The following is a 109,991-nucleotide window of genomic DNA, read 5'->3' on the forward strand; positions in this document are numbered from 1 at the left end:
AGCCAGGCATGAGCTACTCGACGAGCCCTCCCGGAAAGTATTTACCAATGATTTTATGATTCAGTGCGGACTTGATTTATAAACTGCGCAGCTGAAATAAAGCTGAGCACCGCTGCAGGCGGCGGCAAAATAATCTACAGCTATAAAATCTGGCCATTATATCTTGCCAAACAAACCAACAAACTCTCCGTTTTTGAGTTCGACCTGCTCATTCGAATTATCCCTGAACAGTATGCAATTGAACTGCATTTTTACTTTTATGTAATAGTTTCCGATCACATCATAACTATCTTCAACACTGATGATCTTAAAGGTACTTGTAGCAGGTTGCCGGATAGTATCGTGAATACTCCCCCATTCGCGTCCCTGTTTATCTCGCCAGCCAAGACTGATTCCATTTTTTGTTCCCGTATACGTGTATGGATAAGTTCCGGGAGCAAAAAAAGCTTTGAACTGGGCATCGGTCGACCTGAGATAACCCAACATCACTCCCTTAGTAACGCCGAAAGCGGTTACACCCAAAGGCATCGGGTCTGCGGTATGATAAATCGATGCATTTAAAGTCACCTCGTCAACCCCGCCCAAGCCCGAACCTGCTTCAAAATTTCCCGGATCAGTTACGGTTTCTGAATAGTTCACACCTCCTATTGTTGCCTTATAATAGAACTCGCCCGACGTTCCGCTATTAGCTCCCGCAGCTGGAGTAATGGTCACTTTAAAAGTGCATGGCGCAGAACCAATTGATAGTGGAAATTCAACAATACCCGCTGAAAGCGGAGTGCCAGAAGGTAAAAGAATGATTTGTTGTTTTCCAGTGTTCGTAAAATTACCTGAGTTCCCAAACTTCAGGCCATTGATCGTACTGGTATTATAGCTCCAGCTTCCAGCCTGGGTGACGTCAACAGTCATCACCACAAAGTCGGCAAGTGTAACAGGTTTTTTTTCAACATAAGTGCCATAGGCAACAGCATCGCTGCATAATCCCCCAGCTGCCACAAGGATGAATTTTGATGTTCCGGAGAGCGTGCCGGCACCAGTGCTGTTCCCGGTACCGGTTCCACCACCGTTCCCGGTTGTCGCAGGTGGCGACTCAAAAGATCGTTCTTTCTGACAACCTGAAGTTATGATCAGCATCACCAACATAGAAAGCATGAACACGCGGTTAGAAACACACCCTGGGTATGACATATGTAAATCAGTATTTTAAAAGTTGAGGGGGCGACCAGGGAATTTCGCGATGGTTATTGGTGCAGTGAGAGGCAAAATAGCTTAAAAAATAACAAGTCGTTCACCAGTTGAAAAATTTAATTCGTCGCACTTGAACCAGAATAATTTTTTTATTAAATGGTTGGTCTATGAAGTTTTTGCATTGGACTTGATTTAGCTTTGTACCGGAATTTGATCAGCAGCAGTATTATTTATTTTACACGGCTTGCCTTAAACCGGCCTCCATGAGTAATGTGAATAGCTTAATTTTTCCTTCCCTCATCTCCTGACAATACAGCCAGAAGGCGCCACTCATGTTATGAATTAAATAAGGCAGCAACCAACTTACATGATCTTTTGGGTGAAAAATCACGGGGATCATCGTGCCGTGCCTTATTCAACTTTTTATTCTGCCCTGTGTGATGTTTCCAATCCATTACACAAAAATTAAGGCAATGAAATCTAACCTAAACCACCGACTCATGCCTGGCAAACCTACCAGGCTTAATTCCCTCATGGTTCCAGATGAATTAAAAAGTTTTATTGAATCAATCAAATGCCGGATAAGGAAATGGACAGCGTTTCTTACGATCATTTCAATGGCATTTTTTAGCGGGCAAAGCGATCTTAATGCACAGGGCAAAACCTATATCGTAAATTCGACGGGTGATGAGCATGACCTGGATTATGTACCGGAATTTGGTGAGATTGGGACTGATAACGGCCTCTGCGATGTTGGCGGTGGTAAATGTACCCTCAGGGCGGCCATTGAAAATCACCGGGTGAATGCTATCAATCCATTGATAAATGATCCGAACGATCCCAACTACTATCTTCCGAATACGATTGAATTCGACATCCCATTGGCTCCCGGGCAGACTGTAGCAAAAATCATGATCACTTCTGTCCTGAGACCCATTTTAGGCAAACTTCATATCGATGGTACAACACAACCAAACTATGATCCTGTCGGTGACAAGATCATTGAATTAGATGGTACCAACGCCGGGGTCGGCGCATTCGGGCTGTGGCTTGTCGGCCGGGGAAGTGTGGTAGAAGGGCTGAGCATTCATAGTTTCCAGGGGAGAGGCATTCTTGTTTCAGCAACGGGGGGAGTTACCAGCAATCATATAATCAGGTACAATCTTATTGGTACCGATGCGACAGGTAAGATTGCCAGACCCAACCAGGCAGGCGGAATTCATATCGTCGGGGCTTTCAGAACAATAAATGTTGAAGTGTTTTCAAACCTTATAGCCGCGAATGGTGGTCCGGGAGTAGAGATTGATGGAGGCGGAGCGGAAGGTTCATCGGCCGAAAACAATGTTATTCATTTTAATGCCCTCGGTGGCACGCTCGGAAATGTTGGGGAAGGAATTCTCATACACAGGGGAGCAAAGGTCAACAGGGTTCGAAGCAACACTATAGCAGGCAATAAAAAAGATGGTGTCAGGATCAGTGGATTAAACACTGACAACAATATTGTAGTGGATAATCGAATCGGCGTAAGGGAAAATGCGCCTTTGGCGAACGAAAAAAACGGTGTGATTATCGAAAGCCAGGCAAAAGATAACGAAATCGGGAGAATTACAGTCACGGGTTTTGGCTATAGCAACCAGATCTCAGGCAATAAAGAGAATGGTGTTTTGATCACCGGGGAAGGAACGGATCGCAATTTTGTTCGTAATAATCAGATCGGCACGAATTCAGAAGGTGATGCCGCCCTGCCCGGTCAATTGCAGCAAAACGGGGTTCTCATCAAAGACAAGGCAAAAGAGAACAGAATCGGATCTGAAAACCTTGGCAATCTCATTTCCGGAAATAATCAAAACGGGGTTTTGATTACCGGGATAGGTACTGATAAAAACGGGGTCGGTTACAACCTGATTGGCACTGACCTTTCAGGTTCAAAGGCGGTGCCCAATGTGCTCAACGGTGTTGCCGTAGAGGCAGGAGCAAAAGAGAATGAGATCGGAGCTTCATTCATTGGCAACCTCTTTGGAAATTTGATTTCCGGGAATAATATTAACGGTGTATTGATCACCGGTGATGGTTCTGACGATAACGCTGTCGGGGCAAACAGAATTGGTACTGATGTTACCAAGGCTAATCCGGTGCCCAACAAAGCCAATGGTATAGCTATCCAGGATAAAGCGAAACGAAATAAGATCGGGCTGGGTGATCAGTTTTTAGATAACGGAAACGTCATTGGCGGAAATACCCTTAATGGTATCCTCGTCAGCGGTGAGGGAACCGATCATAATGAACTTTGGTTCAATCTTATGGAGAATCCAGGTAACCAACATGGAATTGCCATCCAGGACAAATCGAAGCACAACAAGATCGGCCGGAATATAATCACTCATCAAAAGAGCCATGGAATAATCATAACAGGAGAAGGGACTACGAACAATGTTATTACCCGCAATTCCATTACCGAAAACCTGGGTATCGGTATCGACTTGGGCAATGACGGACCGACGCCTAACGATCCGCCAGAAAATATAGATAGTGATACGGGGCCGAATGAACTTCAGAACTTTCCGGAACTCCTGTCTGCTGATTCAAAAGGGGTTATTAAGGGTGTTCTGAAAAGTGCGCCGGTACGCACTTATCGTATCGAGTTTTTCCACAATGGTGTTTGCGATCCATCTGATTTTGGCGAAGGAGCAACTCATATTGGTTCCATTGAAGTGATCACAGATGATTTTGGCCTGGCGGAATTCACTGCAAATTTCGGTCAGCTTACAGTAGATGATGTGATCACTGCAACGGCTACAGACATCACCGGAACATCAGGCGGTCCAGAAAACAACACAAGCGAATTCAGTGCCTGCCGCACTGTTACCGCCGCCGCTGAAACCGGAGATGCTGACCTGATCCTGACCAGTGTTGCCGACAAAACCGCGTTGATTATCGGGGAACAGATAACTTTCACTGTAACAATAACCAATTCCGGTCCTGACGCCGCAACAAATGTTGTGGTGAAAGACCTGCCGGGTTCCGGATTTACATTGAACAGCGCCCAGGTAAGCGCTGGCAGCTATGATCAAAATACTGGTAACTGGACGATTAGTTCACTTGGCAATGGCCTGCAGGCAACATTAACAATTGTCGCGACAGCTACCCAGGCAGGCAATCTCACTAATACGGCTGAAATAATTGCAAGCGACCAAAACGACCCGGATTCAGATGCAGGCAACCACAACCCCCTTGAGGATGATCAAACCAGCCTGACGATCCCTGTAACTGAAGTGCCCATACTCGCAGATCTCGAACTAACAAAAACTGCGAACAGGACCAATTTAACAGTGGGCGAAACAGTCATCTTTACGATAACATTGTGGAACAAGGGTCCGGGCACGATTACAAAAACAGGAATAACCGACCTGGTTCCAGCGGCGCTTTCTGTTACAGAGTCAACGGCAAGTACAGGAAGTTATAATCCCGCTACCGGCGTCTGGGCTATAAGTTTACTTGAAGGAGGCAATACGGCCACTCTTATCATTCACGCCAAAGCTATCTCGGCCGGAACCATTATAAATACAGCAGAAGTATTCGCAACCAGCCTGCCTGATCCCGACTCATCACCTGGCAATGGCGTAGCTGGGGAAGATGATCAGTCAAGCGTTACTATAAACATATCATCCGTCTCACAAACTCCGGCTCAGTTGATCAGCCAGTTAATCAACCAGGTTAACGCCTTGCAAAACAGCGGCGTGCTTAACGATAAACAAGCAAAAAAACTGAACGATCACCTGGAGAACGCTTTGAAACAGGTGCAAAAAGGAAATACAAAACCAGCCATCAACCTGCTGGAGAACTTCATCAGGGAGGTTGAAAAACTGGTATCTAACCATCAGCTTTCAAGCTCGAAAGGACAGGAATTGATTGCAGCAGCAGAGCAGATCATCAGTATGCTCAGCAGCGAAACGAATGTTCTTGCTGAAAGCACGGCCATCACAGGTAAGAATACGTTGGTCCCAACAAGCCGTGACGGTTATAAACTTTATCCGGTTGCGCCTAATCCATTTGTTACTTCTACAAGGATCGTATTCAATATCCCGCAACAAAGCCGGGTACAGCTGGCTATTTATGACAATGAAGGCAGGATGGTTGTGTTGTTGGTTGATAAGGTGATGAATGCAGGGTTACAGACAGTTGAATGGAGAGCAGGTAATCTTCCTAAAGGTGGGTACCTGGTGCGTCTGAAGGCCGGTGACTTTATTCAAACGCAACGAATGATTTATCTGAAGTGATTTCAATGACGTGTGAGGAGGGCGATATGAGTAAATCGCCCGGTAGTGAGAGAGCAGGAATCAGCGATGATTTCTGCTCTTATTTTATAAAATGGCTTGCTTAATTATTTTGCGCGGAGATTCCGCAACTAAATGGCTTGTATAATTCCTTTGCGTTAAGATTCGTTAAGCATTTTATGCATAAAACGTATGATGATAAATTCAGCCGGCCTCAACAACGCCATCCCGATCTCTGTGATCATACGTCCTTCCAGGATATCACCTGACGTCATCGTCTCTCCCAGCCCGACCCGCACAAAAAATGCCTCGCGCGGCGTGGTACCCATCAACGCACCCGCCTTCCATAGCGTAACCAGGTAATTTTCGATCATTCCTCTCACCTTAACCCAGGTATTGCTGTCGTTGACCTCGAAAACAAATTGTTCAGTTGCTTTTCGGGCAGATTCTTCTACCATATTTACAAACCGCCGCACCGGTATATATCTCCATTCATTATCATTTCCGGCCATCGTTCTTCCTCCCCAGATGATCGCGGGTCCGCGGCCGGGGAAAAACCGGATCGCATTTACAGAAATACCGGTTCTTGCGTCTGTATTAAGTCCTGCCTGTTCATTATCCGTGATGATCTTTTCGGGACGGACACAGGCACTGATCCCTACGTTTGCCGGGGCTTTCCAGACTCCTTTGGTATTATCAACAGTAACATACTGACCGAGCACTCCACCCGATGCAGGAAGCAACATTTCGATATTTGAAATCGCCGTTTTTGCCAGGAAGTACCACGTACGGTTAAGACTCTTCAATTCTGCAAGTGTTCCCGCACCACTGATGCCGTTGATCCTGACCAGGCTTTCGTTAGAGTAATTGTAATCAAGATTTGTGAATACACGGGGATAATAAACTGCACCATATTTCAATTGCTGTACAGGCCCGAAGTCGAATTCACGCAGCACCTTTATATTGTCTATGTTTGAGATTGAATTGATCCACACATCCATTACCGCAAAACGATCCTGCAATTCACTGCACTGTTGCAGTGCCTCTTTATACAGGTTGTAATAATCCGAAGCAGTCGGAAGGTTGAGCCCATCGGGGAATGAGATCAGTGTGACCTCATCAATGTTGGCCACCTTATCCAACCCGTTTTTCAGATCTATAGGGCTAATTTGTCCGGCAGTGCTTTCATAATTTCCTACTGAAGTGATATAACAGGCGCCTCCGCCGTTTACGAAAAACAACTGGACCGAATAATACATCAGGAACCTGGAAGTTGCCTGGCGCCTGACTTTACCTGTCACATTTATTCTTCTCGGATTGCCAAGATCAAAATTCACTTCAAGGCTGGCCTCAGGAACCGCACAACCAAAATACCGCTCAAATTCAGCCATGGATGAAATGCGGTATGGCAGGAGAAAAAGGTCATTTTTTTCGGTGAGCATAGCCTTTTCGGTGTAACCAATAAAAGCAGGAATGGCTGTTGCAACCGAAGTAATTGCGGGAGGAAGTTTCGGGACCTCTTCGATATAAACGCCAGGGGTATCGTATTCAGGCATACAGTAAGATTAACGGTTGTTGATTTTAGGATAGCGCCGTTTAACAAACCGGGGCATGGAAACAGATTAAAAATAAGGGTCATCTGAAGGTACAAAAACTAATAATGCATTTGGATAGATTTAATGCATCGTTATTAAAAGAAATCCGTCCGATATGGGAAAAGTTCAACCTGCAATTTAAAAAAGTGCAGAAAATCACTAATGCATGTGGCTCCGGATTAAAACTTTTCCATGGACACACATTTATATTTTCCTGTTACTGTTACCGATCTGTTGAGCTTTCTCGTCTTTAGTAAGTTATGGACTGTCAACAAAAAACCAGGGCCGGAGGCGTAATGAAGCCGATTGATACCACCACCTTAACCTCGAACCATGAAAAATAGTCACCCAATCCTGAAAGTAATGGGTTTATATATTTTAAACCTGGTGATTCTCCTGACCTGCTGCGGGTAGATCGCCGCGCAACCAATTAGTGTAAGCGGAACGATTAGCTGCATCAATAAAACTACCAACTCAACAACCGGCGGGTTTATCTTCGGTTTGTAAAAAGCTTGGCACTGAGTCAGCCAGTCTTTTCAAAGTTGTTTCCAGGTTTATTGAAAGCAACGTTTTTTTGGATACGAACCGGCAATGGTTTATTTTAGAAATTCAGATAAGATGAGCCATCCGGCAATATTACCGTTACCATTTGAATGCTGAAGACACTTCTATGCAGATCTCTCCAATATCCTGATCAGTAATCATACTTCAAAAAAGATTTTTGAACACGTCAACCAAAATTTGAACAGCCTGTATACATTTAATCTCACAAAAATCTGAGGGTGACAAACAGGCCCAGGTGTTTCTTGACAAAATGAACTGACAACAATCCCACCCCAATCTCTTCTTAGTAGCAAGATCATAAAACAAAACCCTTTTAAATAATCTTATAACTTATTAAAATGACCGAAAAGTTGTCGCCCCCATCCGGTAAGAATGGTCAGGATCCTTACTGGTATAAATATATAAGCAAAGACGAAAGAAGTGGGGCAGAATTGCGAAGACAGGAAGACCCCGAAACGCAAATGATCGTTTACCGTAGCAAACCGGATGACGTAACTTTCGATCAATGGATCTTGTGGCTTGAAGGAGAAATAGAGAAAACAGGACAGGCCCGTGATTCCATTAGTATAATAAGCATTTGTGGCACATGCAATAACTCGTTGTTACTTTTGTCCGGCCAGGGAGTTAATGCATTTGTTACCACTGAGGCGGCCGTAAAAGGGATTGGTGGCTCGCCCCGGCCAGGTTCTACTGGTGACGAACTGGGCATATACCGAAGCGCAAATTTTCGCGTTGGTATCCCGAAAGATTTACCCGAACTCAAAAAAGGAAAAGGCAAAAATCAAAAACTTAAGCCTGCAAAAAGCAACAAAAAGCCGGTAGTAGTGGCGGTTCTTGACACGGGCATGGGGCCAAAAGAACCTGAACTGGATAAGTTCCTTGTCGCAGCAAATGAGCAGCCGTGCATACCCGACGCAAAACAGGGCTGGAATTTTGTTGCAGACAACAAAATATATGATGATGATCATGGTATCAAACATGGCACCACTGTTACCCGCATGTTAGTGGAACAGTGTCTCGCAACCAAAGACGGTAACCCGGTTAAGATCATTCCCATAAAAGTGCAGGACGGTAAAGGTAGCAGTGACCTTTATGATGTAATGTGTGCGATAGCTTATGCCCAGTCAATGGGAGCTAACATTATTAATGCCAGCTTCGGATATTATGCACCCCTTAATTATAAAGACAACGATACCTATTGTGTAAAGATATTCAGGGAGTTTATCAAAGAAGTGCTGACAGATAATGGCGTACTGCTTGTGGCTGCGGCAGGAAATCAAACCGATAAAGAAGAAATTAAGAAACGATTTAACATCGATGCCAATTCAACAAGGAGTCAACAGGCAGAGGCGCCTGATGAACCCAGGGATCTTGACCAGGTCCATTTTTTCCCAGCCTCCTTTGCTGCAGACCCTGAGTTGTGGAACGTAATCTCTGTAACTACAGTTACACCGGATGTGAAAGCCGTGAGCGGCACTCAGAACTTTTCGAAAAAAGTAGTGGACATTGGAGTACCCGCAGATGAACCCCGGAATAATGGCTTCTCCAATCCCGGAGCAGCAGGTACATTTGTGGCGGGATCATCATTTGCCACTCCTAAAGTAACCGGTATGATTACTGCAAACTATGACCTGATCTCAGGTAAACGCAATAAGCAGGAAATTATAAACGTCCTAATGAAGAAAAAATTACTCGGCAAAGTACCGGCAAAGGTGGCGGTCGGACGCGCAATACTCAACAGGCAAAATGGCCAGACAACGCTCGTGTAAAGGAGTTTCTATTTGTGCTCAGATAACAGGATGCCTCATCCTGTTATTATCGTTTTATACACCTGTAGATGGCCAGTGTCCATCACATGCTCAATTAAATGAACAGGTAGAAATAAGCGAAAGGGACAATCAGGAAGACATCGCGAAAAGACTGAAAAAGCTCTATGAATTCAAAGGCGTGGTTGAAAATTGTAAGCTTCTTAAAGACTCGGTCTACGCCAAGATCCTGCACAAAATTGGTATACTCCAATACCAGGCGAACAACTTCGTTCCATCTGAAAATTCTTTTGCTTTCACAGCGGAAGCGGCCCGGATCAATACGTCCGGGATCAGGACAGCATACCCTGCATATGCTACAAAAAGTTTTTTTAATCTTGCCGTTCTGTATTCAGCGGCAAGGCTAAACAGGGAAGCCGTCCGCTTTTGTGATAGCACGATTGATTACGCCAGGCGGTACGCTGATTTCAGCTCTTTTCTGACCGGCGCGCTGGAGCTAAAAGCCTTCGCGCTTTTTGAAGCCGGAGATTACCAGGGATCTATTGACCAGTTATTGCTTGGCATCAGGGCTGCCCTCGATAACGGTGACTCGCTGAATGCCGCAAGATTGTATAACAAAAGAGCTGAAGCATATAAGTTACAGGGTGATAGCAAAAGAGCAATCAAAGATGCTACCTGGACCCTGACCTGGATTGAAACCCTCCTTAAAAAGCGCAGCAAGGAGTTGATGACAAAACCTGCTGATTTTATTGACTATTACCGTGAGCTGGCAAATGCGTATAAGGTGAAAGCCCTTGCCACCGAAGCCATGGACGCAAAGGGCGAATTACAGCGATTGATAAAACTTTCAAATTATTACCAGGCGAAAACCGGCGACAGCACCGAGATGTCAAATAACTACAATGATTTTGGAGCACATTATTTCACCACGTACCACGACTACAAAACCGCTAAGGAGAATTATCACCAGTCGATGCGGTTTGGAAAGAATCTAAAATGGAACCTTGCTTTTGGATACCTCAATCTCGGGGCAGCGGATTTTCCGCTGGGCGATTACGCGTCCGCCGAAAAAAACTATCTGCATATGTTATCCCTTATCGGGTTCCCCGCAAAGGACATTTTAGAAAATCAACCGGTCACACAGTGGATGTCTGTTCCTTTTAAACAACTGGTTTATGTATTCCTGAATAACAAAACTGAATTGCTGCTGGGACTATATAAAAAAACAAATAATAGTAAATACCTGCAGGCATGTTTATCAACAGCCCTGGTAACAGATTCTGTGATCCAGGAAATGCGCCGGGAGCAATCAGCAGAACAGAGTAAATTATTATGGAGAAATAAAACGCGGAACTTTTTTACAAATGCATTGGATGCGTGCCTGCTCGCGAAAGATTATCCCCTTGCATTTTACTTTATGGAAAAAAGTCGTGCCGTGATCCTTGCTGATAAATTAAATGAACTCGGCGCCTCTTCATTGTTACCGGCTAACGAGGTCGTACGTGAACAACTGTTAAGAGAAGCGATCGCAAATGAAGAAAAAATACTTCGGGACAGGCCACTTACCCCCGCTGGCTACGATTCGGTAAGCGCCCGGCTTATTGAGGCCCGCCTCAAACTGAATAGTCATATAGCATCACTCGAGAATAAGTATCCTGATTATTACCGCTATAAATTTTCAGGTGAAATTTTGTCCTATGATAAATTCAGATCCTATCTAAAAAATAAACAATCGGGTTTTGTGTCGTATTTCATGGGTGATACAGTAAGTTATGTATTGTATGTGCCGCCCGGAGATGCAAAAGCCGGAACTGCTAAAATGCTAAAAGTGCCTGCCCGGGCTTATAGCAAAAAGCAACTTGATGCATTGCTTGCCATATTTGCTGATGCATCTCTTCAAAACCGTCATTATGATTCCCTTGTCATGCGATCGCACGAGTTCTATCAACAAATGTTTGTTCCGTTGGATATAGCCAAAGGCAACCTGGTTGTGTGCCCTGATGGATTTATTCTTCCGTTTGATGCGTTGTATTCCGACGTCGCAGCCAAAAGGACGCTGTTAGAAGACTATGCCATTAGTTATGCATACTCGGCCAATTCACTTTTTACCAAAGTGAAGCCGGGTGGCGCCAGCCAGAATTTTGCGGGCTTTGCACCTGTATCTTTCCAGCCATATTTGAATCTTGCAGAACTTCGTCCATCTGCAGACTTTCTCAGTGAGGCAGCAGCAAACTATAGCGCAACCGAATTGTTTACCAGGAAGGAATCAACCAGGAAAAACTTTTTATCAAACCTGGGATCATACCGGATTGTGAATGTCTTTTCTCATGCCAGTACCGGGAACAATGATGAAGAACCGGTGCTATACATGGAAGACTCGGTGATCTATCTTTCGGAACTCCAGGACATTGATCACGTTCAGACTCAACTGGTGGTGTTAAGTGCTTGCCAGACTTCTTCCGGTAAAAATGCAATTGGCGAAGGGATCTACAGTTTGTCACGCGGGTTCGCAGCTGCCGGAATACCTTCGGTGATGGCTACGATCTGGCCGGCAGACGAACATCCTGTTTATAGAATTACGGTGCTTTTCAATAAATATATTTCGGAAGGTATGCGCAAAGATGATGCGCTTCGGTTGGCAAAGATCGATTATCTGAAAACGGCCAACAAGGAAAGAAGCCTGCCTTATTACTGGTCAAACATGATCATAATGGGCAATACGGATCCCATTGAATTGGTTGATCGAAACTACCTGTCATGGTTGTTAGCAATTGCAGGTTTGTTAGCAGTGATTATCGCATTTTTATATGGGAAGAAGAAAAAAAAGAACAGTCGCTGATACTATTTCTTCAGCCTGATATCAATGTTACCGGAGCCGGCGAAATAATCAAGTTTCTGCGGTTGGTATTTCTCCCGGGTTACGTACAGTATGTATTGTTCCTTTTGCATATGATAAGGTAAAGTGACGCTAAACTCCCCGGATGCATTTGTAGTAATACTTGTATCACTTCCTATCTTGATTTCACAACCGGCAATTGCATTTCCCTGGCCATCCTTTACGTTACCATGCACCTGGCCCAGGCTACCATCGGGAACGATTGAAACCTGCGTCGCAGTTCTACTTATTACAATACTATCGTAATTAAGTTTCCAGTGTTTGGCATTAAGTTCAGCACGGACCTTTTTGTTTTCAAACGCAACAGGCAGTTGTTGAAAATGTACAGCCTGGTTGGCAATGACTTTTTGTTTTTCCGATTTTCCACCAGGGTATAAGCTCAGTTCGCCGCCCTCAAAGACCGGGTAATCCGGACCTATATTTGCTGCCCGGTCCGGCAGCAGTGTGATCGTGGCATCAAAGGGCTTCCGGTTTTCGTTAAGAAAATATATCAATACAGCGGCAAGGGCAATAACAGATATTAAGGGCAAAAACCATTTGGACTTTAAAATACTTTTCGGCTTTGGCTTGTAAGCGGGGTCCTGGTAATCCTTGCCTACATAAGAAGCTATCTGCTCGAAGTTTTCCCCGTCAAAAAATATTACCTGGTAATAACGCAAACTTGCAGGCAATTCTTCAATGCTGATGTCATTTGTCACTACAGTGAGAATGTTGCCTTTCTTTCTACCCGCGCGTTTTTCGTTTATATAAAACCCCCATTCTGCCTCTACCCAGGATGACGATAGGTAGTCCACCTGTGAACCCACAACAATCATATGCCTGCACTGATCAAGCGCATGATCAATGGCTTTCCGATAATCAGCGTTTCCTAATTTTGGCAGTGATTCAGATGATAGAAATACTACGAGGCCTTTCGACTGCAAATATCGAAACAGCGCTTCCGCCAATTCAATATCAGCGCTTTTGTAGGAGATAAATACATCTATAGCGGCCGGTGCCTGGTTCATATTATTGCTGTGCAACTGATTTCAATCTTTGATTCTATGATGATTTTTGTTGGTCCTGACCTTCAACTCCGGTTGAAGCCGGTACAATTGGATCTCCTCATTACAGCCTCATCGGGTCGAAGGCGCCATAATTGATTATCCGGATTTATACAAGTTGATACTCCAACTCATAATCTCATTCCACCAGGTATGCTTTAATCTTGTCATAGTCCGGGTGAGATATTCCATTTTTTTTCAGCTCAGCCATATCATCCAAAAATATACTAACGAAAGTTCTTCCATCAGCATCACTTTTATCTTTTAATGAACCATATATTTTCTTAGCCTCATCATATTTGTTTTGTAATAATAATGCCAATGCAAGGTTTGCCTTTGCATACTCAATTTCCCTATCGTAATCTGCCGGCTTCTTAACGCCAGGTTCCAGTGCTTTGAGGGCTGCCTGTTCTGCTTCAGCATATTTCCGGCTTAGCAGTAAATACCAGGCAAGGTCATTGTAATCGTGTCCTAGAGAAACAACATTGTTAAATTTACCACCCTTAATCAGCTCTGATTTTCTTTGAACCAAATGCTTTAATAAGATAAGTGCATGATAGTTGGTCTTTGCTTCCTGGACATCATATCGTAATCCTTCCAGTTCGCGCTTTGCCTTCTCCGTTTCCGTTATTTCAGAATAGATGGAAGGGTCAAGATTTTGCACCCGGACAATTTCCTTGTTAATTCGTTCTATTGACGCTAAGATGTTCTTCAGATCCCCGGTGAATTTACCGCCACTCTTTTTATCCAGCCGAGTATATATTTCCTGCAACTCCTTGTATTGAGCCAACGATTTCTTTTGTCTGTTAAGGTTATCCTCTTTTGAAAACACGTGATCGTAATTGTTGTCATTGATGACAATCTCATACCTGATGCGGGCGATCTCCTCTTCCATTTCCAGCGGGCGCAATGCAGCATACCGCTTATAAATATTAAGTGCGTTGTTCAGCACTACGTTGGCTGCTACGGAGCTGCTCCACAAATAAATACTACCCAACTTACGCTGGAGCCTGGCAGATGCCAACTCAAACATTTCGGGTACCATCGTCGCATAATATTCATAGATCGTTGCTGCTTCTGTATAACATAATTCGGCGGAATCACGATCATTCACTTCAGTAAAATAAAATCCTAGTTGCTCATCCGATACGGCAAGGTCCGGCGAATAGATATCCATTGACGCGTCTACAAGTCTCATAATGGCAGTCCTTGACTCACCAAGGTAATTTCTGGCCAACGCGCTGTCGTCCCTGTTAATTACGTAAGTGCCAAGATCTGCTTTCTTCGCGTACATGGTTCCTAAGTTCCCGGTTACCCGGGAAAGCAACGGATCATAAACAGCCGGGGAAATTTTTTGATACTTCCTGCAAACCGCCAGTGCATTCTGAAGTACTACTTCAGCGGCTTCGTTTTTATCCTGGAGTAAATAAATATTTCCGAGGGTATTCTGGATCTCAGCTATAAGCACCTGGTTAGACAAAACGCTAAGACTATCATGCCTTCTTAATACATTTAGCGATGCTTTTAATAAAGAATCTGCTGGTTTATACATTTTGAAGTTTAGATAAAGCCGGGCAAGATTAGCCTGTATCTCAGCAAGTGCCTCTTCATAAATATTAATGTTTATCTTTTCTAAAGGCTTTATTACATTCAAAGCCTTCCTGAATTCATCTTCGGCCTGCCGGAACAATTGTTTATCGGCGTGCAAAGTGGCAAGTGCAGCCATTGTTTCTCCAACTTCCCTGGTAAATAATGAGCCCTTGTCCTTATTTAAGCGGGTATACAGTGCCAACGCTTCATTAAACGACGCCTCTGCCTCCTTGTATTGGTACTTCCTTTTTTGGATCGCACCGAGGTCATACAACACTGCCGCGAGGTTTGAACTAAATGCCCCTGAATTCTGCGTGTTCAGTTGCCTGTATGTTTCCAGGCAAGCTGAATAAACATCGCTGGCCTTCTCAAATTCATGCTGACTAAGTAAGAATTTACCGTACTGAAGAAGGTTCTCGTGTTCAGTATTATCGTTATCAGCAAGGAACTTCAGTTTTGCTTCAGCGGTCTTCCAGTCGAGTCGCAGTTTAGCCAGGTTGATTTCTTCCCTAAGATTTCGCCTGTGAAGCGCAATCAGGTTATGGATGCTGATCAGCGCGGTGTCATAACCGTTGGGTTTATTCCCCAGTTCCTTTAATCGCTGGGTTGCTAATAACAGGTTTTTTTCGCTCTGTAAAGTGCCCCTGAGCAGTACAGCCTCATCGACCTTTCCTTCGGCAAAATATGCATATGCAGCTTTTTCCGTTTCTGAAACATCATCAAGATTAACGCGGCTTAAGGCATCTGTCAGCTCATAAAGATGAGCCTGTGTTTTTATAAACTGATTCTCTAAAGAATCGATAGTTTTTTGATAGTTTAGGCTTTGTTTGTTCAACTGTGATTTTTGCTTCTGAAGCGCGTCGCGCACCATCTTGTCAAGCAGTTGATAGTTAGCCTGGTTGGCCTTTGCCCATTCACTTGCACGACAAATAACAATCGTATGTGGAAATTTGAACGGGTCCGCAGGAAGGTTAACTTGCAACCGGCTTTTCTCCACTATAACCCATTCTTCCTTTTCGATAATCAGCACCGCATTGTCGCCCGGCTTAGCGTTCTGGAACGTAAGTGTAAAGGTTCCGGTTTCTGTTGTTGCAGTCTGGTTGGCAAACCTGGCTTTTACCATAACGCCGGGAACAGGTTTCTTGCCACTATTCTGCTCAACCACATAGCCAAATAGCTTTTGAGCATATGTGTGACTTACACCTAATTCCAGGACAGCAATCAGCAAAATAGCTAGCTTAAGCATCAGGGATCTTTTGGGCCAGTCTGATTGTTGTCAGCAGACTGTTATGCCTTTATTCACTTTAAATTTAAGTAAATGGTGGGACTATTCCTGTTTAGGCCGCCCCGGGCAGGTCTCGCAATAAGGCTCGTTAGCTCCGACATATTCATTCCATTCAGCCTGCGAAAAATTGCGGGACAACCGAAGACATCCTTCCTTAAATAACATTTCGCCGGAAAATGACCAGGTTCTGAAATTGTCCCCGCTCGTAAATATAATCCCGGGCCCTGAAGCTATGGCAACAAGTTTGTTGGCCTCTTCATATCTACAGGGAAACCTTAAGACTTCCACAGGTGTTAAGCCATCCATTTTCCATACACGAAGCTCGCTCGTTGCATACTGCCCGGGAACTGCCCTGTAATTTAGCATGCTGTGATATTGTATAACAGCCACATAGCTTCCATCATCGCTGCTTAAGACATCGGAAAAATAGGGGATCTCTTCTTCTCCCAGGCTTTTTTGATAGTCCAGTTGTTTGAATAAGCCCTCCGGAAACTGGCGTAATATTTTACCTGAGTCAATATTCCATTCAAAAAAAGCCTGGCCAGTGAAAAAACTGACCATGAAATTGCTTGCCCGGTTGCCCGATACCGTTAGCAGGTTGCCGTTTGCCTTAAAAATGATCTGTCTTATAGTGGAATACTGTTCGGGATGTTTGAATGTCATTATAACACGTGGTGTGGAGATCTCTGTAATTTCAACAGTGTCGTTCTTCACGGTAGCGAGTTGGGTGCTAAAGGCATTAAATGCCGCAACCTCAGAGGTCCTTTCCATTTCAGAAATGACTTTGCCGGTAGACAGTTCTAAAATAGACAGGCGGTGCCCGTATCCCCATTTAGCCGCCATGGCAATCACAACCATCTTTCCATCGGGCGATATTGTTATTTTTTTGAGCGCATCGCCGGTAAGCCTCTTTGTCCAAATGACCTTTCCATCTTCGCTGCGGATAAATTTTAGTAATCCTGTCTTTTCACCAACCAATAGTGAGTCACCCGTCTTACTAAAAGCTGAGATGGTTTCACTGGTATCCGAAACGATGTACTGTTTTCGCGAACGCAAATTTAGGAGTATTGTATTTTTTGTTTGTATTGCAGATGTGAAATTCCATGTATCGCCGGTTGATATTGAAAGATATTTATTACCTGTACTGAAGACCGCTTTATCTGCAATACCATCAATCTGATATACGGAATTATCGCCGGATTGATTATCAGTGATCATCACGGCACCTGGCACCTGCGATGCAACAAAACGTCCATCTTCGGAAAGGCCGCAAACCTTACCTGCATGCAGGCGAAGCAATTCAGAAGGTGACGCAAGATCCCATATCTCAACACCTCCATCCTGCTTATGTGCCGAAAGATATCTCTCGGAATCTGAGATATGCAGGTCACTTACAGTATCAGTTACCGGGATCCGAAACATTTCTTTTCCACCTTTGGTTTGCCATAGTCTTGCACGTAGTCCGGCAACAGTAACGATAAAATTACCGGTGGGTGAAAGCCAGCAACCTCCCGAAAATTCTGTGACACTCCCTATCTCGTTGCCGGTAGGAATTTGAGTTGAAGTGAATGTGGAATATTTAAGCAAGGGCACATAGGGGTCTTCACTGAATTTAGCACTGATACCAACTGCACCATTCGATGAAACTGACTGGATAGTTTCAAGGTCTTCACCAATTGTTTCAGATCCATTTGCGGGATTAACGATCAGCAGGGCACTCTTGCCGGCACTCGCGTGGCGCTTTGCGTTCCCAATGACGTACAATGACTCGCCGTTTGAGGACAGGGCCGCATCTTTACACCTCCATGCAACCGAAAAACTTTTTTCCTTTATAATAGGTGCCAACATACCGGTGTTGGTTCGCCATCGCCATAATATAGCAGTAAGAGAATCATCGTTTAACCTGGCATGTACCCTGGCCACAAGGGAGTTATTGGTGAATGTTAAGGTTCTCCCATTCCCTGGTGCAGACAAAGTTTCTCCGATTTTTTGTATCGGATGTTCAGCTGTTTTTTGTGATGAATCTTTTTGCCACACCCTGATAAATGCCGGTTTCCCCGAGCCGGTATATGCCGTTATGATGGCCACATGAACTCCTTCGTTATCAAATTCAGCGTTCATTATTTGTTCATCCGCAGGCAAGGAAATCTCCCGCCAGGGCTTCCATTCAGGGTATCTCCATAACATAAGTTTTCCGTTACCCTGTACCGAACCAACATTCCGGCCGTCCTTACTGACAAACAATTGGCGGACCGGTTCCGCGGCCTCTATACCTGCGGCACGTTTTCCTGACACGAGGTTATACACCGAAATTGATTTAGCTGCTGCAGAAAACACTTCCATTCCGTTCGGTGAAAATGCGAATGCCGTCTGCCCGGCATCAAGCCGAAGAACTTTTTTTGGTAGCAACCCCAATACTTCGCGGAGTGCAGACCCGGCATTATACAAAGGTTGATCCAACGCTTTTAATCTTCGCATTCCTTCCAGGGCGAGGAGGGCCCGCCGTTCCACGGCAAATAACTCAAGGCTGCCTGCTGATGCAGATTGCGAAACAAGTTTTTCTGCAAGAATTATTTCACCACGTTTTATGGCATTTCTTTTTTCAACGAGCGCCCAGATGGCGAGCGATGCAAGCGCGATGGCTACTAATGAGATAACAGTGATAGCTGTCCTTAATATTCTGGCCCTCCGTTTCCTGATACGTTCATCGATTACGTCCCGGCTTGTTTCGAGCAGGTTGGCGAGAAGCATGCACCATGGGCCATAATATGAACCACGGTTAACCCGGTTGCGATCTTTATCAAAATTGCGATAGTCGACAGCAAGCGGCATTTCCATGACTTCACAAAGTGCCGGCGGGAAAGCCATCAAATCCTGCTCGTTTTGTCTTGCCTCATTATTTGGTAATCCGGAAAGAAGTACCGGCACTATGTTTCCACTTCCATGCAGTTCCGTAAACATCCGGATTTCTCCATCAACATAGGTACTGCCCCTGGCAGCCGGAGAACAGATAACGATAAGTTTGCCAGCTTCAGTAAGATGTTTATGGATGGCTTTCGTATATTCGGAACCTGCAAAGTCTTCTTCATCACGAAAGACTTCTAATTTCAGGGTTTGTTTATCAGGAGATGGATGGCGGTACGCTTCCAATGCTTTTTCCAGCAAAGCCGCGAAAACTTTGTCTTTGCGGGAATAGGAGATAAAAGCATGAAATGAAGATGGCATATCAAAAGGGTTGTTCCGGCACTTTCATGTCGATCAGTGAATTTGAAGACAAAATCTTAAATCGCAAAATAAACTACTCTGTTAGCTAATGGAATAGAAATGGATTTCCCTAATTTCATAGTTACACTAACGCCTTAAACCCAGGTTATCTATCCAAATATTGAATATCATCTGACTACCCTGCAAAAGCAAGGTGTTGTAATCGTAGCGCACGGCCTCAATGTTAAGCCTGCCGCGATGCTTCCATTGATTGCGTGGTTAAATAGCCAGGCTTGTGATTCCATTCTGGTAAAGTTTACGGGACACTACAAAACCTCAAACACTGAAGCCATTACCGTCAGGACCTGGCAGCAGGACATGTTAAACGGTTATGAAGCTGGCAGGGAAGTAGCCGCTCAACATAAGATCCCATTGTTCTTTGTGGGGTATTCCCTTGGAGGACTGCTTGGCATCGATATGCTATTCTCGCTAGCTGGCAATACTGCTATCAGCAAACAGATATTGTTGGCTCCGGCCGTTGCCGTTCGTGACACAGCAAGCATTTTGAAACTTTTGTTCTGGTGGGATTCATTACATCTTCCCAGCCTTACACCCCCTAAGTACAGGGCAAACAAGAGTCTGTCTATTCACGCATACAGCACCATGTTCAAAATTCTTTCAGATCTTAAAAAACCGGATGCCCGGTTAACAATTCCTACACTCGCGGTTATTGACACCATGGATGAACTGATCAGCACTCAGAAGCTTATTAAGTTCCTGGACCGTTACATCACTGGTCAAAATGAACTGGTTCGATTGAACAGTAAAATGAAAGATCGCCAGGGTGGCTATCATCACCTTATCATAAGCAAAGAGACCATGGGCGAAAAAAACTGGGAACTGTTTACCGAAAAAACGAAGACCTTCCTTTTTACTTAATAATCAACCCTGCACCTTTGCCGTTAATAACTTAATAATCTTTTTCCACGCTTCATCATTGCCGGGATTACCGATAAAATATTCTTCTTTTCCGCTGTTATCCGGATCTAATATCAGCTGGTATTTTTTCAGTTCGGTTTCGCCCCAGCTGCAATGAAGTAGTTGGATAAAGAACAATTCGCATTGCTTGTTGTTCTCCATCTCCATCGCATTTTTTACCTCTTCATTCATGATATATGGAGTGGCAAGAAAATCGGGGCTCAATAAAAATATGACTATATCCGAGCTAAGCATTTCTTTTTGAATGCTATCATCCCATTTGGTACCGGCTTCTATTTTCCGGTCATACCAGGGTTCGATATAACCTGCCGCACGCAATACATCCAGGTGGGTCCAGAAGCGTTTTACAAATTCCGCATTTTTTGAAGAATAAGAAACGAATAGCTTCTTTGGAACCTTTTCAAAATTTACGAGATGTTTGAAGTCATTGACCGTGAAGTTTTGCTTGCTACCCGGGAATATGAAATTTTTTCCTTTCACCTGGCTGATCATCGCATTAACTTCAAAAAAATCTTTACTGTTTATTGAAACCTCCTTTGTAAAACTCCAACCTTTGTTCAATTCGTCCATTTCCTTTTCAATCTCTCTTTCGAGACCGGTTCTTCCAAAAGGATATAAAGTGCGGATCTCAATCCTGCATGCATTTGGCTCTTTTAAAAACCTGATATATGCCATTTGGGGACGGTCAGTTGTTTCCTGCGATAAGATCAATCCATTTCTCCAATAATAGATTGCTTTTATTGAATTGTCAGATTCAACTCCACCAGAATTCTTACTGACAAATTTAGAAAACAACGACATCACCAGCAGCTTGTGAAAATAAGCAGTATAGATGTAACGGATATGACAATGCACAAACGCCCTGGCGAAGTTAGCGATATGAGATTCTGCAGCTACAGGCAAAAACTGTGGCACCAGGTATGTTTCCTGATTCAATCGGATGACCGAGTTATTTTTTAATAATAAGGGGAGTATATGACCGATGTATTTGAAATCTTTTACCTGGTCTGCAAAAAACACGCCTTTGCTACTTCCCTGTTTTGCTTCGTTCATCAACTGCTTAATCAGGTCGTTCAGCTCGCCAATGCTGGTAAATACTATACTGTTTGCGTCGTTATCATCTGAGCCTGCATGATCAAAATACAAAGCACCAAGATTTGTCAACACGCTTGCTATGGTTTTGGCATCCGAGATATCAAGGGTGCCTTTGTATCTCGGTATGAGTAATTCACACTTATCCTTAAATTCAGCAAGCGTAAGTACTTCGAAAGGCAATTTTGTCTCCAGATACTTTTCAATGATTTCGTGCTGGTAAGTGACAAGTTTCCTGCCCGCCAGGTTTAATTTGCCAAGGCAGGAATCAAGGACTTCCTCAATACTGCCCACCCGGCTGTTTTTGGCCAGCGATACGTTGAAGAATGTGGTGATGTTCGGATATTTCTCACGAAGTAAAACCTGGTTCAGCAGGCCCTCCCCTTTATCAATCTTGTTTTGAAGTAATAATACAGGGGCCGAGGTTGTCAGATCTGCTTTTACAACCGCTTCTTCGGAAACTATCGGGGCCTCGGGCCCGACAGCGACTTTTGAATTAGTGTTATCCGGCTCTACATTGATCGTTTTCTTTGCACCATTAAAAAGATACGGTTCTTTTCCATACAAAATGTACCTGATGGATTCGAGCCAATACTCAATGGGAAAGTCCTCATAGATCAATTCGCTCTTATCAGGTAGTTGCTCCTTACGTTCGGCATACAAATTAGTTGCCGTGTCCCATAAAAGCACATAGGCTGTATCGTGGGAATAATATAGCCTGTGAAGATCATGATAGTAATCCTGTCCCCCGAAATCAAAGATGTTGACGAGCATCATCTCGCCACTTTCAGATTTCAGGAAAGGAGCCTTCCAGCTTTGAATTTCAAGTGTGTCCGTAGAGACATGGCTCTCATTCAACTTTTGCTTCCGTAAAAACTGGCTGAAATTTGTCTTGCCCACTCCACTGTTACCCATCAGGATGAGCTTGAGCACTTCAAGTTTTTTTTCACCATGTCTTTTTCCCTTGGCAAAATGATCGACGATAGCGTTTGTACCGAGCGCAATTACTTCTAATGGAGGATCAGATATGGGATTGCCTCTTAAAAATAATCCGGTCTCATCCTTATTCAGTGCATACTTCAGGTGTACGGATAGTCCTTTACTTAATCGGGGCAATAAAGAACGGATCGATATAATCTGATTATCTGTTAGTACAATCCGCGTAAGATTTTTTAACCCTGCGAGAATTGAAATGTCGGCTATCCGGTTACGTGCCGCATAAAGAATCTTAAGGTTATCTAAATGCGCGATCCCGGATAACACTTCAATGTTGTTCGTTGAAAGACCAAGCAACTCAAGCTTTAAGCAATTTTCCAGACCAGTGATTTCAGTCAACCGGTTTCTTTCGAGGTCAAGGTAATCCAGGTTCGTTAACTGATCCAGCTTTTCAATCGTTCGGATTTCATTATCTGATAAATCCAGATATGTGAGATTAACAAGCCGCTCAAGACTATCAATTTTTCGTATTTTATTTTTTTGCAAGGCAAGGCTGGTGACCCATTTCATGTCAGCAATATCCCTCGGGATACTATACAAATTACAGTTCGACAGGTCTAAGCTTGTACTTTGCGTTTCCCTGGCCCTTTTTATAATATCAAGGGCTTTATGATTTTTGACCAGGTAGTATAACGAATCTAATGCCTCTGTTACCTCGGCGTAAGCGTCCTCCTTATTTTCGAAATCTGTGATTGGCCTGCCGAAGCCTGGTACAGCCTGCCATTTGGCAAATGGTTCCTGATCCCAGGAGCAATGGTCAAGAATAATTGGAATCACATAAGCCTCACGTGCGTCACCTCTTCTCATAATCTGGGGCATCTCATGGGAAGGAATCATTCTTGAATCAAGATAGAATTGAGATATCAGCAACAGAAAAACATCTGCCTCATCTCTCATGCGCATTAAAACTTCCCGCCAGTTATCACCCGGCTGTAGCAGAGTATCCGACAAAATCTCGAATCGGTTACCGGACTGGAGTAATAATCTTGTTATGACATCTTTCTCATTTGTATTACTGTGCGAATAGGAAATAAAGACCTTGAGCGGCCTGGAATATTGCTCCATGAAAACTTTTTTAGAAATACAAGTGGCGAAAAAGATGCCCGGTGCAACTGTTATACATCATCACCGGGAACTTCCTGTGGGTCTAAAAAGATTGGCTGATCATCATCGCCACGATCGCCGTCGCCCATGATCAGTACTTTCGATCCACCGAATATCTTCGATTTGATCCGGAATAAACCAAGACCGATAACGCCATTCTTACCATTGATCTTAAGGCCAAGTGCTTTGTTGGTGTCGACATTAACACCAACACCACCAAGTTTCATATCCCCGATCAACGAAGCTTCCCCGGTAAAATCGAGCTTCGTGCCTTTCTCAATAGTAGATACGATAATGGCATCGATCGCATTGTACACCTGGTGCACAACTTTCCATTGGCCGTCCCAAACTCCGGTTGCCTTTAAAAGCTTAGACACCGCATTCACATTTTCAATTGTTTTCACCGTGATCTTCGGCGACTTTACCAGGAAGGATTTCTCCTTTGAAAAGGTGATCTGCACACCGGCTTTAACCTGGCCCGCCGCCGCTACAGCAACGGTCGCGTTTCCACCCAACTTAACTACGGTTGCTCCTTCAGACGTAAAGTCGATATCAGCTTCTGAGCCAACACCCTCTTTAAACGTCACTTTAAAATCCTCCATGATATTCCCTAGTTTGGAAAACACTCCATCAGCGAATATGCCATAGTCACCGAGGTTGTATTGGTTAACAATTGGCACCCAGGCGGCAAAGACATTCAGATGTTTCTGAATAATGTCATTAAACATGTTAGGCACTCCCATGATCTTTCTTTATTTTAAGGTTAAAAATCTATTACAGACGCCATAGATCAAACACAATAGCCGAAGTCACTGTAAGCAGGCTCGGCAAACCCTTTGGCCAGCGACGGATAAAAAATCAAATCGGCGAAACCGCGATTTTGGATCGTCAATCTGCGTGTGGTGAAATGCTGAAAATCAGAGAGAGAGGTTTTCGGGGGGATCGGTATTGATAGCTTTATTTAAAGTAAAATAATAAATTTTCTTCACAACAGGCAATCAATTGCCATTTCCTAAAACCAGTAGGCATTCCTCGCGGCCAGTAGATCGGGAAACACTTTACAAACCCTGACCACTTCTATCACATCGAAGGTAGGATAACGATAAAATGGGGATGAGAAACAAAAGCCAACTAAGCTCACAAGAAAATTCTGAAAAAAAATATTCCCTGTTACCCCGCTGTGCAAACTTTACGTCTAACTTAAAATACAAAGATGCCGCGGGCTAACTATGCAGTATGCCCGGCTATGAATCCTCAAAAAAAGTAAGAATATATTATTCAACGTAAAACAAAACTATTTACCTTGGTGGCGGAAATACAACTTCTTCGTAAATCAAAACACCGCTTCACTAACCCATTTTATTCTAAAGGCATACGCTTTCACCGGTGAGACTTTCTGATTTTTGTAGCTGATCCGCACTTGATGTTGGTTTTATTGAATGGATTTTGATACCCGTCTGGTATACGGGAGACTTATGCCTGGTGTAATTCTACCGTCATCCAAACTCTGCTACGGTACTCTCCGAAGACTTAATTATATGCTACAGCCTGGCCTTGATTAGAATAAGATATCGATTGACTGTCATCGTGTTTTCCCATTGAAACGACTAACCTTCTAATTGCTTACCAAATCATAATCCTGCTACACCGCTGTAGATAACCACTGTGTTGCAGTGATTTTTTGTCATTTAATTTTTGTACTTAAAACAACGGAGGTTACCATGAAAGAAAATTCAAAAGAACAAGATGCTCTTAAAAAAATCGCAGAAATAGCTAAAGCCGCCTTGCAAAACGGCCATGCTACTGATGATACAGCGGGAGGAGGCGGCATGTCGGGCAACGTCGCTTCTGAAGAAATCGGCTGTAGTATAAAACAATTGCCTGAGCGTTTACTGCGAAGAGCAGCAGAAACTGCCATGCGGATCAACCCCACTAATGCGCCTGTTTTTGAAATGATGAGTGCCATGTCTTCAGAGATAGTGTCGGACCCGCAGTTCCTGACATTATTGGTTTCCAAATATTGGGGACCCGCTCCACGTCGGCTGGCAGTTAGTTTTATGCAAGCCACTTCGGCTAATCTTAAGAACCGTATCCTGACACACATGAATGCCTGGACCAGAACAGCAGGTATCTCGTTTTATCAAACAACCGGCACAGGTCATGTCAGGATTTCAACTGGTCCCGGTGGCTATTGGTCTTATCTCGGTACTGATATCCTGCTCATACCATCGAACCAGGCAACTATGAACCTGCAGGGATTCACCATGAACACCCCTGAAAGTGAATTCATACGGGTAATACGACATGAGACCGGACATACGCTCGGCTTTCCGCACGAACATATGCGCCAGGAACTGGTGAACCGGATAGATCCTCAGAAAGCATATGATTATTTCTGGAGAACCCAGGGATGGAACCAGGCAATGGTTAATCAGCAAGTGCTCACTCCATTATCAAACATGTCGATCTTTGGCACACCTGCTGATCAGACATCCATCATGTGTTATCAACTTCCGGGTTCTATCACACGTGATGGCCGTCCTATAACAGGTGGAGTGGACATCAATGCCACAGATTATGCTTTTGCCGGCCGGATCTATCCGAAACCTCCTTCATTTCAACCTGGCTCAGGATCAGCAGAGGGCCCATCAGCATCAGAGCAATGGCCTGAAACCGAAGATGTATCTGAAAAGGATATAGAAAGAGTGGCACAGGAAACAGTCGCAGAATCTAATGGACATTAACTGATGTTAAACTTTATTCATTCATGGCCCGTCTGATTAACATCGACGGGCCTATTGCAGCACTGATAAATCTGCAAACCGGCGACCTCATGGTTATTGCTGCCAGTGGCGGCCGGGTAATGTCAGGTTATGAGGTGGTTGAATTACTTGGTCCGTTCTATCCTGGAGTCTTATCTGCAACAGGCGAAATTATCGAACCGGCAGGATCACCGGGAACGGTAATGATTGTGGCCCGTCGGCCGGGTATGGCAACCATTGAAACTTTTTGGGGTGACTCATGGAGCAATCCAAAAATGATTAACTCAACGATTAAAGTCTCATAAGGATGAATAAACAAGAATGCTGATTTATGTAACCAAGGAATTATCTGACAATACAACTATTGCCTGAAGACTAGTTAAGAATAGGCGATTAAGTCTTTGGCCAGCCATCGAAATAACAACCCCATGACCAAACCTTCGTTTCGAAAACTCAGGGGTTATGCCTTTGACCCGTCGTTCGCGAGCACGATCGATCGCAGGCAGACCAATGAGGTCATTTATAGAATAAAATGGGAGGATACAAAGCCAGGGCCTTGCGGGGAATATATTGATGTGATTGACTATGATCCCACCAAGGCATGCTTTTATGAAGCATTGGACCTGCAGGATAGTTATGTACTCGCTGATCATGGATTGCCCTTGTCGGAGGGAGATCCGAGATTTCATCAGCAACAGGTTTATGCTGTTGCCATGAGTGTGATCGGTCAGTTTGAAAAAGCACTTGGACGAAAGATCATCTGGTCAAGACTCGTAGAGAATAGCGCTGAAGGCCGCCACCAGTATGAACATGAATATGTTCCAACACTTCGCATCTATCCCCACGCATTGAGGCAGCAGAACGCCTATTACTCGCCTGCAAAAATGGCGTTGTTATTCGGATATTTTAGATCAACGGCACATTGGAACGGATCCAACATTCCGGGCACTGCCATATTCACCTGCCTGTCACCTGATATCGTCGCGCACGAAATTACCCACGCTATCCTCGACAGTATTCATCCATACCTGAGAACAGGAACGAACGCCGACATGCCGGCGTTTCACGAGGGGTTCGCGGACATAATTGCGCTGCTGCAAAGGTTTACTTTTACCAGTTTTGTTGAGGAACAAATACAGAACTCCCGCGGCGATTTTCTATCATCACAGAATTTTCTTGGCGACCTCGCCGTTCAGTTCGGTCAGTCCGTTTCTTCGGGCCGCCGCGCGTTAAGAAGCTTCCTGGTAGATAAAGATGAACAGGGAAATTTCAGGCTCGTTACTCCCGATCCAAAAAAATACCAGACAGAAACTCAACCTCATAAACGGGGAGCAATTTTAGTTGCAGCGGTATTTGACGCATTTGCCCGGCTTTACAGGTATAAGGTAGCAGACCTCATCCGCCTTGCTTCCAATGGCTCTGGCATTCTTTCTCAGGGCGAAATTGATCCCGATCTCGTTAAACGTTTGTCGCAGGAAGCTTGTGAAATCGCAGGTAAACTTATGATGGTTTGTATACGTGCACTTGATTATTGCCCTCCTGTTGACCTTTACTTTGGCGACTACCTGCGGGCACTCATTACTTCCGATGTGGAATTGAATCCTGATGATGAAGATGGATTACGCTATGCTTTATTAGAGGCTTTCCGAAGTTGGGGCATCATACCGGCCAACACAAATACCTGGTCTGTTGATTCATTGATGTGGAAACCCATTGAAGAATATTTTGAGGACCCAGGACAGGCTGAGGATCTCAGGAAAGCTATACATTATATGTTCGACCCGGGAGATGAGAACGATTACACAACCAATGGCAGCACTAATCCTGATCATGATGCAGTAACCCGGAGTATGGAAAAGATTCTAAGAACAGAAGACAGGGAAAGTATTTTTCATGAGTCATTAAAACTTTCTGCCTGCGTGCACGATATGCTGACCAGCAACTTCGAAGGAATCAACACCAACCTTGAACAATTGCTGGGTATGTGCTTCCGGCAAATCACTTATTCGATAACTGATGAACTATCTGGTACGGAGATAAGCCTTAAAGCCTGGCCAGGCAAACGGTTCCAGGTATACAAGTGCAGGCCCGTATTACAGCATAACCCGCGTACCGGGGCAACGTCAAAGATGTTGATCATAACCTTCTTACAAAAAGTATATGTGGATCTGCGCAACAGCCCTTTTTCAGGAGAGTTTGCAAATGACCGGTATCTGCTTCGCGGTGGCTCAACACTTATCATTGACCTTGCCACGCTTGACATACGTTATGCAATTATAAAAAGAATATCGAGTGCTAACCGTCTCAAACAACAACTGGATTACGCAATGAACAGACTACCGGCAAGCGACTCAGCGCTGTTAATGCAGGAGGAAGAACCGTTTGCGGCAATACATACTCATTAATAATAGTCCTTGTCAAGATCAGCTTTATGACCACAAGAGTAACCATCCGAATGTATAATTTACTGGACCGGGGAAATTGCTTTCTGCTTAGGTTTGTATACGGTAATGCCCATTCCTTTGTGCTGGTTAATTTTGGATCTTATTCGGGAGCAAATGATTCGAGGGAATTGGAAATAGCTGAGGATATTTATAAAACTGTTGGGGACAAGCCACTAACTATAATATTGACAGGTGAGCACAGCGGATGTACATCGGGCCTCATATCTGCGGAATCGGTATTAAGAAAGTTAAACGTCGCGGCATTATGGCTTTCATCCCCGACGAACATGTATTTCAATGAAAACAAAACTGTTGAGAAGCATTTAAAGGCTATTCGGAAAAACAACAAATTATTAAAGGACGAAGCGCGCGCCAGGTTTAGTGAATCAGGAAACATTGAAAAGATGTTGGATGCGGTAGACCTCCTGGATCAGGGTGAGAAAGAAAATATTGCTATAGAAAACCTGGTCAGCTGGTGGGGTCTTAAAGCAAAATATCTATCGCCCGGGCAAACCTTGAAGCTTCCGGAATTTCCGGAAGATGCGCTTAATATCTATACATTAATTGAGGCTGGCTCTAAAGAAAGTTCAGATAGCGGTAATTCAGCAAATGGACATCCAGCGCCGCTAACAGAAAAGGTGATGAGTCTCGAAGCATCGTCCAGCCTGATGTTTGACGCGCTCCAAGTAAATTCTGCCGGACCTAATCAATCCGATTCAAAAGACTTCCCATTTAACAACAAGTTCGCCCGGCCAGTACTGCCTGGCGTAGATCCAGGGGTGCAGGATAAGCACACAAAATCAGTAATAGATCTCTATTGTAATACCCAGGACTGGAGGCGCATTGATCATGTATGGTTAAATGAAATGGGAAGAATAGCCCTGGAGATGAATAAACTCAGGAACAGCAATGGAAGTTTATTGGCTTTCGAACTTGGCAAGCAACAAAGGATCCTATTGTTTTCATCAGGCGCTTCAATAAATAAGTTGAGTTCACTGCAAGATGCCAGCTCTGAAACAAAGAACAAACCGCAGCTGCAAAACGGAACTATCCCTACCCTGCCGGATCTGCTAAGCCGGGTAGTGCTATACAAGGCTGATCATGATGCTGATGGCTATGAAGAAGTTGTGCCAGACACCGGGCTGATCAATGAAGAACTGGTTATCATGCTTCCTGTTCATGAACAACCTGGTAATGGAACAACAGACAAGCTTAATTCAAAGACGATGAAAGCATACAACCGCATCACACGCGGGCGGATCCTTCGTTCAGACACCATTTATCATACTGCCAAAAATGAGCAGTTATTCGAATATCGTTTTGCTTCAACCCAGTATGATTTTCCGTCAGCGGTGAAAATAGGATATGACCGGGTCAATGAAAGTCATCTGTATGTTGAATACACGATTCATTGATCATTATAAAGAACATCTCTAAACCCGATTCTATAACCAGTCAAAACTTATCAAATGATCTCCGAAATGCAATTTGAAAAAAGTGCCTTTGCACTTGGTGTTGAACCCGCAGTAATAAAAGCCGTAGCTGAAGTTGAAAGCAACGGTGAAGGGTTCCTGCAGAATGGCCAGTTAAAAATTTTGTTTGAACCTCATATTTTCTGGAAGCAATTAAGACTAAAGGGAATTAAGCCTGAGCTGCATGTGCAGGGAAATGAAGACATCCTGTATCCCACCTGGAAGCCAGGCAAATATGGCCCAGTAAGCAAACAACATGACAGGCTTAACAGGGCGGCTAAAATAGACAGGGAGGCGGCGCTGCTATCTGCCAGCTGGGGGAAATTTCAAATTATGGGCTTCAACTATAAAAGATGTGATTGTAATTCCGTGGAGGATTTTATCGCGCTACTTAGTTCCGGCGAAGACGAACATCTTACCACATTCATAAGCTATATCAGGAGCACGTTACTTGATGATGAACTCAAAGCTCATGACTGGAAATCTTTTGCAAGATCATACAACGGACCGCTCTACTGGAAAAACAATTACGATAAAAAACTGCAGCAGGCTTTTGAAAAATTCAGTAAGATCCAGGTTGCCCCGGTTGGAGTCTAGACCTTAACCGAACATCATCCAAAACTTTGTAAAGTCTTTTTTAGTAAATTAGGGATCTATACCCTGGTCTATATGTTCTCCGTAAGGTCATCGCTAAACGATGATACTCCCCTCCTGAAAGCAACTGTAAAGTGAAACCGTGCTGATTTGATTTCGCCGTCGATTTAAATCATAATCATATAAAGCTTCAATGCAAATCAAAACCCTAAGCGTTATTGGCCAAAAACAGCCGTTGCCCGTATCAGCCACCCCCTCCACACTTCAACCGGTTGCCAGTTATTCGTTATCCGGCATAAACAGGGATCAGCAAATCCCGCATGACATCGTCATAAACAACAATGACAAAGTCCTCGAATTCATTTTTGATGATAATACCACCTGGCTATGCGATGCAGGAACTTTACATGAATTGTTTCCTGAGATGGATAGTTCCTACCGGGATGGCAATGAGGCTTTTCAAATTCCTCCAACGCTGGAATCATCAGTCAGTGAACGGGGAATCTTCGGCGGCATTGCCTTAAAGATCCTGAATGTGTTTGTGAAGACAGATATTCCGGGTAGGGTAAATTCAATCGCAGATCGTTCCGAAGACAAACTAATGGCCGGAGGCGAAGGATTATTTTCGCTCGACAGGAACTTTCGCCTTGATAGTTACAACACTACTACGACTGGTCAGACATATCTACTCTTCCTGCACGGAACCAATTCCAACACCAGGGGCGCTTTTTCAAAACTGGCAGGTTCAGAAACCTGGAAGTATATACATGATACTTACGGTAAAAATGTACTTGCTTATGAACACAGGACGCTTACCCGTAGCCCGCTCAGAAATGTCCTGGACCTTGTTAAGTCGCTACCTCAATCAGCAAATCTGCATATCATCAGCCATTCACGGGGTGGGCTGCTGGGAGAGATCCTCTGCAGGTATTCAACAATGGAAGATAATCTTGTTCATGGCTTTTCAGGTGAGCACATAAAATTGCTTGAGAAATACAATAGAACTGATGACATTGCCTGCATCAAAGAACTGAATCAAATTTTTGAAACCAGGAAGTTAACCGTTGAAAAGTTTATCCGTATAGCTTGTCCCGCGGCTGGCACCCGACTCGCTTCAAAACGCCTCGATACTATCCTTAATGTGCTTTTCAACCTTCTGGGAGGAGAGATTAACCCGATCGCTGACATACTGAAGGAACTGATCGGTGAAACACTAAGAACAAAAGAAGACATTAGTGTACTGCCCGGACTTGAAGCGATGGGTCCCGAATCACCCATTATAAAAATATTGAATGACCGTGCTGACGCTGGTCTGCCGGGCACTCAACTCACCGTCATTTCCGGCAACGGCAAACTCAGTGCAACCCTCGCGGGGCTATTTTTTATCGCAGGTAAACTTTTCTATGGCCAGAGAAACGACCTGGTCGTAAACACAGACTCCATGTACCTTGGCAACAAAAGAAATGGCAATATTCAGTACTTTTTTGACCAGGGTCCGGAGGTGGACCATGTTAAATATTTTCAGAATGATAAAACCAGGCAAGCCATTACACTTGCCTTAAAAAGTTCGAACGGCAGTAATATTCCCGGTTTTACAAGTATCGGCCAATACGAAGTTCCTGCAAGCGACAGGGGTTTTTTAGGACTCGATTATGGAGAGCTTTTTCCATTTCCAGATCCACCTTCAGGCCAGAAACCAATACTTGTATTTCTTCCTGGCATTATGGGCTCCAACATTTCAGCGAAAGATACAAAGCTCTGGATCGCCTATTTCAAAATGATCTCCGGGGGCCTCTATGATCTGGCAGATCTAAACGATGACGGCATTACTGCTGACTCTATCATCAGCTCTTCCTATAGCCGTATCATTGACAGATTTTCTTACAATTATGACATTATTATCTACCCTTTCGATTGGCGGAAACAACTGAATGATTGCGCGAAAGACTTCAATGATACTATTATTAAGTTAATGGCGCATAACCAGCCCATTAAGATAATTGGACATTCAATGGGTGGTGTATTGGTCAGGGACTTTATCATCAATCATACCGCCACCTGGAACAAACTAAATGCAACAAAGGGTTTCAGGCTACTATTCCTCGGTTCGCCACTTGGCGGATCATTCCGTATTCTTACTGTGTTGTTTGGGTTTGATGCAATTATCAATGTTTTAAACATGCTCGACAGGAAGCACACGAAAAAGGAATTGATTGCCATGTTTGCAAATTTCCCCGGCATCTTGAGTTTGTTACCGTTAACAACCGACAGCGATAACGACTTCGCTAGCCGGGATACATGGCAAAAAATGGCAGCGGCTCATGGTGATGTCCAATGGCCGATTCCCGACGACGAACATTTGGATACTTTCAAATCATACAGGGATAATATTAACCTGAAGAGCCCGGATATCGATTATAGCAATATTGTTTATATAGCCGGCAAAGACAAGTTTACTCCATCTGGTTACTATAATGATATGATACCTCCAAGGACCGAACTGGTGTTTTTATGTACGAGCGAGGGTGATCAAAGCGTAACCTGGGAATCCGGGATTCCGAAAGAACTTGTCAAATCAGGATCTGTTTATTATGTGGACGTGACTCATGGCTCCCTTGCCGATGAGCCCGATATCTTTGATGGGATTGATGATATACTTAAGAAAGGATCAACTAATCTCTTAAGCAATTCTAAACCTATTACAAGAGGCGAAACTAAAACCTTCCGAATGCCTGAGGTGTATAATTTCGACTTCTCCGAAAGAGGTGTCGGAAACGCCATCTTCGGAAGAACCAAACCACCCGTTGAATCGGGAAATGAAATTCCCATTTCAGTTACGGTCAGTACCGGCGATCTTGCCTATGCGTCTTTTCCAATAGTCGCGGGTCACTTTCTGAACGATGGAATTTTATATGCCGAAAAGTCGATAGATAACATACTAGGTGGCCGGCTAAGTTTAAGACACCGCCTTTCACTTTATCCCGGTGACATAGGAACAAACACCGTGGTATCCCTCTCCGACAAAGAAGGACAATTTCCGGGAGCAATTATAGTTGGCCTGGGGGCGCCGGGCACACTTACAGCTTATCTACTGACAAAGTCTATCGCCCAGGGTGTGGCAAAATATCTGCTCAATGTGAACAGCGGATCACCCGTAAAAAAGGATGTCGGAATCTCGGCACTTATTATCGGGTGTGGCTATGGCGGGCTGACGTTAGAAAGCTCAATAAAAGCCGTTATTGAAGGAGTGAACATCGCTAATAAAAAAATACAAGCCCTCAATGCCGGTGAAATGAAACTGGCAAGGCACATTGAATTTGTAGAACGTCTTGAAGACAGGGCACTTGGTTGCCTTTATGTGCTGAGTAAAATAGAAGGAAAAGAAAACAATGTTTACAATATCAGGGTAGCCAACAAAAAGATCAGGAAACTCTTCGGCTCCAGGAGAAGACTGCCAATGAATATAACGGAAGAATGGTGGAACCGCATCACCGTAAGAAAAAAGAAAGAAGTCAATAATTCCAGGATCATTTCAAGTCTTGTGTTCAGCTCTTCAACCGGCGGGGCGCGGGAGGAACAACAGGAATTGTATACAAGTACCGGGCTTATCAACCTTTTCATAGAACAGATCTCTACTCAAAACCGGTGGACACCGGCATCAGCGAAAGCATTGTTTGAACTTATGATTCCGAATGAGTTTAAAGAAAGGCTCCGGAAAAAGGGAAGCATTAGCTGGATACTTGATGAAGATACCGCAGCATATCCGTGGGAACTGCTGCAGGAAAACGTTACAGATGCCAAACCTTTATGTATCGGCGCAGGTATGATAAGGCAACTGTCAACTACCAATTACACAGAGAATATAAGACAAGTGGCTACAGAACTTGCCCTGGTGGTTGGAGATCCTTTATTGGAGGGGTTTATAGGCCAGCTTGATGGCGCCAGGAATGAGGCCCTTGAAGTTCAAACTATGCTCACAAAAAATGAGTTTCCTAATATCACCCTTATCAATAAAAATGCTGGACAGCTGATTACCCATCTATTTAGTAATGACTTCAAAATAATTCACCTTGCAGGGCATGGAGTTTACAATCCTGACCAACCCGACAAATCGGGAATGGTCATCGGAAAAAATGTATTCCTGACAACTGCCGATATCAAACAACTAAGTACAGTTCCCGAATTAGTCTTTGTAAACTGTTGCCATCTTGGCAAGCAGCAGGTATTGGACAACACTTATTACCAGGACAGATTCAGGCTTGCCGCCAACATCGGTACACAGCTTATACAGGCTGGCGTTAAAGTAGTTGTTGCTGCAGGCTGGGCCGTCAATGACAAGGCTGCCACCGATTTCGCCCGGATTTTCTATTCACATATGTTTGAAGGCTATAATTTTGGTGACTCTGTAACAGCCGCCAGGAGATACCTGTATGAAAATCATTCTTCCAACAATACATGGGGTGCCTATCAATGCTATGGTGATCCGTTTTATAAGCTGACAAACAGAACTACAGCAAAAAAGGATAACGTTATTGAATATACGATTGAAGAAGAAGTGCTGGTTGATCTTTATAATCTTCAAAATAACCTGGATACCAGGAATGTTACATGCGAGGAGGGCAGGAACAGGTTAAATGAAATATCTGAAGCGATTTCAAAAGCCGAAATCCGAAGTGGAAGAATACTTGAGCTGGAGGCAACTATTCTTTCTGAGTTAGGCGACTATGATTCGGCTATAGAAAAATATGAATTACTCCGACGCGAAGAGACAGCAAACTTTTCCGTTTCTTCTTTGGAGAAGTTATGCAATATCACTGCAAAAAAATGTATGCGTGACTCCAGGAATGTCCCCGCACCCGGAGAACTACTACCGGTAATGGCGAGGGTAATCAGTGACCTGGATGATCTTGTGAAGATCAACAGAACGGCAGAACGCCTGAGCTTGTTAGGGAGTGCATATAAAAGGTTGGGGGTGATCAGTGACAGGGCGCAAAAAGCGGAATTATACAAAAAAGCGTCGGACTATTATAAGGAGGCCTATGAAATTAAGCAGGAAGCTTATGCATTGAATAACTGGATAGTGTTGCAAAGTATCCTGGATCTCATGCCGGCAGCAAGTGGTAACGCCTTCAATCCCGGGACACAGAAAGAACTTGCCGAGCTCGTAAAAAGCAAACAGTCCCGGTTACGGGTCGCTTACAGGAATATGGATTATTGGGAACTAACCGAAGACTTCTCTTATGAACTAAGTGCCATTGTTCTAAATCCCGAAGCGGCTTCAGCAAAGGTTTGGAGTGGCCTGGCAGACCGGCTTCGGAACATTTGGAAAGGCGCAGGATCAAAGTCAAAAAAGATGGCGGAGATGGAGAACCTGGAGATTATTTCAGATGCACTAACGCTTGCAGGAAATGATCGTGCTTTAGCATTGAAGGCCAGGTTCGACGAGTTAAGGGAAAATCTTATACAGTTGATTTAAATTTAAGCCGGCTCGCGCCAGGCCGGGTTCATCAGGTCGCCGCTTACCAACAATGATTTCCTGAGCCGCTCTATCTGGTCCTCAAAACTTTCCATCATCCACGGTTTATGCTTAATGGAAGCGGCAACAAGTTTGGCATTTTGATATTCTGTAAACATGCCTAATCCATAATAAGCCTCTGCCTTATTGAGAGCAATCCAGAATTTTTGCTCTGTATCAAGCGCATGCTGTTTTAAATACTCCTCGCCCTGCTGATGTTCCGAGGTTTCCCTGTTTTCCCTTTCCTGGATCGCAGCAAGATCCTTGTCACATAGGTACAACACTCTTCTCCTGGTGTGACTCGCATATACGAGATCAGCAATCTTCTCTTCTTTTGTATCGCAGATAGAAGAATTAACGCGACAGTTCAGCATGTAGGCGAGGTTAATGCCATTATACCGGTTGTTTAATAAATAATAACCTCTTTGAAAAAACAATATGGCGTTACTGAGGTGTTTTTCTTCACCCGTATATTCGAACCATTTTTTCTCAACAGCACCTGCAATGGTCACAGTTTCCGGATCATTGGTATGAGCCAGATCGAGCTGACTCAGTAAATTGAGCGCTTCCCGGAAAGCCGATACAGGATCAGGCTGCCGGCCTTTATAGATTGCAACCGCAAGCCGGTGTATAATAAAATCATACCCTGAAGCAGTATTGGTTGCTCCGCCTTTGCATATGTCAAGCGCAGACTCAAATAATATTCTTGCCCGGGCAAAATCCTTTTTATCCAGTGCTTCTTCGCCCTGGTCGTTCAACAGTGACAACGTTGCATCACTGGCTTTTCCTTTGCCTTTATCATTTGATCCGGACGAAACTGCAGCTGGCATAGAAGACCTATCCTGGTCCACCACGTTTTTTATCTGTTCTTCCAGCTTAGGAGGAATGAGCCCGCTTAGATATGTGTACACCGGACTATCTGCTGCCTCTCTATCGAGTACAGCTTGTAAAATCTCCCCAAGTAATTTCCTGAATCTTTCAACCTCTTCGTATTCGATACCCTCGCCCAGGTGAGTATAAGACGTGATGTTTATGTGATTAAGGTCGAAAGGATAGGCAAGTTTATCTTCCGAAATAACTATTGTTGTTCTTGGGCGAAGTGCATGCCTTATGCCCAATTCGTAAAACGCATTCATATTAGCCGTTGACAGATCCGCGATAACAACGTCTGCCTTTAGCAATTGCTGATACATTGAAATATCAATGGATCCCGAATGCCTGATCTCATCAGCGCGGATACATTCCAGGCCCTTTTGTTCAACTACCGGTTTAATGAGCAATCGGTATGACTTGTTGAGATCAAGTTTCCGCCCGGTAGCATAATCGGTTTTTGTTCCGAAGCCCATGACCACAAAACAACGCTTTCTTTCGGGGGAATCATTGGAAGAAGTTACTGCCATATAAAAACAATTGGTAGCTACGAGGAATGACTTGACTAAAGTTAAATTTTATAATCATGTCATTGACATAGACTGACAGAAATTTTCATATTGATTTCCTTCGGCCTTCTTGTCAACCTGATACACCCATGATAGTTAGCAATAAGGTTTCAGGTTGTTTGGACCGTCAAATGGCATTTCATCTTTCCAGGCGTTATGCTTGTCTTTATCCCGAAACAAATATCTTTATATCCGGCACCCTCAATCATATCAGGGCAAAGCATCCATTTTGACAGGATCCTTATGATTTTGGGACCGGTCTTTCCTGCCTTAATATTTAAACCTGTCGATATGAGATTGATACATTTTATACTGATGGCCTTGACCCTGGTTGAATTTTCCGCCTGTAAATCGAGCAACGATATGAACAACAACAAAAATGATTTGGCTGAAAAAGAATTATCCTTGATTGACTCACTATTAAGGGACCGCTCGTTCGCATTTAAGATTGCCGCTAAGCTTGATTCATCATATTATCTCGGAATCGGTGAAAAGCCGCAGGAATTTATCAGCCAGAAAGAGGACACCGGCTTCTTTCTGACGACTGAAAAAGAGCAGATGATTGCCACCAATATTGCAGCATTCTATGCCCTGGACTGTGGAATCAGTTATATAAGCTCCATTTCGAACCGCCCATTTGGACAGGTGTTGCGGTCATTACTGGACGATAAAATGGATTCGGGCGAAGTACTGATCTTAAATCGTTTTGCAAATGCTACCTGGAAAGCCGGTCAGCCTTTCAGGGACCTTGAACGGATCGGCCGATCCATTTTCATGGCAGCCAATTTTCTTCCGGAGGATGAGATAAGAAAAGATTTCGATCAGGTCAAAATTGCCGGAAAGAAATTATGGGAATCAATGAAACCGGTTGCCGATAGTTCCAATGATGTCCAGATGCAAAAGTTACGACAGTTGTTGCAGGATACAGGTTACGCTTTTGAGATGGCATCATACATTGCAGCTGCTTATGATTCAACACAGGGTAAACAACAGCAAAAGAACGAATGGACAAATGAACCCATCAGGAAAAAAACCAGGGATCAGAAAATCGCATCAAGCCTGGCGGGGTTCTATGCGCTGGAATGCGGAATCAATTACATTATCAAAACTAGTGACAGGGTTCCTTCAGATATTTTGAAAGCAATAGTCAACAATACAATCAGCCCCGAAGAATCGCAGGTTTTTGCGCGGTTTGCAAATGCAACCTGGAAAGCGGGTCAGCCATTCAAGGGACTAAACAGGATCACCAGGCGAACCTTCACTCCATTTTATTTCCTTACCAAAGAAGATATTGATAAAGATCTTGTACAGATAAAGGGAGCGGCTGAAATGCTTTTGAATTATTTGTGACCATAGAGGCGGGTCATAATGCTTTGCATCGTTATTGTTTCAGGGCCTTGATATCGTCCAATATGCTCTGCAGTTGATCTGCAATAACGGGATCCTTATGCAATTGTATGGCCAGTTCGAGGTCACCAACAACCGCATCTCTCTTAAACGGCTGAATGCCGGTGTCTGACATCTCATTGTAAAGTTCCATAGCCTTCTCGACATTACCCGAATCAAATGCCGCCGCCAGGAAAGTTGGCAACAACCATTCGTTAGAAGGATCAAGTTTGCGTGCCCTTTCGCAGGCTATCAAAGTCACCGTGGCTGCAGCCTTTGCTTTTTCAAAATCTCCTGTTCGATTGCGGGTCTGGTATAGTCTTGACAGGTTACTGGACGGATAGAAATCATTTAAGTCAAGCCTCATACCCTGGTCATATGCGTTGATAGCCTTGCTGAGATGAACGGGGTCTTTTGACTCTTTGTATAACTTCTTGTATCTCCCGCCGATCAGGCCCTGCCTTTCGGATGAGTCGCCAAAACGCTTTACCAGGTCTTCAAGAACTGCGATGGCCTGGAGATGGTCCCCGGACTTGGATCTTGCAAGGCTACGCTGCTCCTGCAACACCGGTGCGCTCTTCAAGGGTTCCGACAATGTATCAATAAAAGTTACGAGATTCTCCCAATCTGCATTATCCCTTAGGAGATAAATGATCTCCATACTGATTAAGGGCATAATAGCGGTAAGTTTTTTATACTTGTCGATAAGTTGTTGAGTGGATGTTGCACGTTTGTCCTGTGGCATCAAACGAATACTTTTCAACTCCGCGGAGAAAACAGAAAGATCATCCATCTGCTTTCTGAACGCCTCTATGTTTTCAATTCTCACCTGCCCGGGATAACCGGGAAGACATTCATAAACCGGGGATGTGCCATTGATCATGGGAACCACACCTGTCTTTAATGTATCCCTGGCTTGTTTCGCTGTACTGTCGCTTATATTCCCTTCGGGCAACGGATACCTGACCTGGGCGATCTGGTTAAGGTCGAAATTTTGTTTTGACCATTCCGCACTGATCAATACGCAGCCGGTGTTTTTTGCGGCATGTCTAACACCTATTTCATAATAGACATTGGCATTCGGAGTTGTTACCTCAGCTACAACAAGATCTGACAGGGCAAGTCGTTCAATCATTTTTTTAATGATCAATGCACCAAGATCCTGGTCAGCACGGATGGCCAGGTAGCCAAGATCCTCCTCGATGAGCGGTCTGAATGCTTTATCCCATAACGCATCATAATCAATGGTGGCGGGATTGCCCGGGACATCCGTCATTGTCGGCTTTACACCATAAGGCATAATCATAAAGCAGACGGGCTTCAGGGTTGGTTGCAAAGAATCGTTTTGAGGCATGGTTGGAGTTTTAGGAGAATTAACTAAGATACTCAATTCCCCGATGTTTGCCGATGACAACAGTTGCTGCAAACGCTTAAATAATAACATCGGCAAAACTTTTAAATTCATAAATTGTGTTATGCATTTTGAGTAAAATAAAAGGTGAAAACACGGTCTTAATCCCCTTGAATTTCTGATAGTTTCGTTCTGAAAGTAGCACGGTATAAATATCCTTTATCCCCGGACCACTATTCAAATCATCTCAGTATTATGCATAGGCTTCATTCAGGGCTTACTGTTGCGGTTGCTGTTAAAGCCGGCAAGACAGCCGAATTGCGGGCCGTTTTGAAAAGCTTGAATAATGCTTCCCGTACCGATGAAACCAGGACTAGCGCAAGCGACCCCGTTACGGATCCAGTTACTGGCCCGGCATGTGATTTCGCAAAATCAGAAACAACGCTGGTTGTTTCCGGTGTAATTCTTCCTTCACAAAATTATCATGGCGAAACGCTGCCTGAGACACTCATATTCGCAACAACGTATACCGGTCCGCTTAGCAGCCATCTTATAGATTTAGTGAAGTCCAGCAAAACCGGACTACAACAGATATTCAGTCACTGTGTTGGGTTCAATGGTGCCGGGACGGTAAATGATAAGGACATCATTTCCTTTATACGATCTCATAGAAGGCCAGGCGCCTTCGGATCAAGATATAGCTGCATTACAAAACAGGATATAAAAAAAGAGAAAGAGTTGAGACAGGAGATTGAAGAGTATCTCGACAGTGCTGAGCTAACTGCAGTGAAGGCTGACAAAAAAGCGCTGGAAATTAAAATGCTGATTCAACGCCATATTAAAAGCAAGGGTGAAAAATTCGAATGGGCAACAAAGCCAACAAAGGATAGTATCCTGGAACTTTCATCAAAAAATAAAGGGTATATACTGGTTTCTCTGCTGGCTCTTGCAATCATAATCACAACTGTAATTGTTGGCAGCAAAACACTGGGTTGGTTATTGTCATTAATATTAGGTATTGCAATTGTTATTGACCTGGTCCTGGTGATATTGTTGATCGTGTTTCTCCTGCTGTATTTCATATCCAGGTCGAAAAACATAACAGCAGCCCGGCCCCCGGATGATTATGTAAGACAAGTTACCGCTACACAACTCCGGCCTGTCATCAATGAGATGACTGCAGCGGCACCTTTGAAAAAAGGAACATTAAGAAGGATATTTTATTCGTCTGCATTATCAGTAATCAATCTGCACAGCTGGTATCTTATGAAAGTGCCAACTGTCAGCAGCCTTCGCTGGCTTTCGATTGACAAAAAGAAAAGACTGGTCTTTTTATCAAATTATTCGAATACCACAGACTTTTATGTACGTGAATTTTTAAACGGAAAAACGCCAAGGGGTGTGAACTTTATGTTCACGAACGGGGAAGGCTTTCCTGATGCGAAACTCCTGTTTAAAGGTGGGATAACTACCGATCCTGAAGGCTATATGAACGTTATCCATACGCACCAACACCCAACAGATTTGTGGTACATCCATGATTATGATCTCACCATCGATCAGATCTTAAGGAACCGGAAAATACGAAATGGCCTTTTCAAAGAAATGAACGAAGAAGAAGCCGCCAGATGGCTCAAACTATTATGATACCACCAATACGAAAACAGCAAATCAAGAACTATGGACCCGTCTAAATCGAGTAAGGATGATCTCAGTGATTTCTTTTCAGAAATGGATAAACAGATCAATGATGTACAGGGCCTGATCAGGCGGGGGTACCGATCGCTTCCTGCTGCCCAATTCCTGTTACTTAAAATTGACGATGCTGCTGAAGCAAAAAAATATTTCCAGCTACTGGCCAACTCATTTATCACCAGTTCGAATAAACCGGAGAGCGGGCAACCGCCTAATTCTTTCAATAAAAAGATAGCCGTGCAGATTGCTTTTACCAGTTCAGGCTTGAAGCAATTGGGACTGGCAGAAAATATTCTGTCCACCTTTTCACGGGAATTTATCGAAGGGATGAGTTTCAGTTATGCAGATCCACATAACCCGGAAGAAAAGATTTCTGAACGATCAACATTGCTTGGTGACGTCAACGCCAGTGATCCCCGGCACTGGCATTGGGGAAATGAAGCTAAGCCGGTCGACACCATCCTATTGTTGTATGCTGAGTCACGGGAGATGCTTGAACGGTTGAAAAGTGATTGTTTTGATAATTTGCAAAAAGGCGTTACCCCGGTATATACTGCGGATACTTTTCCATATAATCCGGATGAGGCGATCCGCGAGCATTTCGGATTCAGTGATGGGATTTCACAACCGATAATAAAAGGCTTCAAAAAATCGGCACGAGCAGCAAAAGATCAAATGGTTAATCCGGGTGAGATCATCCTTGGACATAAAAATGAATACAACAGCTATTCACCCAGTCCCTGGTTCGAAGAAAATGGTATGCAAACTGATCTCGATTATGTTCCAGGTTCCGATACGAGGAAAGATCTTGGCAAAAACGGATCATACCTCGTGTTCCGGCAAATGGAACAACACGTGGTGAATTTTTATCAGTTCGTCTACCTTTTTTCCAAAGAAGACGCGAATGATCAATCCGCTAAAGCCATTAAACTCGCTGCAAAAATGGTGGGCCGCTGGCCGGACGGTCAATCGCTGGCGGTGGCAAAATTGCCATCCGAGCCGATAAATGACCTGAACGACTTTATGTATTATAAGATTGACGAAGACGGGACCGGTTGCCCGTTTGGCGCTCATGTCAGGAGAACAAATCCCCGGGACCAGGTCCATGCGGGTCGCGACGGCAAGCCCGCACTTTCGCTGGATATGTCAAAAAAACACCGCATACTGCGTAGGGGCAGAATTTATGGAAAGCCGCTTGCGGCCGACCTCAAAGCTGAATCAATTCTTGATGCCGCAAAGAAGAACAATTTCGAAGGCAAGTGGCCCTCAAATCCAAATGTAAAAACAAAGATCAACAGGGGTATTCATTTTATGTGTCTTGTATCTGACATAAGCAGGCAATTCGAGTTTGTACAGAGTGTGTGGTCAAACACTCCCTCTTTCGCAGAACTGCATAACGAGGTTGATCCAATCATTTCATCCCGGTCGACAGCGCTGAAACAGAATTTTGAGGAATTTACAACTCCTCAAAATTTAGTCAGGAACCGGTACAAGAACGTACCTGAATTTACTACGGTGGTTGGTGGTGCCTACTTTTTTCTACCGGGCATAAGAGCACTGAAGTTTATTATAAAATGATGAACCCTGGCGATCTTATAAACAGCACGCTTTTATCAGGAAACAAAAATATGTAGTGGAGCACAGACAAGTATGAGAACAATCAAAACTTTGTTACTACTCGTTATCGTCAACCTAAGCCGGGACAGGTGTTCCGCCCAGGTAATTGATGCTGCAATCTGTGACAGCACAACGAGGTTTCCTGTCACCACTTATACGTGGTATTTACAGACTACAAAAGAGATATCCATTGACTCGGTTCTGAAGTCTGGATCAAATTTCAAGAAATCTCAAAAAACTGTACTGGCGTTTATGTATGATCCCTATTATTACTGGTTCAGGATCATTATCAAAAATGCACCCTCTTCCCGGAAGGATCTGATGTTGTTGATGGCACCCGTTGGAATGTATAAAGGCCAGCTATTTCAGAAGATAAATGGTAATTGGCGGGATGTTGCGCATACGGGGCTAAAATATCCGTTTAAGGAACGCGCATATCAATTCACGCATCATGTTTTTCCGTTCTCCCTTAATCCGAATAGTACTGACACACTTTACCTCAATATAGATGCAAGCAATGCGTACAAATCTTTTGGATTTGCGCTGCTTAAACCAAAGGAGCTGGCGATGTTCGCCAATAAAATATACTTTGTGTTTGGAATTATTGAGGGATTGCTGATACTTTTTTTCATTTTGAATATCGCATTGTTTTTCGCGTTAAAGGAAAGATTACACCTATGGTATGCACTGTACATTTCGCTGCTGTTTTTAGTTGTCCTGAAAAACGATCATCTTGAACAGCAGTTTCTTGGCCTGGACTCGGAGCTTTCGTTCAGGCTGACCCCTTATATGACAATCGGTGCCCTCGCGATTGCGGTTCTGATGCATGTTGCGCAAAGTTTTTTAAAAGGAACATTGATCCACAGTAAAGCGTTGTACCGGCTTACCGTGCTCATGAAATACAATGTATTAGTCGCAGCCATTGTGCATGCCTTTGTGTTTTTCTGGAGCCACGATTACAGGATACAATCCATTGTGTGGGACTGGGCAAGAATCAGTGTTTTTTTAGGTATTTGTTTGATAATCATCGATTGTATTTATTGCATCAGGCGGGGATTTCCAGGTGCTTATTTTATTTTCGCCGGGTCATCGGTGTTTATGATTGGCTCAATACAGCGACTCTATTTTCCGAGTACCCTATCATTTCTTTTTCCCCCCACCACCTTCCATATTGGTATTATGCTCGAAACATTAGTGATCAGTATTGCGCTGATTTACCGGTACTGGACAGAAAAAGAATTACAGAGAATCAAGGAAGAGCAGATACAGACTCAAACCCTGAATGATATTTCAGAGGAGATCCATGACAATATCGGTCAGACACTTGCTTTGGCTAATCTCAACCTGAGAACGATCAACTTTGAAAACAACAATTCAGTTCAACTTAAAACAGACGAAACAAAAGCACTCATCAGTAAAGCAATCACTGACCTGAGAGATTTGTCGCGCGCAATTAAAACTGAATCATTCGCCAGGGTCGATCTTATTCACCAGGTTAAACTGGAATGCGAGGAGCTTCAAAAACCCGGAACCTTTAAGATAGATTTTCAATCGAACGTGGAAACCTTACCGATTGAAAACAAGAAACAGGTTATTATTATGCGGATACTGAAAGGGATATTTCAGAATATCATCAAACATTCACAGGCCTCGAAAGTTGGTGTTGTTATTTTTTCGAAGCCGGGCCTTTTATCGATCCAGGTAAACGATAATGGCATCGGATTCAATTTATCAGATGACAACCTGAACAGCAACGGTCTCAAAAACATCCGCAACAGGTGTGTGTTGCTAAAGGCCGAATGCTCTATTGAAAGCGAAGTAAGCCTCGGCACCACAATTTCCATTGAGATGCCAGTTTGATTAATTCACCCTTACAATCCCATGCCTGATGGCGAATAACACGAGGCCCACGCGACTTTTTATGTTAAGTTTCTCGAACAGCGCATCCCTGTATCCATCAATGGTTCGCGCACTTAAGTTCATCTCAGAAGCAATTTCCTTATAAGTCATCTCAGAAGCGGCAAGTTTAAGGAAATGAATTTCCCTGTCGTTCAATTTGCTAAAAACATTATACTCGGATTTTTCAGAACCCTCCTGGTCCCAAAGCGAGTGAACTAATTTTCCGGTGACCAGGTCTGAATAGTAGAAACCCTTAGAGTATATAGCATCTATGGCATATTTTAAGTGCTGTGGTTCGATATCTTTCACAACATATCCCCTTGCTCCGTTTTTTATCATCCTGATCACTGAATCCTCATCCTCATACATTGTCAGCGCCAGTACACGCACCAGCGGATAAGTTTCTTTTAACCAGAGTGTAGATTCAAATCCATCCCTGGTTGGCATGTTTATGTCCATCAGGATGATATCGGGTTGGTTATCCTTGTCTAATTTTCCTACCAGGTCTAACCCGTTGTCAGCTTCGAACAATACTTCATAATCCAGTCCCCGGACCAGGTCGGCTAATCCCTTGCGAAGTAAAACATGGTCGTCAACGAGAGCTACTTTGATAGGCTGGTTCATACAAATTTTTTAAAGGTTATGGTCGGGATATGATAGGAAAATCAATCATTAGTTTGAATCGGGCGAAGGATCTATGCAAGGAAATGGGGCCGGGAACAGATTGGAAGAGCAATGGGATATGGGAATTATGACAGAATGAGACCGGGAACTGACTGAATCTTTTGCTTTAAATATACCACTGAACTTATCTCTCAAAAAGGAGGAAAACACCCTTTTGAGTTCATTGAATAGCGGAGGCTTTCACAGGCGCACCTAAGTCAGGATACTTACAGGTGCCTGTTAAATTTACCAAATCCGCCTTTAAGAAAAAAATTTCCTAAGGTGATTACACCCTTTACCGGGAAGAGAAACACTGCTACACATGAGCATATCACCCGCATACTTTGGGTCATATCAACGATAGGAAACCCTTCGAAGAGATGTGACATTTACACTGTAATCAAAAAACACTTAAACACTTAAAACAAAAAAAATGAAAAAGTTTATTGGTTCACTCACCGTCATGATCATCTTCAGCTTGCTGATCCACGCGATGGCAAATGCACAGCTGAATACCCTTTCCACCAGCCTGGCCAGTGAAAATATCAACTCGGCATCCGGCACAAATGCAAGTGCTAAGGCAGCCGCTTCAAAAGCAAAAGCGGAAAAAAACTTTAAAAAGAACTTCAAGACATCTTCGGAAGTTTTGTGGAGCAGCGAGGCGAAATCCATCCACGCTTATTACAAGGAAAATGGCGTCTCTACAAGGATCGCTTATGACAACAAAGGCAGGTGGTTTCGTACCATCAAAACTTATGAAGCCGACAAGCTCGACAAAAGGGTTACCGGGATTGTCAAAAGAGAATTCAGAGGATACACTGTTGCCGGCGTCAATGAAGTTAAGGAAGGTACCATGCATTGCTATTTCATAAACATCGTGAAAGACAAGGACTTCAAACAGGTCATCTTTTACGACGGCGAAGTAAGAATTCATAACCAATTCCAACTTCAGTGATGGCCCCTACACCCCGCGCGTGACGAAGCTGTTTCATAGTTGAAACAGCTTTTTTCGTTTAAGGTGTCAGTTAGACCTGGACGATTTCAAATTCCGGCATCAAAAGTTTTCCGCACCTTTTATGTAATCTGTCTGTCAAACGCATCATGTCCCAAACTGCCTTATGAGAATTACCTTGCTTGTAGTGATTTGCCTGCTATCCTGGCCGGCTTTTTCCCAAAACAACCTGTCGGGAAGCCCTAAATCCGGCCAATACACATATGCCTACCGGCTCAACCCGGATGAGGCTTTTGTATTTGCAAAACTAAGCAGCCGGAAACCAACTTCTAAGACAAGACGACTACAATCGGATTTTATAGAAAAAATTCTCGCTCGTACCGTCAAGACAGACTCTTTTCCTGTCGCAGATCCCAGGCATAAATTGGCTCCAGGCAACTACCTGTTCGTCACCGCGATAAAAAACAAACTTCATGGTGAACTTAAGACCTATGGCGACCTGGAGTTTAAGCTTGTCGAAAACAACCATGATCTTGCCATTTATCTTCATAAGAAAACAGGAGAGCCCATAATGGATGCAACAGTCCGGGTTGGCAATAAAATAGTGCCTTATAATGCCGGAGGACAATACTATTTGTTGAAAAACACCAGTAAAAAAGGAGTACTTCGGGTGCTGCATAATAAGATTTTGTATTGCGCTGATATAGGAATAGAGAATAAGGAGATTAACCGGCCAAATGAACTATCCTCAACGTGGACAAAAATCAAAAAATCAGGGTCGGTAAAATTCCTCAGCAACATTTTCAAGAAGGACCCGGACTATAACTATCAGACCTTTTTCAACGACCGAACTGATTACGAAGCAGGATTCAAGGGCTTTATGGTTTTCAACAAGCCGATTTATAAGCCGGGAGACACTGTACGTGTGAAAGCGTTCGTAACTACATCAAAAGGCAAACCCGTTAAACGAAAGATGATTCTCAGGTTGAGCGATGCCATGTTCAACACAGACACGATACTGTCTGTTATTGTCCCTTACACTAATGGCGGATATGATTATTCCTTCGTCCTGAATGAGGACCTGGACCTTACACTGGATGACAATTATCTCTTGACGCTGGAGGAAGTGAAAAGTGCCAGATATAATATCGATGAATATGACGGCAACCTTGACGAAGATGAATATGCCATGAAACGCAAGGTCGTAATGAGGAACACATTTTATCTGGAAGAATACGAATTAAAATCTATCACCTTCAAAATATGGTCCGACAAAAACAAAACCCACCGTGGTGAACAAAACTTTCTCTACCTGAAAGCCAGTGACGAGAACGGTTTGCCAGTGTTGGATGGAAGAGTGGAAGTACTGGTTGAATCAATCCATGATGACAACCTGGAGTTTCATGAGAGGTTAGTCTACCTGAAGGACACCCTCTTTTCACAAAACATCAAACTTGAGCCTGTGGGTGATACAAGAATAACTATCCCCGACTCTGTTTTTCCGGCTGTATCATTTAATTACAAAATCACGTGCAACTTTTTAAATCCTGATAATGAAATCAGAACCCAGACCATCATAAACAGGTTTGAAGGTTTAAATGAAAGAATTTCTTTTGAGCTATTACATGACAGCCTGGAGATAAAAAACAGCTCGCCAACCAAAAGGATGTTTTCGTTAATTGCTATCAACTTTGCAGGGGATACAGTCCTCGAACAAAGTATAACCCTCCCTGCAAAAATAAAATTGAATGCGTTTGTTTCCATGTACAAAGTATCCGACGGCTTGCGGATTGATTCCTTCGAGCTAAATAATAGCAGCCAGCTTGTTTCATGTGCAGTGCTCCGAACCCGGGACTCCTTAGCAATCACCTTTGTAAATCCTCACAGTTTGCCAGCCTGGTATACAATTTTCGCAGGCAAAAATCCGATACAACGTTCTATAGCCGGCGATACGACGATCTACCTGAAATCGGTTACAAAAAAGAATTATTTTATTTCGGTCCAGTACGTTTACGGAAACCAGGTTAACAAAAAAAATTATACCATTCCTTTTTACGACAAACAGCTGCAAGTTGATGTTGAGCAGCCTGCCTTCATTTATCCTGGTCAAACGGCTGAAATAAAAATAAACCTTAAGGATATTTCCGGTCAACCCGTTCGAAACGCTGATCTGACCGCCTGGGCATACACAAAGAAGTTTGAAAATGGCCTTATTCCACCAGTACCTTACTATGGAAAAATTCACAAGGCAAGGCAGGTTAAAAATGACTACCTCCCGGTAACTGAAAGAAGGAACGATTTCCTGGTACCATTGAACTGGGTAAAATGGAGCAAAGAAATGAAACTTGACTCCATAGAGTATTATAAATTTCTTTATCCTTCGGGCATTTATCACAATCATCAACCTGCACCGGGTCAGGTTACACAAATTGCTCCATTCGTAGTGAGCAATGGCCAATTACAACAGATTCATCTACTATACATTGATGAGCATCCAATTTTTTTTAGTAACTCACAAGATCTGTCAAGATATAGCTTCGTCGTTAATGCGGGGAAACATTCGATTCGTATCCGTACAAATACAGCCATAATTTCGGTTGACAGTATCCATGCCTTTTTTGGGATGAAGAACGTTTTGAGTATCTCGCTTGACAGCGTCTCCTCCCGGGTGCGCATTGAAAAGATGCCTTCAAAACTAACCCCTCATGAAACCGCATTGTGGAGTAGGTACATGATACTCATTGAAAGTAATTTCGGCGAGAACATGGCTTACATCAAACAACAGAACCGGGTGTTTGCGCTGAATCAGCTCAACAGTAATTTTGCCATAAACAAAACTAACCTGCTGGTTGGGCCGTTAAAAAATAACGAGGCGCAATTGGTTGTGAAGACAGAATTCGATCAGTCCTTCGAAGTAGAAGGTACATACCATTATATTATACGAAAAGGTCTCATTAAGCAAAAACAGCTTCCCACTACCCTCTCTCCAACGACTTTGACTTCATTCAAAAATATGGACAAGGAGTTCAGCGACCTGGCGATGACTGAAAAAGAAATAGACAGTTTATGGCGGGCATACCTTGATGAGCGTAGCCAAAACGAAAATCTGTTTTGGAACAGGAGTTTTAGCACATATAATGGCGCCAGGTTACAGATAGCAATTAGTCATGATCCCCGCCTGAAGCCACCATTTGTACGGCAGGTAATAGTGTTCAAAAAAGACAATGCTGACTTTATCAGGATGTTCAAGGGAAATGCCCGCGACCTTGGGTATTTTGATCCTGGGGTATACAGGATCTTCTTGCTGCTGAGAGATGATGAATATTTCATTAAAGAAGAGGTTGTAATAAAACCAAACGGACTCAACTACTACCTGGTAAATGTGGACCGCCTGAGAAGAAAAGACAGCCTGAGCACAACCATATCAAATACTATTGATGAAAAAGGCTGGAACCGACAATTTGAATCAGGCACCGACTTTGAAGTCATAAAACGATCATTCAACACTGTTTACCTCGATCCCAAGACCTTTTCAAGGACAATAAGCGGGAAGATCCTTGACGACAAAAAGAAGCCAGTGTCAGGAGCGGTGGTAACGATAAAGGGATCGCTATTTTCCACGACATCAGATGACCAGGGGTTCTTCTCACTAGCAACCCCCAATGAATGCACAATTCTGATTGGAGCAGTCGGCTACACCGCTATCGAATTAAACGCAGCTAGTATGGCCGAAACCGTTATTCTGAAACCGACGATCAATGCCCTGAGTGAAGTTGTGGTGGTCGGCTACGGCACATCGAAAAAAAAGGAACTGACCGGGTCTATCACCACCCTGGAGGGGATGTCTCTCCAGGGCCGCGTAAGTGGAATAGTGGTTAGTGGTATCTCATCGAATTCTTCCGGCAATGCACCACTAATCATACTTGACGGACTTCCTTATTCCGGAAAACTGGAAGGCCTTGACAAATCGCTCATAAAAGATATCAATATTCTCAATGGAGTAGCTGCTACTTCTCTATATGGCCAGGCAGGGGCCAATGGGGTGATAGTGGTCACCTCGATAACATCAGCAACTAAAGATCTGAACGATGAGGGAACTCCGCAATCACCAAACAGCATACGGAAGAATTTCAGAGATCACGCATATTGGGAACCCAGGCTAAGGACAGACGCAAATGGCAATGCGGGTTTTATCACAACATTCCCTGATGATATCACAAACTGGAAAACATTCGTAGTTGCAATGGCAGACAAAAAAAGAACAGGCTTTGCGACTGGAAACATCAGATCGTTCAAAACAGTCAGCGCAGGTTTGGGCCTGCCCGCGTTCCTGGTTGCCGGCGACTCAATCAAGATCTTAGGTAAAGCCCAAAACTACCAGGCTGATACCATAACGGTCAACCGGGTATTTAAGATAAATGACAGCATCATTGATAAAAATCGCTATACTATTACAAGTTCCAGGATCGACACTTTTGCAGTAGGCATTCCTGACACCGACTCAATATCATTCACATATTCACTGCAAAGACCGAATGGCTATACCGATGGCGAACATCGGAAGCTTGAAGTAGTAAAGGCTGGCGTAGTTGAAACAACGGGAATGTTTGCTGCCTTAGACAGAGACACATCATTTCTTTTGTCAACCAGCACATCTGGAGGTGAAGTAACCATTCATGCTGAAGCGGGTATTTTGCCAATTCTGCTTGATGAGGCAGAGCAAATCCGTAGCTACGCATATTTTTGTAACGAGCAGATGGCTTCAAAACTCAAAGCCTTGATTCAACTTAAAATTATCTATAAACATCTCGGCAAGGAATTCAGGTCAGAAAGCGATATCACCGAACTTATCAGCCGTATAACGAAAACAGCGTCCGCTAATAATCTATGGGGATGGTGGAAAAATGACCAACCGCAACTTTGGATAAGCAGACATGTGCTGGAAGCACTATTGCTGGCCGATCAGAACGGCTATCGCATTTTATTAAATAAACCTGCAATCATTAGTCACCTCGTTTACATACTTGACAGAAGTGATAGTTTGTCCAGGATCACATCGCTCGGTTTACTACATATGCTTGCCGCTAAAGTTGACTACAAATCTTACCTGGATACGCTTAATAAATACAGGCATAAAATTCCGAGGCAATCAGCATTAGAACTAATGGCACTGCGCCAAAAGCTGGGTTATCACATTGAGTTAGATTCCATAGTTCGTAGATCCGGCAGAACTATGATGGGCAATTTATATTGGGGAGATGACGGGTATAATTTATTAAACAATTCCATAATCAACACGATCACCATCTATAAAATGATGCGCGTGGCCGGGGGATACGACACAGAGCTCGCTAAGGTGAGAAATTATTTCTTTGAAAAACGTCGCGATGGCAAATGGCGAAACACTTATGAGTCTTCCTTAATACTTGAAACAATACTGCCTGACCTGCTCAAAGAAGGATCTCTTGATTCCAAACCTCATCTTCAACTTTCAGGAGCTACTACTACAATCATAACTGACTTTCCGTTTACCCACAGGTTTCCAGCCTCCGATAGTATTAAAGTTACCAAAACAGGGAAGCGACCGGTCTATTTTACCAGTTACCAGCAAAAATGGAACGACCGCCCCGTACGGGTTGAAAGCGATTTCGTAGTGACCAGTACTTTTGAAAAAAATGGAGTAAAATTGAATAAGCTCACTGCAGGCAAGACAGTGGAATTGAAAGTGCGAGTGAATGTTAAAGCGGATGGCAACTATGTAATGGTTGAGATCCCTATCCCATCAGGCTGTTCATATGAAAGTAAACCGCAGCCTATCAGCAATAACGAAGTCCATCGGGAATACTTTAAAAACAAGGTGAGTATATTCTGTTCTTATTTAAAAAAGGGTTCATATACATTTACCATTCCGCTAATGCCAAGATATACCGGCAAGTTTATCCTCAACCCGGCAAAAGCAGAATTGATGTACTTCCCTATTTTCTATGGGAGGGAAGAAATGAAGAAGATTGAAATCAATTAGCGCCTGGAAACAATACCATCGTTCAGGTGAAATAATATTTTCCTGATCAACGTGCACCAAAACCGAATTTGCAGATCGAAAATCTGTAATTATCTTGCAGTACCACATATCCCAACGAAACTCCTCATCATTATCTCCATTAATTTCCTAAGATACCAGCCGACCGCAAAAGTGTTTTTAACACCCGTGTAAACATTGAGTTTAACGACCCGGTGACGATCAACATCTGGCCGGTCATCTGTTATGACGTTGCGTAACCCTGACGACGAACCAAAATGAAAAAACTGCTTGCAGCAATAATATTGATCGTAACAACTTCATCCTTCTGTTACGCTCAGATCATTGATCATTTTGCGGGAAGTACCAAACCGGGTTGGACCGGGGATGGTGGCCCCGCGTCTTCTGCAGAAATTTTCTATCCGTTTAACATGGAATCTGATGCCGCAGGAAACCTTTATTTTTCCGAGGTCGGCAATCATATCATTCGAAAGGTTGATTCCAGGGGCATCATCTCAACAGTTGTGGGAACCAGCCAGAATGCGGGTTTTGCCGGAGACGGGGGTCCTGCCACGTCAGCAAAACTGAACAATCCTACGGGGATCGCTGTGGATAAAAACGGGATCATATATATTGCTGACTGGCTGAATCACCGCATCAGGAAAACAGATGCGGCAGGAAGAATCACAACGATTGCAGGTACAGGAGTCATTGGATACTCTGGTGATGGCGGACCGGCAATCAATGCAAAACTTAACCTTGACGGTGCAGTGGATCTCGCACTTGACTCCAGGGGCAATCTTTATATCACCCAACCGGCATTGTTTGTTGTAAGAAAAATCGATCCTGCGGGAATCATTACCACCGTAATCGGGAACGGAACAAAAGGATATAGCGGAGATAACGGAAATGCCCTCAATGCCCAACTGAGTTTGCCCAATGGGATCGCCATCGATAAAAATGATAATATTTATGTTGCCGATGCCGGATCAAATACCGTTCGAAAAATTACTCCGGCCGGAATCATCACCACATTTGCAGGTGGCGCCGGCACCGGATACGCTGGTGATGGTGGTCCTGCAACAAGCGCAAAGTTCCAGATAGGTTCACCCACCGGTGTTGCCACTGATGGATGCGGCAACCTTTATATTGCTGATTATTCAAATCATGTGATCAGGAAGATAGACGCAGCAGGTATCATTACCACTGTGGCTGGCAACAATGTTGGGAATGTCACAGGTAATGGCGGGCCAGCCACTGCGGCGAGCATCTGGTTTCCTGCGAATGTTGCGGTTGATCCGGCAAACAACTTTTATATACCCGACGCATTTAACAATACCATCCGCAAGGTTACCATCGCTGGCGACGCATCAATCAGTAACATCACCTTGACTTCGGATAATCCTGGATTATGTGAAGGGTCAAAACTAACGTTCAAGGCAACAATTGTAAACGAAGCAGCTGTTTCACGTTATGAATGGTTTGTAAATGGAGCCTTAACTAACGTAACATCCAAACAATTCGAATCTACAGCTTTGAAAAACGGGGACAAGGTGAAATTGATCATAGTCCCAAATGGTAGCGCATGTACGGCCGGGCCAAATCCGAAAAGTATGGAGATGGTAGTGGGGCTAAAAATAAGTCCAAAACCGTTGCTGGCAGATCGTGAGACAATTTGTTCCCGCGAGGGGCATATTTTAGATCCGGGTGAATTCAAATCATATCTATGGCATGATGGCAGTACAGGTAGAACATTCGAAGCGAGAGACAAGGGATTATATTTTGTAACGGTAACAAATGAATCCGGATGCACCGGATCCGATACGGCAGAAATCAGATCTCTTGTAGCTAGCCCTACAGTTGCACTTCCTGCTGATACATTGGTTTGCGAAGGGACAATCTTAACCATCAGGCCCGACAGAACCTTTAGTTCATATCTATGGTCGGATGGCAGTACAAACAATACGCTCAAAGTGAACCGCGCCGGTACCTATTCGGTCGAGGTAAGCGATGCAAACAATTGCAAAGCCAGGGACAGTATGGTACTGAACTACAAAACCTGCGTTTTCGCTGACCAGGTGCTGGCGGCACCTAATGCATTTACGCCAAATAGTGACGGGTTAAACGATTTCTTCAGACCAAAGATACCCGGAGTAATAAGCGGGTACCAGTTCTCCGTCTATAACCGTTGGGGACAAATGGTGTTTGAGACGCGCGATAGAAATAAGGCCTGGAATGGTGGAATATCAACATCAGATACATCGTCTGATATTTCTTCGAACACATTCACCTGGGTGTGCGTCTATATAGATGAGGCAGGAAAAAAGATTGTCAGCAAAGGAACTGTAATCCTGATCAGGTGACCCGTTCGAATCAGCTGACCCATTCGAATCAGGTGACCCATTTTCATCAGCTGACCGCCATCATGATATTGCATTCTGGAAATGACAATTCCTTGATGTACCTATACAAAGCTTTTTAAGACAATTATGATAATTAATATCCTGCTGCTATTGCATTTTTAAGTTGTGTATTGGTGATATGAACATACCTTATCTTTTTCCTGTTCCAGGTATACGTGATATGAATGGACCCGTCTTTGGATTCTATTACTGCAGGGTATGAAAATTCTCCGGGCTCCTTCTCAAGCACAATGATATCCGTCCATTTTAATCCGTCTTTTGACACTGCAACATTCAACGGGCTCCGCAGACCGCCCCATTGACCCGCCGTTTTTTCTGTAGGATTATAGACCAAAACATGTAAGCTGCTTTTCGTGCTTACCGCGTCTGTTCCTGAATTTGGATTTGGCCTGTCAGTGAGCGCCGGAGCCAGCCAGGTTTTCCCATTATCGTTTGACCAGTTCGTCACGATGCGGTTTTGTTGACTTCTGCTTAACAACTGTAGTTTGTTTCCGGGATGAACCAGGATGCTTGGTTGGATGATGTTATAATCTTTGCCGTCGTTAATTGGTGAACTTTTTGTCCAGGTTTTTCCTTTATCAACAGACGTTTCAACATGGGCGAGCCAGCGTCCGTCCGGGTATTCAATGCTGCTTGGACTTAACAGCCGGCCATCCGCCAATAACACCGGTTTGTTTTTCACGGGCCCCATAATGCCATATGGCAGCCTTTCAGGTTTCGACCAGGTTTTGCCATTGTCCTGCGAACGAATGATTTCGCCCCACCACTCTACCGGGTTTGGCCCGACTTTATAAAATAAAAGCAATGGCCCACCGGGCAATTGGAACAGCACCGGGTTCCATGTCGGATACCTGGTGGTGGCGGACTGGATACCATTTGCAACTGATACCGGCGATTCCCATTTGCCATTAATTTTCCGGCTCAGCCAGATTTCAACGTCAGGGTTTTTTTCGTGTTTGCCACCAAACCAGGCCGCAATCAATCCCGCAGGAGTTTCAACAATCGTCGATGCATGACAACTTGGAAAAGGCGCAGTGTCATAAATAAATTCTTTGGTATACAGGTTATTCAATTCTTTGGTTTGAGCGGTCAGTACTTGCGTCGTCGTTAAAAAAGAAACAGTGAGAATCCTGATGTATTTAAGCATTATCATTTTTTTATACGCTAATTATTATTGTAAACTCATGGCAGACCGATTTGGTTTAAGATCTCATGCCACGATTTCAAACAGCGGCAAGATCTTCGGTTTACTCCTTAAACTTCAACTTCTAAATTCCTCCTGAAGTTAATTTATTTTAGTGTTGAGAGATAACAACCAGGGGTCATCATACCAATACAAACATGAAATATCTTCACTACGGCCGCTTGCTTAGTTTACACTATTTGATGTAGTGCCAGAGGATAACATCCATCAACTTCATCCCGGGAACTTTTTGATTTATTAATACACTCTTAAACTCCCCATTAAACAATCAAATCTTGATTCTAAGATCCAGCTTATTTATCAGACCGGTGTATTCCAGGTGAAGCCTGTCTATATCGTGTATCTCTGCTGAAGATAGTTCGCCAGTTCTTTGCCTGGTGAAAGTTGTTATCGGCATGCCCCTTTTCTGCCAGTAATATTTGGCCGTGGCCGGATACCCTTCATGCATCACTTGCATATTGGTTTTGAGAAAATCCATGACCTGCCCCCGCTCAGTCGCAACTTTTGCGTTATCATAATTTGCACAAATCCAGCAAATGAGTTCCGGCCAGTAATTGCCCTGGATACAGGACAAGCCTGCAGATCCTGCTGTCAGCGACTCAATGGCATGAACCATATAAGCATCGTACAGCCCAAACTGGCTGCAGTCCCTGGTAACATCGAGTTTTTGCTTCACCTGGTTAATATCGAGGCAGGTGTCTTTGAGATAGGTAAGCCGGCCGGTATCCGCAAATATTTTCAGCTGTCCGGCACTAATCGTTCTTTTATACGGACTTGGGCATTCATATAAGCCCATTGGAATGTCCGGTGCGAGGTCAAACAATTTTAATACCCTTTCATTAAGCACAACATCAGGCTCATGTTCTGAGGCCATCATGTTTGTAATGGCGATCACTGCATCCACACCACAATCAAAGATTTCTTTCACAAAATCAGCCTGTTCAGTTATCGGTCCCCCAATGCTCCCCGTAGCAACAACAGGAACGCTGCCATTCACAACTTTCATCACATGTTTCACAATCAGTAGCTTTTCCCCCATGCTCAAATGAAATATTTCACTTGAGAGGCAATTAGCGAACAGCCCCGCGGCACCGGCTTCGAGGTATCTCTCGGTAAGATGGGTCAATCCATTAAGATCAATCTCTCCTGAATCAGTAAACGGAGTGATCATTACCGGAATAAACCCTTTGTTGATAAACTTCATTGTGGTTGATTTACTGAATCCAGTTCCCCTGTAACTTTTCCTTTGATCACTGTTAATAACAGCCCCGATAAAAAGATTGATAAGGTTCCGACCACTATAGCCATATTAACATGAAGTGTGTTGCGCAATACACCAAAGCTTGCAGGGAGACGTGGTGAGAATGTAAGCCAGAGGATCACCAGCACACCAATGATCGTAGCTGTCAATGCCGCGGCGTTTTTTGTATTTCTGCTGATGATTCCCAACAGGAATAGCCCCAACACGCCGCCGGCAAATATTCCGGATAACTGCCACCAGATATCGAGGAGACTTTTCACGCCTATCATCATGATTCCGGCCCCCATGCCCAAAAGTCCGAAGCAAACGGTACCCAGGTGTAAGATCCGCAGGTTTTGTTTATCATCCATTCCCGGCCTGAAATATCTTTTATAAATGTCAACCGCAAATACTGTTGCAGAGGCATTCATACCGGAGCTGATGGTACTCATTGCCGCAGAGAGTACCGCGGCAATGATGATTCCCATGAGACCAGTCGGAATTCTGGTCACAATAAAGTAGGGAATGATCTTGTCGCCATAGTCGGCCGGTGTTAATGTTGCAGCATAAGCCAACAGATCACTCGTTGTTGAGCCTGAACCAAGTCTTTCACGGGCCACCTGCATCCTGATAACATCGATCGCTTCCGGGTGAACCTGGTAATAAGCATACAAACAGCTTCCTATCACAAAAAATAAAAATGATACCGGAACATACATCCAGACACTAAACCATACAGAACGCGATGCTTCCTTTGAGGAACCCACCGTATGATAACGCTGAACATAATTCTGATCCATGCCAAAGTTATTAAGGTTGATGAAGAACCCATATAAAAGCACCATCCAGAAGGTCGACTGCGTGAAGTCGGGTGAAAAACTGCCCAGGTTGAATTTATTATCCTGTTTCCCTATGTCTATTATTTTTGATACACCGCCCGGCATGTCAGCAATTACAAGATAAAGAATCAGGATCGCACCGGCAGTTTTAATGATACCCTGCACCACTTCTGTCCAGATCACCGCCTCGATGCCACCCATAACCGTATAGAAAATTATGCAAAGACCCATTATGATCATGATCACCGACATCTCATATCCTGTCAGGGCCTGCAGGGCCAGCGCAATGCCAAAAAAGATGGAACCCATCCTGGCCAACTGTGTGAGTAAAAAACAAATAACGGCATAGGTTCTTGCCCATGGACCGAACCGATGTTCAAGATGTGAATATGCAGATACACCACCATTTTTCCGGTAGAAGGGTACGAAGTATTTAGAGGCCACCCAGGCAGCAAGAGGTAATGACAGGCTGAATACAAACGCATTCCAGTTGCTTCCAAATGCTTTGCCTGGCACGCCTATAAAAGTGTTGCTGCTTAAGAAGGTTGCATAAATAGAAAGTCCTATTGCCCATGAGGGGATTTTGCCTGAAGCTTTTGTAAACTGATCCGAGCTTTTTTTCTTCCTGGAAAAATGATATCCCACTATCAACATCCCCGTCATGTACAAAATGACTATTGAAATATCGATGATGGATAGTTTGCTCATACCGGCAGGTTACATTATATCAGTTCTTGAACATTCCGAAACTATTTATAAATTTTCGACTTTGATAATTTCTTTGTTTGCCGCTCAACTGGACACTTGTTACGGCTGCTGCCGGTCAACGTTTATCTCAGGGCACCTGTTGGATTTGTACGACTACACTCGGATGCGACTGGCTCAATCTCATGTTGATCCCGACATTCATCAGGAAATCGCCTGATAAAACCTTATTCTCGCTGATCACTGGTTTCTGCCCCGGGTACAGATTTATTTCTTTTACCTGGTAATTTTTCGAGGCATCCAGCCCTTTTAATTTTACGGGCTCAGTACTAGGATTATTATTATATCTGCGGTTAGTCAGATAATTGAATACAACTGCCGACTTAGCGTCGGCTGAAGCGTACATAAGTGATGCTGAATTGTTTTTCCACGGATTCACGAGGCGATACATATCACCGTGCCAGATCGTATTGCTCACGGTTTTGTAATCTTTCAGTGCATTAACCGCAAAACGCTTGTCGTTTTCTGAAAGTTTATCAACAACAACATCGAAACCCGCTTTGCCCATCATTGCGACATCAGTTCTGAATTTCATAGACGCCCTGGACCAATCAGTAACATGATTGCAGGAAGTAATGGCAGGAAAGAAAAACGAATTCTCCCATTGAATGAAGATACGTTCGTACGGATCAGTATTATCGCTGGGCCAGTATTCAGTAAAATAAGACAAAGCTTTATAATCGGCCCTCCCGCCGCCCCCGCTGCAAAGCATCATGTGAATAGCAGGATATTTTTTTCTGAATCTTGCAAGCACTTCATACAGACCTTTTACATATTCAACATACAAGTGCGATTGAGGGATATTTTTCTTTTGCAGGTAAGCAGAATGCGCATTATATATAACGGCGTTACAATCCCATTTTATAAAAGCCAGGTTTGGGTTTTTTGTCAATAACGTATCAAGCACGCTAAAAACGAATTGCTGAACTTCGGGATTAGCGAGATCGAGTACAAGCTGGTTTCTGAAATAATATTCTTTCCTGTTTGGCTGACGGATCACCCAGTCACGATGTTTTTCATACAACTCGCTTTTAGGATTCACCATTTCCGGCTCGACCCAGATTCCGAATTTAATTCCCTGCTTCTCAGCTTCACTTACCAGGAAGGGAACGCCTTGTGGAAGTTTCTTACGGTTTTCCTGCCAGTCGCCCAGGCCGGCCCGATCGTCGTTCCTCGGATACTTATTACCGAACCATCCATCATCCAGTAAAAACAAATCGACTCCCAGTTCCTTTGCTCCTTTGAACAGGCTTGTCAGCTTGTTTTCATCAAAATCAAAATATGTAGCTTCCCAGTTGTTGAGTAATGTTTGTCTTGATCCGTTACCATCTGGTATGCGATAGTTTCTTGCCCAGTTATGAAGGTTGCGGCTCGCTGTGCCAACCCCTTTGTTGGAATAACTATATATGAATGCCGGAGTTTCAAAACTGGTGTTACCAGCCAGGTGATATTGAGATGCATAAGGATTGATGCCGGCAATCAGCCTCAGGTTATTGAAACCATCTTTTTCAAAATCGATCCTGAAATTCCCGGTCCAGGCCAGCGTTCCAAGCAAAACTTCACCATCTTCTTCATCGGTTGGTTTGTTAATTCCCAATACAAAGGATGGTGGTTGAAAAAGATTCGCCCGGGTACCCAGTTTAGAATCCAGTGTTTTAATGCCCGCGGTCAGCTCATGTTCTTCGGGTTTCATTTCTTCCGCCCACCCACCATGATATTGTCTCAGGAAAAACCGGTCGCCGGTAAAATACAAATTGGCAGAGGCATATTTTTCGAGTTTGATTGTTTTTTTAGGGTTGTTGTTTTTTATGACTGACCATTGTTCAACTATATTTTCTTTGAAGAAAACCCTGTAGTGCAGGGTTACTTCCACCGGGTATACCGGGTCTCTTAAAATAATAGAGGTCAGGAATACATTTTCTTTTTCCTTCTTTTCTTCGTGGCTCACGTATTTTAATTCTACAGAATGATTACCGTCGGCCTGTTCGATCTGCAGCGCAGGCTCAAGAAGGTTCCATGTGCCGGCTGGCGTGTAAGCATTGTTTGTCATCGAGTTGTTATCATCTGTCAGGCGATACTCATCGTTTATCCGACGGTAAGCACTGTCATTTTTGAGTGCAGCCCCGAAATAGCTTATATAGAGCAGGCTGTCCTTGTCCGTTTTGAAAGCGATGGCGTTGTCCTTCGATTTGATGACAATATTAACCTGGGCTGTAGTTTGGACCGAAGTCAAAAGACATACCAGCAGGGCAGTCGAAAATATTTTAGCGGGGAATGAATTTGATTTCACGATAGTCGGAATTAGTGCTGCTGTTAAAGTTGAGTTCATTGTTATAGGGTTGAATTCACTGGTGTGAAAGTCCGGTCTACTGTTGTCAGATTCACCTTACCTGTTTTGAAAGTCGGGTTTACTGCAGGGAATGCTGCATCCAATCGTGTGAACACTGTGTTCACTTTTGTGAATACTATTCCTGCTTTCTCGTTCATTCTTGTAAGTAGTATCATTAAGTCGGTTAACATATTTGATTTGATCTTACGGTACATCTTCCGCAATCTATCGTCTTCAGACCCGGGAAGGTATTTAAAATCCACTGTTTTAGGAATGGACGCTATTTCAGGCAAAGCAAGGAGAGTTGCCTAAAATAGCGTCCACTTCAAAAAACGCAAAATCGAAGCCCGTGAAAGTATGCGATACAGTCATACAAGTAAATTTCTATCCAAACCGGGAGGATCATCTTTGCACTTTAAATAATATGTTTGAAGCGAAGCCTTGTCTGTTCCCTGAATTTTTTCTCGGGAGTATACAAGGTAGAAGGAAAATTTTTTTGATTCGGGGAATCAGGCAGATATTGAGTTTCGAGACAGATGCCCTGCTTCGGATAAAATGGCGGACCCAGGAATTGACCCGAATAAAAAATAATCGCCGGACATGTTGTTGACAGCTCCATAGTCAGACCACGCCCACCCGACGAACTATCTGCGAGAATAGCATCAACCATTAACGTTGATTGGGCAACTTCCGTTCCTCTGGAGGTTTCACTACCCTCTACGAGCAATTCAACAACTTCTCTCCTTCCTCTCAGTGCTTCATCACTTTCCATTTCTTTTTTCAAGGCTTCAACACTTTCTCTCCCTTCTCTCATTGCTTCCAAGGTTTTGCTCTCTTCTTTAATTCCTTCAGCAATTTCCTCCCCTACTTTTTCTCCCTCAACATTTTCTCTCCCTTCTCTCATTGCTTCAGAATTTTCCACCCGGACTTTCACTCCTTCAGCAGTTTCTCTTCCCTCTTTCATCACGTCGGCGCCTTGCCTCTCTTTCAAAACATAATATTCACTATAGTTTATGTTCCTCGATATAGGTCGGCTTGTCGAAAAATCTGCATATTCAGGAACGGCAATGATCCTGCCCGTTGGGATATAATCCTCACCAGTCTCCGCAATCAAATCAGCATTAATGGTAAGCTCCTGCGCCGTGCCCGGCTTCGGGTCACAAAGATTATAATATAAATGATGCGTAAGATTGATATGCGTCGGCCGGTCCGGAACGGCTAAATAATCAAGAAGGATTTCATTGTCATCAGTCAGGGTAAGGGTGAATGTTATATCAACATTTCCCGGGTATCCCTGGTCCAGGTGTTCACTCAAACCTGCAAATGCAACCGAAGCAGCATGATCCCCTGGCTTCACTGCGACCTCACGGAACATCATCCTGTTAAACCCTTTGACACCACCATGAAGGTGATTTCCGCTGGTCCCATCATTAGCAGGTAAACGATAGTCATCACCGCCAATCACAAATGATGACCCTGAAATACGACCCGCAAACCGGCCAACAATACACCCTACATAATACTTGTCGGCGCTCAGTTCGGCAAAGCCGGAGTAGCCCAGTATCACATTTCGGCCATTAACCCGGATAGCAACGATTGTGCAACCATAATTGGTAACATCAATCTCGATGCGCTCGCTTTTTATGGTGTACAACCAGGCCGTACCGTTGGAATTTTCACCCCAACATATCTTTTCTATTTCCATAGCAGTTTGAAATTGAGATGACCGTCTCTTCTCTATTTCCATAAGAGTTTCCAATTGAGATGAACCATTCTTCTCTATTTCCATAGGAGTTTGCAATTGAGATGAACCATTCTTCTCTATTTCCATAGGAGTTTGCAATTGAGATGTATGCTTGCTCCTATATGGTTAACATCCCGCTGCAAAACTTCATCAAAACATTCCCTGGCTCGCGCGGGATCCTTCTGCCCCAGGTAGCCTAAGCCCATTATATACAAGCAATGGATGGCATTCTTATTGTCGAGATCCTGGTCAAACACCATAAGTTCTGGTAGTGACACCGCAAAATAATCGATCCGGATATGATCATTCATATGTTCCTTTCCAAACTCCACGAGGTTGTTAAAAATCGAATTTGCGTGATGCACTTCCCCGGTCTTTTCCCACGCCTTTGCCTGGTAAAATATGTTTTCCGGTTGCGGATCATTGTAAAATATCGCCTGTTTCGGCACAATGTCACCCTTCTTTGCCTTATTAAATAAAATAAGCGCTTCCGCAAGCATGTTCATCATTTCATAGGCAATACCCTTCCAGTAATAGATATCGTTTTCCGGTTTGCCCGGTAACTTGCCTTCGCCAAGATTCTCAGGGTATACATCTAATTCATCCAAAAACCGTAGAGCAGTTTCGGGATCGTTTTCTTCCAGCGCCTGTTTTGCCAGCTCAATATTACAGGTGCAAAACTGCAGCACTATCTTTCCTTCTCCACCTTCCCATGGTTGAAATTTCCTTTCATGGATCAATGCCTTCGCAGTTTCGTAATCACCCAGCAAATTGTACAGTGTCAGCCTTTCCATATACAGATCATGCCGCTGTTCCACCAGGGCGATATGATCTTCGAGCAACTGCAATCTTTTCCAGGGAGAGAAATTACATAGTTTATGCAACAGGTCAAGTTCCATCAATAACCTGGAATCCGATGTATCCAGTTCAAAAGCTTTTTCCATTGCCTCCAGCGCGCGGCTCGTTTCATTCAACTTGTTGAAATAAGCCAGGGAAAGATTCCTGAACACTGTCGGAAACGTATCACCAATCGCCGCTGAACGCTCCCAGGCCGGGATGGCTTCCGCATACACCCCGTTAGCAAACCCGTAATTCCCCAGATAATAAAAAGCTTTTGCATCCTGCTTGTTCTGCTGCAAGACCGCCTTCAATATTTCAACCTCCTCAACTTTTGAAGGAAAACAATAATCAGCCGGTGCAGCGGCACCTTTATCAAAGTATGATTTAGCCTCAGCTGCTGATCCAGCCTTTAAGCTGAACCATCCAAGATAATAGTTCAACAAAGGCTCATCCTTTGCGGGTTTATACTTCTTCAGTAGATCACAAGCTTCAGCATACATCCCGGCATCAGAATAATCAAGAGCGTATTCCGCATAATTATTAAAATTATTTCTCACGGCCTGATCGAAGTAATCTGCTGGCAACGTCCCGTCGGTTATTGGATCATGATCACCCGGTTCGTACTTTCCACCGCCAGGAAAATTATCTGAAGTGCTCAATGACTCAAGAATATCCTTCTCAAACAGGCAACCAAGGTTAAATGCATCAACATGCAATGAAGCATTAATCCAGTCAAGCGCCTCGTCGTTACGCCCAAGCTTCCGGAGCAATACCGCCCTGAGATGTCTCGCCGAAGGAGATGAATAATTCCGGTTTAATGATTTACCGACCAGCTCAATCGCCTCTTCAAACTCCCCTTTTCTTGCAGCAAGTCTTGCCAGTTGCAAAAACCCATTGTGCTGCCAGGCATCGTTCCAGGTAGCCTTATAAAAGAAATTAAAAGCCTCATCGTCGCGCCCCTGCATCTTCAAACAAAGGCCAAGGTTGTATAATGGTTCTCCATCATAAGGGTTTGGATTCCTCAGCAGGATGGACTTCACTGCATTTCTCAGATAACTTTCTGCGATTTCCGGTTGCGCCCTTCTCAGATGCCACAGGCCCATTGCATTATTGTTACGGATATCTGAAGCATCCCGCCGAAGCGCCTCGAGGTAATAACTGCAGGGATCATATGTTGCATGACGATATTGCTCAAGGTGTAATCCGTGCAAAAACAATTGCTCATTGTTTTCTACATTAATTGGATCCGGAGCCGCGACCGCGGCCAATGGCATCTCCCGTGTTTTTTGTTGCCGGTGTTTATAGTCAATCAAAATGCGGCCTTTTGCAGACACTACCACTTCAAACTCCATCATCTCATAAGATCCGGCCGTCTCCAGGTGATGCTCATAAATACCTCCGGGTTCAAATGCAAGCTGATCTGAAAACAAAGACTGCCCGCCTTCATAAACATTGATTTGAGCTTCTGCAAAATAAGAGGTTGAATACACCTTGATCAGAATGGCATCGCTGCTTATGATGCAATTGATTGCCGCATGTTTTGATGCGTTTTTTACCTCGCCAATCCCGGCATAGGGCATAAAATATTGCTCGAAGGTTTTCTCTTCATTTGGCTGCAACCAACTAAAGTCGGGTTGGTTATCGGTGAAAACACCGCACATCAACTCGATATATGGTCCATCTTCATCCGTTAAATTTTTATCCCAGGCACGGCCGAAATCACCTGCCCCCCAGGTCCATTGCTTTTTACCGGGACTGATATGATGATTTGCTACGTGCAGCATCCCGGCCTGGGTGTCATGCTCGTAACCGCCAATAAAATTAAACTCAGATTCGACCGCCATAAAAGAAGTGGGAACCGGTATATTCTTATAGCGGGAAATATCCGTACCTGGCGAATAATCAACCTTATAGTAAGTACCCGTTGCTATCGGAAAGCCGCTCACATCACGCTTTCCATGATCGAACACCGCATGTACATCAGGCGGAAATATAGATTGATAATGATCATTAACCTTAACTGCAGGATTTGCCCACCAAAGAAATGTTTGCGGAAAGGGTGTCCGGTTGAAAAGCTTCCCCCTTATTTCAAGATAAGCTTTGTCGGGATATAGCGTAAATCCCGCCATCCCCTTCGTGCGGGTCATCAGTTCAACTTCGTTCACCCATACCGTCTTACTCCCATCTTTATTTTCAATAATGGTGCAATCAACCGGGTCAAATGTTGAAGGCCTGTGATGTTGCGGCCAGTTGAATTCAATACCTCCACTGATCCAGGGACCAGTGAGCCCAACCAGTGCCGGTTTGATCACCCGGTTGTAGTACACAAAATCACGTTGTCTTATTTTATCATATGCACGTTGAATTCTCCCGCCCAGCGAAGGAAGAATCATGATCCTGAGAAATTCATTTTCTATAAATACTGCCTGGTATTCCCTGTCAATCTTTTGTTCCGCAATTGTCTCGATAACAGGGTGTGGGTAAACGGCACCACGGCTACCCTGGTAAATCCTTTTTTCAAGAAAAATCGGATTTTTCTCCGGCTTACCAACTTCATAAGTCGGTATTATTACAGTCTCCCTCCAGGCCCTTACCTGTTGCATAATTGATCAATTATAATCGGGCAGCTAAAATATCAACGTTGAACCCCTGCCCTCAATGATGAAATACCGAATCCATATTCTCCAGTTCAACGCCCCTGGTTTCTTTTATTCTCAACCAGATAAAAACCGCCCCCGCCGCACAGATTGCCGCATAGAGGTAAAAAGTGTTAGATACACCACCGAACAGTTCACTAAGTATTGGAAAAGTAAACGTGAGCACAAAGTAGGCGCCCCAGAGGCATAGAACAGAAAATGAAGTTGCAGCGCTCCGGACTTTGCCTGGGAATATTTCGCTTATTAAAACCCAGGTCACCGGTGCCAGTGTAGACGCATAAACTGCGATGGAACCAAGCAGCGGTATGGTGGTATAAGGGGATTTTGATTGAAGCAGACCCGCAATCACCAGGTGTAATACAGCCAGTAAACCCGCACCTGCCAACATCAGCGGCTTTCGTCCGATCTTATCTACCAGCGAAATGGCAACCAGTGTAAAGGTAAAATTGATGGCACCGATAAAAACGGTTTGCATCAACTGGTCGTCCTTATCAAAACCAATACTTTCAAAAATAGAAGGTGTATAATTAAAGACTACATTGATGCCGCAGAACTGCTGAAACACCGCAAGCACCACTCCCGCTATCACTGGCCTGGCATAAGGCTCCCGGAATAGTTTGCCGAAAGAAACCTTTTCAGTTGAAATAGTTGAATGCTGTATAGAGGTTATCACCTGCTCAGCATAAGAAGCGTCCCCGATCTTTTGTAGAATGCGCCTCGAAGCCTCCTGCCGGCCTTTCCGGTATAGCCATGACGGGCTTTCGGGTAACAAGAGTATTCCACCTAAAAAACAAATAGATGGTATTGCGCCAGCACCAAACATCCATCTCCACGAATCTTCTCCCCGGGCACTTAAGAAATAATTCACGATGTTAGTGACCAGTATCCCAATCACCACGGCAAGCTGATTCAGACTAACCATCCTACCTCTCAGCTTTGCCGGCGAAATCTCGGCTATATACATCGGCGATAGCAGCGAAGCCATGCCCACAGCGAATCCTGCGAAAAACCGGGCTGTTATAAAAAATGTGATAGACGTTGCTGCGGCCATCAGCAGAGATGAGACGGTAAACACCAGTGCGGCAATCATCAATGAAACCCTCCTGCCTAAACTCTCCGAAGACCTCCCGGCATACACACAACCTGCCATGCAGCCCAGCGCTAACGAAGCTGTTGTAAATCCTTCCTGATATGCATTAAGATTGAAATGTGATTTTAGAAATGGAAGTGCTCCGGCTATCACGGCGAAGTCGAAACCAAATAAGTATCCACCCAGCGCAGAGATAAAAGATATCAGGTAGATATAAGCGGTGTTATACTTTTGGTTCATCTGCAAGCCTTTAACTAATCGTATTCAAAAGTTGAACTTTATATCCAATATGATGATAGCTTTTTTTATGGTTATGATGGACAATCTTATTATTTTTAACTGCCACCACGTGTATGAGAAAGAAAGAAGGATTCAACGGTCAACGCGCAATCATGATTCCACGCAAGGTATTATCACTTCAGTGCGCAAAAAATGATGTGATCAATGAGTGCTATATAACCGACATAGGCTACTATCCCAAAGCTTCTCATCACTACAGGAAACGCAATCCCGGGATAGATCAGAACATTCTCATCTACTGCGTCGAAGGCAAAGGCTGGGTGCAGTATGAAGATGGCCAACAAAATATCAGTGCCGGGAATTTCTTTATCGTTCCCGCCCATCAGCCCCATGCCTACGGGGCGGACAACAATAATCCATGGACAATTTATTGGCTTCATTTCAAGGGGAAAATTGCCAACGCCATGTGTTTATCGCTGATCAGCAAATTGAACAGTAAGAAGGGGATGGTCAAATATTCAGAGCAGCGGATCGCCTTTTTTGATGAGATGTACACCAACCTGCAAAGAGGATACAGCCACGATCATATTGTTTATGCCAATCTTTGTCTCCCGCATTTTTTTGCATCTTTCCGCTTTGATGAGAAATTTGACTTCTCAAAAACTGAAACACGGAAAGACAAGGCTGGCATCGCCATCGACTATATGCAGCAGCACGTGAGTGGCAAACTTACCTTGTCTGATCTGGCTACCCATGTAAACCTGTCTGCTTCGCACTTTGCAGCGGTCTTTCAAAAAAGCACGGGCTTTGCCCCCATTGAATATTTCAATCACCTGAAAATTCAGCGTGCCTGCCAGCATTTACAATTTACTAATGAACGTATCAAGGAAATTTCTGCTGCATTAGGAATAGAAGACACCTATTACTTTTCCAGGCTCTTCAAAAAGATGATCGGAATTTCGCCTGCGCAGTACCGACAGCGACTGATCAACACCAATAATTAATATTCATTATTACATATTTGCACTCCGCCTTCATGATATTTTTATTAAGTTTTTTTTGGTAAGAACTTAAAAATAAATCTAGCTTTATGTACCAGTACATACTGGTACATAATTCTTCACTTCATTTAACCTCACTGTTTATGAGAAAAAACGCAACGCGTGTTTTGCTTGTCTGCATGCTCGTATTGTTCACTGTTGCCGGTATCGGTCAGCAAAGAAGAACTGTAACCGGGGTCGTGCAGGACGACAAAGGTGTTCCGGTTGCCGGGGCATCAATTGTAGAAAAATCTACGCCTAACGGTACTTCGACAAGTACGGACGGCACCTTTTCGATTTCCGTTCTTCCCAATGCAGTGTTACAGATTTCAGCTGTCGGCTTCGAAACACAGGATGTGAATTCAGGATCTGAGACAAGGATCACGGTTATCCTTAACCCGGCAACGACTGAATTAGGCGGTGTGGTTGTTACGGCCCTCGGTGTTACCAAGCAAAGAAGACAGCTGGGATTTTCGGTTACTGAACTGAAGGGTTCCGAAGTAGCAAGAACAAATGAAATAAATCCCATCAATGCATTGCAGGGAAAAGTAGCTGGCGTTCAGATAGACCAGGGTGCAGGTGGATTATTTGGAAATACAAAAATTGTTATCCGTGGTAATTCAACACTGGGTACCAATAACCAACCAATATTTGTTGTGGATGGTGTTATCATGGATAACGGAACTTTCAGTGGAACAGGAAGAGATTTCGGCAACGACTTTAAAAATCTGAACCCTGAAGACTTTGCCTCGGTATCAGTATTAAAAGGATCAGCCGCAGCGGCTTTGTATGGCAGCCGTGCCATAAATGGAGTGGTCCTGATCACAACCAAAAAAGGCTCTTCCGGGAAAGGCATAGGCGTTTCAATTGCCCAGACAGTAAGTGTAAACAATCCCTATGCTGGTCCTGACTTTCAGAATGAATTTGGGGGTGGTACCGTGGGTGCATTTTTTACCGATAACCGGGATCCAAACTACAAACCTGATGAAGCCTGGACAACAAAAGTTTTCCCCGTTGATCCTTTAACAGGCGAACAATACATCGACAGGCAGATCTATCGCGAGTTGGAAAACTGGGGACCGCGGATGCTTGGCCAGGATGTAAGAAATTATGACGGCACGCCAACAAAATACCTTCCCCAGCCAAACAATTTCCTCGATGCGTTCCAGACCGGAATAGGCTCAAACACAAACATTGCTCTTGATGGAGCAACGGAGAAGTCAACCTTCCGGTTATCATACAATCACAACCAGGGGGAAGGCATTGTACCCACGAATAAATTTACGAAGGATGCTTTTGATATAAGAGCGACACACCAGCTTACAAAGGCTATCCTGGTTGATGTTGGCACCTATTACAGCAATTTTGACGGTGAAAATCCACCACGCCTTGGCGGCCTCGATGCATTTGCATCATATAATTTTGGCAAGCTATTCTCATGGATGCTGCCACGGAATTATGATACCAAATACTGGATGCAAAAGGATAAGTACACCAGTATACATGGTGGAACCCCGCAGTTGAATGATGCGGACGAACCAAATAAAGCCCCTGAATCAAGGTTCTGGTTTAATCTTTTCGAGAACAAATATTTACAGAACGAACAGTTGATACGTGGCAGAATCACAGTTACAGCGAATCTGACTTCATGGGCCAAGTTACTTGTTGAAGGAAACATCAATAACGTTAATATCAAAAAGGAAAACAAGGAACTGGGCGAACAAAGGAATTTTGCAGGCGGTCTTTATGGCATCGGCTATGAACAAAAAAGGAGCAAGTTCCTCAAAGCTATGCTGATGATGAATAAAGAATTCAATTCAGACTTCGCAGTATCAGGATATATTGGTGCTGAAACGCAACGATTTGAAAACTCTTATTCTTACAATGAAACGAGAGGAGGCCTAAACTATCCCGGAAATTATTTTATTACTAATTCAAGAAACCCGGGATACGTTGATGCCGGGATCAGCAGTTCGAAGAAATTTAATTCTCTTTATGCAAGTGCTGACCTTGCCTGGAAGAACATGGTCTTTTTACAGGCAACCTGGAGAGGTGACTGGTCTTCGGCACTTACCTACTCTGATGGTACAGGCAACAACTTTTACAACTATCCTGCTTTAAGCGCCTCATGGATATTTACTGATGCCTTCAAGGCATTACCTGCCTTCATCAGTTATGGTAAGCTTCGCGCAAACGTAGCCTGGTTGGGTTCTGACACTGATCCTTTCCTGATTAACCCTGGTTTCTCATTCAATGGATTCAGCAATGCAAACGGCTCAACCGTTCCTACTTCTACTTATAATTCCGCATTTGTGTTGCAGGAAAACCTTCAGCCTTCAAGGAAGTTTTCAAGGGAACTTGGTCTTGAAATGAGGTTCGCTAAAAGCAGGATCGGGTTTGATCTTACATTATACCAGGATAACACAAAAAACCAGATATTACCTATTGAGGCTCCATTCGAATCAGGAGCCACTTCAATCCTGATCAATGCCGGTAACATCCAGAACAAAGGCATTGAAATCACGATTGATGGAACTCCTGTATCAACTGCCGATTTTAAATGGAACACAGCGCTGAATTATTCAAGGAACAGGAACAAGATCATAGAACTTTATCCCGGTCGCACTGAATACCAGTTGCCAGGTACAGATGTTGGTGAAATCAGTTCATGGGCAGTTGTCGGAGGATCATATGGCACACTAAGAACCCTCATCCATTCATCCCCTTACCAGGCAAAAGATGCGAGTGGCAACCCGGTATCTGATCCAAAAAATGGCTTACCGATACTTACCTGGAGATCTGATGCAAGAGCAGCCTTCCCCGCACGCAGTAATGTGTGGCAGGATGTGGGTGACATGAATGCAGACTTCAGGGCTGGCTGGGATAACACATTCACCTACAAAAGTTTTAGCCTGAATGTTTTGTTTGATGCTAAGATTGGGGGCGACTTTGCACTGATGAGTTACCGCCAGGGAACACACTCAGGCGTATTTCCAAACTCAATCTTTGGCAGGGATGCGCAAAGCGGCGGCATCACATTCACCAGTAAATATGATAACAAACAATATGATGATGGACGCATAGTCGAGGGTGTATTTGCTCCCGGCCAGATGATTACCCAACCCAACGGAACACAGGTCAACGTGGGCGGAATGAGTTTCAAAGAAGCCTATGATGCCGGCTACGTTGAACCGACACACACACCACAGTTTTTCTACCGTTATGGTTCTTCTTCAACCGGTGTGGCCGACTTCTGGGTCCTCGAAAATTCTTGGATATCATTGCGCCAGGTAGCATTGACATATAACTTTTCCAAGGATCTTGTTCAAAAACTAAAATTGAATAACCTGTCATTCTCAGTGATCGGACGTGACCTGTTTTATGTTTATCAGACCTTGCCTCACAACTGGAACCCGGCTTCAAACAGTTCAAACAATACCGCTTTTTCCGGTGAGAATGGCTTCTTGCCGAAAACCAGAAATATCAATTTTACACTGAGAGCAGCATTCTAAACGGTAACCGAATAATTATTAAACTATGACCAGTCTAAAAAAATATATCTCTGCAACGCTGATTATTGCTGTCCTCTTTGGAGCCGTTGGCTGCAGAAAAAACTTCGGTGAGATCAATACAAATCCGAGTGTTGTTATTACTCCGGATATCGGCTTCCTGCTTACTTATTCGGAAGACAAAATGATCACTTATCAATATACTGAGTGGATCTGGGAAAGTATGGAACAGCTAATGCGCTTCACGCAGCATCTCACAACTGATCCATATGAGCTTACCAGTAATGTCAACCTCCGTTATCCTACCTTATACAAAGATGTATTACCGAACCTGGTTGAAATAAGAACACAGATATCTAAAAAGGAAGATAGCAGCAGTTACCGGAAAGCAAAAGCACTCACTTATGTAGCCGGTATCCTGCACGCTTTGAAAGCAACAGATATGAATGGATCAATTCCTTATATCAATGCAATCAAAGCAAGAACCGAAAACAAATTCGATCCTGAATACGATAGCCAGGAAACGTTGTTTGCGCTTTGGCTGAATGAACTTAATGATGCTATTGCAACTATGGGCGACAACTCACTAACCGGTCAATACTCATTCGGGACAGCTGATGTTTTCTACAAGGGCGACTATACCAAGTGGATAAAACTTGCAAACTCACTAAAATTAAGGATTGCCGCAAGACTCGAAAATGTTGATAATGCAAGGACCAGGACCATCTTTCAGCAGGTGCTTTCAGATACAAGGGGACCTATCACCGACATCGCAGACCAGCTCACTTACCAGAGCGTAGATTATCTTCCATTCGGACAGGGGGGAGAGATTGTATACCGGAGCCAGCGTTTCGGAACTACTTCTATCATTGATTTTATGAAGAGGGTAAATGACCCGAGACTGCCAATCTACTTTGAGAAGAATAGCCTTACCGGAAGTTTTAAAGATACATTGGCCAAGTATGGTGCAACACTCCCTTCATTTATAAACATCAATGATCCGTTGATAGCATACCAGGGAGGGCCGGCTGATTTTACAACAAATCCTTCCCGCGCCGCCTATATGAAAAATGCCTTCCCGGTAGGTAACAATAATCCGGGTAACGCTGTAACCAATTATTTCCTCATTTCACCGGTTAACAGGTTTTTCTTTTCGCCTAAGTATAACAAGCCCGATGGAGGCCAGTACAAAGAAGTTGCCGTAAGTGCTGCAGAAGGTTGTTTACAGATTGCTGAATTTATTCAAAAGGGATATGCCGGAACGGTTAACACGAAAGGCTCGTTAAAGGAGTGGTATGAAAAAGGCATCCGGGCTTCTATCTTAACCATGAACGATATTGCCGTTGTTGCCCAGTCAACCACCGGGTTTTCAGGAACTGGTTTATCTGAGATCAATACTTATCTGAATAGCAGTAACGTGGCGCTTAATGGAACAAACGACAAAGAAAGAATTTATATCCAGCAATACCTGAACTTCTATCGGAATCCTAATGAGGCTTATGTGTTTTCAAGAAGAACGGGTTATCCAAGAACGGGCTCTGCTTATTATGGAAGAGAAACATTCAATGAGCTGATCCCAAGAAGATTCTGGCTTCTGGATCCGGGAGAGACAAACAGGGCGAACTGGCAGAAAGCGATGACAGACCAGGGCTTCACGCCAAATGCACAGGATCTGCCAACGTTAAGTACCCAGAGAATCTGGTACGATAAACCGGCGCCGGCATTTGGAGCGGGAAACTGATTCTGAATTAAAGTCATTCAGCCGGGGACTATCATCGGCAGGTTGCCCCGGAGCGACGGCATGATGGTATCACGCAATACCATCACCGGAAATTCCGTTAGTTCCCGGGCAGCCTGGCCGGTAGCCACATACCTTAACTCCATGAAGAAAATTTTGCCTGATCTTATCACTATTGACAGTTCCTCAGCCATACCGATCTACAAACAAATCGTGGAATGTATTTTTAAGGCGATAGAAAACGGGCTGCTGATTCAGAATGACATACTGCCATCTGTAAACAGCATAGCCGGGCGTTTCGGGCTGGCCAGGGGTTCAGTATTTTCGGCTTATAATGAACTGCGTGCAGCCGGGATCATTGATTCGATTCCTGGCAAAGGATACTATATTACCAGTACGCGGGTAAGACAGATACAAAACATTTTTTTGCTGTTTAATACCTTTACTCCTTATAAGGACACTTTATACAATTCAATTGTTCAGCATCTTCCGCCCGGCAGCAGGATCGACATCTATTTTCATCATCACAACAAGGTTCTTTTCGAAGGCCTCATACGTGAAGAGGCGTCTTACTACAACCATTTTATAATAATGCCTGAGATCTATGAGCATACCCTATCGGTGCTCTCTGAGTTGGATTCGAAGCAGGTGTATTTACTTGATGTAGGTTATAAGGAATACAAAAAGCACTACCCTGGTATATTCCAGAATTTTGATAAGGATATATTCACTGTCCTTACAAAAATGAAGCAGCTGGTTTCGAAGTATAAAAGGTTGTTTCTTGTGGTGCCGCGGAATTTTTATAATAAAGAAATTGTTTCCGGATTTAACAGGTTCGGCAAAACTGATGTTATTGAAACATCTGTTATCCATGATTTAGGGTCAGTTAATATTCAGAAGAGAGATGCATTTATCATTGTTGAAGATAATCACCTCGTGGAATTAGTTAAGTGCCTAAAATCACAAAACTGGACAGCCGGTAAAGACATCGGTTTGCTTTCTTATAATGAGACAAACCTGAAAAGCGTAGTGGGGGATGGGATTTCAACAATAACATCTGATTATGTTGCCATGGGTAAGTCTGTCGCAGAAATGCTGTTAAGCAATGAAAGGCGGGTGATAGAAAATCCCTTTATGATGATTGACAGGCAATCATTCTGACCATCAAATAGTAACACCATGCAGGTAAAAAGAGTTCTCGAGGTTTGCGCATTTAATATACAATCATGCCTGGTTGCTGAGAAAGCCGGGGCCGTAAGGGTAGAACTTTGCGACAACCCTGTTGAGGGCGGAACCACTCCCAGTTACGGAACCATAAAACAGGCACGCGAAAAAATATCAATATTGTTATACCCGATTATACGCCCGCGGTCGGGGAATTATTATTACGATAAAGATGAATACGATATTATCAAACATGACATCCTCATTTGTCGTGAACTCGGCTGCAACGGCATCTCTGTAGGGGCGCAGAATATCGACGCGACAATTAATGTGGAGATGTTGAAAAGAATTGTAGAATGGGCAGGGCCAATGGGCGTAACATGTAACCGTGCGTTTGATGGCACACCCGATCCATTCCAGGCACTTGAAGACATCATTGAGGCCGGATGCGAACGCGTGCTTACTTCCGGGCAAGCTTCTGCCGCGCCTGAAGCAGCGGAACTGCTTGGAAGGCTGGTTAAACAGGCGGCCGGGCGTATCATCATTATGCCAGGAGCAGGTGTTAAATCATCGAATATTACGAGACTGGCAGAAGAGTCAAATGCGACGGAATTTCATTCTTCAGCCAGGGCAATCGCCAAAAACCCGCAGACCTATGTGAATAAACGCGTTACCGATTATGGCAATGTGTACATTTCCGATGAAACAGAGGTAAGGGCAATGGTTGCTAATCTTAACTTCTAAATCAAATCCCAGTGCCCGTGACGACGACCTTCTTTCTTTTGATCAGCCTGATGAGGAGATAAATAATAGAGAACATCAGAATAAAAGCCGCAATACCTATAAGCTCGGCCCGGGTTAATTTTGACAGCAAGCCTAAAATCCCTGCTGCTGCCAACAGCGGAACAAGCATACCTCCGGGCAGATGGAAAGTTTTTGCAGTTGCAGTCTGGATCTTCCTGAGCCTGATAGTTGCTAATACTACACCCAGGTAGATAATCAACATATCAGCGCTCGCAATTGTAGCCAGTTGCCTGAAGCCTCCCGAAACAGCCAATATAAATCCAGTAGATGCGTAGGCTGAAATGGCGACATACGGTGTTTTGAACAACGGATGCACCTTAGCCAGGGCACCGGGTATCAGCCCATCTCTTGCACCTGCAAATAAGATCCGCTCCAAGACCATCCGCAATCAGCGCGGGGATCACAAAAATGCCTGAACCTGCGGTTATGTTTATGATCGCCAGGCCGAGGGATCTGGGACCCATTGCCCGCTTTAAATTTTCCCGGGTGTTTACTGTCGCCATTTAAATTTTGGTTTAGATATCAGGGTTCGGTTTTCGACCGGTTATTAATACAGGATTAATGCATTGCCAGGCTTATTCAAATTAACTTTGACTTCCTTGGACAGATTTTTGAAGCACTCGTTGAACATGGCAAACTTTTTTCTCATACAGGGACTCCTGAACATAACTGCTTTGATCTTTTGGCTGTCACCTGCGAGTGCACAACAAAAATTTGAACGTGAGTATTCTATCAAGGGAGCTCAGATACATCCTGACGCACTGAGCTTTGTGAATGAATGCTTCAAAAATGTGAAAATACGCTGGTATGGAGAGGAAAGCTTAAACGGAACGACTATTGAAGCTAAACTAAAATCTGCGGGGAAACAATACAGCATCGAATTTCATAATTCAGGTGAGATTCTCGACGTGGAGATATTGACTCAGTTTAAATCTCTTCCCAACGACACAAAAGAGGCATTATTGAAGCAGCTTAAGAAAGAATTCCGCAGTTATAAAGTTGTCAAAACCCAGGAGCAATGGAGCGGAGACAAGGTTCTATTGAAAACTGCGTTAACAGAAAGTAAATTGCCCTCGGGTATACTGATACAATATGAGCTGATTGTAAGAGCAAAAAAATCAGATTTATCGAAATACTACGAGGTGGTTTGCGAAAAAGGCGGCAAGGTCAAAACCATAAAGGAAATTATTCAACGAAACGTCGACAACCTGATTTACTGATGCGGTGCTTTATCATCTTTTGCTTACTAATCGGCACCCGCGGCCTTCATTCCCAGGAAAATTATCTTGCGGGATTGCTTACGCAGCTGAACGTCAACTACTCATTACCGCGAGACCTCAAACTGAATATGAAGCTCGAGTCAAGGCAGATATTTTCAGAGAAAGAAACATTCAAGGAAGCCAGTAACAATTACAGGTACGAAAGAACTGATCTGCATTTTGTACTTACAAAGAAAATTTCGGCAGACAATTCGATTGGTGGTGGTTATTTGATCCGCATGCAGGAGGGCCTGTTCATCCATCGTTTTATTCAACAGTTTACCAGTGCCCGGAAGCTTGATTTTTTTACCCTCGCTCACCGGGTGGTATTGGATGAAACATTTGAGAAAGATCTTCCAACCCAGGTGCGGCTACGTTACAGGCTTGGACTTGAAAAGGCGCTTAATGGAAGATCAATCGATCCCAAAGAGTTTTATCTGAAGATCAATAATGAATACCTGGGAATCTGGACCAACGCCGTTACTGATCTCGAGATCCGCGCATCGGGAGCCTTAGGTTATAGTTTCAGGGACAATAACAAACTCGAACTAGGATTTGAATATCGGATCAATGAGTTTTACACGGCAGCGAAAGAGCAACAATTCTGGATTACCCTTGCCTGGTACATCAGTATCTGATAAGAATCAGCGATTTTAAAAACTACTTGTCTGATGCAATAAACACCTTCGGGAAATGATGTTATAGATCATAGCGCAGTAATACCAAACCACCTGGATATTTTTTTACATCGGTGGTTTTGAAATTGATCTCACGGCCAAAATCACGGAAAAAAGGTTTACCATTTCCCAATACAACGGGCACTATCCGAAGCTCCAATACGTCTACCAATCCTGCACTGATCAGTGTGCCTGACAAAGCTATGCTGCCCCAGATCACAATGTCTTTACCCGGTTCAGCTTTGAGACTTTTAACTTTCTCCACCGCATCAGATCGTATAAGTTTCGCTTCCGGCCACTTGCCCCAGGGAGCGCTGCTGAGTGTTTTCGAAAAAACAATTTTAGGAGTAAGATTAATTTTCTCTGTCATCACTTCTGTCTCTAAATCCGCCTCCGGCCAGAAGCCCGCAAACAACCGGTATGTATTTGCACCTAAAAAAATGGTGTCGATGGAATCCATTTGATGATAGATGTCTTCCTCGGAATGTTTGTGTAGATCCGGTGACTCAAAAAAGCTGGTGGAACCCTGGGAATCCGCCGCAAATCCATCAAGTGATAGCCATTCCTGTACGATAAGCTTTCTCATATAATTTTCTTTAAAGACCAAATGTTTACACAAGGGTCAGCGGTCCCGGAGCTTAGCTATGAAAGTCATGACTTATCCCGGATCCTGGTTCGGCCGCCTATTTCGGCTGACTGTATTCAGTCTTTAGTTTCATACGGTGCCTGGTTCCCCATTTCCTCAGGGATTCAATCACTTCATTTAATGACTTGCTGTAAGGAGTGAGGGAATATGTTACCCGCACGGGGTAGCTGTCTTCTACCTTCCGTTGTATCAATCCGTTCAACTCCAGGTCCCTTAGTTCGCGCGACAACATCCTGTCTGTTATACCTTCAACTTCCTTTGATATTTCGGTGAAACGTTTCTCACCAAACATCAGTGCGATAATGATAGGTAGCTTCCATTTGCCGTTGAGCATATCGAGCGCATCACGTACCGGTCTCAATATCTTCCTGCAAGCGGTTTTATCATGACCCGGCTTAATCATATAACTCATGAAAGGTTAAATTTAAACAACACTATACAAAAGGATAGTGCTTACAAAAGTATAGTAATATTTGGTAAATTTGTGGTTGAAAATTTTAAACATTTTACCATGTCAATAAGTAGAAAATTAATTACAAAACAAACACCCAGCGGAGAACCTGGCTTTCTTGGACGAGGACATACTGCGCGCGCCGTCATAAATACCGACTTTAAGGACAGCGATCCCTTCATCCTGATGATGGATGATATGCTCGACAAAAAAGATGGGGAACCGGTGGGCGGACCTCATCCGCATGCGGGATTTGAAACGGTTACTTTACTGCTGGAAGGAGAGATCGGAGACGAAGCGCATATGATGAAACCCGGTGACCTTCAGCTGATGACGGCTGGCTCGGGTATCATACATACCGAAACAATTGACACCAAATTAAAGATGCGCCTTTTGCAGCTTTGGCTCAACCTGCCCCGGAAAGACAGGTGGGCACAACCGAGGGTGCAGGATATATCGGCGAAACATGTCCCAGCCAGTTCGGGTGAAGGTTGGAATGTGAAAGTTTACAGTGGATCGCTGGCAGGCGTTACATCCCCCGTTCTGAATCATGCACCGGTTATTATTGCCGATGTGAATATCGAACAAGGAGCGAAGTTGACGCTGGAAATCCCTGCTTCATATTCAACCTTTCTTTACGTGTTAGCAGGTGAGGTGAAAATTGGCGATGATGAAAGCGCACTGAACCAGGACCAGGTAGGCTGGCTGGACAGGTTCGATGAAAACGCAAACAGCCTTTTGAAACTGAGTGCGGGTAACACTGCATCCAGGTTTGTTATTTATTCCGGACAGCCGCAGGGGGATCCGATTGTATCCCATGGACCATTCATTGCGGATAGTAAAGATGACATTCAGCGCCTTTTCAGGGAATACCGCGAAGGCAGGATGAAACATATTTCAACCGTTCCGGCAGCCCAGAGGTACGTTTGGTAACTGAACAGTTACCATCCCTTGCGGTATGTCCGCCTGAGGTATTTTTCTGCTTCGGGGTGATTTGGGAACTTCATTTTTTTTGCATCCCAATCCAACCTGGTTCCTGCAACCCGGATCGCGATCGTACCCAATAATATTGCCTCAGTCATCGGGCCGCTTTGTGCAAAATGCGATTCTGTTTTGGCTGCGCCGAGACAGGCGTCGGCAAAGTGATGATAATGGTTTCTTTTCCCGAGCGCCGGGGTAGCAACCGTGCTAAAGTCAGCCTGGGGCAATAGAACAGGCATTTCCGTATGTGGAATTAACAATGCACCCTTCGTACCAATCAGCATAGCCGATTCTGCCGGATACTTTTCAATAGAATATAATGCGCGGATTTTTTCGGGCGGATAGAATTCACCATCAAACCATTCAACGGTGAGTGATCCCGATTCCGTCATAGCATTGCCCGGGAACTGCCAGGTGATGTGATCTCCCTGTGGCCATGTATCAGCCCTGCGAACGGGTGAGTCTTTCCATGATTGCTGAACCTCCGCGACTACCGACGTTGGTGCCGTTAATCCGAGGCCTTTCCAGACAGCATCAAAAATATGACACCCGATATCGCCCGACCAACCGGTTCCGAAGTCGAGCCAGCTTCGCCAGATGGCGGGATGGTAGATCTCCGGTACGTATAGACGCATTGGTGCAGTTCCGATCCAGAGATCCCAGTTGATATGGGGCGGGGGTTCCATGCCTGTTGCCGGCCTTGGACCGACCTTACGATAAGTAGCCACGGCACCGGGGCGATTTGAACATAGATAAACATGTTTGATCTTGCCGATCGTTCCCTGTTTTATCCACTGAACCGCAGTGCGGTCACCAACACCCGAAGCATGATGCGTTCCAAGCTGTGTGATAACATTGTTTTTGACTGAAGCCTCTGTCAGTGCGCGTACTTCTGCAACATCATGACACATCGGCTTTTGAAGGTAAACGTGTTTGCCCGATTCAATAGCCTTCATGGCAATCACAAAATGGTTGTGATCAGGAACAGTGACATTTACGGAGTCTATATTATTTTTCTCTTTCTCAAGTAATTCCCGCCAGTCTGTGTAGGTGCGGGCAGCCGGAACAAGGGCAGCGGCTTTGCGAAGATTATTTTCATCTATATCGCATAATGCGACGATCTCAGTCTGCTGATGCTGAAGAAAATTCTGAAGATCGTGTCCACCCATGCCGCCGACACCTATACAAGCGTGTCGTAACTTTTTGAGAGGGACAGGATGGTTGAGGAATTCAGCAGCTTCACCGGATGTTGAAACTGAGCTTAAGATTGCCGGACCTGCGATCGCGGCACAGGCGGCATTTTTCAAAAATCTGCGCCGGCTAACTGAGCGGTTGTTTTTTTTCATATTGACAAAATCGTAAAGTAAATTATGAAATTCAGATGTCAATCAGCCTTTTTCATTATGGAATTACTTCACTGCTACCTTATGGACTTACTACAATGCTAATTCATAGAATTACTTCAATGCCGCCTCAGGTAATTGCGACAATCTGCTTCATAGAATTACTTCAGTGCTAATTCATGGAATTCCTACTGTACAATTTCAATCAAATCACTTAGAAGCTAGTTAAGCAGTGAGGTAGTGGTGGCCTCCTTTTTCTTCTCCTGGGCTCCCGAACCAAAATAAGGAAACAGGGTAATGATCTTATGTTCGAGGATCACACTAAAACTCTTATTGTAATCTGAACTTGCATAGATCCATTCCGTTTTACCTGAATGGTAAATACGCATCAGCGCAGTATTTGGTGGCATCTTCCCAAGATTTTCAGCATACATGATGATCTGATTGCGCTGACCTTTAACCATGCCAATCCAGAAATGTTTCAGGTTTGCATTCAGCCCCACATTGGCATGAGCTACTTTGCCGTTTACAATAAGCGATATGGTATCCTCGTCTATAGTACCGTTATCGATAAGGGTGACCAGTACGGTATCTGTTATTGTTTCAACTACCAGTTGAGTATCAACATCCCGGTTACGATAGGCAGACAGAATTGATGGCAACACAACTTTTTTGGAAAGTGAATCCGCTGGCTTCAGCGTTGTTGGCAACGATACCCCGGGAACAGGCTGCGCGTTCAGGTTGGGTTGAAGAATTGCAATTGCAATAAAACAGAACAGGCGAAATAATATATTGTGCTTTCTTGTCAAACCAGTGGAATCTTCCACAAGTTAATCAAATTAGAAGCCACAATAACGTTTGCATGCGTATTTCCGACCGGTTATTGCTTCACCAGGCTCAATGTTCAGCTACATCCCCATGCTCTTATTCCTTTATATCGATTACCCTTAACAATGGCTGTTGTTTGCTGAAAAGATTCCAATCAGTGATTTGGCTTTTTAACATTTCATTGAAATAAACAACCAGAACTTTTGAGATGAGCTGAAGACAAGTCTTACCATCCACCGGGCCAAGCCTTGTTTTGCGGAGATTTTCAGGGATCATATCAACTGGCAACAAAGCATAATCCTGGAAGTTTGAATGATACATGCCAGCTATTGAAATGTACCTGCCATTGGGTGAGTTAGTCGCCGCTTTCGCCATGGATTGATAGCGCCAGCCAACAGAGGTATCATTTTTCATCTCCCCAAAATTTTTGTGAGCTATAGCCTGCGGAAGCTGGTTAAGAAACAAAACAGCTGAGCCTGGCGCGGCTTGCTGACTTGCGTTCATAAGATCCCCATCCATATTGACCGCTGCTTTTACCTGGAAATTCTGCAACCCTTTGGAGACATCACCCGAGCCATTTTTATTTTCATTATGGTTATTATTTTTAGCCTGGTTAATGTCAGCTGCGGCCAATAAAGCCGCAGCTCCGCCAAGTGAATGCCCTGCAATGGCAACCCGGGTAAGATCAGCCTGTTTCAGGATTTTATGTACATTGCTTTTGCCTGTTGAAATCTCTTTCAACACAAAACTAAGATCATCCGCTACTAATCTGTAGATATCCGCAGGCTTTTCTGAACTTAGAAAAGCACCTGTAGGTGACTGCAATACCGGTGAAGCAGGAGATGAATTCACGGCAACTACTATATAACCTGCGCTTACAATTTCCTGGATGATGAAACTATACTCAAGCGTTGACCAGTTCATTCCAGCCGAAAATAAAATTAGTGGAAGTTTGCCCTTAAAGGTGGGCTCCGCATCCTGTTTCATCTCAGCTTTTCCGGATGTGATCGCCGAAGCAGCCTTCGCACCAAGTCTCTTTTCCAGCACAGGCAAATATTGCTTTCTCCATTCCTCCGATGGCAGAATAAATGTTGCAGCATTTTTTTGTTGAACCGGATAATATATAAATACAGGGATCTCCCGGTTATTTCTTGACGGGTCATAGATACTTGTCCAATGCCTGCCAACACCAAACTCGCCTGACGGAGAAAACAACTGCAACGCGCTACCAGGCTGGGAAATCGCGTCCGTGTTTTGGGACCAGGATGTATTCACGATAAGTGTGAAGATGAATAAGACAAACCAATGTTGGGATCCGATTTTCAAGTTTTTGATTTTTATTATTTTGTAAATCAGATGAAGATAAGTGGTGAGTGCTGAACTCAAGACCACATGTTCATGTGGCGTGATAAGTTGATCACCCGCCTTTTAATTTACAAGATTGGATTTATTATGATTAATTTGTAATAACGATTGTTGCCAAAATCAACCTTATGCAAAGAAGAAACTTTGTAAGATCAATTGGTCTTGCTATACCTGAACAGGATCAGACAAGCAGGGAACCGTTTGAGAACCTTGCGATGAGCCGGGATCATGTGTTGAAAAAGAAATGGTAACTATACCGTCAAATAGTATTACCCGAACTCTTCAAGCTTAGTATGCGTAAAATGATCACTACCATCCTTGTCATTGCTGCGTTGCTTTGCCTTATATCCCTGCTGTTGTATTTCAGCCAGGAACGCTTGATGTTTTTCCCTGAAAAACTTCCGGACAATCACGAGTTCAGTTTCAACAGCTCATTCGAGGAGATAACGGTTACAACCGCTGATGATAAAAAACTGCATGCGGTTCTTTTCAAAACCGACAGCACTTCAAAAGGAGTGATCTTTTATCTGCATGGCAATGCCGGCTCCGTAGAGTCGTGGGGCTCGCTGGCTGCTTACTACAATAACCTAGGATATGATGTGATGATGCCCGATTACCGTGGCTACGGAAAAAGTGAGGGTTCGATCAGGAGCCAGAAACAGTTTTTTGATGACGTTGGCTTGTTATATACACAGCTGATGAAAAGATATACGGAGGATAAGATTGTGGTGCTTGGTTATTCAATTGGTACCGGCGCTGCGGCTTACATAGCATCTGTGAATCGTCCCCGTCTGCTTATTTTGCAGGCACCCTATTATACCATGCAGGACCTAGTGAAAAATATCTATCCTGTTGTTCCTTCCTTCTTACTAAAATACAAATTTGAGACGGCTGAATACATCAAGCGGTGCACCATGCCCATTGTTATTTTTCATGGTGACAGTGACGAGGTGATTTATCATGGTTCTTCGCTAAAGTTAAAAACCCATCTCAAGCCTTCTGATACGCTTATTACCTTGGAGAATCAGTCGCACAACGGCATAACAGAACACCCGGCTTACCAGCAAAACATGAAGCGCATTTTAGACTCGCTGCCTTGAGCCGGTTCATTACCTTGTAAGTTGTTCAAAATTCATGCTGTTCTTTTGCGCAGTTTGGAAGAACTTTGCTCCAAATTTCGGGTATGGATGATCTGATCGCAGCCAGGATGCAAATGGCTGTTTCGCTGGGTTTCCACATTGTATTTGCCTGCATTGGCATGACCATGCCCATTTTGATGGCTTTCAGTGAATGGAAGTGGTTACGTACCGGCAGACAGGAATTTATGGATGTGGCGAAGGCCTGGTCAAAAGGTGTCGCCATTTTTTTTGCCGTCGGCGCCGTTTCGGGAACGGTTTTATCATTCGAACTGGGACTGCTTTTCCCGGGCTTTATGGAACACGCGGGTCCTATCATCGGGATGCCCTTTTCATGGGAAGGAACCGCTTTTTTTGTGGAAGCCATAGCGCTTGGCGTTTTTCTTTATGGCTGGAACCGTCTTAATAAATGGGTGCATTGGATCTCTGGCGTTGTCGTTGGAATCTCCGGAGTGTTGTCTGGTATCTTTGTGGTATCTGCAAATGCCTGGATGAATAGCCCTGCCGGCTTTACCTGGAAAGATGGTAAAGCCACAAACATTGACCCGGTGAAGGCCATGTTTAACGATGCCTGGTTGTCGCAGGCATTACACATGACATTGGCGGCGTTTGTAGCGACTGCATTTGCGGTGGCTGGCGTTCATGCCTTTTTGCTGATAAGAAACAGGAACAACCTTTTTCACCGGACGGCAGTCAGAATGGCTTTGTCTTTCGGTGCTGTAGCTGCTTTACTGCAACCCATTAGTGGTGACTTCTCAGCAAAGGATATAGCCAGGCGGCAACCTGCAAAACTTGCAGCCCTTGAGGCACTATATAAAACGAGCAAACCCGCTGCCCTGGTTATCGGTGGATTACCAAACGACAAGGAGGAAAGAGTTGAGTATGCTCTCCATGTACCGGGCTTTCTGAGTTTCCTTGCACATGGCGACTTCAAATCAGAGGTAACAGGGTTGGATAAATTTCCAAAAGACGAAAGGCCACCGGTGATGATCACTCATATTGCATTCCAGGTGATGGTAGGCAGTGGGATGTTACTCGCATTTGCAGGCGTGCTGTTCCTGTTGTTCAGCGCAAAGTGGAAGCACCTGCTATATAGAAAGGGTTGGCTGATGTTTATAGCCGCACTTACGCCGATTGGATTTATTGCCGTTGAAGCGGGATGGACGGTAACCGAGGTTGGTCGTCAGCCCTGGATCATTTACGGAATAATGAAAACGAAAGATGCCGTATCCCCGATGCCGGGTTTACAATATTCATTTTATACGATATCCACCGTTTATTTGCTTCTGACCGGGCTGCTCATCTGGCTTATGCGCCGGCAGATAGCCACTGTTCCCGACATATATCCATCTGCCGGTTCTGAATCTGACCTGAGACCTGACCCTAAATCGTCCAGGAAACAAAATGCAGTTCCATAAATAAATCCATTCAATGCTGTTAATCATCATCATCATACTGGGCGTTTCATTCATCCTTTACACATTGCTGGGAGGTGCGGATTTTGGAGCTGGCATTGTTGAAACGTTTGCCGGACCCCGCAGCACCAAAGAGATTTCCAGGGCGATAGCTCCGGTCTGGGAAGCAAATCACGTCTGGCTCATCCTGGCCATCGTGATCTTGTTTTCAGCCTTTCCATTGGTGTACTCAACGATAAGCACAGCACTGCATATTCCACTTATGATTGTATTACTGGGGATTGTAATCCGTGGTTCATCTTTTACTTTCCGCCATTATGATGTTACGCATGATAACACGCACACCTATTATACCTGGGCATTTAAGATCTCAAGCTTTATCACACCTTTTTTCCTGGGAATAACCCTGGGCGCGATGATTTTCGGAGATATTCAATTGGGACCACCGACAGGGTTCTATGAAGGATTTATCAAGCCCTGGCTGAACGTTTTTTGTATCACGATGGGGTTGTTTTCCACCGCGCTGTTCGGATATATAGCCGCTGTTTTTATGATTGGTGAAACGGGTTATCCACTGGAACAGAAACGTTATAAAAGATATTCAAGGATGTTCCTGCTTGCTACGATTGTGACTGGCATACTTGTTTTCGTTTCTGCAGAACTCCGGGGTCATCATCTTGTTTCAGCGTTTTTCAGGTCGTGGCTAAGTATTACGGCCATGGGAACTGTAGTGTTGATTACTCCACTGGTATTCTATCTTTTCAATCATCCGGTGATCCGCCTGTTGCGTATAACCGTAGCTATCCAGGTATCTTTAATAATGCTGGGCTGGTTTGCTATTCAGTTCCCGGTTTTGGTCTTTGAGAAGAATGGTAACCATCTTACTTTTTACAACACCCAGGCTCCATACGCAACCTTATATCAACTGGTTATTGCGCTGTTTGTTGGCCTGATCCTTATCATCCCTTCCTTTTACTTCCTTTTCAAAGTTTTCAAAAGGCCAAAAGAATAAAACGAGTTGCCGGGATGGCAACATGCCGACCCACCTGGCTTTGTTTATATGACAATACACCGTTCATATAACAATACACCGTGACATTTCAGGTGTTTTGACCCGAGTTTCAGTTAATTGTTCTTTTGAGGTATAAACTATTATACCTTTATACCATCGATATCAATAACCCGTTACCAGTTCACTTTTCCATCGCTTGTGCGACTAATCCTTTCCCTATTTTTACCAAAACTTCGCAGGATCATCCATCCCTGCCATCTGATTTGTATACGTCCCTTGTGAGATCTATCCATCCCCTACCATTTGATTCGAAGCCAACCCTTGTGAAATTATCAATAGCCAAAAAATCGATTTGTAGCCACCCTTGCAAGATATATCCATCCCCTATCTCCTGATTGGTAGCCAACCGTGTTTTTCTTCCTGTAAAATATCTACAGTTGTTCTCTGTGTCTCTTAGCGCATCCTGCCTTATGCCGGTCCATTCCTGCGAAACCGCTGCCTTTTGATTCTTGTACAATTATGTTACAGATTTTACAGACCATAACGTCAAACCATTAAGCGTTCGGCCGCATTGGACCATGCGCCGGACGGGCCTGTGCATCTTATCAACCTCAATCCTTAGCATATGAGTGTAAAGGAAACCGCAAACCGATTGACCAGCGCTGTCGCAAAGCTCAGTAACCGCTATGCGCCTGCCATAATCACGATCATCATACTTGCCTGCGCCTTTTATTACTACTTCAGGGTCGTTGTAACTACCAATGAAACCAATCTGAAAGAACGAAAATTCAGGGGCCTCCACCAGGTGGCAACAAATATCAAAAACAAGCTCGACACCTACGCAGAGAAAAACGCAAAAAATTTTATTGAGAGTGTAAACAAACCGGGAAGTATTGTTGACACGTTGACTCTCCAAAAAGAGTTCGGGCTCACTTTTCATGGGGATAAAGGGGCTGCCATCCCTAACGGACTGGAGAAATTCAGGTATGAGCCAGTCAAGAAAGAATTTGAGTTTTATCCGCTGGATACGGGGTATGCATCTGTGGCATTAAACCTTTTTATACAACCACTTCTTCGTCGGGACATTTTTAATCATTACATGCTCGCGGACAATGGTTCGATTATTTACGACGAATTAAATATCTCCCAGCAATCACTCCATGATCTTATTTCCACAACACTAAAAGATGATACTATCGCGAAAATAGAAATCTCGGAATCGGGCAATCTTGTGAAGAAGAGCATTGGCGGAAAAGATTACAGGTTGTTCACCATAGCATTCTCCTCAGGAGGGAAAAGCAAGTTCACGATTGGCGGTTACATCACCGATGATCAGTATGAGGCCGAACGGAGATATATACCCCCCTACGGCATCCTCTGCCTGGTTATCGGCGTGATCTTCGTAATAGTACTGATACCGCTGCTCAAGATTTTTCTTATGCACAGGTCCGAGCAACTTGTTACAATGACCGCCAGTTCCGCCTTTGCGGGTGTTCACCTGATGGCATCGATATTTGTACTTTCTGTGTTAACGCTGTACATCAATTTTCATATTGTCCGCAAACAGAATGATGAAAATTTAATGTCACTTGCCAGCGACATCAACCGTACGCTGACAGAAGAGATAAGGGCCGACATAGCAACGCTTAACCTGGCAACGGCAGACCTGAAAATTCATAACAAGAAACGGACGGATACTTCTGGTAAAGCCGACTCCACGTCAATTACGAAATCTTTAAGCACCACTGCCGATACGACAAGGAAGGGGCCATCAGTTGATACACTTTTTGATGTGCTGGTACGAAAGGACCGTTATGTCAGACTGCACCATAATGGCCGCAGGGATACAATTAAAACGAAGCTGAGATCATCAGACAGCATTACCAGGAATCTTGTACACATATACTGGACCGATTCAGCGGGACTCCAAAGAATAAGATGGACAAAAGAAAAAATGGTGCCGCAAAGGATCAACATTAATGATCGTGACTACTTTAAGGCGGTAGCTGATAACAAACTGTTTTATGATGACAGCCTGAAATACCATTTCACCGATGTCTCATCATGGGTATCAAACAATAATTTCGCGGTGATCTCGGTGCCTGTAGCGATAAAGGTCAAACAAAAAGATAGCACCCCGTTGATCATGGTAAGCGGTGGCACCAGGCTCAAATCACTGTTCAACCCCATACTTCCAACCGGATATAGTTTTTGCATTCTCGATGCAAGCGGGAAGGTTTTGTTTCACAAAGAAACTATCAGGAACCTTAATGAAAATTTCTTACTGGAATGCAGCAATAACGATGTAATAGAACCAATCCTCACGCTGCGTAAACCAGATTTTTTCGAATCAAGATATGCCGGGTCCAATCACCGGTTCTTTTGTAAACCGTTAAACGGAACTCCTTATTCCCTGCTTACCTTTCGTGACTTGCAACAGGGGTGGGCCGAAGATCTGGACATCGTCAGTGCTACCTCTATATTGATCCTCTTTAACCTTGGCATTATCTTAATGACCATCCTGGCGATAAAGGCATTCTCTTATTCAAAAGGAAAAAGAAAAACCCAAAATCTTGCCCTGACCTGGTTACGGCCTTCAGGTGGTCTGCGACGCGAGTATGTTTCCATTACCTGCTTTTTTGCCATCGCCATGTTGATCCAGATGTTGATGATCTACTGGTTACGCCGGGTTGATAATCTCGCTTTGATTGCATCTACGTTTTTGTTTACTTACCTGATGCTGGTTGCCACCTTTCACCAGTTTTCCATGCACAGGGATCCGCTAAAACGAATATACCAGCGGCCAGAAAAGATACTTATCGGACTGTCTAGTGTGTTGGGTATCTGTATTTTTTTATATTGGAACAAACATGGCAATGTAGCGTTGTGGCTGGTTGTGGAAACGATACTGTACCTGCTGATTTATATGTTATTCACTTACCGCTGGAATCAAATAGCACTAACTGCCAGAACGGTACTTGAACAAACTAAAACCACCTGGCTCAAGCCTGGTTTCCGGCACTCATATACCTGGTTTGTCTGGGCATTGATTACCTCAACATCCATAGTTCCGTTGTTGATCTTTTACATGCTTTGCCACGAAGAACAGACAAAGATGTCCCGCCGTTACGCCCAGTGGGATTTCGCAAAGCAATTGTCAGCTCTCCCCGCCAGGATGCTTAACGACGTTAAAGGCAGATTGGAAACATCCTATATTCAGCCTTTCCACCATAAGCTCATAGCAACGGATGTAAAGCCATATACAAGTGTTCTCCAGGCATCGGATACATCCGGGTTGGTGACACCTTCAAATACGTTCGAGCGCTTTTACAGGGCGATCAAACCTTCCTTTTTGAACCACAACCGAAATCTCGAACTATTGAACTCACAGGATGAAAAGGATCCGGAATATATATGGCGATACGACGCGGCATCAGGCCGCCCGAGTTTATTTTTCAAACAAAACTTTATCGCCGGGGATAAAACGAACTATGCGGGATGGCAACTTTCCGAGCCAGCGAAAAATTCCTCTAAAACCTATCTGCTCAGTTTGCTCAATCCCTGGAACATCTTGCTGGTGATAGCATTGCTGACTGGCCTTTACTTTTTGTTACGGCTGCTCGTTGGAAAAATATTTTTTAACGGCGCCATGGAACAATCCTATAGCATAGATCTTGAAACGCTGACCAGTGAAACGGCCGGCGTAAAAGGAAATCTCTTTATTTATGGGCCTCCGGGCATTCAAAAACTTAATGCTGTAAAAAAAGAAATTCAAAAGCACGGCACCTTTGTGCATATAGATTTCAGTGATCTTTCGGACCACTCGGCCGAAACCCTGATACGTAAGACCGAATCAGACCTGAGAAAGATATCGCAGCATTCGACAATACTTTTGATAACCAACATCAACATTAATGCAGATGACGCAGAGATTACCGGGAAGAAATTAGCCGTCATCGAACACTTTCTAAAAGTAAAAAGAAGAATGTTCATTATTTCTTCCAAATATTTTGAATCACTCGGCATGTTCGGTTACAACGCCGGCCAGCCAAACGAATTAAACTACGCAGCCCGTTGGGAACACCTGATGAAGTCGTTCTACATTGTTTATCATCGATGGCATAAAAAACAATCTGATCGTCTTTTGCATAAGTACGCGAAGGTATTCGGGGACCTCGTCAAACAGCCAGATAACATTTTTGCGCGTGCTTCAGCGGGAGGAAGTTCGGCAAGAGATAGCATACATCTTCCCCTGCCAGATGGCGTAGGTGATCATATACATGAAGAAATTTATAAATTAATAAAGAAGATCATTGAAGAATGTGGTCATAGTGCCTTCCTGTCGGAACTGACTGAACCCATGATTGCATATGCTTCGAAACTGGCATCACCGGAAATGCATAAGATCCTCAGTGACGCATCCTGGCCCGCAAACCGGATCATAAGCAGGCATTTTATATTCGTCTTTGATAAGGTGTGTGAGCGAATTGAATCACTTGCACAAAATCATTACCTGTCCGTCTGGAATGCGGTCATCCTTGAAGAGCAAAGAACCCTTTATGACATTTCGATAGATGAACTTGTCAATCCGCTGAACAGGAAAACCGCTGCAAGACTATGTGAGATAGGTCTTGTAAATCCAATCGATGGCCTGGCCTGTTATCAAATAATGAATGTGAGCTTCCGTAACTATATCCAAAAACATGTTGCCAACAATGAAATAAGTTTGTTTAAGAAAGAGATTGCGGCAAAAGGATTTGGATCCAGCATACAATTACCATTGGTAATAGTCGCTATATCTGCCTTCGTATTTATTGCATTTACGCAGAAAGAAGCATTTACCAATTTCATTTCCTACCTGGGTGCCGCGTTCGCCGGAGTAACAGGACTTGTAAAAATGATATCCTCGATCCCCGCATCAAGGGCAGAAGGAAAAGCGTGAAGCAAGGATTATGATATCCGTTTTCACTAAGCGTTCTTTATTCAGTCCTTATGCTCTTTACGGGATTTTCCAGTGCTGCTTTGAATGCCTGGAAACTTACTGTCACTATGGCAATGATCAATGAAATGCAACCGGCCAACAGGAATATCCAGGGGCCGATCGAAATGCGATAATCGTATTTCTGTAACCAGTTATGCAGAAAATAATATGCTATGGGTGAAGCGATGATGCAACTCAGTATAACCAGCCCAATGAAATCACGAGACAACATCATCCAGAGTTGCGGTACACTTGCACCTAATACTTTCCTGATCCCTATCTCCTTCGTTTTATTGCTGACTATATAGGCTGATAGTCCAAACAATCCAAGGCAGGAGATGAAGATTGCCAATGAAGCAAAGATGCCTGATAGTTTCCCGATCAATAATTCAATCTTAAATTTAGCAGCATAACTTTCATCCTGGAATTCATAAATATATGGAAAGGCAGGATTATACTTGTTAAATATGGTATTGAGTTCTGCCAATACTTTTTGTGCATCCTGGCCCGGCTTCAAACGATACATCATATTGCTTGACGGGTTGGGCGAGCAGAAAAACATAGTTGGGTCAGCGCCGGCAAAGGGCGAAATTACCAACGCGTCCTTAACCACACCAGCTATTTGAAATTCCTTGTTATCCCATCTTATCACCTGGTTCAGCGGGTTTTTGAGCCGTAAAATGCTGACCGCGGCTTCATTTAATATGACGGATGTGGTGTCGAGTCCCGATGTGAAATCGCGACCCTCTTTGAAACGCATGCCAAGGGTTTTGAAATAATCTTCTGTAACGATCAAGGTTCCCATTTCCACTGTTTCATTACCCACTTTGCCAGGAAAATAATCAAGATCAGAATGCCATGAAACATTTGTTGCAACACTACTTGCTGATGTTACGAAACTAACGAGACCCTTCTGCAACAGTTCGTTTTTCAAAGCAGGAAAATTCTTACGGAGATCCTGCGACAAATCCGTCATCATCACGTTGCTCAGGTCAAAACCGGTATCGCGGCTTTTCGCATGATGAATCTGCTGGTAAATAATAAAAGTAGAAATGATCAGCGCAATCGATGCGGTGAACTGAAACACAAACATCACCTTGCGCGGTAAAGAACCTTTGGTTCCCATAGAGCTTATCCCTTTCAACACTTTTATAGGTTTGAAAGATGCGAGCACAAACGCAGGACGGCTCCCTGCAATTAAAGCAGTAAACGAAACAAACGCCAGGAGCAGGATCCAGAAATACACATTGCCAGCGGGGATCTGAACCGTTGTTTCCGCAAGTTCATTAAAAGGTTGCAGCACAAGTTGAACGATAACTAAAGCCAAACCAAATGCAATCAGGGTCTGAACAAAAGACTCAAAGAGGAACTGCAGAACAAGGTCGCTTTTCCTGGAACCCATCACCTTTCTTACACCAACTTCCCGGGCTCTCTCGCCTGATCTGGCAGTAGTTAAATTGATAAAGTTGATACAAGCGATGATTAAGACGAGAGCGCCGATTAAGCCGAACATCCGGACATATTCCACGAAGCCTTCTGTATCCTGACCGTTTACAAAGTTCGAATAAAGGTGCCATCTGTCGATTGGCTGAAGCTTTACAAATGAATTCATTGCATTGGTATTCCCCGTCTCAGTATGTTCTATGTTGACGATTTTAGGAGCCACCATTGCAAGTGAAACACCAGGTTTCAGCTTTACGAAGATCTGGTTTGCATTGTTGCTATAGCTGCCCGTTCTTCTTGCTTTAATAAAAGGTTTGGTCTGGTCGAGATACGTAAACGGTACCAGGAATGTGAAGTTGAAGTTTGAATTGGCAGGCAGATCCTTCATAATTCCAGTCACTCTCAGATTATCGATGTTGTCGTAACGAACCATCTTGCCCATTGGATCTTCATCACCAAAAAGTGCTTTGGCCGTGGATTCGGCCAAAACTATAGAATAGGCATCTTGAAACACGGTGGTGGCTGTTCCCTTGATCATTGGAAACTGGAACATCTTCAGAAAATCAGTACCAACTTGTCCGCCGCGCAGATAAACTTTCTTATCTCCAACCATCAATCCGTGGGGTCCCATCCAATCGCTTTCAGCAACGTACTCTATGTCTGGAATCGTGTTTCTTAATTCCTCCGCGAGACGAAGCGAAGTTGTCCTGAATGTGAGCGTATCCCCGTTATTCGAAAAGTTTCGCTGTACGCGGTAAAGCCTGTCTGTATCCGGAAGAAACCTGTCATAACTAAACTGGTGATAAACCCAAAGCCCGATCAGGAGGGCAACCGACATCCCGATGGCGAGGCCCAGTATATTAAGCACACTGTATCCAAGTGTACGAGCGAGATGTCTCCAGGCGATTTTTATGTAATTCCGGAACATAACGGTGGTTTCGAATATTACAACATAGCCCAGGCCAAAAGATAAAGGCATTCAACGTCAACCAGTTCGCCCCTCGCCCTGGTTGACTACTGTCCAGAAACGGACAATCAATGTGCGGTATTAAAAAAAACGAGAGCCGCTCTTCCTTTGAAAAACGACTCTCATGTTTTATAGATACGAAACTAATCAGAGTATCTTGAAGCAAGCCCTGTTATTGATCAGCATTTTGTATTCGCCGACAATATATCCCGGGCAGCTATTTTTTTCCGGTCTCTTTTTGTTCTTCCTGCTGTTTTATCTTCTCGGCATCTTCTTTGCCACCTTGTTCGGCTTCGTGTTTGATACCCTGCATCAGGGATGAAAGCGGACCCTTCATATTCTCCTGTGGATCGGTTGTATGAAGCGTTTCTTCGTCAGGTTTTGCCAGCGGTTTTTTATTATCTTCCATAAAAAGCGTTTTAATTATTGACTATAATAGCTACAATCAAATACCGGGCCGCCCGGCAGCACGCTATCCAAATCCTTAATAAACATGAAATTAGGTATCCTTACAGGCTTGCTTAACCGCAGCACAATATGACCGTTTAAATGCAACCTAATGCATATAGCCGTTGTGTATTTTGAACGTAAACCTGAAAAGCTCTATGCCTTAAACAATTTTGATGCTTACCTGTTTATAGTCAATCTCAATTAACTATGATGGGAAAAAAGATAGTAGTGGCAGGTGCAACTGGCAACCTGGGTGGAAAAATCGTGGATGCACTCATTAAAAGTGGCGCTGCTGTCGGGGCAATTGTTCGTCATGAATCCGATGCTGAAAAGGTTAAAGCGCTGCAACAAAACGGTGTTGAAGTGATCAGCCTGGACATGAACGACAAAGCCGCTGTAACCGCAGCCTGCTCAAACGGTGATTGCGTAGTGTCTGCGTTGTCGGGACTTGCAGATGTCATTATTGATGCCCAGAGAATATTATTGGATGGCGCAATAGCCGCCGGCGTGCCAAGATTTATTCCGAGTGATTTTTCGCTCGACTTTACAAATCTCGAACCCGGGGAAAACAGGAACCTCGATCTCCGACGGGCTTTCCATGAATACCTGGATAAAACACCGATAAAGGCTACAACCATTTTCAACGGCGCGTTCATGGACCTGGTAAAGCAAGACATGCCGCTCATTCTCCACAAGTTTAAAAGAATTTTGTCGTGGGGAGAACCTTCAGTTAAAATGGATCTTACCACTATGGACGATGTTGCTGAATATACTGCGCTCGTTGCTATGGATCATGATACACCAAGATACCTGCGAATTGCCGGCGATACGGTCAATGTGATTGATGTAAGAAATATAATGACGGAGATTACCGGTAAAGAGCACAGCGTTTTCAAGGCAGGCAATATCTCAAGGCTAAACTCTTTTATCGGGCTTGCCAGGTTTTTCTCGAAAAGTACCCGTGAGCTATACCCGGCATGGCAGGGAATGCAGTATATGCGGGATATGATGGAAGGAAAGGCGGTTATTACAACTCATGACAACACGCGTTATCCAGGCATGCAATGGACCGACCTGAAGACCTTTCTATCATAAAAGGCATTTTCCATAGCAGTGAACCTCCATATAATTCAATTTCCTGAGCCGGTTTTTTTTATAACCATAGCGAGGTTCTGACTATACGCTTCGCTCAGGGGAATCTTTGTTTTGTTAATGGTAAGCTGATGTCTTTCGATCTTGTCTATCTTATTTATGGCAACTACAAATGAGCGATGCACCCGGACAAATTTCTCCGCAGGCAGCATACTGCTCGCTTCTGCAAAGGTGCTTCTGGAAAGAATGTTTTTATCTTTCAACACAAAAGTTACATAGTTGCCCGCTGCCTCCAGGTACAGTATATCATCATACATTACCCTTATCTGTTCATACCCGGTTTTTAGATACATGTGATCATTGCCCGGTGCATTCGTCCTGAAATTGAAAAGCTCCAGGGCCTTATTACAACTCTTTACAAACCGGGGGAGAGAAAATGGCTTAAGCAGGTAATCCACAGCATCCAGTTCAAAGCTGGTAACCGCATGTTCTGAATAGGCTGTGGTGAAGATGACCAGAGGCTTCCGGTTAAGGCTCCGGAAAAACTCAATGCCTGAGATATCCGGCATCTTGATATCCAGGAAGATCAAATCTATTTTCTCTTTCTGCAGGTATTCAAGTGCCTGGAATGCATCTGTAAATACGGCGACTAATTCAATGAATGGAACCTTTGCAGCATGCGCCTTTACTACTTCCAGCGCGATTGGTTCATCATCTATGGCGATTGCTTTCATCCCTGGATTTTATTTTTCTTCTCCTTCATCTGCAACATGCAACTTACACAAAACCTGGTAATCGTTTAGACGAAAACCGGCTTTGTTCCGTTTTACATCTCATAGCGACATTACTTCGATAGCCTGATCGTGAGATGCACAAAAAATTCTTTTGTTGTTTCACGTATGATCAGTTCATGCTTCCCGGGATACATGTGCTGCAGTCTTTGCTTCACATTGATAAGACCTATGCCACTTTTATTTTTTTCCGGATCCCCATCGGTCCGGGGATGTTTATTATTGGCAACATCAAAGTACAGCGTATTATCCTTCACCTCCAGGCTGATTTTTATATGTGAGGACTCACGAAAGCTGATGCCATGCTTGAAAGCGTTTTCAACGAATGGGATCAGCAACATGGGCGCAATCTGCACCGGCCTCACGGTATCTTCAATCCTTGCGTCGATCTTTACCTGTGGTATGGCGTCCGTTCTAAGTCTCTGTAAACTAATATAATTATTCAAATATTCGGTTTCTCTTGCCAGCGGGATTTTGTCCTGGAGATTTTCCTGCAACATAAATCGCATCATATCTCCCAATTGTTGAATACCCTCACTTGTTCTTTCAGCCTTTTCCTGGATCGCGGTCCCATAAATAGTATTCAACGCGTTAAACAGGAAGTGAGGATTGATCTGTGACCGGAGGAAATCGAGGCTGGCGTTAGACTGCCCCAGTTCCTGCTTCAGCGCATATAACTCTTCATTACCTTTTAAGTGCCTCTTAAAGAGTACCCACGTCAGCGGTACGGTAATAAAGGTTTGAATCAGGAAGCTTATTCCACCCAGACTGAATGCAAAATCCTCGTTGAGTATGAAGAGCATTAACAAAAATGCTATGGCGAATGATGTTACGGCTAAAATTCCTATCGCCTTAATTACATACATCAGGAATGGTCTTTTACCAGACAGCGAAGAGGAAATGAGCGTATGAAATGAATACCAGTATAACAAAATGCCCACAGGAATAGTGATCGCCCACAGGAAGATCACCGGGCGATCAGCTTCACCGACCGCAAGCAGAAAAAGTATTATCGCCCATACTATAAAGGCAATGAGTCCGCCCCTCGTAACAGCAGGATACCTTGCCTTTATCTTATCAGCATTGATCAGCAGGTACACGCTGACATACTTCAACATGCTATAGAACGCCAGGAGGAGGAGCAGGCGACAGGCGGTAAGGAATGCATCGAGGAAGATCCGGTTATATGCTTCCTGCCTTGACTCATATTCTGCAAACAGATATGCCCTGGAATAAGTACCGGTAATACCAAATATGATGGTAGTGAGGGTAAAGATCACAGCAATTATAAAGGTATTTTTATAGATGTTCTCTCTTCTGAAAACTTGCGGGACTATAACAAAATTAAGATAGGTGAAGGCGCCAAACAGCGTGATATACCGGATAAGCTGTGGAAAAAAGTAGTTGCGAAAATAATCGAACTGCATATTTGCTTCACTAAAAAGCGTTTTGATTGGCAGATTGATCTCATACCTGTCAAACCTGACGCTTTCTGTAATGAAGAAAAAGATGACAAAAACAAAAAGCGTCGTTGTGGCCCAAAACTCAACCTTCCTGAAGTTTTCTACTTTGTTTGATGACTCGTTCATGGTTAGCATATTCTGTTTGCAATACTAACACGGCAAAAGCGTCGCATTTAATAAAAGTGATGAAACCATGATAAATTGGTTTGAAATCCCCTTCCATTAATGTGGCGCGGTTGCCATGAATATGCGTATCACGGCCATTAATTTACGCACCATGGCATCACGTGTGTTTATGAGGCATAAAAATTCTTATCCAGGAATTCGTTTCGGAATTTTCCTTTGGGATCATAAGAGGCAACAAGTTTTTTGAAGTCCTCCAACTTAGGGTATCTTTTACGTAACAAAGCCGGGGATATCGAAAATAATTTACCCCAGTGTGGCCGGGCATCAAAAGGTTCCAGCGCCGCCTCGATCACGGGCAGCAGCTTACTTACAGCCGGCCAATCCTGCTTCCAGGTGAAATGTATAGTTGTACAGGGCTGTTTGTAACATGGACTCATCCATAAATCATCTTCATCGATAGTCCGTATCTCTGAAATAAAAAGATGTGGACCGATCTGCTTACCAAGTTTTGAAATAGCAAGAAAGGCATTGAGTCCGTGTTGACGGGGAACAAAATATTCAGACTGAAGTTCCACTCCGCTGCTAGGCGTAAATCCCATTTTAAAATGAGGCAACCTTTCGAACCATGGTCCTGGCACTCCCATTTGTTCGGTACAGTTTTCAGCGGATAAGGTGGCGATGGGATGCATATTTTTTGTAGCGGCCCTCGCGCCATAAAAACTTTTCACCTTAGAAAAGTCAAGCTTGTCTTTTTCATGCGCTTTCACCCAAACCTCATTTACTTTGTCCGATTGCCAGTCTGTAAACAGGCTTACGCTATAAGCCACAGCAAGAATGGCGTCGAAATGTTTTTGCAACTCAGCCACCGGAAGACCGAGGTAAACATACTGGCGCATTTTAAAGGTCGGCCTTATATCAAGGGTAACTTTTGTTATTGCACCGGCGGCTCCCATCCCCACAACCATCGCCTTGAACTTGTCGCCATCGCTTTGCCTGCTAAGTTGTATGAGTTCCCCTTCGGCATTAATAAATTCGATTGCTGATACACCGGTTGCAAGATTGCCGTTCTTAACACCCGAACCATGGGTAGCAGTCGCGCAAGAACCTGCTACGGAGATGTGCGGCAATGAAGCGAGATTGTGCAAAGCATAACCCTTGCTTTCAAGAAAAGGACAAAGATCGCCATACCTCATTCCGCCTTCGACGGTAACCGTATTTGCTCCGGTATCCAGTTTAACCACTTTGTTCATGTCCCTTAACGAAACAAAATAATCAACACTATCGGCTATCCGGTTGAAACAATGACGTGTGCCAAGAACCTTCAACTTCGGACGGCCGGTTATCAGCTTCCTGAGTTCTTCTACCGTTTTTGGGTAAGCTATTTTATTAGTGCTGTACTTTAGGTTGCCGGCCCAGTTCTTTAATTCTTCCTGGGGTATCCAGGTCTCAATAGGAGCAATCAGTGGAGAAGCCATAGCTGCGGTAGTTAATTTAAGAAAGGTTCTTTTTTCCATAACAGCATCGTTAAGTTTTCTTATCTGAATATAGGAAGAATAGCCGGTTTGAAAAGGCTCACTTTTTCGCTTCATAATTCAGCATCACGACTCCACCCTTCGAAGATGCCAAGCCGGTTAATTTCAAGTCCTTTCTTTCTGCAATGTTTTCAAACAGAGGCTTGCCACCACCAAGGATAACCGGGTGGACAGCCAGCCGGTAAACATCTACAAGATCCAGGTTCACGAAAGTGGTTATAAGCTTTGCCCCGCCATACAGCCAGATATCCTTACCGTTCTGCTTTTTGATCTTTTGAACATGTTCATTCAGTGTAGTATCGCTGTTTGTATGAATATAATTGGTTCTCTCATTACCCGGGTAATTGGTTCCTGAGAAAACGTATTTCATCTTACTGTGTACCAATGCGAAGATTGATTTCATTGCGGCTCCGGCATTTACACCCGGCTGATAGTTTCCCCACAGATCGTAACTTGTTTTACCATAAAAAATAGTGTCTACGCCGTTAAGGAATTGCGCGAAATCAGATTTTTCGAATTCTGATTCATCATCCAATATGCACCAATCAGTTTCACCATTTGGGCCTTCAATAAAGCCGTCAAGAGTTACTGCAAGATCCAGGATAATTTTTTTCATGAGCTAATTTATTTTGTTTGCTCTGCCGGAAAATTAAGTGATTTGGACAGGTATATGCTGAAGTGAATGCACTGACGAATCAGCAGTGGCGACTTATACGAAAAAAGAAGCCGGCTTCATTTCGAAGACGGCCTCTTTGCCAGTTTCAATCGGGAATTTTTTAACGGATGAAATAACGCTGAAGGGGTGATGAACGTGGCAGAGCGATTATTACTACCCCGTAGCGATAAGATTAATTTTTGCTGCTACCAGCTGGAATCAGCTATTGAAGATCAAACTGCTTGCGAACCATCAGCTCGCCTTCATACACTACCACTTCTTTAAATTTTCTGCGGCTTTCTATGTTCACAAAATAAACTGTGTCCAAATCGGAAGTCAGTTCTGTCACACCTGTGATATCATATCCATCATAAGCTTCTTCTACCTGGCTTCTGATATCTTTGTTGAGCTTTTCGGCTGCATAAGTCTTCAGGGTCTGCACCATCTTGCCATTTTTCCGATAAGTTATCCTGTGCTGAACGCCATCGTTCACGAAGTACGCCAGGTAGAACTGATCATCTGTAGACCACTGAACCGGAGCAGGTGCCTTGAAATTGCGGTAAAATGATTTCAAAACTCTCGAATTTACTGCCGACTCTTCTGTGAGCGTTGCTTTGCGTACCAGGGTATGGCTGCTTACATTAAGTATACTGCTGACCGGTGCGACCAATTGTGCCTGTACTGAACTGAATACTGCCAGGGATGTTGCGAGCATGAATGCCGCGATTGAAATTGACTTTTTCATTGCCTGATGTTTTACTGAGTGTTTATTTGTTTTTTGTATGATGCAAAGAAACCTCAGATCAAACCCGAAAAAAATCCCCACTCCTGTCAATTCATCTCACCACTTATGGGAGTCAGATAAAGTTCTTCGATCTTCCTGATTAGTTAGTATCCCAGAAAGCAGGAGGTTCGATGCCTAAAGAGCGTAAGTACACGTAGCCCTGTGCACGATGATGAATTTCATTATCGACAAAGTAGAAAAGGGTTGAGTAGTTTTCTCCTTCATACATTCCGAAAGCATTATCAACTTCCTTGAATCTTTCAATGGATATTTGTGGCCACAAGTCATTGATGTGTTCGGTCAGCTCATCCCATATTGTGAGCAGATCATTTTTATTCATCGCTTTTTGAGGCACTCCGTGATTGTCTAAGGAGTCCAGGCTTTGCCATTTTCCTGACACTATACCATTGATGCCATGATGAGCAAGACCCACCAGCTCAGCGACCATCTCTGCAAAGGGACGCATGCCACCAATGGAATAATTGAGAAGCGCATCCTCGGGGAAAGCCATGATAACTTTACGGGTGAGGCGCCGTTGACTTTGCCAATGTTCGAGAAGAACTGCAGGCGTAAATACAGCCGAATCTGTTGTCGGATGATCCATAACGTTTTGCATATAGTGAAGTTTTAATGATGGCATGAAGTTAAAATCACGTGGTGACAACCCTATGTCAGCAGGATTTACCGATCCGTAGATTTTTATTTTTTACAGGGAAGGGTTCGAAAGCGCGGTAGTTACATAACACCGGATTCGGTGATGCATACTGAGGCTTTTGGTTATTGAAATACCTGGCGGGAAGACGCAGATTTGCAAAAAAAATTATTATGCATTACCGTCGCTTATTACCAATCGCTATGTTTTTCCTGTTAGGAGGGAACGGGACAACTGCACAGACCATCAGATCATTTGAAGTCAGTGAATACCCCGGGTTGCACGAAAGCAATACAAACCCGGGACTACCTGATCCTGGAGGTCCATTTGTTGGGAGAATATCACTTCGCACCGGCGTTACCCTGGAGTATTCAGAGTCGGGTAATCCCGACGGCACGCCCGTGATCTTTCTACATGGCTTTACTGACTCCAGGCATTCCTTCAACTATGTGGTTCCGGAACTGACCGGCAATATCAGGTCACTCGTGATAACCCACAGGGGGCACGGCGAGTCAGACAAGCCCTTGTCTACCTATCGTCCCGAAGATTTTAGCGCTGACCTGGACGCCTTTATGGCTGCCAAGGGTCTTGACAAAGCAATTATTGTGGGACACTCCCTTGGATCAACAATAGCTCAATCCTTTGCTATCAGGAATCCCTCAAAAGTGGCGGGGCTCGTATTGATGGCAACCATTCCAAATTCTAAAAAGAATCAGGCAATAATTGAGTTTAACTCGCAGGTTGCGCAGCTCAAAGACCCGGTTGATCGTGCATTCGCGAGCGATTTTCAAAAAAGCACGCTTTATGTGCCTATACCTGAAACTTATCTTGACTCAGTTATCAGTGAATCAATGAAGGTGCCTTCCATGGTATGGAAGGAGGTGCTGAAAGGGCTATTGGAAGTCGATTTCTCGGCAAGCCTGAAAAAAATAGATGCGCCTGTCCTTATTATCTATGGCGACAAGGATACTTACTCTTCCATCGCCGAACAGGAACAGTTCAAAAGCTTAATTCCGGGCTCCCGGTTGCTGGTGTACAAAGACCTCTGTCACGCATTCCACTGGGAAGCTCCCCGGCAAACAGCAACAGATATTTCCGCTTTTGTAAAAGAGATAGCAACAAAATAATCATCAACCTAAACTCAATTTCCGGAGAATAATATGAATAATTACCTTTATGACATCTGCGATTTCTCCGCAACTGCTGTCATCCAACCCAGGTAAACAGGCTATTATCTTCGGACCACGATACTTAAAACAACACAGACATGAAAACCCTTATTCTCTTTTTTGTTGTAGGATCGGCTACGCTGATGTTAACTTCGTCACAGCCTGAAAAACAAGCCGCGGTTCCCAATCGTGCTAGGAACCAAACCTATTGTGCCCCGTCATTTGATCCGTCAAAACTGGATGCGGCCAACGCGCCGATTTTCAAGGGACTGGGAAATCTTCATTATCCCATCACGACCAGGTCAGCAAAGGCGCAGCAATATTTTGACCAGGGCCTCACTCTTATATATGCATTCAATCATGGTGAAGCGGGCCGGTCGTTCAAGGCTGCGATCCGGCTCGACTCAACTTCTGCTATGCCTTATTGGGGCTTAGCAATGGTTCTCGGCCCGAATTATAATGCTGCATTAAACCCGACCAGCCTTGAAGAAATTAACGATGCAATCAACAAAGCAGTAAAATATTCCGCCTCTGCCAAACCTTCAGCCAAAGCGCTGATTGCAGCACTGCGTCAACGTTTTCCCGAAAAAGAAGTAAAGGACATGACGCCATATAATGAGGCATATTCAGCGGCAATGAAAAAGGCGCATGAGCAATTTCCGGACGACATAAATATTGCTGCCTTGTATGTTGATGCAATGATGAACGAACATCCGTGGGATCTATGGTTCCGCAATGGCACGCCAAAACCATGGACACCAGCAATAGTGGAAACATTGGAGAAATTATTGGCCACTGCCCCGGACCATGTTGGTGCAAATCATATGTACATCCACCTGATGGAGGCTTCTCCAAGAGTAGCGGACGCGGTACCAGCGGCTAACCGTCTGCGTAATATGTTGCCATCCGCGGGACATATCCTGCACATGCCATCCCATATCGATATACGCACGGGTGAATATCACAAAGGGGTTGTCGTAAATGAAAGAGCCAGCGCGGCCGATAGTAGTTATATTGCCCAGTGTAAAGTACAGGGCGTTTATCCGATGATGTATTATCCGCACAATATACATTTCCTTGCGGCCTGTGCATTCCTTGAAGGCAACAGTAAAAAGGCGATCGACGCTGCATGGAGTATAGCAAGACATTCCGACAAGACATATATATATGAGAATCCGGCGATCCAACATTATTCTATCATTCCATTTTACGTGCTTACACAATTGGGTAAATGGGATGATGTACTAACACTTCAACAACCGGATACTGCACTCATATATCCATTGGCGATATGGCATTATGCACGCGGCATGGCGTTCAATGCTAAAAATGATGCTGAAAACGCAGCTAAAGAATTGCAGGCGATAAGAGAAGTTGCAAAGGATACCCGATTAGCCACCCAGTTTATCTGGGGCGTCAACAGTGCTGCCCAGCTCACTACGATCGCAACAAACGTTCTGAATGGTGAGATAAATGCAAAAAAAGGTTTGTTCGATGAAGCCATAGCTTCTTTGGAACAGGCAAGGGATATTGAAGATTCACTGATGTACCAGGAACCGCCTGATTGGTTTTTTTCAACAAGGCACACACTGGGTCATATCTTATTACAGGCAAAAAAATTCGAAGAAGCAGAAAAGGTTTATCTCCAGGATATGGTGACCTATCCCGAAAACGGCTGGGCCTTGATGGGGCTATACAAAAGCCTGATGGGACAGGGAAAAATACGAGAAGCAAAGTTAGTAAAAACACGATTTGATAAGGCCTGGAAGTGGTCCGACCTCACCATAAGTTCTTCGCGTGTTTGATCCTGATCAAATTGCTGATTAGAATTCCCTTTTTCCAATATTTGGAATGGATTTACGTTACTTAGTTCCATACTGAATGTATGGTTGGTTTTGACTGGTTTTTTATTTCGATCCAATAACTAAGATAACGTCGTCCGATGCCCACACTGAAGCAGTTCCTGTCAGGGAGGTTCACAATGCTGTGGATACTTATATGTATTCTATCTATCCAATCCTATGCACAACCAGGCTTGCCTGCTTATTCTACGGATTGCTACCCGAGCTATTATAAGAAGTTCAGGTCTGACAAGGATCATGAATATCCGACGAACTTTGCCCTGATGGGTAATAACATGCAGATTCTCGCAACCAACCGTTATAGCACGCTTCCGGATGGAAGCACTGAAGGTTTCAGCGGGTTGAAGCTCATTGACGGACAGGGTAACCTGCTGGGATCGGCCGACTTCTTTCATGGAGGCACAAACGCAGACTTCAGCATGTTCAGGCTTGATGACGATCATGTTATGCTTGTTTATACCGGGGATGAAGCAGGGCAAAAGGCGATGAGCTTCAGCCTTGTTAACACGAATCTTCAAAAGCTTTGGACCAGGCGCATATACACACAGGATGATTTTTATTCTGCCGGCGATGGCGTAGCCGACATTCACAAGGACCAGGATGGAAACATTGTCATTCTCGGTACTGCTGGTGATGGCGGCCCTAATGCCGGCAGTTTTTCGCTTTATAAAATGGACATGTCTGGCAATGAGATCTGGACGAGTGTACATAAACTGAATAACTCGGGCGCGATGAGTGGTAGTATCACCTCTTCTCCTGCCGGTTATATAGTAGTAACCGAAGGTTACCAGGGAAATTCATTTCTTATTAATAGGAACTCCGGTGATGTGATCCAGTCTTATTCCTTCCCAGAAAACTGGAGCGGTTCAGTATTTCAACGTTTCCTTGAATACGATAATGGTCTCGCGTTCTATGCAGGTACTGATAAAGATAATCAGTTGATGATTGGTCGTTTCGACAGCCTGGCAAAACCGTTGGGATTTAAATATCTTCCAGGTATAGTTTCCATTCCTTATGCAGATGTAAAAGATGGATTTTTCTATCTGAATTTTTCCGTCGCTGATTTCTCGCTGAACAGTCATGTCATCATGAAGCTTGATTCAGAACTTGACCCCGTATTTATGAATGAATACCTGCAGGATCATGAAACCCAGATACGCGGCCTCGGTGTTGGCGATAACGGCAAAATCTATACTGCCGGGGGATGGGGAGCGATGGGCGGTTCTACTACCCATACCTACCTTATGAAGTTTGGCACTGCAGGCGAAATCGGTTTCTGCGGTTATCAACCCTACCTGGCAACCTTCCAGGGATTTAATCCAACACCAGGTACTGTGGATCTGGAGAGAGTGCCCAGGTCATATATCCAGGCTTCGATAGACGAAAATCTTTTTCCTTCTATTACCACATTTGATATAGATGAGGTGATTTGTGGTGAGATTGATCTCTGTACGGAAGTGCGTATACAGGATCCGGGTCCGATCTGTACTTTGAATGCAGATAAAATGATTCAATACTTCACAAACGCGGATTGTGATAAAAACCCGGAATGGAGCTATGATTCAACCCGGGTTAAATTCATCAGTGCTTCCGCCGGTGAAGCCGTATTCCAATTTCTGAAATCTGGTCCAACCTGGCTCTATGCGACGATCAAAACTGATTGTAATATTTTCCAGGATAGCTTAAGGGTACAGGTGGATGAACAACCCTCCTCACTTTCACTGGGTAATGATACCTTGATTTGCCCGGGTGATTCTGTTCTTCTTAATGCCGGTGACAATTATGTGCAATATATATGGCAGGATGGATCATATGAGGTAACCTACCAGGCAAAAACAGCGGGCGTTTATGTAGTATATGTCTCAAACACATGTGGTGAACTTTCGTCGGATGAAATAACCATTACCACGGCAGTTCTGCCCCCGCTATTTAATGTTGCTTCTATGGCTCCATGCGTCAACGACACATTCAGCATAACAGCGGAACCTTCTTACCTGAGTTATGCCTGGGGAGCGGCGGAAAATCTTTCAGCAACCGGCAACAAGGCGAACGCAAAATTTTCATCAAGTGCTTTAATTACATTGGCTGCGGTTTCCGACTACGGGTGCACCGCAAAAGACACCATGGCAATTAATTTGCTTTTCCCGAGGCCGGTAAGGCTAGGAGCAGATACCACCCTGTGTTTTACCGATTCGATTACCTTTCTGACCGACGGTGGCTACAATAATTATAAATGGTCAACGGGATCAACCAATAGCATTTTGAAGGTGACCACTCCGGGGCAGTATGATGTAGTTGCACAGGATGTGAATGGTTGCTTTACCCGCGATACCGTTGTAGTAAAAAAGTTTAACCCGATCATATTTTCGCTGGGTGAAGACAGGGATCTGTGTACGAATCAGCCTGTGAAACTGGATGCGGGCCAGTTCAGCGCTTACCAATGGCAAGATGGCAGCAGTGGCCGTAGTATTAGCATACAGGACGCGGGCACTTACTGGGTACACGTCAGGGACCAGAACAATTGCTTTGCTTCCGATTCAATGAGGGTCAGAACAGTTTTTGAAACACCGCGTTCCTTTCTCAAACCGACCGATACCATCTGCCGTTTCAGAAATCTTGAGTTGTTCCCTACCGGTAATTATAAATCATATCAGTGGAACATGGGTGCCACAACACCCCGCATATCGATAACCAACGGCGGAAGATATAGCCTGAAAGTAACATCCAAAGATGGCTGCGCGGCGACAGAGACGATTACAGTGACAGAAAAAGACTGTCTGAACGGGGTCTTCATGGCAAACGCATTCACACCAAATCATGATGGCAAGAACGATCTGTTCAAGGCGATGGTTTATGGACCGGTCACGAAATACTCTATCATCATCTTCAACCGGTATGGCCAGGTTGTTTTCTCAACCGATGATCATCTGAAGGGATGGGATGGCTTTTTCAAAGGTATGCCGGCAGAAATAGGCAACTATGTTTGGAAATGCGTATACCAGATGCAGGGCGGGCAGGTTACTGAACTAAAAGGCCAGGTCCTCCTAATCCGCTAACACTCATAACTCACTCATAACTCATAACTCTCCATTCATCACTCTCTTCACGTCCCTTAAAATACCGGCCATCGCTTGCCGAACACCCAGGCGGGAGTAAGCTGATCAGCGGATGGCTTTCCCGGGGCATTGTTCAGGTTATCAAAATGCCAGGTATAATCTCCGCCTGCTCTTCTACAGTTGTAATAATACACTCTTCGTCCCCATTTTATTTCATTCGCTGTGGGAACAAGATATATATCTGCATCCGCCATGTTTTCAGGGAAGCGGCAGTTGACAAGATAGAACTGTGCATCCCGGTGGTACCGTCCGAGCCGGAAGCCGTCATAACCGGTGAAACTGCAGTCTTTCAATACTGTCTTTGAATCTTCATGACGTGAGCCATCATGCCAGATCGCGGCTGTCCCGCTTTGGACGATGAATTCACAGTTCTCTGCATATGCCCATCCGCGGGGACAATAAAAATCAACGCCTCCTTCCATTATGCAATTCTTAAAATAAAACAAACCACCGTCAACGTTCCATGGGCTCACGGTGTCGCCCCCATAAGCAGTGAAGCGGCAATTTATTGCCTTCAGTCTTGTTGCATTCATGGTTCGGAGGGCCATCTGATGACTTTGATTTGTAATGGATCTTGGTTTGCCGGATGTGTCAGTACCACAGGCTATCAATCTTGGTGTTTTAAAATCTCTTCCATAAGAATTGATAATTGTGAGGTTCTCCAGCGTAACATCATTTGCATCCAGGTTCAGGGTAGCCACGCCCCAGTCATCGTTGTGTTTACATCTCCATTCATCCCTTGCAATTGCCTGGGCAATGATAGTC

69 protein-coding genes are annotated in these 109,991 nt (G+C 44.1%); 34 read left to right on the forward strand and 35 right to left on the reverse strand.

The features are described from left to right. Positions 1-156: 156 nt before the first annotated feature. A complete protein-coding gene (locus ACX0G7_RS17870; protein ID WP_458924879.1) occupies positions 157-1,188 on the reverse strand; it encodes a hypothetical protein in 1,032 nt (343 codons plus the stop codon). 473 nt (positions 1,189-1,661) lie between these two features. Here ACX0G7_RS17870 and ACX0G7_RS17875 point away from each other — a divergent pair, with 473 nt between their 5' ends. Then, positions 1,662-5,465: an FIMAH domain-containing protein gene (locus ACX0G7_RS17875; RefSeq protein ID WP_458924880.1), complete on the forward strand. Its 3,804-nt coding sequence runs from the start codon at positions 1,662-1,664 to the stop codon at positions 5,463-5,465. A gap of 155 nt (positions 5,466-5,620) precedes the next feature. On the opposite strand, the gene ACX0G7_RS17880 is transcribed toward ACX0G7_RS17875, so the two are convergent. After that, positions 5,621-7,018: a phage tail sheath family protein gene (locus ACX0G7_RS17880; protein ID WP_458924881.1), complete on the reverse strand. Its 1,398-nt coding sequence runs from the start codon at positions 7,016-7,018 to the stop codon at positions 5,621-5,623. Between the two features lie 941 nt (positions 7,019-7,959). Here ACX0G7_RS17880 and ACX0G7_RS17885 point away from each other — a divergent pair. Beyond that, positions 7,960-9,390: a S8 family serine peptidase gene (locus ACX0G7_RS17885; protein ID WP_458924882.1), complete on the forward strand. Its 1,431-nt coding sequence runs from the start codon at positions 7,960-7,962 to the stop codon at positions 9,388-9,390. After that, on the forward strand, positions 9,368-12,226 hold the full coding sequence (locus tag ACX0G7_RS17890; RefSeq protein WP_458924883.1) for a CHAT domain-containing protein: 2,859 nt from the start codon (positions 9,368-9,370) through the stop codon (positions 12,224-12,226). The genes ACX0G7_RS17885 and ACX0G7_RS17890 overlap by 23 nt, the downstream gene beginning before the upstream one ends. Before the next feature lie 2 nt (positions 12,227-12,228). On the opposite strand, the gene ACX0G7_RS17895 is transcribed toward ACX0G7_RS17890, so the two are convergent. The 3 genes from ACX0G7_RS17895 to ACX0G7_RS17905 form a co-directional block, all read right to left on the reverse strand. Next, positions 12,229-13,305, reverse strand: coding sequence for a TIR domain-containing protein (locus tag ACX0G7_RS17895; RefSeq protein WP_458924884.1), 1,077 nt, complete (start codon positions 13,303-13,305; stop codon positions 12,229-12,231). Positions 13,306-13,465: 160 nt separating this feature from the next. Next, positions 13,466-16,162 (reverse strand): tetratricopeptide repeat protein, encoded by a 2,697-nt coding sequence (locus ACX0G7_RS17900; RefSeq protein ID WP_458924885.1) that lies wholly within the window; start codon positions 16,160-16,162, stop codon positions 13,466-13,468. 81 nt (positions 16,163-16,243) lie between these two features. Beyond that, positions 16,244-19,426: a toll/interleukin-1 receptor domain-containing protein gene (locus ACX0G7_RS17905; protein WP_458924886.1), complete on the reverse strand. Its 3,183-nt coding sequence runs from the start codon at positions 19,424-19,426 to the stop codon at positions 16,244-16,246. Between the two features lie 180 nt (positions 19,427-19,606). On the opposite strand from ACX0G7_RS17905, the gene ACX0G7_RS17910 reads away from it, so the two are divergent. Beyond that, the gene (locus ACX0G7_RS17910) at positions 19,607-20,344 is read left to right on the forward strand and encodes a serine aminopeptidase domain-containing protein (protein WP_458924947.1); all 738 of its coding nucleotides are present in this window, start codon (positions 19,607-19,609) and stop codon (positions 20,342-20,344) included. Positions 20,345-20,347: 3 nt separating this feature from the next. On the opposite strand, the gene ACX0G7_RS17915 is transcribed toward ACX0G7_RS17910, so the two are convergent. Further along, positions 20,348-23,557: a TIR domain-containing protein gene (locus tag ACX0G7_RS17915; RefSeq protein ID WP_458924887.1), complete on the reverse strand. Its 3,210-nt coding sequence runs from the start codon at positions 23,555-23,557 to the stop codon at positions 20,348-20,350. A gap of 50 nt (positions 23,558-23,607) precedes the next feature. Then, complete coding sequence (locus ACX0G7_RS17920; protein WP_458924888.1) at positions 23,608-24,339, reverse strand: hypothetical protein; 732 nt, start codon at positions 24,337-24,339, stop codon at positions 23,608-23,610. A gap of 978 nt (positions 24,340-25,317) precedes the next feature. Between ACX0G7_RS17920 and ACX0G7_RS17925 the strand changes: the two genes are divergently transcribed. The 6 genes from ACX0G7_RS17925 (at position 25,318) to ACX0G7_RS17950 (ending at position 36,344) form a co-directional block, all read left to right on the forward strand. Beyond that, positions 25,318-26,340: a M12 family metallopeptidase gene (locus ACX0G7_RS17925; protein WP_458924889.1), complete on the forward strand. Its 1,023-nt coding sequence runs from the start codon at positions 25,318-25,320 to the stop codon at positions 26,338-26,340. Positions 26,341-26,363: 23 nt separating this feature from the next. Continuing rightward, positions 26,364-26,663 carry a hypothetical protein gene (locus ACX0G7_RS17930; protein WP_458924890.1) on the forward strand — a complete coding sequence of 100 codons (300 nt, stop codon included), beginning with the start codon at positions 26,364-26,366 and terminating at the stop codon, positions 26,661-26,663. A 123-nt stretch (positions 26,664-26,786) separates the two neighbouring features. After that, positions 26,787-28,763, forward strand: coding sequence for a hypothetical protein (locus ACX0G7_RS17935; RefSeq protein ID WP_458924891.1), 1,977 nt, complete (start codon positions 26,787-26,789; stop codon positions 28,761-28,763). 26 nt (positions 28,764-28,789) lie between these two features. After that, positions 28,790-30,217 carry a hypothetical protein gene (locus ACX0G7_RS17940; protein ID WP_458924892.1) on the forward strand — a complete coding sequence of 476 codons (1,428 nt, stop codon included), beginning with the start codon at positions 28,790-28,792 and terminating at the stop codon, positions 30,215-30,217. Positions 30,218-30,283: 66 nt separating this feature from the next. Next, positions 30,284-30,871 carry an N-acetylmuramidase family protein gene (locus tag ACX0G7_RS17945; RefSeq protein WP_458924893.1) on the forward strand — a complete coding sequence of 196 codons (588 nt, stop codon included), beginning with the start codon at positions 30,284-30,286 and terminating at the stop codon, positions 30,869-30,871. Between the two features lie 190 nt (positions 30,872-31,061). Further along, positions 31,062-36,344, forward strand: a complete 5,283-nt coding sequence (locus ACX0G7_RS17950; RefSeq protein WP_458924894.1) for a CHAT domain-containing protein — start codon at positions 31,062-31,064, stop codon at positions 36,342-36,344. A 2-nt stretch (positions 36,345-36,346) separates the two neighbouring features. Here ACX0G7_RS17950 and ACX0G7_RS17955 read toward each other — a convergent pair whose 3' ends face one another. Further along, complete coding sequence (locus ACX0G7_RS17955) at positions 36,347-37,783, reverse strand: tetratricopeptide repeat-containing protein (protein WP_458924895.1); 1,437 nt, start codon at positions 37,781-37,783, stop codon at positions 36,347-36,349. A gap of 330 nt (positions 37,784-38,113) precedes the next feature. Here ACX0G7_RS17955 and ACX0G7_RS17960 point away from each other — a divergent pair, with 330 nt between their 5' ends. After that, complete coding sequence (locus ACX0G7_RS17960) at positions 38,114-39,172, forward strand: hypothetical protein (RefSeq protein WP_458924896.1); 1,059 nt, start codon at positions 38,114-38,116, stop codon at positions 39,170-39,172. Between the two features lie 31 nt (positions 39,173-39,203). Here the strand turns inward: ACX0G7_RS17960 and ACX0G7_RS17965 are convergent, their stop codons facing one another. Beyond that, on the reverse strand, positions 39,204-40,562 hold the full coding sequence (locus ACX0G7_RS17965) for a TRAFs-binding domain-containing protein (RefSeq protein ID WP_458924897.1): 1,359 nt from the start codon (positions 40,560-40,562) through the stop codon (positions 39,204-39,206). Between the two features lie 252 nt (positions 40,563-40,814). On the opposite strand from ACX0G7_RS17965, the gene ACX0G7_RS17970 reads away from it, so the two are divergent. The 3 genes from ACX0G7_RS17970 to ACX0G7_RS17980 all read left to right on the forward strand — a co-directional run bounded on the left by ACX0G7_RS17970 (position 40,815) and on the right by ACX0G7_RS17980 (position 45,731). Further along, positions 40,815-42,206 (forward strand): hypothetical protein, encoded by a 1,392-nt coding sequence (locus ACX0G7_RS17970; RefSeq protein WP_458924898.1) that lies wholly within the window; start codon positions 40,815-40,817, stop codon positions 42,204-42,206. 33 nt (positions 42,207-42,239) lie between these two features. Then, positions 42,240-43,832 (forward strand): Dyp-type peroxidase, encoded by a 1,593-nt coding sequence (locus tag ACX0G7_RS17975; RefSeq protein WP_458924899.1) that lies wholly within the window; start codon positions 42,240-42,242, stop codon positions 43,830-43,832. A 72-nt stretch (positions 43,833-43,904) separates the two neighbouring features. Beyond that, on the forward strand, positions 43,905-45,731 hold the full coding sequence (locus tag ACX0G7_RS17980; RefSeq protein WP_458924900.1) for a sensor histidine kinase: 1,827 nt from the start codon (positions 43,905-43,907) through the stop codon (positions 45,729-45,731). Here ACX0G7_RS17980 and ACX0G7_RS17985 read toward each other — a convergent pair whose 3' ends face one another. Beyond that, on the reverse strand, positions 45,732-46,394 hold the full coding sequence (locus ACX0G7_RS17985; RefSeq protein WP_458924901.1) for a response regulator: 663 nt from the start codon (positions 46,392-46,394) through the stop codon (positions 45,732-45,734). 472 nt (positions 46,395-46,866) lie between these two features. Between ACX0G7_RS17985 and ACX0G7_RS17990 the strand changes: the two genes are divergently transcribed. The 3 genes from ACX0G7_RS17990 (at position 46,867) to ACX0G7_RS18000 (ending at position 55,767) form a co-directional block, all read left to right on the forward strand. Beyond that, entirely contained in the window at positions 46,867-47,388 is a 522-nt protein-coding gene (locus ACX0G7_RS17990) for a hypothetical protein (protein ID WP_458924902.1), read from the forward strand. A gap of 163 nt (positions 47,389-47,551) precedes the next feature. Further along, positions 47,552-53,407 carry an alpha-2-macroglobulin family protein gene (locus ACX0G7_RS17995; RefSeq protein ID WP_458924903.1) on the forward strand — a complete coding sequence of 1,952 codons (5,856 nt, stop codon included), beginning with the start codon at positions 47,552-47,554 and terminating at the stop codon, positions 53,405-53,407. A 275-nt stretch (positions 53,408-53,682) separates the two neighbouring features. Next, a complete protein-coding gene (locus ACX0G7_RS18000; protein WP_458924904.1) occupies positions 53,683-55,767 on the forward strand; it encodes an NHL domain-containing protein in 2,085 nt (694 codons plus the stop codon). Between the two features lie 133 nt (positions 55,768-55,900). On the opposite strand, the gene ACX0G7_RS18005 is transcribed toward ACX0G7_RS18000, so the two are convergent. The 8 genes from ACX0G7_RS18005 to ACX0G7_RS18040 all read right to left on the reverse strand — a co-directional run bounded on the left by ACX0G7_RS18005 (position 55,901) and on the right by ACX0G7_RS18040 (position 68,775). Beyond that, complete coding sequence (locus tag ACX0G7_RS18005; RefSeq protein WP_458924905.1) at positions 55,901-56,974, reverse strand: sialidase family protein; 1,074 nt, start codon at positions 56,972-56,974, stop codon at positions 55,901-55,903. 325 nt (positions 56,975-57,299) lie between these two features. Continuing rightward, on the reverse strand, positions 57,300-58,235 hold the full coding sequence (locus ACX0G7_RS18010; RefSeq protein ID WP_458924906.1) for a dihydrodipicolinate synthase family protein: 936 nt from the start codon (positions 58,233-58,235) through the stop codon (positions 57,300-57,302). Then, positions 58,232-59,818: a sodium:solute symporter family protein gene (locus ACX0G7_RS18015; protein WP_458924907.1), complete on the reverse strand. Its 1,587-nt coding sequence runs from the start codon at positions 59,816-59,818 to the stop codon at positions 58,232-58,234. The genes ACX0G7_RS18010 and ACX0G7_RS18015 overlap by 4 nt, the downstream gene beginning before the upstream one ends. A 127-nt stretch (positions 59,819-59,945) precedes the next feature. Further along, positions 59,946-62,204, reverse strand: coding sequence for an alpha-galactosidase (locus ACX0G7_RS18020; protein WP_458924908.1), 2,259 nt, complete (start codon positions 62,202-62,204; stop codon positions 59,946-59,948). A 2-nt stretch (positions 62,205-62,206) separates the two neighbouring features. After that, positions 62,207-62,380, reverse strand: a complete 174-nt coding sequence (locus ACX0G7_RS18025) for a hypothetical protein (RefSeq protein ID WP_458924909.1) — start codon at positions 62,378-62,380, stop codon at positions 62,207-62,209. A 239-nt stretch (positions 62,381-62,619) separates the two neighbouring features. Then, positions 62,620-64,035, reverse strand: a complete 1,416-nt coding sequence (locus ACX0G7_RS18030; protein ID WP_458924910.1) for an aldose epimerase family protein — start codon at positions 64,033-64,035, stop codon at positions 62,620-62,622. Continuing rightward, entirely contained in the window at positions 64,026-67,391 is a 3,366-nt protein-coding gene (locus tag ACX0G7_RS18035) for a DUF5107 domain-containing protein (protein WP_458924911.1), read from the reverse strand. Before ACX0G7_RS18035 ends, ACX0G7_RS18030 begins: the two co-directional genes overlap by 10 nt. A 52-nt stretch (positions 67,392-67,443) precedes the next feature. Beyond that, a complete protein-coding gene (locus ACX0G7_RS18040) occupies positions 67,444-68,775 on the reverse strand; it encodes a sugar porter family MFS transporter (RefSeq protein ID WP_458924912.1) in 1,332 nt (443 codons plus the stop codon). Positions 68,776-68,888: 113 nt separating this feature from the next. Here ACX0G7_RS18040 and ACX0G7_RS18045 point away from each other — a divergent pair, with 113 nt between their 5' ends. The 3 genes from ACX0G7_RS18045 (at position 68,889) to ACX0G7_RS18055 (ending at position 75,065) form a co-directional block, all read left to right on the forward strand. Continuing rightward, positions 68,889-69,779, forward strand: a complete 891-nt coding sequence (locus tag ACX0G7_RS18045; RefSeq protein WP_458924913.1) for an AraC family transcriptional regulator — start codon at positions 68,889-68,891, stop codon at positions 69,777-69,779. 140 nt (positions 69,780-69,919) lie between these two features. Then, complete coding sequence (locus ACX0G7_RS18050; protein ID WP_458924914.1) at positions 69,920-73,327, forward strand: SusC/RagA family TonB-linked outer membrane protein; 3,408 nt, start codon at positions 69,920-69,922, stop codon at positions 73,325-73,327. A 25-nt stretch (positions 73,328-73,352) separates the two neighbouring features. After that, the gene (locus ACX0G7_RS18055; RefSeq protein WP_458924915.1) at positions 73,353-75,065 is read left to right on the forward strand and encodes a SusD/RagB family nutrient-binding outer membrane lipoprotein; all 1,713 of its coding nucleotides are present in this window, start codon (positions 73,353-73,355) and stop codon (positions 75,063-75,065) included. A 17-nt stretch (positions 75,066-75,082) separates the two neighbouring features. Here ACX0G7_RS18055 and ACX0G7_RS18060 read toward each other — a convergent pair whose 3' ends face one another. After that, positions 75,083-75,208, reverse strand: a complete 126-nt coding sequence (locus ACX0G7_RS18060) for a hypothetical protein (protein WP_458924916.1) — start codon at positions 75,206-75,208, stop codon at positions 75,083-75,085. Here ACX0G7_RS18060 and ACX0G7_RS18065 point away from each other — a divergent pair. Further along, entirely contained in the window at positions 75,207-76,223 is a 1,017-nt protein-coding gene (locus ACX0G7_RS18065; protein ID WP_458924917.1) for a GntR family transcriptional regulator, read from the forward strand. The two genes, ACX0G7_RS18060 and ACX0G7_RS18065, sit on opposite strands and share 2 nt — an antisense overlap. An 18-nt stretch (positions 76,224-76,241) precedes the next feature. Then, positions 76,242-76,970: a copper homeostasis protein CutC gene (locus tag ACX0G7_RS18070; RefSeq protein WP_458924918.1), complete on the forward strand. Its 729-nt coding sequence runs from the start codon at positions 76,242-76,244 to the stop codon at positions 76,968-76,970. A gap of 1 nt (position 76,971) precedes the next feature. On the opposite strand, the gene ACX0G7_RS18075 is transcribed toward ACX0G7_RS18070, so the two are convergent. After that, complete coding sequence (locus ACX0G7_RS18075) at positions 76,972-77,406, reverse strand: hypothetical protein (protein ID WP_458924919.1); 435 nt, start codon at positions 77,404-77,406, stop codon at positions 76,972-76,974. A 253-nt stretch (positions 77,407-77,659) separates the two neighbouring features. Between ACX0G7_RS18075 and ACX0G7_RS18080 the strand changes: the two genes are divergently transcribed. Together ACX0G7_RS18080 and ACX0G7_RS18085 are read left to right on the forward strand one after the other, a co-directional pair. Then, complete coding sequence (locus tag ACX0G7_RS18080; protein ID WP_458924920.1) at positions 77,660-78,250, forward strand: hypothetical protein; 591 nt, start codon at positions 77,660-77,662, stop codon at positions 78,248-78,250. Further along, entirely contained in the window at positions 78,250-78,927 is a 678-nt protein-coding gene (locus ACX0G7_RS18085; protein WP_458924921.1) for a DUF2490 domain-containing protein, read from the forward strand. The genes ACX0G7_RS18080 and ACX0G7_RS18085 overlap by 1 nt, the downstream gene beginning before the upstream one ends. A gap of 61 nt (positions 78,928-78,988) precedes the next feature. On the opposite strand, the gene ACX0G7_RS18090 is transcribed toward ACX0G7_RS18085, so the two are convergent. Next, positions 78,989-79,552, reverse strand: a complete 564-nt coding sequence (locus tag ACX0G7_RS18090; protein WP_458924922.1) for a dihydrofolate reductase family protein — start codon at positions 79,550-79,552, stop codon at positions 78,989-78,991. Between the two features lie 97 nt (positions 79,553-79,649). After that, positions 79,650-80,024, reverse strand: coding sequence for a winged helix-turn-helix transcriptional regulator (locus ACX0G7_RS18095; protein ID WP_458924923.1), 375 nt, complete (start codon positions 80,022-80,024; stop codon positions 79,650-79,652). 99 nt (positions 80,025-80,123) lie between these two features. On the opposite strand from ACX0G7_RS18095, the gene ACX0G7_RS18100 reads away from it, so the two are divergent. Continuing rightward, positions 80,124-80,996: a pirin family protein gene (locus ACX0G7_RS18100; RefSeq protein WP_458924924.1), complete on the forward strand. Its 873-nt coding sequence runs from the start codon at positions 80,124-80,126 to the stop codon at positions 80,994-80,996. Between the two features lie 8 nt (positions 80,997-81,004). Here ACX0G7_RS18100 and ACX0G7_RS18105 read toward each other — a convergent pair whose 3' ends face one another. From ACX0G7_RS18105 to ACX0G7_RS18115, 3 genes are all read right to left on the reverse strand, one after another. After that, complete coding sequence (locus ACX0G7_RS18105) at positions 81,005-82,390, reverse strand: Gfo/Idh/MocA family protein (protein WP_458924925.1); 1,386 nt, start codon at positions 82,388-82,390, stop codon at positions 81,005-81,007. A 218-nt stretch (positions 82,391-82,608) separates the two neighbouring features. After that, positions 82,609-83,214 carry a hypothetical protein gene (locus ACX0G7_RS18110; RefSeq protein WP_458924926.1) on the reverse strand — a complete coding sequence of 202 codons (606 nt, stop codon included), beginning with the start codon at positions 83,212-83,214 and terminating at the stop codon, positions 82,609-82,611. 97 nt (positions 83,215-83,311) lie between these two features. After that, positions 83,312-84,541, reverse strand: a complete 1,230-nt coding sequence (locus ACX0G7_RS18115) for an alpha/beta hydrolase (RefSeq protein ID WP_458924927.1) — start codon at positions 84,539-84,541, stop codon at positions 83,312-83,314. A 167-nt stretch (positions 84,542-84,708) separates the two neighbouring features. Between ACX0G7_RS18115 and ACX0G7_RS18120 the strand changes: the two genes are divergently transcribed. The 4 genes from ACX0G7_RS18120 to ACX0G7_RS18135 all read left to right on the forward strand — a co-directional run bounded on the left by ACX0G7_RS18120 (position 84,709) and on the right by ACX0G7_RS18135 (position 88,143). Further along, positions 84,709-84,831 carry a hypothetical protein gene (locus tag ACX0G7_RS18120; protein ID WP_458924928.1) on the forward strand — a complete coding sequence of 41 codons (123 nt, stop codon included), beginning with the start codon at positions 84,709-84,711 and terminating at the stop codon, positions 84,829-84,831. 51 nt (positions 84,832-84,882) lie between these two features. Further along, a complete protein-coding gene (locus tag ACX0G7_RS18125; RefSeq protein WP_458924929.1) occupies positions 84,883-85,680 on the forward strand; it encodes an alpha/beta hydrolase in 798 nt (265 codons plus the stop codon). Between the two features lie 83 nt (positions 85,681-85,763). Next, a complete protein-coding gene (locus ACX0G7_RS18130; RefSeq protein WP_458924930.1) occupies positions 85,764-87,134 on the forward strand; it encodes a cytochrome ubiquinol oxidase subunit I in 1,371 nt (456 codons plus the stop codon). A gap of 13 nt (positions 87,135-87,147) precedes the next feature. Next, positions 87,148-88,143 carry a cytochrome d ubiquinol oxidase subunit II gene (locus ACX0G7_RS18135; RefSeq protein ID WP_458924931.1) on the forward strand — a complete coding sequence of 332 codons (996 nt, stop codon included), beginning with the start codon at positions 87,148-87,150 and terminating at the stop codon, positions 88,141-88,143. 241 nt (positions 88,144-88,384) lie between these two features. Here the strand turns inward: ACX0G7_RS18135 and ACX0G7_RS18140 are convergent, their stop codons facing one another. Continuing rightward, entirely contained in the window at positions 88,385-88,660 is a 276-nt protein-coding gene (locus ACX0G7_RS18140) for a hypothetical protein (protein ID WP_458924932.1), read from the reverse strand. A gap of 108 nt (positions 88,661-88,768) precedes the next feature. Here ACX0G7_RS18140 and ACX0G7_RS18145 point away from each other — a divergent pair, with 108 nt between their 5' ends. Next, positions 88,769-93,085, forward strand: a complete 4,317-nt coding sequence (locus ACX0G7_RS18145; protein ID WP_458924933.1) for a cache domain-containing protein — start codon at positions 88,769-88,771, stop codon at positions 93,083-93,085. Positions 93,086-93,122: 37 nt separating this feature from the next. Here the strand turns inward: ACX0G7_RS18145 and ACX0G7_RS18150 are convergent, their stop codons facing one another. After that, positions 93,123-95,546 carry an ABC transporter permease gene (locus ACX0G7_RS18150; protein ID WP_458924934.1) on the reverse strand — a complete coding sequence of 808 codons (2,424 nt, stop codon included), beginning with the start codon at positions 95,544-95,546 and terminating at the stop codon, positions 93,123-93,125. A gap of 205 nt (positions 95,547-95,751) precedes the next feature. After that, complete coding sequence (locus ACX0G7_RS18155) at positions 95,752-95,943, reverse strand: hypothetical protein (protein ID WP_458924935.1); 192 nt, start codon at positions 95,941-95,943, stop codon at positions 95,752-95,754. A 251-nt stretch (positions 95,944-96,194) separates the two neighbouring features. On the opposite strand from ACX0G7_RS18155, the gene ACX0G7_RS18160 reads away from it, so the two are divergent. Then, the gene (locus ACX0G7_RS18160; RefSeq protein WP_458924936.1) at positions 96,195-97,079 is read left to right on the forward strand and encodes an NmrA family NAD(P)-binding protein; all 885 of its coding nucleotides are present in this window, start codon (positions 96,195-96,197) and stop codon (positions 97,077-97,079) included. A gap of 35 nt (positions 97,080-97,114) precedes the next feature. On the opposite strand, the gene ACX0G7_RS18165 is transcribed toward ACX0G7_RS18160, so the two are convergent. From ACX0G7_RS18165 to ACX0G7_RS18190, 6 genes are all read right to left on the reverse strand, one after another. Then, entirely contained in the window at positions 97,115-97,810 is a 696-nt protein-coding gene (locus tag ACX0G7_RS18165; protein ID WP_458924937.1) for a LytR/AlgR family response regulator transcription factor, read from the reverse strand. A 110-nt stretch (positions 97,811-97,920) separates the two neighbouring features. Next, a complete protein-coding gene (locus ACX0G7_RS18170; protein WP_458924938.1) occupies positions 97,921-99,456 on the reverse strand; it encodes a sensor histidine kinase in 1,536 nt (511 codons plus the stop codon). Positions 99,457-99,623: 167 nt separating this feature from the next. After that, positions 99,624-100,970, reverse strand: a complete 1,347-nt coding sequence (locus ACX0G7_RS18175) for a D-arabinono-1,4-lactone oxidase (RefSeq protein ID WP_458924939.1) — start codon at positions 100,968-100,970, stop codon at positions 99,624-99,626. 58 nt (positions 100,971-101,028) lie between these two features. Continuing rightward, positions 101,029-101,604 (reverse strand): dihydrofolate reductase family protein, encoded by a 576-nt coding sequence (locus tag ACX0G7_RS18180; protein ID WP_458924940.1) that lies wholly within the window; start codon positions 101,602-101,604, stop codon positions 101,029-101,031. A gap of 262 nt (positions 101,605-101,866) precedes the next feature. Next, complete coding sequence (locus tag ACX0G7_RS18185; RefSeq protein ID WP_458924941.1) at positions 101,867-102,388, reverse strand: hypothetical protein; 522 nt, start codon at positions 102,386-102,388, stop codon at positions 101,867-101,869. A 139-nt stretch (positions 102,389-102,527) separates the two neighbouring features. Further along, a complete protein-coding gene (locus tag ACX0G7_RS18190; protein WP_458924942.1) occupies positions 102,528-103,043 on the reverse strand; it encodes a DinB family protein in 516 nt (171 codons plus the stop codon). A gap of 209 nt (positions 103,044-103,252) precedes the next feature. Here ACX0G7_RS18190 and ACX0G7_RS18195 point away from each other — a divergent pair, with 209 nt between their 5' ends. The 3 genes from ACX0G7_RS18195 to ACX0G7_RS18205 all read left to right on the forward strand — a co-directional run bounded on the left by ACX0G7_RS18195 (position 103,253) and on the right by ACX0G7_RS18205 (position 109,166). Then, complete coding sequence (locus ACX0G7_RS18195; RefSeq protein ID WP_458924943.1) at positions 103,253-104,206, forward strand: alpha/beta fold hydrolase; 954 nt, start codon at positions 103,253-103,255, stop codon at positions 104,204-104,206. 140 nt (positions 104,207-104,346) lie between these two features. Beyond that, positions 104,347-106,053 (forward strand): tetratricopeptide repeat protein, encoded by a 1,707-nt coding sequence (locus tag ACX0G7_RS18200; RefSeq protein WP_458924944.1) that lies wholly within the window; start codon positions 104,347-104,349, stop codon positions 106,051-106,053. Positions 106,054-106,190: 137 nt separating this feature from the next. Further along, positions 106,191-109,166: a T9SS type B sorting domain-containing protein gene (locus tag ACX0G7_RS18205; protein WP_458924945.1), complete on the forward strand. Its 2,976-nt coding sequence runs from the start codon at positions 106,191-106,193 to the stop codon at positions 109,164-109,166. A gap of 56 nt (positions 109,167-109,222) precedes the next feature. Here ACX0G7_RS18205 and ACX0G7_RS18210 read toward each other — a convergent pair. Further along, positions 109,223-109,991: pectinesterase (locus tag ACX0G7_RS18210; protein WP_458924946.1), on the reverse strand; the 769-nt coding region annotated here is incomplete at its 5' end.

The organism is Flavitalea antarctica, assembly GCF_054461535.1.

Excerpts from the sequence above, each read along its gene's own strand:
- ACX0G7_RS17995 (WP_458924903.1), top strand. The coding sequence starts at position 47,552 with ATGAGAATTACCTTGCTTGTAGTGATTTGCCTGCTATCCTGGCCGGCT.
- ACX0G7_RS18175 (WP_458924939.1), bottom strand. The coding sequence starts at position 100,970 with ATGGAAAAAAGAACCTTTCTTAAATTAACTACCGCAGCTATGGCTTCT.
- ACX0G7_RS17870 (WP_458924879.1), bottom strand. The coding sequence starts at position 1,188 with ATGTCATACCCAGGGTGTGTTTCTAACCGCGTGTTCATGCTTTCTATG.
- ACX0G7_RS17950 (WP_458924894.1), top strand. The coding sequence starts at position 31,062 with ATGCAAATCAAAACCCTAAGCGTTATTGGCCAAAAACAGCCGTTGCCC.
- ACX0G7_RS18020 (WP_458924908.1), bottom strand. The coding sequence starts at position 62,204 with ATGAACTCAACTTTAACAGCAGCACTAATTCCGACTATCGTGAAATCA.
- ACX0G7_RS18080 (WP_458924920.1), top strand. The coding sequence starts at position 77,660 with ATGGCAAACTTTTTTCTCATACAGGGACTCCTGAACATAACTGCTTTG.
- ACX0G7_RS18060 (WP_458924916.1), bottom strand. The coding sequence starts at position 75,208 with ATGGAGTTAAGGTATGTGGCTACCGGCCAGGCTGCCCGGGAACTAACG.
- ACX0G7_RS18015 (WP_458924907.1), bottom strand. The coding sequence starts at position 59,818 with ATGAGCAAACTATCCATCATCGATATTTCAATAGTCATTTTGTACATG.
- ACX0G7_RS18165 (WP_458924937.1), bottom strand. The coding sequence starts at position 97,810 with ATGAAAGCAATCGCCATAGATGATGAACCAATCGCGCTGGAAGTAGTA.
- ACX0G7_RS18005 (WP_458924905.1), bottom strand. The coding sequence starts at position 56,974 with ATGCTTAAATACATCAGGATTCTCACTGTTTCTTTTTTAACGACGACG.
- ACX0G7_RS17900 (WP_458924885.1), bottom strand. The coding sequence starts at position 16,162 with ATGCTTAAGCTAGCTATTTTGCTGATTGCTGTCCTGGAATTAGGTGTA.
- ACX0G7_RS18155 (WP_458924935.1), bottom strand. The coding sequence starts at position 95,943 with ATGGAAGATAATAAAAAACCGCTGGCAAAACCTGACGAAGAAACGCTT.
- ACX0G7_RS17925 (WP_458924889.1), top strand. The coding sequence starts at position 25,318 with ATGAAAGAAAATTCAAAAGAACAAGATGCTCTTAAAAAAATCGCAGAA.
- ACX0G7_RS18040 (WP_458924912.1), bottom strand. The coding sequence starts at position 68,775 with ATGAACCAAAAGTATAACACCGCTTATATCTACCTGATATCTTTTATC.
- ACX0G7_RS18195 (WP_458924943.1), top strand. The coding sequence starts at position 103,253 with ATGCATTACCGTCGCTTATTACCAATCGCTATGTTTTTCCTGTTAGGA.
- ACX0G7_RS18185 (WP_458924941.1), bottom strand. The coding sequence starts at position 102,388 with ATGAAAAAGTCAATTTCAATCGCGGCATTCATGCTCGCAACATCCCTG.
- ACX0G7_RS18045 (WP_458924913.1), top strand. The coding sequence starts at position 68,889 with ATGAGAAAGAAAGAAGGATTCAACGGTCAACGCGCAATCATGATTCCA.
- ACX0G7_RS18135 (WP_458924931.1), top strand. The coding sequence starts at position 87,148 with ATGCTGTTAATCATCATCATCATACTGGGCGTTTCATTCATCCTTTAC.
- ACX0G7_RS17975 (WP_458924899.1), top strand. The coding sequence starts at position 42,240 with ATGGACCCGTCTAAATCGAGTAAGGATGATCTCAGTGATTTCTTTTCA.
- ACX0G7_RS18090 (WP_458924922.1), bottom strand. The coding sequence starts at position 79,552 with ATGAGAAAGCTTATCGTACAGGAATGGCTATCACTTGATGGATTTGCG.
- ACX0G7_RS18025 (WP_458924909.1), bottom strand. The coding sequence starts at position 62,380 with ATGATACTACTTACAAGAATGAACGAGAAAGCAGGAATAGTATTCACA.
- ACX0G7_RS17915 (WP_458924887.1), bottom strand. The coding sequence starts at position 23,557 with ATGGAGCAATATTCCAGGCCGCTCAAGGTCTTTATTTCCTATTCGCAC.
- ACX0G7_RS17990 (WP_458924902.1), top strand. The coding sequence starts at position 46,867 with ATGAAAAAGTTTATTGGTTCACTCACCGTCATGATCATCTTCAGCTTG.
- ACX0G7_RS17965 (WP_458924897.1), bottom strand. The coding sequence starts at position 40,562 with ATGCCTCAAAACGATTCTTTGCAACCAACCCTGAAGCCCGTCTGCTTT.
- ACX0G7_RS18180 (WP_458924940.1), bottom strand. The coding sequence starts at position 101,604 with ATGAAAAAAATTATCCTGGATCTTGCAGTAACTCTTGACGGCTTTATT.
- ACX0G7_RS17955 (WP_458924895.1), bottom strand. The coding sequence starts at position 37,783 with ATGGCAGTAACTTCTTCCAATGATTCCCCCGAAAGAAAGCGTTGTTTT.
- ACX0G7_RS18205 (WP_458924945.1), top strand. The coding sequence starts at position 106,191 with ATGCCCACACTGAAGCAGTTCCTGTCAGGGAGGTTCACAATGCTGTGG.
- ACX0G7_RS18105 (WP_458924925.1), bottom strand. The coding sequence starts at position 82,390 with ATGAAAAAAAACAACCGCTCAGTTAGCCGGCGCAGATTTTTGAAAAAT.
- ACX0G7_RS18055 (WP_458924915.1), top strand. The coding sequence starts at position 73,353 with ATGACCAGTCTAAAAAAATATATCTCTGCAACGCTGATTATTGCTGTC.
- ACX0G7_RS18000 (WP_458924904.1), top strand. The coding sequence starts at position 53,683 with ATGAAAAAACTGCTTGCAGCAATAATATTGATCGTAACAACTTCATCC.
- ACX0G7_RS18145 (WP_458924933.1), top strand. The coding sequence starts at position 88,769 with ATGAGTGTAAAGGAAACCGCAAACCGATTGACCAGCGCTGTCGCAAAG.
- ACX0G7_RS18035 (WP_458924911.1), bottom strand. The coding sequence starts at position 67,391 with ATGCAACAGGTAAGGGCCTGGAGGGAGACTGTAATAATACCGACTTAT.
- ACX0G7_RS18125 (WP_458924929.1), top strand. The coding sequence starts at position 84,883 with ATGATCACTACCATCCTTGTCATTGCTGCGTTGCTTTGCCTTATATCC.
- ACX0G7_RS18070 (WP_458924918.1), top strand. The coding sequence starts at position 76,242 with ATGCAGGTAAAAAGAGTTCTCGAGGTTTGCGCATTTAATATACAATCA.
- ACX0G7_RS18065 (WP_458924917.1), top strand. The coding sequence starts at position 75,207 with ATGAAGAAAATTTTGCCTGATCTTATCACTATTGACAGTTCCTCAGCC.
- ACX0G7_RS17875 (WP_458924880.1), top strand. The coding sequence starts at position 1,662 with ATGAAATCTAACCTAAACCACCGACTCATGCCTGGCAAACCTACCAGG.
- ACX0G7_RS17985 (WP_458924901.1), bottom strand. The coding sequence starts at position 46,394 with ATGAACCAGCCTATCAAAGTAGCTCTCGTTGACGACCATGTTTTACTT.
- ACX0G7_RS17930 (WP_458924890.1), top strand. The coding sequence starts at position 26,364 with ATGGCCCGTCTGATTAACATCGACGGGCCTATTGCAGCACTGATAAAT.
- ACX0G7_RS17920 (WP_458924888.1), bottom strand. The coding sequence starts at position 24,339 with ATGGGAGTGCCTAACATGTTTAATGACATTATTCAGAAACATCTGAAT.
- ACX0G7_RS18120 (WP_458924928.1), top strand. The coding sequence starts at position 84,709 with ATGCAAAGAAGAAACTTTGTAAGATCAATTGGTCTTGCTATACCTGAA.
- ACX0G7_RS17905 (WP_458924886.1), bottom strand. The coding sequence starts at position 19,426 with ATGCCATCTTCATTTCATGCTTTTATCTCCTATTCCCGCAAAGACAAA.
- ACX0G7_RS17880 (WP_458924881.1), bottom strand. The coding sequence starts at position 7,018 with ATGCCTGAATACGATACCCCTGGCGTTTATATCGAAGAGGTCCCGAAA.
- ACX0G7_RS18130 (WP_458924930.1), top strand. The coding sequence starts at position 85,764 with ATGGATGATCTGATCGCAGCCAGGATGCAAATGGCTGTTTCGCTGGGT.
- ACX0G7_RS18095 (WP_458924923.1), bottom strand. The coding sequence starts at position 80,024 with ATGAGTTATATGATTAAGCCGGGTCATGATAAAACCGCTTGCAGGAAG.
- ACX0G7_RS17970 (WP_458924898.1), top strand. The coding sequence starts at position 40,815 with ATGCATAGGCTTCATTCAGGGCTTACTGTTGCGGTTGCTGTTAAAGCC.
- ACX0G7_RS18160 (WP_458924936.1), top strand. The coding sequence starts at position 96,195 with ATGGGAAAAAAGATAGTAGTGGCAGGTGCAACTGGCAACCTGGGTGGA.
- ACX0G7_RS18010 (WP_458924906.1), bottom strand. The coding sequence starts at position 58,235 with ATGAAGTTTATCAACAAAGGGTTTATTCCGGTAATGATCACTCCGTTT.
- ACX0G7_RS18200 (WP_458924944.1), top strand. The coding sequence starts at position 104,347 with ATGAAAACCCTTATTCTCTTTTTTGTTGTAGGATCGGCTACGCTGATG.
- ACX0G7_RS17890 (WP_458924883.1), top strand. The coding sequence starts at position 9,368 with ATGGCCAGACAACGCTCGTGTAAAGGAGTTTCTATTTGTGCTCAGATA.
- ACX0G7_RS18170 (WP_458924938.1), bottom strand. The coding sequence starts at position 99,456 with ATGAACGAGTCATCAAACAAAGTAGAAAACTTCAGGAAGGTTGAGTTT.
- ACX0G7_RS17960 (WP_458924896.1), top strand. The coding sequence starts at position 38,114 with ATGAGATTGATACATTTTATACTGATGGCCTTGACCCTGGTTGAATTT.
- ACX0G7_RS17885 (WP_458924882.1), top strand. The coding sequence starts at position 7,960 with ATGACCGAAAAGTTGTCGCCCCCATCCGGTAAGAATGGTCAGGATCCT.
- ACX0G7_RS18190 (WP_458924942.1), bottom strand. The coding sequence starts at position 103,043 with ATGCAAAACGTTATGGATCATCCGACAACAGATTCGGCTGTATTTACG.
- ACX0G7_RS18050 (WP_458924914.1), top strand. The coding sequence starts at position 69,920 with ATGAGAAAAAACGCAACGCGTGTTTTGCTTGTCTGCATGCTCGTATTG.
- ACX0G7_RS18030 (WP_458924910.1), bottom strand. The coding sequence starts at position 64,035 with ATGGAAATAGAGAAGAATGGTTCATCTCAATTGCAAACTCCTATGGAA.
- ACX0G7_RS17935 (WP_458924891.1), top strand. The coding sequence starts at position 26,787 with ATGACCAAACCTTCGTTTCGAAAACTCAGGGGTTATGCCTTTGACCCG.
- ACX0G7_RS17945 (WP_458924893.1), top strand. The coding sequence starts at position 30,284 with ATGCAATTTGAAAAAAGTGCCTTTGCACTTGGTGTTGAACCCGCAGTA.
- ACX0G7_RS18150 (WP_458924934.1), bottom strand. The coding sequence starts at position 95,546 with ATGCCTTTATCTTTTGGCCTGGGCTATGTTGTAATATTCGAAACCACC.
- ACX0G7_RS18100 (WP_458924924.1), top strand. The coding sequence starts at position 80,124 with ATGTCAATAAGTAGAAAATTAATTACAAAACAAACACCCAGCGGAGAA.
- ACX0G7_RS18085 (WP_458924921.1), top strand. The coding sequence starts at position 78,250 with ATGCGGTGCTTTATCATCTTTTGCTTACTAATCGGCACCCGCGGCCTT.
- ACX0G7_RS17940 (WP_458924892.1), top strand. The coding sequence starts at position 28,790 with ATGACCACAAGAGTAACCATCCGAATGTATAATTTACTGGACCGGGGA.
- ACX0G7_RS17980 (WP_458924900.1), top strand. The coding sequence starts at position 43,905 with ATGAGAACAATCAAAACTTTGTTACTACTCGTTATCGTCAACCTAAGC.